This is a genomic window from Kallipyga gabonensis (assembly GCF_001286805.1).
GTDB lineage: Bacteria > Bacillota > Clostridia > Tissierellales > Peptoniphilaceae > Kallipyga > Kallipyga gabonensis.
In genome coordinates this window covers 747,965-863,307 of sequence record NZ_CXYV01000002.1, presented here as the reverse complement: position 1 = coordinate 863,307, position 115,343 = coordinate 747,965, and the positions used below count along the sequence as shown (strand labels likewise).

The following is a 115,343-nucleotide window of genomic DNA, read 5'->3' as shown; positions in this document are numbered from 1 at the left end:
CCAAAGCAGCATCCATAGCGGGTTTATAAATCTTATCGGAGAATTTGAATTGATCCAGATCAACATCGGGGATCTGGTCCTGGAAAGTCCGGTAGTCCACAAAGTGAGACCCGACTACCCGAACCTGCTTTTCCATGGTCCGGTCGGGATAGACATCGACAATATTGATGCCGGCATTTTCGATGGCCATGGCTAAATCTTCATCCAGGAAGTCCCCTTCCTTGGCGATGATTTCTCCGTCCTCGGAGATGGCATCAGCAGCCAGAATCCGGTTATGGATCCGGTTGAATACGGTAAGCTTTTTATTGAATTTGTAACGACCGACGTGGGCCAGGTCATAACGCTTGGGATCGAAAAAGAGGTTGTGGATTAGAGGCTCTGCCGATTCGAGAGAAGCCATATCTCCGGGCTTAAGCTTACGGTAGATTTCCAATAAGGCTTCCTCCCGATTTTTGGAAACATCCTTCGCCAGGGTCTTGGCCAGGGCTTCACTCTCCCCTAAAACATCCACCATCTCCTGGTTGCTTTCAAAAAGGAGGGCACGGATTAGGGTGGTGGCAGGGAGCTTGCGAGTCCGGTCGATGCGGACATTGACCACACCGTTGGCATCATTGTCATATTCCAGCCAGGCACCCCGGTTAGGAATGACGGTGGAGGCGACTTCCAGGCTTCCCGACTTATCAAAAGAAGAGGTGTAATAGACACCGGGAGACCGGATGAGCTGAGAAACAATTGTCCGCTCGGCCCCATTAATAATGAAAGTCCCGGTCGGGGTCATCATGGGAATGTCGCCCAGGAAAACTTCCTGCTCCTTGACGTCCATGATCTCGCCCTCATCCATTTTGATTAAGCGGACCTTTACCCGAAGCTTTTTGGAGTAGTTGACATCCCGTTCCTTGGCTTCTTCCACGGAGTATTCCGACTCATCGTCAAAGGTATAATCGACAAATTCGAGGACCAAGCCGCCCGAATAGTCACGAATGGGAGAAATATCCGCCAAGACTTCACCCAGGCCTTCCTCCAAAAACCACTCAAAAGAGTTCTTCTGGATGTCCAGCAGGTTGGGAAATTCCAGCACGGAAGGAATGCGAGAAAAGGTCTCGCGTGCCGTCCGCCCATACATCTCTGTATGATTGTGCATTACCATAGCCACCCCTTACTTTTTTCAACAATTGTGAGAACCGGTCATTTCATCGTAAAGAATAAGAAAAAATCGGCATAAGTACCGATTTAACACTGTTGCAATATGTGAGTATAGCACGAAAAAAGGAACCTGGTCAAGACATAACCGGTCCAAAATAGGAGATATAGAGAAAAAACTCATTTATAGAAATGACTTGTTTATAGTATAGCCTATGGTACTGAAAAAATCAAGTAAAAAACGCCCGGACCCGTGGTTCGACAGATCCAGGCGTTTTCGCTTATTTTCAGAGAAAAAATTTAATCATCCACCTTTTTCAGGGTGAAATGAATGGTATGTCCGTTGAGGTCTTCTTCCTCCCCTTTTGTTCCCTTTTCATAAGTCAATGCCAGGGCAAGGACATTGCCGGCAATCATCTCCTGATTCTCCCGGATAGCATCCACCAGGGTTTCATCACCGTCATAGACAATCTCGATCCGGTCAGCCACATCGAAGTCCTTCTTTTTCCGGGCTTGTTGGATCCGGGAAATGAACTCGCGGGCAAATCCTTCTCGGATAAGGTTAGGATTGAGTTCCGTCTCCAAAACTACGGAGACATTCCCATCCATGGCCACGTCGTAGCCTTCCTTGGCATGGAAATCAGCAAGAACGTAATCTTTAGGGATGGAGACTTCTTCACCGCCCAGTTCCATGGTCACAAGGCCGTCTTGAATTTTTTCCAGGAACTGGTGGGCATCCACTTCCTTGAGTTTCCGGGCAAATTCCTTGATCTTTCCGCCCAGGATAGACCCCGCCAATTTATAGTTGGGTTTTAAGGCAATATTGGCATAATCCGCCAGGGCATCGGAAAAGACAACTTCCTTGACATTCAGTTCCTCTTTGATCAAGTCAACTAAGTCAGCAATCTGATCCCGGTATTTCTTGTCCACCATAATCTCTTGGAGGGGTTGGCGGACCTTGATCTGGGCATCCTCACGGGAGGCCCGGCCCAGGTTGACGATCTTGCGGACCAGGTCCATCTTCTCTTCCAGGGCCTTATCGATGATTTCCTCATGGGCCTCCGGCAGGTATTCCAGATGGACGGAGTCCATGGCCTCCCCATGGGTCAGGGCCAGGTAAACCTGGTCAGCCAGGAAGGGGGTGATGGGGGCGATGAGCTTGGACAGGCCCAGGACCACTTCGTAGGTGGTCAGGAAGCAGGATTTGACGTAGTCACTATCTTCAGAGGACCAGAAGCGGGACCGGTTCCGACGGATATACCAGTTGGACAGGTCTTCCACAACGAAGTCCGATAGGGCATGGACCACCTTGGTATATTCGAAGATTTCCATCTCCTCCCGGTAGGTCTTGTAGAGGGACTGGAAGCGAGAGAGGAGCCAGCGGTCAATTTCCGGCCGTTCCTCCACCGGGACGGAAAAGGAAGCCGCCTCCCAACCATTGGTGTTGGCATAAAGGGCGAACATCTGGTAGACGTTCTTCAAGGTCCGGAAGAACTTGGCGTTGACCTCTTTTACCCCTTCTACATCGAAGCGGGTGGGTACCCAGGGTGGAGAGACGAAGAGGGAGTAGAAGCGGATGGCATCCGCTGAATACTTATCGAAGAGATCGAAAGGATCCAGAGTATTGCCCTTGGACTTGGACATCTTGGCTCCGTTCTTGTCCAAGACCAGGTCATTGACCAAGACGTTTTTATAGGGGGCAAGGCCCTTATAAAGGATAGAAATGGCCATGAGGGAATAAAACCATCCACGGGTCTGGTCGATGCCTTCAGAGATAAAATCAGCCGGGAAGAATTCCTTCTCCAGGTCATCCTTGTGTTCGAAGGGATAGTGGAGCTGGGCAAAGGGCATGGCCCCGGAGTCGAACCAGACATCGATAACGTCAGGCTCGCGAGACATGGTCCCTCCGCATTCGGGGCACTTGATGTGGACGTTATCCACATAGGGGCGGTGAAGATCGATGGATTCATCGATTTCTTCAATGGCCTCTTCCGCCAGCTGTTTGCGAGACCCTACGGAGTGGACATGGCCACAATCCGGACAAACCCAGAGGTTAAGGGGAGTTCCCCAATACCGGGTACGGGAAATTGCCCAGTCTTTGAGATTTTCCAGCCAATTGCCGAATCGCTTTTCACCCACGTGGTCGGGGAACCAATTGACCTTTTTATTCGCCTCCACCATCTCCTGGGCATGAGAGGAAACATCAATATACCAGGAGGGCTTGGCGTAATAAATCAGGGGAGTGTGGCAGCGCCAGCAGTGGGGATAGTTATGGGTGATCTTTTGGGTCCCGTAGCAAAGGCCATTGTCCCTGAGGTATTGAATGACCTGGGGATCTGCATCCATGACAAAAGTTCCCTTATAGGGGCCTTCCAGGAAGGTCCCGTCATCCCCCACCGGGTTGACCAGGGCCAGGTCATAGCGGCGGCCGGTCTGGTAGTCGTCCTCACCGAAGGCAGGAGCCGTATGAACAACGCCGGTTCCGTCTTCCATGGTGACATAGTCAGCACAGGTGACGAAAAAAGCCTTCCCTTTGACGTCAACAAAAGGAAGGAGCTGGTCGTATTCCATATACTCCAGGTCCTTACCCTTCATGGTCTCCAAGACTTCGATCTCACCGTATTGATCACGGAGGGCCTGGCCCATGAGGGCTTTGGCTAAGATGAGTTTCACATCCCCCTGTTTGACCTTGACATAGTCAGCATCAGGATGGACCGTCAAGGCCACGTTGGAGAGAAGAGTCCAGGGCGTAGTCGTCCAAGCCAGGAAATATTCTTTTTCTTTTCCTTTGATGGGGAACATGGGATAGACGGTCATGACGTCGTCTTCCTCATAGCCCTGGGCAACTTCATGAGAGGCCAGACCTGTCCCACAGCGTGAGCAGTAAGGGAGGATTTTTGCCCCCTTATAGATCAGACCCTTCCGGTAGAAATCGTCCAAAAGATGCCAAACCGTCTCCACATAGTCATTATCCAGGGTAATGTAAGGATTATCCATATCGGCCAGGAAGGCCATCCGGTGGGACATATCCATCCAAAGATCACGGTATTCGAAGACCGACTCCCGGCACTTCTCATTGAACTTCTCTACACCATAGGCTTCAATATCCTGCTTGTCGTGGAAACCCAGTTTCTTCTCCACCTCAATTTCCACCGGAAGTCCATGGGTATCCCAACCGGCCTTGCGGCGAACCCGGTAGCCCTGCATAGTCTTATAGCGGCAAGTCATATCCTTAAGTGTCCGGGCGATCACATGGTGAACTCCCGGTTTCCCGTTTGCCGTTGGCGGGCCATCATAGAAAACGTAATTCGGCTTGCCTTCTCTTTCTTTAATCGACCGGTCAAGAAGATCCATTTTTTCCCATCGATCGATTAAATCAAGCTCGCCCTGTCGTGCGTCTTTCGGCAGTTCTTTATACGTCAAGCCTTGCTCCTTTCTGATTGGTTCAATGGTCACGGCAACCACTTGCCGCTAGAGGCTAAGCGCTTGACCTTTCCCCTGAACCCTGATTGAGGACCAATCATTTTTCTTTATAATTTTACAACTGTATATAATAATAGCACTTTTTCCCCTGTCGTCCAGGTTCTTTCCCCTTCTTCAGAGGAAGGAAAAGTCAGATTTTATCCTCTGCCTCTTTTACAATAGCTCGGAAAACCGTATGGGCAGAAGCCCAGGCCCAGTGAAGATTGTACCCCCCACATTCCCCCTGGACATCCAAAACTTCACCCATAAAATAAAGTCCTTTTGACAGCATTGATTCCAAGTTCCAGGGGTCCACCTGGTCCATAGCTAAGCCCCCGCAGGTTACCTGACCGTGGTCCTTCTTCCGCGATCCCTTGATATGGAAAGTCAGGCTCTTACAAAAAGAAAGCCAATTTTCATAATGAGAGAAGGGATAAGAGGAAAAACGATCTTCCGGCCGAATGCCTATTTCCTCCAATCCGGCACGGAGAATTTTACGGGGAAGGAAGCCGGCCAAAGCCTCCTCCACCCTCCACTCTTTTCTCTGGCTGAATATGGTAATAAGGGCATTCTTTCCTTCTTCCGGTGCGAGATGAGGAAGAAGGTCAACCGTCACTTCAGGCATCTTTCCGCCGGCAGCCATAGCCATAAGGTCATTGGACAGGCGGAAGACACCCATGCCGGAAATTCCATAGTCAGTAAATAGGAGGTCACCTGATCGAGCTTTCACTTCTCCTCCCTCATTGATCATCCGGAGGTCTGCCTCCAGCTTATCTCCGGAGGCTTTTTTACAGAGAGTCGATTCCTGAACTGCCAAACTGCAGATAGCAGGATAAATGGGGGTCAGGCGATGGCCCAAACCCTTAACCAGGGAGTAACCCCGGGACCACTCCTTCTTGCCGATCCCATAGGCACCGCCGGTTGCTAAAACTACGGTCTGATAAGGCCCCCAGTCCCTTCCTTCCCTGTCTCGAACCCGATAGTTTCCAACTTCTTTTTCGATAGACCGGATTTCACAGGAAAGATGGACCCCAACGCCTCCATATTTAATCCAGGCCTTGAGAAGACTAACCGGGGTTTCCGCCTTCATGGTGGCAGGATAGGCCATGCCGGAATCCAAAACTTTCGAAGGCATGCCCAAGCTTTGGAAAAAAGCGACAGCTTCTTCAAAACCGAATTCTTCCAGGACCTGACTAATGTCTTCCCGACTCTTCCCCGTATAATGATTCGGAGAAATGTCCCGGTTGGTAAAATTACAGCGTCCATTGCCTGTTGCCAGAAGCTTCCGGAGAATATCCTCTCCTTGCTCAAAAATTTCCACATCGAGTGGAAGGTCTTGCCCTTTTCTATTCGCTAAAAGACCGGCCAGGCAGACACCGGAAGCTCCCCCGCCGATAATGGCCACCCGATAAGGCCGGCCCTGATGATCTAACAAGATTTCCCTTCACTTTCCAAGGAAGCAAAAAACCGGCAGTGGTCTTTCAAAAAACAGATTTCACAGCGGGGGGACCGGGCTGAGCAAATGTCCCTCCCGTGTTGGATGATGGAAAGGTGAAAATAGTTCCAATATTCCGGCTCCAATAGTTTTCTCAAATCCTGTTCACATTCTTCCGGGTTCTCGGATCGGGAGAGGCCAAGTCGATTGGAAACCCTGAAAACGTGAGTATCCACCGGCATGGAAGGCTGACCGAAGGAGTTGGCCAGGACCACGTTGGCCGTCTTCCTTCCCACCCCGGGAAGGGTCATCAGTTCCTCCATGGTATTCGGAACCTTTCCCCCGAATTCCTCGACCAGCTTTTGGGAGGTCCGAATTATATTTCTGGCCTTTGTTCTGAAAAAACCGATGGACCGGATATAGTCCATGACCTCCTCTTCATCGGCCCGACTCAGAGCAAGGGGATCCGGGTAGGCTGCGAATAAAGCAGGGGTCACCTTATTTACCTGGCGGTCCGTAGTTTGAGCCGATAAAATAGTTGCTACCAAAGATTCAAAGGGATTTCTTGCCATTAAAAAAGGCTGTAAACCGGGATAATTTTCTTTTAAGCCGAAAGCAATTTCATGGGCTTCCTCGCGGGTCATGGGATGCATGGTTGGACTCCTTCTCTAAAGACTTGGGTCATGATCTATTCATTCCGTGATTCTTCTATTATAATGGAGATCGAATCGATACCCAAATCCTTTGATACGGAAAGGACGCCTATGTTTAACCGAAATAAGAAGCGGTTCGCCCAGTTTGACTGGGTTTTATTTATTGTGACTGCCCTCTTGTGCGTCATGGGTCTGGTTGCCGTGAGGTCCGCCACCTACTCGGATAATCCCTCCATGGCTCCCCTGGTCACCCAGATCATCGCCACCATCCTGGGCTTTATAGCGATTGCTATTCTCCAATGGGTGGATATTGATTACTTGCGTAAACTGGCCATCCCCATCTACCTGATTATTTTACTCCTCCTCATTGCCACCCGACTCTTCGGTTTTGGCATGGACCAGTGGGGAGCGGACTCCTGGCTCAAACTTGGCCCGGTGATCTTCCAGCCATCGGAATTCTCCAAGCTGGGTATCATTGTTTTTCTTGCCTGGCTCCTCGAACGCTATAAATCCAAGATCAACAAACCGACCACTATCATTCTTATTGCCCTCACCATGGCCATTCCTGTCTTTCTCATCCTCAAGCAGCCCGACTTGGGAACAGCCGCTGTGATCATCTTCTTTGTTGCGGTTATGATCTTCTATGCCGACATCCATTGGGGTTATATCCTGGCCGCTTTTGTTTTGGCCCTCGTCGCCATCCCCATCCTCTATGCTTCTCTGAGCGGGACCCAGCAGGACCGAATTTTGAACTTCCTTGATCCCTTCCGGGACCCCCGGGGATCGAACTATCAGATTCTTCAGGGGATCGTGGCCATCGGATCGGGTCAGCTGTCGGGTCGCGGATACCTCCAGGGCACCCAAACCCACTTCGGCTTTATTCCTGAGCAAGACACCGACTATATTTTCTCGGTTATTGCGGAAGAATTCGGCTTTATCGGAGGGATCTTCCTCATTGCCTGCTACTTCATCCTCCTCTTCCGCATGATTATGATTGCCCGCCGGGCAAAAGACCCCTTTGAGGGGCTCCTGGTCATTGGAATTGCTGCCATGATTTTCATCCATGTTTTTGAAAACATCGGCATGACCATCGGTCTAATGCCTGTTACCGGAATCCCCCTTCCCCTAATCTCAAATGGAGGAACCTTCCAGCTCCTTACTTTAGCCTCAATCGGGATTATCCTCTCCATTTCCACTCAGCGTCGCCCTCTGGACTTCTCCGGAGCTGACGGTTCCCTATAAAGAGAAGATAAAATAGAATCCAATGAACGCCCAGCCTGCCCAGGTCCTTTCGGACCTGGGTTTCTTTGGTAACCACCTCAAATTCCCTTTCTCCTTTTCCCTCTCCTCTTTCCTCAAAGCAGATGTCTCCCAGGGATGACGTTCGATAATAGGGGATTTGGGTTTGGTGGAGTCGGTCCAAGACCTCCTGATGGGGGTGTCCATAACTATTGTTTCGGCCTGAAGAGAGGATGGCTGCCCTTGGTCTGATATTCTCCAAAAAATTCAAGGAAGATCCTTTCCGAGAGCCATGGTGGGCAACCTTAAGAAGGTCCACCTCACCCTTAAGTCCGGCTTCCTCTTCCGGGGTCAAATCTTCCTCCCGATCTCCCATAAGGAGGACCCGAGGGCCAAAGTCCAGGAGAAGAACAGCTGAATCCCGGTTAGGGGACTTGCTGTCAAAAATCCCTTCCCGGATTACCCGGATACGGATTTCTCCTCCGCAGTCGGACCAGGTATAGGTCCGTCCCCTCTCCAATGGAATGAGAGGGATGGCCCCTGTTCCCTCCTTTTCCCTAAACGACGAAGGCAAGAGATCACGTGCAGAAGAACCATCTGACAGGGGAGAAAGAAAAATCCTTTTTACGGGAAGAGAACTGACCAGCCCTTCCAGGTTTCCTATATGGTCATAATCCCTATGGGAGAGAAAGATCCCTTCCAGGCTATCCACCCCCTTTGACTTAAGCTTATCCACGAAAAGCAAGGCTTCCTCATTTTTCATGGTTTGAAAATTGATCTTTCCTCCACAATCGAAGAGAAAATTACCTGCTTGAGATTGGAGGAGGAAACTATCCCCCTGACCCACATCCAGAGCTGTCAAACGATCAGCTTTGGGAGACAAATTCAAAGAAAAAACAATAACGAAGAAGAAATAAAGAAAGTCCATGACTTCCTCTTCCAGTCTCTTTCTCTCCCAAAAATTCAGTCGATGACTAAGACGGCTCCATGCTTTCCACCAGCCCAGACGACCAAAAATAAGAAATAGCAAAGCCAGAAAATAGCATGCTGAAAAAGGGGACACTAGCTTTATAGGGGTCCGGAGGAAATCCAGAGCATCCAGGCCGTAAATGAGAGCGGAGAAAATTTCATAGGCTAACCGGTATAGTCCTGCTATTATGTCTCCCAAAAGAGGAAGGTGAACGACCAGATAAGCCGTCAAACCCAGGGCAAAAAGCTTACCGAAAAAGGGGATGGCCAGTGGGTTAGCCAGAAGGATAACCGGTGAAAAGGTCTTGGTGACAGTGGTCAGGAAGGGAATAGTAAAAAGGTTGATCCAAAAGCTAGTCCGAACATCCTTGAGGAAGCTTCCCTTTAAGGGGTGGAGTTTGCCTATTTCTCCGACCAAATGAATAGCTAAGACACAGGCAAAAGAAAGAAGAAGGCCCAAGTCATAGGCAGCATAGGGACGGAAGGTGAGATAAAGGGTCAGGGAAAGAAGAAAGGTGGATATGAAATTGAGCTTGCCCTTATTAAGAGTAGCCTCCTCCTGAAAGAAAAGGAAAAGACCCGCCCGCACAATTGAGGCTGGAAAAGAGAGGAGGCCAGCGTAGGCGATTAAGAGGGGAAATAGAATCCTATCCGCCATCTTTCTTCTTAAACCCAATCCGGCCAAAACTTGAAGTCCCCAGTTGAAGAGCAGGTTAACATGGAGTCCTGAGGCCGCCAGGAGGTGGGCTAATCCCAAGTTCTTCATCGGATCCTTGAGTTCAAATCCAAGATGATCAGACCGACCTAGAAAAATCCGTCGGAAAAAGGATCCGGCCTGGCCTCCCAGGTCATCCGTCCGTTTTAGGAAATAATATTTTATTTTATTTCCAAGGATTTGTAGGCTGTTGGGCCGGTTTCGAACAATACGACGGGTCAAACGGACCTGACCGGATATTCCCTTGCTTTCCAGCCAGGACTCCTGGTTAAATTCTCCCCGATATGGGGACTTGTCCAAGGGAAGATAAAAAGCCCAAGCCTCTTCCCTCTGTCCCACCTGGAGGATGGCCTCCATTTCGCTGACCGGAGAAGCGGAAATAAAAGTCTTCCCCACAAAAGGTCCGCTATCCGCTCGAAGAAGGCCAAAATCCCCTTTCCGTCCCGCGATTGATCCCTTCCATCTAAAACTGATGATTCCGGACTGTCGGGGAAACTGCTCTTCATCCAGATGAATTCGATGTAGATTGACATTAGCCTGCCCCAGGAATAATCCCAGGGCAAGGGCTAGGATCCATCCTTGCTTCTTTTTGTCAATAAGATGCTTATTTTCTGCATTCTCATCTTCCTGATCCATAGCACAAAGAAGAAAGAAAAGGCCCAAGAGAAAGAACATGCTTGTTTTTATCAGGGAATCCAGGCCTAATGGAAGAAAGTAATAGGAAAATAGACTCCCCCAAAGAAACGAATGAAAGAATGACAAGTGACCGTCCACTTCCTTTCCCTTCTGACATAAAACTTCAAGAAAACCCTTTCGCTCCTGTGCTACAATAAGGATCGAGGAGGACCTATGAACAGTCTTTTACAAAATCCTTATCAAATTACCTTAACCAGCGAACTTGTCCAACGCAGGAGGGAAGGCGTAACCAGCCATCTCATCTTGAAGGATAGCATTTTGATGGACTATACCCGCTTGGGTCTGCCCATTGAAAGAGCAAGTTTGTCCGGTCTCCACCTCATCCGAACCTATACTTCCGGAGGAAAATTGGTCCATGTCGTTCAAGGAGCTCCCTCCTCTTCGGAGATCACTACCGAAGTCGACCCGCGAGACCGTATGAATAATCAACGGGATATTACCCTTCGCTTGCTGACCAGCCACGCCCTCTCCTATTATTTCAACCGTCATGCTTTCGACTTCCGGCGGTGTGAAATTCCAAATGTTCCCTCCACCCAAGTTACTTTTCTGGAAGAGGACCAACCGAAGGACGATGATCCCTCTCCCTCCCCTACCCTCCTGACCATACATGGCCACTTCACCAGAGAAGAAAGTCTGGAAATGATCCGGGTTCTCCAGGACCGAATTGATCGAGTGAGTCGGGCTGGTCTTCAGATTAAAACCAGTCGGGAAGATAACTTGAAAACAGCGGTTTTCGGCCTCTTTTCCGGCCCCTGGATCGGCCCCCATCTAGCCTCTACGGCGGAAATCGGCCCCTGGTCACTGAAGGTGAGATCCCTGGCTCCGGACTCCCTTACTCTGGAATACCAACTTCTCTGAATTCCTTCTCTTCCATCATACAAAAAACCCCTCCCGGGAAAGTTTCTCCCGGAAGGGGTTTTGTTTCTTCTTATTCTAATATTTATTGATCGCCCCGGCGACGGGTATTGGGGAGGGATGTACTAACCGTTCTCTTTGCAGGCTTTTGCTTACCACCGACTTTCCTCACCGTTTTTCGGGTCTTCTTGCTGATGTTTCCCATCCCCGGCATTGAAGTAAACAGGGCCAGGAGCCATGCGGTTCCCAAACCTACGCAACCGGCGACAAAGGTGGCAATCCCATACCAAACCCAATGAAGACCGTTGTCTGTGGTAAAGTTCCTTGATCCCATCCAGGCCAGGATAAGACCACCGATGATGCCGACCAGGGCAGGTAAATACTTAAATTTAGGTTCTCGGTGAAAAAAAACATAAACGAGGATGGTGGCTGCTACAAAGATAAGGATCAGGATGGGCAGCAGGTTAAGCTGGTCCTTGTATTTATTGATGATGCCGAAAATACTTGCCATAAACGTCTCCTTGACCTATTTTGTTTAATAATACCACGAATTAAAATGTCTGACAAAATTCCCAATTGGGGTAAAGATGGAATGACCTATTAAATAAGGAAGAGGAGGCTTTCATGAAAAAACGGAGAATAATCATCTTTTGCCTTATCGCTCTTATCCTTGTCAGCTGCCTGGCCCTTCCTCAGGCTTTAGCTGATGTCGGCGGTGGTGTAGATTGGGATGGTGATTGGGGCGGTGGCGGCGACTTCGACTGGGGTGGCGGCAATGACTGGGACGGCGGTAATGACTGGGGAGATAGTTGGGGCGGAACCACCAACTCCTACGGGAACCTCTTCTTTTTTATGTATCTTTTTGATAAGCTACCCTGGCCCGTTTGGTTGGTCATTCTCTGCTTCATCATTTTTGCCCGCTTCCGTTCAACTCGTTTCGGTGGACGGAGAAAACACTTCCCCTACCGAACAAGCCCCAAACCTGAGAACTTTCCGGAAGACCAGGGTCTTGACCGGCTCAAAGAACTAGATCCTGATTTCTCCAAGCCGGATTTCCTCTCTCGAGCCTCCACCATCTTTGTCACCCTGCAAAGGGCTTGGACGGAGAAAAATTGGCCCTCCATCCGTCCCTTTGAAGCAGACCAGCTCTTTTACCAGCACCAACAGCAACTGGAAGCTTTTGAAGATAAGGGACAGACTAACGTGGTCGAAGATATCAGTGTCCTCTCCACCAAACTGGAAGAGTTTACAGAGGATAAACAAAACCAGTACTTGACCACCATCCTCCAGGCTCGCTACAAGGATTATGTGGTAGATGATGCTACGGGCAAGGTGGTCAAGGGCGATCCCAAACGCAAGTATCTCATGACCTACCGGATGACCTTCCAGCGAAAGATTGATGCAAAGACTGAAAGCAACCAAAATATGAAGGTCACCCAATGCCCTAACTGCGGAGCTAACATTTCCATCGGTCAAAACGGAAAATGCGAATACTGCGGGTCAACGGTAACAACAGGTGCATACCAATGGGTCCTATCCGGCCTCCAGCCCCTATCCCAAAAAACTGTTTGATTTTGCCTATTCTTCTGAATATAGACAAGGGCGGCATATTGAAATGCCGCCCTTGTTGGTGGAAAAAGAGCTTCTAACCCTGATAATCTTGTGATTGGCATAATTATCAGGGTTTTTGATCCTGACAAAATAAAAGAGGCTGTGCCGAACGAGCCAATCGTTCGACACCGCCTCTTTTTGAAATCGGAATCCGTCTCCATTAACGCTTGGAGAACTGTGGGCTCTTACGGGCCTTCTTGAATCCGTATTTATAGCGTTCCTTCTTGCGGGAGTCGCGAGTGAGGAAACCGGAAGACTTGAGGGTCTTTCTCAGGTCGGGGTTGAACTCCAAAAGAGCACGGGCAATGCCCAAACGGAGAGCACCGGCCTGGCCGGCATAACCGCCGCCCTTGACCGTAGCGACCACGTCAAAACCGTTGAGGTTTCCGGTCAACTTCAGTGGGGAAAGGGCGTCCTGACGGAGGTCCTCATAGACGAAATATTCTTCAAATGGGGTGTCGTTGATGGTCACCTTACCCTGGCCGGGAAGGAGACGGACACGGGCTACCGCAGATTTTCTACGGCCGGTACCGCGATAAGATTGATCCATGGATGACCTCCTTAATCAAACTTCAGTTCTTCGGGCATCTGGGCGGCATGAGCATGTTCAGGGCCTGCATAGACCTTGAGCTTCTTATACATCTGCCGTCCCAGCTTGTTGTGGGGAAGCATCCCTTTGATGGCCTTTTCCAAAATCCTTTCCGGATGTTTTTCCAAAAGCTCTGCATAGGGAATCTCCCGGATGCCGCCGGGGAAACCAGTATGATAACGGTAGGTCTTCTTGTTTTCTTTGTTGCCTGTCAGGCGGACCTTGTCCGCATTGACAATGATGACATAGTCACCCGTATCAACATTGGGGGTGAAGGTGGGCTTGTGCTTTCCCCGAAGGACAGCGGCAACGTTGGTCGCCAGACGTCCGACGATCTGGTCGGTAGCGTCAACGACATACCACTTGCGCTCAACCTCCAAGGGTTTTGCCATGGTCGTTTTCATCTTTGCTCCTTTTCTTTTTCTACCCTCGCAAATTTAGCCTCCGCACTACGAGGTGGCGGGTTTTGGATATTCGACAATTTCTGTTTCGCACGCCGACGCTGCGAATGAGATTGAAGAAGAATCAAAGGGCAAAGCACTTTTGCCCATAATGATACCTAATTATAATAGCAAGATCGAGGGGGCCTGTCAAAAAAATCGCTTTAATGGCAGCTTTCATAATCCGTGATGATCTTTACCCGGTCACCATGGCGGCCGCCCTGGAATTCACCTTCCAAAAAGGCCTTGACAATGTCCTTGGCAATGTCCTCCCCCACCACCCGGGCGCCGAAGGAGATGACATTGGCGTTGTTATGCTCCCTGGACATGCGGGCGGAATAGGATTCCGAGACGGACCCGCAACGGATCCCCCTGACCTTGTTGGCGGTGATGGCCATGCCGATCCCGGTCCCACAGATGAGGACACCCAGGTCGCACTCTCCCCCGGCGACGCTCTCAGATACTTTGAGGGCATAGTCCGGATAGTTAACCCGACTATCATCGAAAGGACCGAAGTCCTTGACCTCATGGCCCAATTCCCGGATATATTCAACAATGGCGGGCTTTAGGACAAAGCCGGCATGGTCGGATGCAATGGCAATTTTCATGGTTTCCTCCTCCGCATTATAGTAAAAATTAGGAAGCAAGCCGGTAAGCCGTGTTCTGTTTTCGACTATCATCTGTCTTGGCCCGGCGTCACCACCGGGCTCCAGCGATCCTTTGTCCGGACGAGCAGCCCATTGGACGTTTGATCTTGCACCGGATAGGGTTTACAGAGCCAGACTGTCCCCAGCCTGCTGGTGAGCTCTTACCTCACCTTTCCACCCTTACCCTTGCGGGCGGTCTATTTCTGTTGCACTGGCCTTAGAGTCACCTCCACCGGACGTTATCCGGTATCCTGCTCTATGGTGCACGGACTTTCCTCGAACCTGTCGCGATAGTCCGGCTTACTTCCGATTTATTATCATATCACAAGGAGTGGGATGTCGACCAACGTTTTGAATCCAACCCGTTTTCCACCAGGGTGACCGGGACCTCAGGAGCAAAATCTCCGGCCCGGTTCATGGCCCGCTTCATGGCAGGGAACTCCGAACCATAGTGAGAAAGGTCGACCAGGAAGAGGCCCTGACGGAGGGCATCCTGGGCATCGTGGTACTTGATATCCGAGGTCACCAAAACCTGGGCCCCCTTTTCAAGGGCTTGGGGGACGAAGTCCATCCCTGACCCGCCCAAGCAGGCCACCCGGTCAACCGGGGCATCCGGGTCTCCATAGAAGGTGACCGAAGGAAGACCCAGCTTCTCCTGGATCCTTTCCGCATACTCTTTTAAGGGCATGGGATTCACCAACCGACCGTACCTGCCCATCCCCTTGGCCAGATCCCAGTGGGCGGAATCCAGGGGGGAATCCTCCAGAGGGAGCCGGCCCCGGAGGCCGATTTCCTCCGCCAGAACATCATTGACTCCTCCATCCACCCGGTCAAAGGGGGTATGGGAGGCATAGACCGCAATTTTCTTTTCAATACAGGCCACCAGGAGGTCGACCCGGGGAGACCCGTAAACCAGGTCCTCCAGGGGAGAAAAGAAGAGGGGGTGGTGGGTGAAGATGAAGTTGGCCCCCTCCTCCACTGCCCGGTCAATAGCCTCATGGGTCAGGTCCAGGGCCATGACCACCCCGGTCAGTTCCACTCCGAAGTCCCCCACCTGCTTACCGGAGTGATCCCAATCCTCCTGGAGGTCCAGGGGAACCTCTTTTTCCCAACGATCTACCCAATCTTGTATTCTCATCCCATCCTCCCTCATCGGTCAGGCCCTAACCAGGCCTCCAACCGGCTTTTTTCTTCAATCACTTTTTTCAAACGGCTTTCCTGCTTATCCCCTCGTTTCTCGGGAGGCCTGGTTGACAGTTTCCTTTCCAGGTCTTCCAGGCCGGCCAGATCCTTCCTCATCTTCCGAAGAAGGACCGGATCTCTTCTTGCAAGAAGGGAGGGGCCGTAATCCAAGAAGAAGGGGTCCCCCTGATCCACCCGGGCCCGGTAGCCCGGCTGGATTTTTCCAGCCAGGCGAACATCAAAGAGGGTATAAAACTTTCCCCCTTCCTCCACCATGTCTTCCCGTATTTCATAGGAGAGGGAAGTCAAATAGGTCCGAAAGAGGGCAAGGTCGCTCTGGGGACTCAAGACCCACTGGTGACAGGACCGGGAGAGACTGACCTCTCCTTCCAGAATGGACCGGACCAGGCTCCCCCCCATGCCGGAGATGACCAGGGCATCTGCCTCCTTCCAGGGAAGATTTTGGAGACCATCGGCCTTGACGCAAGTGATCTTTTTCTTCCAGCCCTCTCCCCCATCTTCGAGTGCCTCCTGGAGCTTGGCCAGAGAAGGGACGGAAATATCCGTGGCCAGGACCCGCCCGATGTCCTCCCTCCGGGCCAGACCCATGGAGGTATAGCCATGGTCACAGCCCACATCAATCACCCTTTCGCAGGGCAGAACCCGATCCACAAGAGCTTGGATCCGAGCACCACCAAGGTCTTTCTTTATCATCATTGTCTTCCTCTCTCCCCTCCTGAAAAAACCTCCCTCCCGGTAAGTCGAGAGGGAGGAGGCAGGGTGGCTATCCACTGACTATTCAATGAAGTCCTTAATCTTCTGGGACCGGGTGGGGTGCTTGAGCTTCCGGATGGCCTTGGCCTCAATCTGTCGAATCCGCTCACGGGTGACATCAAACTCCTTACCCACTTCTTCCAGGGTCCTGGGTGTCCCGTCATTGAGTCCAAACCGGAGTTCGAGGACCTTTCTCTCCCTTTCGGAGAGGGTGGAGAGGATATTCTTGAGTTCTTCACGGAGCATGATGAAATCCGCTGCCTCATCCGGGGCCACGGCCGTATCATCTTCAATAAAGTCGCCCAAATGGGAATCTTCCTCTTCCCCAATCGGAGTTTCCAGAGAAATGGGCTCCTGGGCGATCTTCCGAACCACCCGAACCTTTTCGACATCAATCCCCATCTCCGCCGCAATCTCCTCATTGGTCGGATCACGGTTGAGCTCCTGAAGGAGCTGGCGTTGGGCCCGGGAGAGCTTGTTGATGGTCTCCACCATGTGAACCGGGATCCGGATGGTCCGGGCCTGGTCAGCGATGGCCCGGGTGATGGCCTGGCGGATCCACCAGGTGGCATAGGTGGAGAATTTGAAGCCCCTGTGGTAGTCGAACTTATCCACCGCCTTCATCAAACCCAGATTTCCCTCTTGGATGAGGTCAAGGAAGGACATCCCTCGGCCTACATAACGCTTGGCGATGGATACAACCAGACGAAGGTTGGTCTCTGCCAAATACTGCTTGGCCTCAGACCCCTTCCAGCGAATCCTCATGAGATGGGCCTGGTCAGCTTCTCCCATAGGTTCACCCATGAGGAATTTCCGGGCAGGGATGGTCGCCTCCCGAACCTGAGCGAGGGCATCCAGATCAAAGTTGGCCTGATCAGCGGTCAACTCTCCCTGAAGAACCTTCTTCACCTTCTCCACTTCCTGGCCAAGAATTTCGTAAGAAGTCACTTCCTGCTCAGTCAGCTCATCCTTGGGTTGAGCCTTGCGGAGAGCGATGTTCATCTTGTCCATCTCCGTATTACGCTCGTAGATAATCCGGCGTTCCTCCGGATTCAGCTGTTCCTTCTCTGAAAACGGAGGGAGGCCGGCCTCCTCGGCCAGCTGGTAGAGAGATTTGACAGCAGTATCCTTATCCTCTTTCTTTTTATAGACCTGGTCCACTGCCGCCTTGATTGCCTCTTCATTGTCTAAGGCATAGGCAATTATTCTTTCCTGGTCCTCGGTAACCTGATCAGGCGATAAGATCCTGGTTACAACAGCCTCTTCAATTTTTATGCAAAAGTTGAGGGCCCGGGATTCCTCCACGGTCATGGATTTCTTGGATAGCCTTCGTCGGATATATCTCTCCACGTAAGCTGCTGTCTTCACCGCCCTGGCGATATCAGAATCCGGGGCCGGACGTTCTCCCTCCTGGCTCAGGACATGGTTGATAAAGAGGTCCAAACGGTCAAAACGTTGAGAAAGATCCTCCGGCAGGTCCTCCCCCTGACTCAAGCTATGGATGACTTCCAAGAGGAGGTCGGTCTGCGTTAAGTTAAGGGATTTCTTGGAAAGCTCAATCGCTTCACGAAGAGTGGGCCTTTCTCCTCGAAGGGCCTTCTCCACCATTTGGGCATTTTCCATCCGCTTAGCTAAGATGACCTCCTCTTGGGCGGTCAATAGGTCCACCCGGCCGATTTCTTTGAGATACATCTTGACCGGATCATCCACAGCCACATTCCGCATGGCCTTACGTGTTTCGGCTGCCTTTTGCTTCTTTGTCTTCTTCTTGGCTTTGGAAGAAGCCTCTTCTTCTTCCTTTTCTTCGACCTCATCATCCAAATCCTCCAGGTCGTCCAAATCCTCTTCATCAGCCAAGACTTCTTCTTCTAACTCTTCTTCCTCATCCAGGGCGGACCGGTAAACCTCATCCTCGATTTCTACCCCTCTTTCTTCCAACTCCTTGAGGACATCCTGGCGATCATCATCTTCCAGGCGGTCAAAGACATCCAAGTCCTCCAAATTCTTCAGGGCAATTTTATCGTGATTTTGGTCGGCAATTTTTTGAAGTTCTTCGATGATTTCCTGTTTGACATCGTCCAGATCAATAATCTCATCCTTATCCAACTTCTTGTCCGTCATAGGTCATCTCCCTCTTTCATTTGCATCATCTTTCGGTCGATCTCATGAAGCTCCTCAAAAAGTATTGAGATCTCCTGACCCCCGCCTTCCCGGGTCACCCGGCGAATCTCCCCCTCGAGCTTCCGTCTATTCTCATTCAGCCGGGCTAAGCCCACCCGTTGGAAAAGCTCCTTATCCAGGGCTGCCCGCTCATGGGCACTGACCCGGTCCATCTTTTCCCGGCTGACCAATTTCATATAAAAAACGTCCGGCAAAGCCTCTCCCAGGCTCTCCTTAAGTGCTTGAGCCGATGGAGAAATTCCTTCACTGCGAAGGGCGACCATGGTCTCTGCCAGGGTTCTCTCCAATCCCGGGCTCAAATAGTCCATAAGAAGAGCTAGTTTCTCCTCTTCAAGGGGCCCCGCCTGGAGGCGAAAGAGGAGGGCCTCTTCCAAGCGACTTCGAATCCGGAGGTCCCTAATCTCATCGGATGCCTGGGCCGGTGCCCTATCCATCCCTTCTTCACTGTAAGGAGGCGCTCCATCCTCATAAAGAGGGTCCATCTCCTCGTAATACTCCGGCTCATCATCATAGGCCTCATCTCCCGGATCAAAGGGATCGGGACCGATCACCCTGGCCTTCCGGGCTCTGGCTTCTTCCTCCAGAGCCTCCTTCTTTTTCACCGCTTCATCAAGGTCACTTTCCACAGATTCCGGCTTAACTCCGGCCAGGTCTGCTACTTCCCGGAGGTAAATATCCTGCACTCCCCGGCTATCCAAACCGGCCAAATAATCAAGGGCCTGGCGGAGGAAATCCATCCGACCGCTCGGCTCTTCCATATTATGACCGGCCTTGATGATCTTGATTTCAAAAGAAGGAGGATCGACAGCCTGGCGAATGGCTTCTTCAAAAGCCTCTTTCCCCTTAGCTTGAATATATTCATCCGGATCCAAACCATCGGGAAGGAGGATCATCTTGGGAACAATACCTTCCTTGCGGAAGACACCGATGGCCCTCCGTGCAGCCTTAATCCCGGCAGAATCTCCATCGTAACAGAGATAAACCTGGTCTGTATATCGCTTGATCAGTCGGGCCTGGTCCGGCGTCAAGGCTGTTCCCAGACTGGCCAGGGCATAGTCGATTCCCTGACCATAGAGACCGATAACATCCATATACCCTTCCACCATAATAATCCTATCCCTGTGGGGGCGTTCCATAACGGTATGAATCCCGTAGAGGTTGCGACCCTTATGGAAGACCTCAGACTCCGGGGAGTTGAGATATTTGGGGATTCCATCCCCCATGACCCGACCCCCAAAGCCAACGATCTTCCGCTGGTTGTTAAAAATGGGGAAAATGAGCCGGTTGCGAAACTTATCGTAAAAACCTTGGCCTGAGTTCGATCGGGCAATCAGGCCAAGGCTCAGAAGATCGGCATCCTCAGCCCCCTTGCCCTTCAAGAAGGTATAAAGAGATTGCCCCTGGCCATCCGCATAACCCAGAAGGAAAGGGTTAATAATGGCTGATGTCATCCCCCTCCTGCCCAGATAAGCCTGAGGACGGCGGTTGGTCAAAAGGCGACGGTAGTAGAACAGGGCCGCCTCCCGGTTGATCCGGAAGAGGGCCTCCTTTTTCTCCTGACGCTCCACCTCCCGGGGATCCGCCGCCTCAATGGGAATTCCATATTTATCCGCCAGGAAGCGAACGGCATCCGGAAAATCCAGGTGCTCCATCTTCATCACAAAGGTAATTCCATCACCCGATTCCCCACAGCCAAAACATTTATAGCGGCCAAGGTCCGGTGTCACCATAAAGGAGGGCGTCTTTTCCTGGTGAAAAGGACAGCAGGCCTTGAGCGAACGGCCTGCCGGTTTGAGATCCAGGTAGTCGCCAACCAGTCCGGCGATGTCAATGGCCTCCTTGACCCGGTCGATTGTCTGATCGGAAATATACACACTTACCTACTTTCAGAAATGCGGTGGAGAAGAAAAAAATAATAAACGTTACATCGTCGTCCATGCCTGGGGAATAAAGAGTTTACGGTAGGTGGAGATGAGATAGTCATCTGTCATTCCCGCTACATAATCCGCTACCACCCTTTCCAGGGGATCCTCAGCATGATCCTTAACATAGAGAGCACGGTGACTTTCAGGCAAACGTTCGGGCTCCTTAAGATAAAAATAAAAAATATCTTCGATGACCTTGAGAAGTTTATCATTCTCACTTTTCACCAGGGCATTATGGTAGACATTTTCATACATAAAAGCTCTTAGCTTTTTTGAGGCGGCCCAAACCTCCTCCGTCATCAAAATGTCGTCCTGGCCATCGGAGGCCTCGATCACCGCCATAACCATCCGGTTTATCCGGTCAGAAAAGGAGTGACCCAGAACATCCGTGCATTCTCCGGGCAGGTCCTCCTCCCTGAGGACCCCGGCTCGGATGGAGTCATCAATATCGTGGTTGACATAGGCAATCCGGTCGGCAAACTTGAGGAGGCGACCCTCCAGGGTGGCGGCTTTATGTCCGCCCGAATGATTCTTTATCCCGTCCAGAACCTCCCAGGAAAGGTTGAGTCCCACGTAGTCGTGGCGTTTGGATCCCTGCTCCATAAAAGAAAGAACCCGGACTGACTGGTCCGCATGGGAGAAGTTGCCCAGAATTTTCTCGAGAACATACTCCCCCGCATGGCCGAAGGGCGTATGACCCACATCATGACCCAGGGCAATGGCATCCACTAAGTCCTCGTTCAAGGCCAGGGCCCGGGCCATAGTCCGACCGATTTGGTCAACTTCCAAGGTATGGGTCAGACGAGTACGGTAATGGTCCCCTTCCGGGGCAATGAATACCTGGGTCTTATGTTTGAGCCGGCGGAAAGCCTTGGAATGAAGGATCCGGTCCCGGTCCCTCTGGTAAATCGTCCGGTAGGGGTCCTCCTCTTCGGGGAAAGCCCTTCCCCGTGACCGACCGGCCAGGCTGGCCTGAGGAGCCAAGAGGGCCTCTTCCATCTTTTCAATGTCTTTTCGCTGTCGCATGCCTCCCCCTCCTTCCGCTTATTAATCAACTTATCTATACCCCTCATGAGAAAAAACAAAAAGGAGACGGTATCCGTCCCCTTGTTCTTTTCATAAAAATGAGGGTGAGTTTTTTCGATCGGTCCTTCAGACAATAAGCTCCTGACCGAGTTGACGCCTGGCCTCATCTCCGAAAGTTTCCTGGAGGTAATTGACGATTCGAGCTGCGGTAACTTCTATGGCCGAATCCGTTACATCAATCACTTTGCAATCCAAACGGTCAAAAACGGACCGGGCATAGGATAGTTCGGTTTCAATTCGTGACCCGGCTACATAGTCCGCATCTTCCGCAATCCCCAGGGTGGATAAGCGGTTCTTCCTGGCTTCAAATAATTGAGACTGAGAAACCGTCAATCCGACAATCCGTCTTTTATCCGCTTGAAGAATCTCCTCGGCCAAGCCGACTTCAGGAAGAAGGGGGAGGTTCGCCACATTATAGCCCTTGGTCGCCAAAAACATGGACAGGGGGGTTTTCGAAGTCCGGGAAACCCCTAAAAGGATCAAGTCGGCTTTGAGGAAGCCCCGGGGATCCTTGCCATCGTCATAGCGGACGGCAAATTCCATGGAAGAGATCCGGTTAAAATAATTAGCGGTCAGCTTCCGAGTCATCCCTGCTTCCATCACCGGGTGAACACCAAAAGCTTCCATAATCGTGGTGATGGCATCGGCATAAAGGTCAATAAAAGGTAAACCGGCTGACCGGCAAGCTTCCACCAAAGAATGATGGATCTCCGCCATAACCACGGAAATAACAACAAGGGAGGATTTCTGCTGACCACATTCAAGGATTCGAGAGATGACCGAATCCGCCTTACCCGGCTGTGTCAGGTCAGGAAAACGGAGGAAACGGGCTTCCAGGTCCGGAAACTGCCCCATGAGGGCCCGGGCCATGGCTTCTCCCGTTTCTCCGCTGGAATCCGAGATGATATAAATATCGACCGTTCGCACATTGTCCTCCTTTTGCGTCCTACATTCCCTCTTACTCGCGGACAATGGCCGAAGGAACCAAAATCCGAGCGATCACCTGGTAAATCGTGTTAAGCATGGCCAGACGGGCAGAACGCAAGGATTCATCTTCTACCATAATCATGGTCTTATCCAGATAATCATTGACAATGGGCATCCAGTCCCTGAGAAGATCCAGGGCTTCCCGGTAGTGGCCCTTTTCGATCTCAGCTTCCACCGGCTCTTTCCGGTTGAGGGACTGGTAAAGAGCCTGGTCATCTTCCTCTAAAACCTCTTCCGTCAGAGCCCGGCCCTCATATTTCCTGGCCAGGGATTCGATACGGACAAAGTCGGTGATCAGGAGATCTCCGCTATCTTCCTTCAGGAAGTCATTGATGGTCTGACCCAGGTTGATCAGGGAAAGAAGGTCCTTTTCCTTGGAGGCAAAAACCGCATCAATCACGTCATAGCGGATGCCAAGCTCATCCATTTTTGTCCGGAGGCGACCCAGGAAGAAGGAGTAGATGGTCTCCATAATCTCATCGTAGTCGAAGACCAAACCCTCTTCTTCCACGTATAGAACCAAGGCATCCCGGAAGCCATCCCAGAGGTTGATATGGAGGGAGGCATCAAAGAGAATATCGATAATGCCGTTGGCCGCCCGACGAAGGCCGAAGGGGTCCTGGGATCCGGTGACCTGAACCCCGATGGCAAAGAGGCCGGCAATATTATCCATCTTATCCGCCAGGGAAAGGATGATGCCCGGGGTGGACTGAGGAACCTGACCACCTGCCCCCTTGGGCATATATTGTTCTTCAATGGCTGAGGCGACCAGGCTTTCTTCGCCATTTTTTTCTGCATAAATTCGGCCCATAATGCCCTGGAGCTCCGTAAACTCCACGACCATCTGGGTGACCAGGTCGGCCTTGGAAAGATGGGCAGCCCGAACCGCTGCCGCTGTGGTTTCATGACCACAGTCCATATTCTCTGCCAAAGCCCGGGTCAAGGACTCCAAACGCTGAGTCTTATCCAGCATGGTCCCTAAATTCTCGTGGAAGATCAGGTCATCCAGCTTGGGCAGGTAGTCTTCCAGGGGTTGGGAAAGGTCCTGGTCATAGAAGAATTTGGCGTCCTCCAAGCGAGGCACCAGAACCTTTTCATTGCCGGCCACCACATTTTCAATCCCTTCCTCGTTCCCGTTGCGGACGGAAAGGAAATAAGGGAGAAGCTTTCCCCCGTCATCCAGGACAGGGAAGTAACGCTGGTGGTCTTTCATGGGAGTAATGATCACTTCCTGGGGAAGGTCAAGATAGTTTTGGGGAATTTCTCCAATGAAAACCGTGGGATATTCGACAATGGCAACAACCTCATCCAGCAGGTTGTCATCATGCATGGGAAGGCCGCCATGTTCCCTGGCCTTTCGGTTAAGTCCGCGAACAATGATGTTTCTCCGCTCGCTCTCATCCACGATAACAAATTGTTCTTTTAAGGTCTCTTCGTAGCTATCGATGGTCGAAATTTCCACCTGACCCCGGCCTAAAAAACGGTGCCCTTTGCTTGTTCTGCCGACAGGAATTCCTTCCAGGTCAAAGTCCAGGACCTCATCGTTATAAAGAGACACTAGCCAACGGATGGGTCGGAGGAAGCGGAGGTTCTTCCCTCCCCACCGCATGGACCGGGGGTTGGAAATTTGCCGGATAGCTTCCGGAATAGCTTTCTTGAGGACGGCTTCCGGAGAAATGGCCTCTTTGGTAATTTTCGCAAAAACATAGTCCTCTTTACCGTTGGATTCCACGTAAATATCTTCAAGATTCAGCCCCTTCGACCGCATGAAACCTTCTAAGGCCTTAGTTGGCTGACCCTCCTGGTCATAGGCCACCCGGGCTGATGGACCACGAACCACTTCAAAGCTTTCGGTGTTCACTGCCCCTATTCCTTCCAGCCAGAGGGCAAAACGACGGGGAGTGGATTCAATTCGACTGCTTTCCACAGATAGGCCATCCTCCGTCAGGATCTTGAGGACATTATTTTTCAGCTGTTCCTTGGTGGAGGCGATGAAGCGGGAGGGAAACTCTTCCACTCCGATCTCAAGAAAATACTTATTCATGACTTTCTTCCTCCTTTTCCTTTTTTCCTTGCTTTTTTTCCAAATAGAGCTCGGCGACCTGACGGGCCATATCTCTTATCCGTCCGATATAATGATTTCTTTCAGAGACGGCGATGGCACCGCGGGCATCCAAGATGTTAAATGTATGGGAACACTTGAGAACGTAATCGTAGGCAGGATAGACCAGGGATTTGCTGATTTGATCCTGGGCCTCTTTCTCATATTCCTCAAAGAAATTCCTGAGACGGTCGACATTAGCCGTCTGGAAGGCATACATGGAGTTCTCATATTCCGGCAAATGGAAAATATCTCCATAAGTCAACTCATCATTCCATTGAAGGTCAAAAACATTGTTGACCCCTTGGATATACATGGCAATCCGCTCCAGGCCCATGGTGATCTCTCCGGCTTCCACTTCAAGAGGAACGGACCCCACCTGCTGGAAATAGGTGAACTGGGTGATTTCCATCCCATCCAGCCAGACTTCCCAGCCCACGCCCCAGGCCCCCAGGGTGGGCGACTCCCAGTTGTCTTCGACAAAACGAATGTCGTGGGCAAGGGGATCGATCCCGATAACTTCCAGACTCTTCAGGTAGAGGTCCTGGATGTCGTCCGGAGCAGGTTGGAGAATGATCTGGAGCTGGTGGTGTTGGTAGAGGCGGTTGGGGTTTTCCCCATAACGCCCGTCTGCCGGCCGCCGAGATGGCTCGACGTAAACCACATGCCAGGGGCTGGCATCCAGGGTCCGAAGGAAGGTGTGGGGGGACATGGTTCCGGCCCCTTTTTCCACATCATAGGGCTCCAGGATAGCACAACCATGGTCGGCCCAATAACTTGTCAGTTTTTGTATCATATCTTGTAAATGCATTACTTGTCCTCCTATTGGCCGATTGATTCTATCATACCAGGCCCAGATCTTGTAGCATTCCTAAACTTTTGAACCGGTCTCGGCCGGTTTGAATTTGAAAATAGGCCAGGCAAAGCCTTGCCATGGTCCGATAAAGATCTCCCTTTTCCTCCAGACTTCCTTCCCGAATTTCCCTGAAAGACCGGGTCAGGTAGGAGACCAGTTCCTTGTACTGGTCCATGGACAGGGTCCGTTGACCGGGCCGAGCCGGGTGGTCGTCACAGACCATACCTCCGGCATGAAGGTCAAAGACCAGGGGAAGCTTAATCCCTCCATCGCACTCCAGGCACCGACTCAGGCCGGGCCGGAAGCCGACAAAGGAAACCAGTTTGAAAAGGAAAGCACCGAGAAGACGGGCTAAATCGCTGTCATCCGCCTCCTCCACGACAGCTAAAAAGGTCACCATGAAATCATACAGGATGGGGTCCCTGTCTGTAAAGAGAACGGAAGTGAGGACTTCAACGGAAAACTCTGTCAAAGCAAGTCGTCGAATGGACCTGCGTAGGCCCAGGTGGGCATTTTGGATTTGCCCATCCTTGAAATAGTACATGGACCGACCGGGCTGGAGGTTGTAACGACCCTCCACATAGGGCTGGGTCAGGTTGAGGGAGGGAGACTTGTCCCGCCTTGCCCCCCGGGCCATAAAGGAAATCCGTCCCTGGTCACGGGCAAAGAGGTCCACGATCCGGGAAGAATCCTTGATATTGTAGATGCGGAGAACCAGCCCCTCCACATTTTTCAAATCCTGCTCCATGATGCCTCTTAGGACCGATTCGGACCCTGATCATCAGCCCCATAACCGAAGCTTGTGATCAGTCGCCCCTTCTGCCGCCAATTCTTCTCTATTTTAACCCATAGTTTAAGATTAACCCGACATTGGAGGAAGTTTTCCAGGTCCTTCCGGGCCTGGGTCCCGATTTTCTTGAGCATGGCCCCTCCCTTGCCGATGACGATGCCCTTGTGGGAGGTTCTGTCCACAACAATGGTGGCATAGATGTCCGCCAGGTCTCCGGTCTCCCTGTATTTCATTTGGTCGATGGCTACATAGATCCCATGGGGAACCTCCTGGGAAAGATTATTCAGGCATTTTTCCCGGATGAGCTCGGCGACAATAAATCGCTCGGGCCGGTCGGTAACCATGTCCTCCGGATAATAGCATGGCCCGGGGGGAAGAGCCTGATAAAGGGCATCTTTAACCAGGTCCAGGCCCTTCCCCTCCTTGGCTGAGCAGAGAATGACGCCGTCAAAGATTCCCAGCTTTTGATAGCGGTCGGAGACGGCAAAAAGAAGGGGATCATCCGCCTTGTCCGCCTTATTGATCAGACAAAGCTTGGGCAGCTTGACCCCTTGTAAGTAATCCAGAAGGAGACTGTCCAGCCGGCCCGCTTCCGGAGAAGGATCGGTCATGTAAATAACCAAATCCACTCCATTCACCGCATCCCGGCTCATCTTGAGCATGGCCTCCCCCAGCTTGTTCTTAGGTGTCTGGTAGCCGGGGGTATCGGTGAAGATAATCTGCATCCGGTCATCGGTATAGATCAGCTTGATCTCATTGCGGGTGGTTTGTGCCTTATTGGAAGTGATGGTGAGCTTCTCCCCCATGAGGGCATTTAACAGGGTTGACTTCCCCACATTGGGTCGGCCCACAATAGTGACATAGCCCGAGTGAAAGGGAACTTCCGGTTCCCGCGACAGGCCCAACCGGGCCATAACCGCCTCCTCCTTTGTCCGCATAACTTCCTTTTCCTCAGCTGTCTCATGGTCATAGCCCAGGAGGTGGAGGAGGGAGTGGACCGCCAGGTAGGCAGATTCGCGATCTTCGCTGTGACCAAAGTCCTCAGCCTGGGTTCGGACCCGGTCCTGGTTAATCACAATATCTCCTAGAATACCCAGGCATTTCCAGTCTTTAAGAGCAGGAATATCCTCAGCCTCATGGGCAGGAAAGGAAAGGACGTCCGTTTCCCGGTCTATCCCCCGGTAATCCCGGTTGAGGGCCCGGATCTCCTCCCCATCCACAAAAGACAGGGAGAGGGTAACCTCTTCCACGATTCCTTCCATAGATAGGGCAGTTGACAGGGCCTCCTCAAGGAGGTCCCGGCGGGTCTGACTCAGGCTTAGGTTTTTATCCCGATTATCAATATCTATAATCATTTTTCCCGCCTACTTGTTTCTTCCCCGGTCCTTCGACCGGTCTCCCTTGGCTTTCTTTGAGGGACCCTTTCCCTGGCCATGGTCGCCCCCTTGACTGCCTTCATACTTCTCAAAGGCATCGATAACTTTTTGGACCAGGGGATGGCGGACCACGTCCGCCCGGTTAAAGTAGCAGAAAGAGATCCCATCAATACCCCGAAGAATATGTTGGATGGTTTTGAGGCCCGAGGACTTTCCATTGGGCAGGTCCACCTGGGTAATGTCTCCGGTGATGACCGCCTTGGATCCGTAACCCATCCGAGTCAGGAACATCTTCATCTGCTGAGGGGTTGTGTTTTGGGCCTCATCCAGAACAATAAAGGAGTTGTCGAGGGTCCGACCCCGCATGTAGGCCAGGGGAGCTACCTCGATCAGCCCTCTCTCCTTAAGTTTGAGGTAAGTGTCGTTACCCAGGATTTCAAAAAGGGCATCGTAGAGGGGACGGAGGTAGGGATCGATCTTCTCCTGGAGGTCACCCGGCAAGAAGCCCAGGCTCTCCCCGGCTTCCACAGCCGGCCGGGTCAGAATGATCCGGGAAACCTGGCCCGCCTTAAATGCCTTGACCGCCATGGCCATGGCCAGATAGGTCTTGCCGGTTCCGGCAGGGCCGATCCCAAAGGTATAGCCATTTTCATTGATGGCATCGACATACCGCTTCTGTCCAATGGTCTTTGCCCGGATAGGCTTTCCCCGGGATGTGGTGACGATGACATCCTTGAGCATATCTCCCACGGGGAGGTCAGCATCCTTATCCTGAACATCCAGAAGATAAGTCACCTCTTCCCTGGTCACGTAGCCCTGACGGCGGATAATCTCCTCCATGGAGTCAAGGACGGCCCGAGTAGCCTGAAGATCATAGTCCTCCCCCGAAATTTCCAACTGACCATCTTTGACCCGGATGGTGACATCATAACGATCTTCAATCAGTTTTTTGTTTTCATCCAAATGCCCAAACAAGGCCGGGGTATCCTCGCCCCGGCCTGATTGATCTTTCCAAATCACAGTCGTCATAGACTCTTGAATCACTCTCCTTATTTTCTTCTTGCTTTAGGTGGGCCCAAAATTTCTTTCCAGACTATGGCCTTTCGCATCTCCTCCCGGGAGGGCCGTCTGGCCCTGGAAAAGCGGGGATCTCTTTCCATGACCTCAATCTTCTCAAGATCGCTTCCCTCTCCGGCAGAAGCCCCTGCCGGGGAATCCTCCCCGTCTTCTTTTTTATATTCCCGAAAAATCTGACGGGATTCCCGGATACTCCGGCGAGCCTCTTCCTTGTTTGCCCGAGATCTTTCCTCAGCCAAATCGGAAGTTCCGGATGTAGAGGAAGAAAAAGCTTTTGACTTTTTAGAGGGTCTTTTCTTCCTCTTTTCGACCTTTTGACCATTTTGGGCACGAAGGGCTTCCTGGACCTTCTGGGCTTCCTTCAATTCCTTTTCGAGACGGTCTAAAAAGGCTTGTATGGACATAACCTGTCCCTTCTCTTCCTACTGATAACCATTATTGATCTTCATCGCCGTTGTGCTTTTCATTGCCGGCGATGGATTCACGCATCCGGGTATCAGACTTGATATTGTTCATGTTGTAGTAGTCCATAACTCCAAGATTTCCCGACCGGAGGGCTTCCGATAGGGCCTTGGGCACTTCAGCTTCAGCCTCAACGACCTTGGCCCGCTGACGACGGATCTCAGCGATCATCTCCTGTTCCGCTGCTACCGCCTGGGCCCGTCTTTCTTCCGCCTTGGCCTGGGAAATTCGCTTATCCGCCTCGGCCTGGTCTGTCTGCAGCTTAGCTCCGATGTTTCGGCCCACATCCACATCGGCAATGTCGATGGAGAGGATTTCAAAGGCGGTCCCGGAGTCCAGTCCTTTGTTTAAGACGGTTTTTGAGATATTATCCGGATTTTCTAAGACTTCTGTGTGGGATTCCGATGAACCTACGGTGGTGACAATACCTTCACCGACACGGGCGATGATGGTGGCTTCTCCGGCACCACCTACCAAACGCTGGATATTGGCCCGGACGGTGACCTTGGCCTTAACCATGACTTCAATCCCGTTCTTAGCCACAGCAGCAATAGTCGGGGTTTCAATCACCTTGGGATTAACAGATACCTGAACTCCCTCAAAAACATTCCGACCGGCCAGGTCGATAGCCGTAGCTTCCTTGAAGTCCAGGGCGATGTTGGCTCTTTGGGCGGCAATCAGAGCATCGATAACCGAATTAACCCGTCCGCCGGCCAGATAATGAGCTTCCAACTCAGCAATATTGAGATTGAGGCCGGCTTTGGTGGCTTTGATCATGGGATTAACGATTTTGGAAGGGTTGACCCGGCGGAGCCGCATGCCGATCAAGTCGGAGATCCCCACGGGAACACCTGAAAAGCGGGCGGTAATCCAAAGTCCCACAGGGACAAAGGAGAAGAAAAGCGACAAAAAAGCAATAACAATGATGACAATGGGGATGTACCCCACAGAAAAGCCAAAGGGCATGGATAACCTCCTTAATATTCACAGCGGCGAAGACTCGGTTGGAAGTCCGGCAATCATGAACCGGTCCAACTATTTTTGCTTGGGCCGGACAAGGACCCTTCCATCGGATACTTCATAAATCTCAATAGGAACCTGACTTTCGATAAATTCACCCTGACTGATGGCATCCAGTCTTTGTTCACCAACCTGAATCCTTCCGGAAGGGCGGAGAGGGGTCAGGCTGATCCCTTCCTGTCCTACCAGGGACTCCGTGTTTTTCCGAGCCAGGTATCCTTTTTCTGAACTCAAATCGGCGTTCAGAACGGATTGGGTGAGGAGCTTGCTGGAAAAACCTGCCTTAACCAGGATAAAGCCCAGACCTAGTCCGGCAAGGATCCCCGTTGCCAAGGTGGTCAATCCCAAGCCCGGATTTTCGGCAAATTGGGTAATGGCGAAGAATAAAAGGACAGACCCGGTGATGCCCGGAAGGCCAAAACCGGGAATCACTGCCTCAAAGACGAGGAGAACCAATCCGGCAACGAAGAGGATGATTTCCAGGGTTGAACAATAGCCGGCCCGGATGGAGAAGTATAAATACCCTCCAATAGCCAGGGCTCCCAGGATACCCAAAACCCCACGACTCGGCAAGAAGACCTCCGCCACAATCAGGAGAATGGCTATGATAAGCAGAATACTTGCGATCATTGATGGAGTCATCCTTCCTCCTTTCCATTTGTAGCTTCAAAGAAATGTTCAGACAAAAGACCAGGGAAGTTCAACTTCCCATAGCACATTTATTATACCCTAGATTATAGGCCTATCCCAAATCAAGCCTTGATCGATACCGCCCTTCTGCGGAAAATCCGAAAGTTAAAAAGCGATAAGTAAAAAAAAGAGACTGTGCAGTCAACTGCACAGTCTCCTGGACAGGCTCCGAAAAACGAAACCTGAAAATCATCGATGAAAAATTCTGTCGTATGATTTTGCTTATTTTCTCTTGCGGTTTTTGCGCTTGGCCGCATCATTCTTCTTTTTACGAATCACCGAAGGTTTTTCGTAGTGTTCACGCTTGCGGTACTCAGCAAGAGTGCCGGCACGAGCACAGGACCGCTTAAATCTTTTGAGAGCACTTTCAATGGATTCATTCTCTCGAACGTGAATCTCTGGCAAATTCTCACCCCCTTGGAGCTAAATTAATACAAGCCATTATACACCAGGGAAAATAAGATTGCAAACGATCAAAAACCGGCTCCATGGATAATGGCATGAAGAAGACCCTGAATCTCTTCTGCCTTCAAGCTGGGATGCAACTCAACGCCGGCATCCTTAACCCGGGTCTGAAGGTCTTGAAGATCCTCTTCCATATCCTCAAGAGTCGATGTCATCATAAGAAGCTGATTTTGAAATTCATCCTTGGATTCCACTTTTTCAGCAGCTTGGGCAAGGACCTGGTCGGCCTCCTGAGTTTTATCCGCATAGAAAGCAAAATCATTGGCCAGGTGGGTGAAGGCCTCATAGCTGATGAGGGAAGATCCCGCAGTACCGATGGGAAGTTGGCTAATCTCTTTAACCAAATCTTCCAGGGCAGTCTTTTCCTCAGCGGTCAGGGGCTCCTCCTGGACAGATTCCGAGACTTGACTTTCAGAAAGCAACGCAGAGCTGTCTTCCGAATCGGAAACAGGCTCAGAAGAAATCATTGATTCTTGACTCTCTCCGCTATCTGAGGGTGCCTGGGCCGTATTTCCGCAGGCGGAAAGGGAGAAGGCGAGAAGAAGGGACAAACAAGCCGAGATGATGCGTTTTGTTTTCATGACAATCTCCAATCTGTCTATATTAGTGGTCAAATCCGGGGAAGCGGATGGGTTCACCCGCCAGGACGTGGATGTGGAGATGGTGGATGGACTGGTTCCCATTATCCCCCACATTGGAGATGACCCGGTAACCGTCTTTAGAAAATCCCTCTTTTTCAGCGACTTCTTTGATGGCGGCAAAGAGCTTACCCATGATGGAAAAATCATCCAGAGCCTGAACGGACTCCAGGTGGTCCTTAGGGATGAAGAGGTAGTGGATCCTGGCCGCAGGCTCCATATCCTTGAAAGCGAAGACGTCCTCATTTTCATAAACCACTTCCGTGGGAATCTCTTTATTGGCTAGCTTGCAGAAAATGCAATCCGACATGACAACCTCCTTATTGTTCGGGTTCAAAGTGGAGGACATCTCCCTCCCTTTTCCCTATTCTACCTGATATGATCCGGTTGACCCAAGTTTCTTTTCTCTTCATCCGAACCCGAAGGTAATTCCCGGTATACCCTTCCATATTTCCTTTATCCCCACCTTCTTCGAAGAGAACCCGGACCTCCTCCCCTTCCATCCGGTCCATGAAGGCATGGCGAAGGACAATTTCCCGTTCTGCCAGGCGGGCAGCTCGATCTTTTTTGATAGAAGGGGGAACCTGATTCCTGAAAAGAGCAGCCGGAGTGCCCTCCCTTTTGGAATAAGGAAAAATATGAATTTTGGAAAAGCCCACTTTCTCCACAAAGGCAAGGGTCTCCCGGAAATCCTCCTCTATCTCACCCGGAAAGCCCACAATGACGTCTGTGGTTAGGCCGGCATGAGGGAAGACCTTTCGGATTTCCCTGATTTTTTCCAGGTAAAGGGCCTTGTCGTACTTTCGGTTCATGGCTTTCAGGATTCTGTCCGACCCGGATTGAAGGGAGAGGTGGAAGTGGTCGGCAAATTTCCCGCAGGCCGCAAGTCTCAGGAGCTTTTCCGGGGTTACCCACCGGGGCTCAATAGAGGAAAGCCGAATCCTCTCCACCCCCGGAATTTTGGCTACGGCTTCCACCAGATCAATGAGGTCTCGGGGTCTTTCGGCTTCCACCTGACCATCGGGTGCTTTTTCTTTGCCATAGGAGGCGACATGGATTCCCGTAAGGACATATTCCTTGATCCCCTTCCGGACCAGGCGGCGAACTTCGTCCAGGATCGCCCCCTGATCCCGGGAAGCCATATGCCCCCGGGCATAGGGGATGATGCAGTAGGAGCAATACATCTCGCAGCCTTCCTGGACTTTTATGGCCGCCCTGGTGGTGGAAAGTTCAGTGGCAATACCCAGTTCATCAAAGCGTCGAACCCGGTCGAGGTCAACCACATCTTCCACTTTCTTCCCGGTTGCAGACACTTCCTCGACCGCATCCACGATCCGGTCCCTTCCCTTGGTACCGATGAGGACGTCTACGCCCTCGATGGCCCGGACGGTTTCCGGAGCGACTTGAACATAACAGCCCACCACAGCCACCACAGCCTGGGGGTTCTTCCGTTTGGCTCGTCGGATGGCCTGGCGGCACTTGGCATCGGCAACATGGGTTACGGTGCAGGTGTTGATGACAAAAACATCCGCCCCCTCATCCCTTCCCACCGCTCGGTAACCCCGATCTAAGAAGGCCTCTTCCATGGCCTCGGACTCATACTGGTTGACCTTACAGCCCAAGGTGTAAAAAGTGACCGTCTTCATGCCTGTCCCTTCCATTCCAAAACTAAACCGGCCCACTCTCCCTTAATCCGGGTCTCAAGGACCTGGTAACCCAGGTCACAAGCCTGAGACCGGATGGCCTCCGCTTGGTCAGCCAAAAGTCCGGAGAAAATGATCTTTGCTCCCGGTCGGAGGATCCTGTGAAAGTCCGGCAGGAGACGGACTAAAAGAGGATAGAGAAGGTTGGCTGCTACCACATCAAAGCTTCCTTCCACCCGGTCCAAAAGGTCAGAAACATAGAAATGAATGTCCAAATTTTCATCCTGGATCCCGGCATTTTTGTGAGCGGTCCGAATGGCATCAGGATCAATATCCGTCCCCTCTACCGGGTCGGCCCCTTGCATGGCTGCATAGATGGCTAAAATGCCCGAACCTGTTCCAAGATCAAGGAAGGCCTTATTCCTGAGATCCATCTCTTCCAGAAATTCCAGGGAGACCAGGGTGGTTTCATGTGATCCCGATCCGAAAGCCATGCCGGGATCAATCTTGATGACCTCCCGCCCTTCTCCCTCTTCCTCCATCCAGGCAGGAAGAATCCGGATGGTCTTGCCCACATCCAGGGGCTTATAAAAGGACCGCCAGGTCTCGTTCCAATGACTGTTGTCGATGATTCCCTCTTCAATGACCTGGATAGTCTCTCCATATTGCTCATAGACCTGCCGCTCCGCCCGGTCCAGCTTGGCCAGGGATTTTTTGTCGGTCAGGAAAAACATCCTCTGCGCCATAAAACCTTCAGTAATTTCCTGACCCAGGTCTTTCTCCTGGACCCGGAGCAATTCCTCGCGGTTGGAGAGTTCCCACTCGGCCGCCCGCTTTTGGTACTCTTCGATAGTTTTGGGATCGATGATCTCCGAACCGATCATACCCGCATCCATGAAGAGGAGATTCAAATAGTCATTATCCTCCCGAGGGTAGATGACCAGGAGGGAAAAATAGTCTTGGCTCATATCAATCGAAAATATCCTTTACCTTATCCCAAAAACCGCGAGACTCCTCGCTCTCTTCCCCCATGGCGGTCTGGAAGGCTCGAAGAGCGTCTTTTTGCTCACTATTAAGCTTCTTGGGCGTAACAATGTTGACGCGGAAATGGAGGTCGCCCTTATGACCTGAACGAACATTGGGAACCCCTTCCTTCTTTATGGTGAAAAGCGTTCCGGTCTGGGTTCCGGCAGGTAGATCAAAAGACAGTTTCCCTTCCAGGCCGGGAACCTGGATCTTATCGCCCAGGGCCGCCTGGCTGAACCGGATGGGCAGGTCTAAGTAGAGGTCGGATCCTCGACGGGTAAAAACTTCTGAAGGAGCCACCCGGAGAACGACATAGATGTCCCCTGCAGCCCCACCATTGAGCCCTTCATGGCCCTGGCTCCGGATGGGAAGGATGTTTCCATCGTCCACTCCGGCAGGAATATCGACAGAAATGGTGGTTTCCTTCTTGATCCTGCCCTGGCCATGGCATTCCTTGCAGGGCTTTTCAATGATAAAGCCCTCCCCATGACAATGAGGGCAGGTGGTCTGGTTGACCATCCGTCCGAAGGGAGTCCGTACCTCCTGAGCGGTCATTCCCGATCCCTGACAGGTCGGACAGGTCTTTTTATCACTTCCGGGCTCGGCCCCATTCCCGTGACAATGGTCACAGGTTCGAAATCGACGGAGTTTTATCTTTTTCGTTGTTCCGAAAACCGCTTCTTTGAAGGTTAACTTGACCTCCAACCGGACATCCTCTCCCACCCGGGGTGCATTAGGATCTTGACGACGTTGGCGTCCGCTCCCGCCGAAAAGATCGGAAAAGAGGTCTCCAAAAATATCTGTGGGATCAAAGCCGAATCCCCCGGAAAAGCCTCCCCCGCCCATCCCTCCGTTTTCAAAGGCAGCGGCTCCGTAGCGGTCATACATCTGGCGTTTTTCATCATCTTGCAAAATATCGTAGGCCGAGGAGAGTTCCTTAAACTTCTCTGCGGCTGCGTCATCTCCGGGATTCAAATCCGGATGGTATTTTTTTGCCTTTGTCCGATAGGCTCTTTTAATGGTCTGCTTGTCAGCGTTCTTTTCAACGCCCAGCACCTCATAAGGATCTTTCAAGTCAGGCTCCTTTCTCTTGGCTCATATCTACCCATTATAAGGGAATTCGGCGAAAATCCACAAGCCCAAGTAGGGAAAAGACTGGTCTTCCGCCTTCTCCAAGAAAAAAGAGCCGGAGCTAGACTCCGGCTCTCCTCAACTTCTTTCCGATTAGGAATTAGCCTCTTCGTCATCGTCGACCACTTCGTAGTCGGCATCAACCACATCATCATCGTGACCGGTTTGACCGGGATCAGACTGACCCTGAGGTCCTGCCTGACCGCCTGCCTGCTGGTAAAGCTTTTGTGAAAGCTGGTTGAGCTCAGCCATGAGGTCATCGGACTTAGACTTAATTTCTTCCAAATTATCCGAATCCTTAACATCCTTCAAGGCCTGGATCTTGTCTTGAACCTTCTTTTTTTCTTCCTCGCTAACCTTATCACCCACTTCATTGAGGGTGGACTCGGTCTGGTAGATCATCGTTTCCGCCTGGTTCCTGGCTTCCACTACTTCCTTCCGCTTCTTATCTTCGGCCTCAAACTGCTCGGCTTCCTTGACCCTGCGGTTGATTTCATCTTCGGACAAATTGGTGGAGGAAGTGATGGTAATCTTCTGCTCCTTACCGGTTCCCTGATCCTTAGCAGAGACGTTGACAATGCCGTTAGCGTCAATATCAAAAGTCACTTCGATCTGGGGAATGCCCCGTCTGGCTGCCGGAATCCCGGTCAACTGGAAACGTCCCAGGGTAGTATTATCGGTGGCAAATTCACGTTCTCCCTGGAGGACGTGGATGTCCACGGTGGTCTGGTTATCCGCAGCTGTAGTGAAGACCTGGCTCTTCTTGGTCGGGATGGTCGTATTTCTCGGAATGAGGACGGTCATGACCCCGCCCAGGGTTTCCAAGCCCAGGGACAGGGGGGTAACATCCAGGAGGAGGAGGTCCTTGACCTCACCGGTCAGGACACCGCCCTGGATTGCTGCACCGATGGCTACGCATTCATCCGGGTTGATATCTTTCTGGGGTTCCTTACCGGTCAGACGCTTAACCGACTCCTGGACAGCGGGGATCCGTGTGGACCCGCCAACAAGCAAGACCTTATCCAAATCGGAGGCGGAAATGCCGGCATCCTTCAAGGCATCCATAACCGGCTGCTCGGTCTTTTTCACTAAAGAGGCGGTGAGCTCATCGAACTTTGCCCTGGTCAGGTCCATGTTGAGGTGGACCGGCTGACCGTTAACTGCTGTAATGAAGGGAAGGTTGATGGTCGTGGTCATCGAAGAAGAAAGTTCCTTCTTGGCCTTTTCTGCCGCATCCTTGAGACGCTGGTCAGAAGTGGGATCAGAGAGAAGATCCACACCGTGTTCTTTCATGAATTCATCGTTGATGTACTTCATCAGAACCTGGTCGAAGTCATCGCCGCCCAGACGGTTGTTTCCGCGAGTAGCCAGAACCTCAAAAACTCCATCGCCTACTTCCAGAATGGAAACATCGAAGGTGCCTCCGCCAAGGTCATAAACCATGATCTTGGACTGGTCGGTTTCCTTGTCCATTCCGTAAGCCAGGGCCGCCGCTGTCGGCTCATTGATAATCCGTTTCACATCCAGACCGGCAATTCGTCCGGCATCCTTGGTCGCCTGACGCTGGGCATCGGTGAAATAAGCAGGCACGGTAATGACCGCTTCCTTCACACTCTCACCCAGGTAGGATTCGGTATCCGCTTTCAATTTTTGAAGAATCATAGCCGAAATTTCTTCCGGGGAATAATCCTTATCAATAGAAACCTTACGATCTGAACCCATGTCTCTCTTAATCGAAGCGATCGTCCGATGGGGATTCATGATAGCCTGACGCTTGGCGGTTTCGCCGACCAGACGCTCTCCCTCTTTGGTAAAAGCGACGATAGAAGGGGTGGTCCGGTTACCTTCGGCATTGGGGATAATGGTGGGAGAACCACCTTCCATCACGGCAACTGCCGAGTTCGTTGTTCCTAAGTCAATACCAATAATTTTACTCATAAGAAAACCTCCTCATTGTTATGATCTTCCTGATCAACTCTTTATCTCAATCCCTTATTGGGGAATGTTGTCTTGTTAACCTTTACTGTGCAACTTTGACCATGGCCGGACGGATAAGTCGTCCCTTCAGGGTGTATCCCTTCCGCATGGTCTCGATCACGTGGCCGGAGGGAACAGTCTCACTTTCCTCCGAGAGAACCGCATCGTGAAAGTTGGGATCAAAGGCCTGGCCTTTCGGGTCGATTTCCTCAAGACCCTCCTCTTTAAGGACACCGGTCAGTTGGGCGAAGATGAGTTCCATCCCTTCGTAGAATGAGTCCTTCTCCTCCCTTTCCGTTTCAAGGGCCCGGTGGAAGTTGTCCACCACGTCCACCAGCTTAAGGATGAGCTTTTCGTTGGCGAACTTGATCGTATCCTGTCGGTCCTTCTCCGTCCGCTTCTTAAAGTTGGCGAAGTCGGCTTGAAGCCTGAGGAGTCGTTCCCGATCGGCCGCCCCCTCATCCTTCTTCTCTTCTCGAATCTCAAAGTCCTCTTCTTCGTCTACGATCTCCGCTTCCACAACCTCTTCCCGGTCTTCCTCAGGATCGGCCTGGACATTCTCCCGATCCGGATCAGAGTCTTTCACTTCTTCTTGCTCTTCCCGGTTATCCTCAATCTGAACGTTCTTTTTGAGTTTTTCTGTCTCATTTCTTTTCTCCGTCATCCCTACCTCCTTTAACTTTCCGCCACAACCCTCTCAATCTCGTGATGATTTCTCCATCTATTGTCTTCCTGTGATTGCATTGATATAACGCCCCATCCGATAAACATCGCTCATCACTCGACGGTAGTCCATATCGATAGGACCAACGACACCGAGCTGACCGATGATGTCTCCCCGCACTCGGTAGGGGACCATAATTAAACTGGCATCCTTGAGCCAATCAACCGGGTTTTCCTGACCGATATAGACTTTCATGCCATCCTGATTATCCAGGCCGGCTAGGAAATCCAAAAGGTCCGGATCATCCTGAAGCTTTTGGATAAAGACTAAGGCCTTGTCCGGTGCATAGTCATCCAAAGCCAGAAGCTTAAAGAGGCCATTGAAAACCAGGTTAGGTTTCCTATGGGCCACAATTCGATCCCTTACCACCGGCACCAATTCACTGAGAAGATTCCCGGCTACATAGGTTCCGGAAAAAGGGCCTGTCTGAAGGAAGATAGTGATTTCATCCAGGTTCTTCCCCTCCAAAAGGTTCTGGAAAATCTCCTCGGCCCGAAAAAGCCGGTCCATAGCGTATGTCCCTTTTAAGTGAACCCGTTCTGTCTGGACGAACTTGGAGTGAAAAACCAGGAGGATCAAAATTTCCCGGTCGGACAGGGGTAGGAATCGGATTTTTGATAACCGATCGTTCCCCCTTCCGGGCGTATAGGTAAAGGCCGCCGTTCCGGTAATATCCGATAGGACATTAAGGGCGGAATCCAAAACATTTCTGGGATCATCGGTCTGCGTCAAGAGACTTCTGTCCGGAAGTTGGGGAACCTCCTCTCGTGCCCAGCCTTTTTCCTGGACCTGGTCCACATACCAGCGGTAAGCCTTTTGAGACGGAATCCGACCGGAGGAAACATGCGTTTTTTCTAAATAGCCTAAAAGCTCCAGATCACTCATCTCGTTTCGTATCGTCGCAGCGGAAATGTCCATATTATAAAGACGTTTCAAGGTTCTTGATCCTAGAGGCTCCTTGGAATGGAGATAGGAAGAAAGAATTGCTCCCAAAATAAAGTATTTTCTTTCGTTCATCCCAGCTTTCCTTTCTGTCCCCAAAACACCTTTAACCCGCTTGATCACTTATTTTTTTCTTGTTGTTATCACTCTATATTGTTGAGTGCTAAAAATAGTATAAAGCCTCCCCCACACTTTGTCAAGCCGCATCTTATGAAAGAGAAAAGTCTTCCATGAGATCAAGGAGAACCTCATTTTGGAGATTGAGCCCCTCCGGTGTGAGGAAGAGAGCTTCCTCTGTCCAATCCACCAGTCCAAGGGCTTTCTCTTCTTCAAAGATAGCTCTGGACCGGTCCAGCGGGTCCACCCCCATCCGAGCCCGGAAGGCCGCCCGGTCAATCCCGGCAATCTTCCGAAGGCCCATCATGATCCCTTCAAAAATATCATCGTCTTTTGTCCGAGCCTCCTCGGTCCAGGCCGGTCTTCCCCGGTTGATTTCATCAATGTAAGTTTGGATTCCTTCCGTTTTCTTCAACCGCCGATGATGCAAATAAGAGGATGCTCCCAGGCCCAGGCCCAGGTAATCTTGACCGGTCCAATATTTCAAATTGTGGAGGGAGGCCTTGCCGGCCCGGGCAAAGTTGGACAGCTCATAGCGGGTATATCCCTGGTCCTCCAGGCCACGGAAGGCTCTTTCCATCAGGGCAAACTCCTGATCCGGAGAAAGGGGCTTAACCTTCCCCCGGCGAATCCAGAAATCCAGAAGGGTCTTCTCTTCCAGAATAAGAGAATACCAGGAAACATGGTCCGGCTGAAAGTCCTGAATAGCCGAAAGATCCTTATCAATATGAGAAATTTCCTGACCGGGAATCCCGTAGATGAAATCCAGGTTGATGGCCAGGTCCCTTCCTCCCCGAGTCCTGATTCGGTCAAGGTCACAATAAACCGTCTCAGGCCGGTGGGTCCTCCGGCAAAAAGCCAGAAGTCCGGGGTCCATGGTCTGGATACCAAAGGAAAGCCGGTTGACTCCGGCTTCCAGGAATAGGTCCAGATTTTCATCGTTCAAGGTTCCGGGATTGACCTCTACCGTCCACTCTTTCACGTCTAAAGGCAGGGTATGAAGGGCAGTCAGGATCCTTTTTAACTGGGAAGGAGAGAGGATGGAAGGAGTTCCTCCGCCCATATAGATGGTATCGATGGTCTTTCCCTCAAAATATCCCTCTTTCCCGGAAAGGGCAATGTCCTGACACAGGGCATCCACATAGTCCTCATGGAGAAAGGGAAGATGGGGAAAGGTCAAAAAATCGCAGTAAGAGCACCTCTCCTCACAAAAAGGAATGTGGAGGTAGAGGCCCAGGCTCTTTCCTGCGATATTGTCATTTTTCTTTCTTCTATTGTCTTTATTCATCGTCATCATACTTAAGAACAGAAAGGAAAGCGGTCTGCGGGATGGAGACGTTTCCGATCTGCCGCATCCGTTTTTTCCCTTCTTTTTGTTTCTCTAAAAGCTTCTTCTTCCGGGAAATATCCCCTCCATAGCACTTGGAGATGACATCCTTCCGGAGGGCGGATACCGTCTCACGGGCAATGATCTTTCCGCCGATAGCGGCCTGGATGGGGACAGCGAATTGATGGCGGGGAATCTCTTTTTTTAACCGCTCACAGATGGACCGGCCACGCTCATAAGCCTTGTCCCTGTGGACAATGAGAGAAAGGGCATCTACAACTTTTTCGTTGACCAGGATGTCCAGCTTAACCAGGTCAGATACCTGATAACCCTTGAGGTCATAATCCAGCGAAGCGTAGCCCCTGGTCCGGGACTTAAGGGCATCGAAGAAATCGTAAATCACTTCATTTAAGGGGAGTTCGTAGTGGATGGTCACCCGACGCTCATCCAGGTATTCCATGGTTTTGTAAACCCCACGCTTTTCTTCGCATAGCTCCATGATGGCCCCGATATGGTCCTTGGGGGTCATGATGGCGGCATCAACGATCGGCTCTTGGACATAGTTAATGTCGGTAGGATCGGGGAAGTCGGAGGGGTTCTGGATCTCCACCTCCTTCCCCGAATTGAGCTTGATTTTGTAGACGACGGAGGGGGCCGTCACGATCATATCCAGGTCAAACTCCCGGATCAAGCGTTCTTCGATGATCTCCATATGGAGCATGCCCAGGAAACCGCAGCGGAAACCGAAGCCCAGAGCAGCGGAAGTCTCTTTTTCAAAGGTCAGGGCAGCATCGTTAACCTGGAGCTTCTCCAAGGCCTCCCGAATGGAATTGACGGATTCCGATTCAGTAGGGTAAATCCCGGCAAAGACCATGGGCATGACTTTTTTATAGCCCGGAAGGGGTTGGTCAGCCGGTCGGTCGGCACGGGTCAGCGTATCACCTACTCGGGCATCTGCCACATTCTTGATGGAGCCCGTGAGATAGCCGACATCCCCGGTAATCAGGGCCTTGCAGGGTGTATGGTCATCGGTAACAAAACCCACCTCATCTACGGAATATTCCTTGCCGGTGGCCATAAGGCGGATCCTGTCCCCTGCCTTGATCTGACCATCAATAATGCGAATAAAGAGGATGACTCCTCGATAGGGGTCATAGACCGAATCAAAGATGAGGGCCTTAAGAGGACCATCCGGGTCACCTTGGGGAGCCGGAACCCGGTGGACAATATACTCCAGAACATCTTCAATATTAATTCCATTTTTTGCGGAAATCGCCGGAGCATCGTCCGCTTCCAGGCCCAGGATGTCTTCAATCTCCTGTTTGGCAAAATCCACATCCGCTCCCGGGAGGTCAATCTTATTAATGACCGGGAGAATCTCCAGGTCCTCCTCTAAGGCCAGGTAGGTGTTGCCCACAGTCTGGGCTTCCACTCCCTGAGAGGCGTCCACAATCAGGAGGGCTCCCTCACAAGCGGCCAGGGACCGGGAAACTTCATAGTGGAAGTCAACGTGGCCCGGGGTGTCAATCAGGTTAAGAACATATTCCTGGCCATCCTTGGCCTTATAAAAGAGCTTAACCGCCTTGAGTTTGATGGTAATCCCGTGCTCCCGTTCCAGGTCCATGGAATCCAGGTGCTGGTCTTTCATGACCCGTTTAGCGATGGCTTCCGTCTTTTCAATCAGTCGATCAGCCAGGGTGGATTTTCCATGGTCAATATGGGCTATAATACAAAAATTTCGAATTTGTTGGCTGGTATAGTTCATGGTGTCTCCTAAAAAGCTCCCATATCATCAAGAGGGAAGTAGCGGAAGATGGCGTGGCCCTCCAGGGCCTTGGCCTTGATGGGCCCGAAAACCCGAGAATCTTTGGAAGCTCCCCTTTGGCGGTTATCGCCCAAAACGAAGAGTTCGTCCTCGCGGATATACCATTCTTTAGGCCCCGATGTAAAGGTATAGGCTGTGGAGATGTAAGGTTCATCCAGCCTTTTCCCGTTGATATAGACAAGGCCGTCTTCAATCTGAACGAACTCATTGGGAAAAGCGATGACTCTCTTGATGTAGAGTTTATCCTCTCCCGGTGCATCAAAAACCACAATATCTCCCCGTTCGAGTCGGTTGATGGATGTCCCCCATTTCATGACTAATAGGCGATCCCCACTGTGCAAAGTGTCCGCCATTGAAGATCCCTCCACCAGGGTGGAGTTCATCACAAATTGGGTGATTAAAAAAGCTACCATCAAGGCCAGGAAGAAAATTTTTAACCCATCGACCAGGTGAAATTCTTTTCGACCTACTTGAGTTTTTTCATGGGACATAAGATACCCCCATTACAGAGCGGAGACCAGTAAACCATCATCATTGAGATACAAGATTAATAAAAAGAGGACAGGTTGGATAAGGGGAAGATGCGGAAACGGGCAACTGCCTCAATTTTTTCCGCTTTCACCGGGCCAAAAAGTCGGGAGTCGGAAGAAGCACCCTCTTCCCGGTTATCTCCCATGACAAAGAACTCATCTTCCCCAAGCTGCCATACCGTTTCCTGATAGGTCCCCGTAGGCAAGTCTCGAATATAGTATTCTTTAAGGAGTTTGTTATTGATGAAAACATGTCCTCCTTTAATCTCCACCGTCTCACCGGGAAGTCCGACAATCCGTTTGACATAGAGTTCACCCGGCTGGGTGGGCGAATCCATGATAATAATATCAGCACGCTTAAACTTCCCCGAATAGGTAGGAATCTTTGAAACGAGTAAAATGTCACCGGAATGAAGAGTGGATTCCATGGACTGCCCCTTGACCGTCGTCGGGCCGCCGATAAACATCCGGATAATCAAAGCCAGAGCCAGGGCGACAACCAAAGGCAAGACCCAATCCCGAAGACCAACAAAAAAAGAAGACTCGTTCGATTTTTCCTTCATCCCATAGGAAGGATTCCCCAGACTTTCCTGCCCTTGAAAATCCTCCACCTCCTCTTCCGATAAAAGAACCTCTTCTTCCTTCATTAATTCGGCACTATCTCCTTCGAAATTCTGGGAGACCCTTTGGTCCTTTTGAGAGGAAACGTCCTTTTCTTCCTCCGGCAATTTTTCTGTATCCCGGTATACGGCAACCGGTTCAGGAACCGGTCGAAAAGGCTTGGTATCCGCCATATCATATTCTTTATCTTGATAAAAGTCCTTCATGGAGACCCCTTTGCAGCTTGATCTTTTCAACAATAGTATTCCGGTAAAAACGGGAATCCGCCCCATAAGACGGGCGATTATAAAAATTATAACACAGGACCGGATTCGAGGCCTGATTCATGAGTGAAATAAAAAAAGAGTAACTTCAGTAAGAAATTACTCTTTACAAGGGAAGAAAAATTATTGAGCGGCAACGGCTTCGTTGAGCTTCTTCTGAAGTTTGGAAATCCGACGGCTGGCTGCATTTTTAGAAACTCCGCTTGAAAGCGAAGCACGTTTTAACTTCTTGTCAATCACTTTTAGCAGTTCCTGGGCTTCCGTCGTCTTTTCTTCCTCAAGGGCCTGATCAAATTTTCTGATATAGGTCTTGATTTCCGACCGTTTGCTCTTGTTTCTCAGACGATTCCGCTCAGCAATGGCGATGCGTTTCTTTGCTGACTTAATATTGGCCATGTGCTTTCACCTCCTTAGCGTGAAATCATAAATTCGATACCAAAACATTCTAACACAGGAAAACTCGCCTTTCAAGGATTTTTACATATATCTTTTATAATAAAATAGAGATGTGCCCTTTCCCGGTAATAGGGTAAAAGCAAAAGAAACAAAGAAAGGAAGGAAGGAAGGAAAATATGGAAACCATTAAGATTGCTCATGGCCCGGAGAATGCTTCCCGCATGATTCTCGGCTGCATGCGTATGCCGGACCTTTCCGTCCAAGATGCAGCGGAAATGCTGAAAACAGCGGTTGATCTGGGCATCAATTACTTCGATAATGCGACCTGTTATACCGATGGCGTGGCGGAAACCCGCTTTGGTGAAGCCCTAAAAGCTTCCGGTCTTCAACGAGAAAAACTTATTGTTCAAACCAAGTGTGGTCTTTGCTTTGACCGCAATGAATTTGACTGGACCAGGGAGAACATCCTTGAAAGCGTAGATGACAGCCTTCGTCGGATGGGCCTGGACTATCTGGACGTCCTCCTCTTGCACCGTCCGGACCTCCTCTATGACCCGGAGGAAGTGGCAGAGGCCTTTGACCTTCTGGAGTCTTCGGGAAAGGTCCGCCATTTCGGGGTCAGCAATGTACCGCCCATGATGCTGGAACTTCTCCGCAAATATGTCCGCCAGCCCCTGGTCATCAACCAACTCCAGCTCTCCCTGGAACAGTCTCAGCTCATTGATCAGGCCTTCTACATCAACAACCTCTCCACAGACCGTTCCATTGACCGGGATAACGGCCTCCTGGACTTTTGCCGTCTCCACGACATTACCATTCAGGCCTGGTCCCCCCTCCAATATGGAATGATCGGCGGGTGCTTCCTTGACCACCCCGACTATCCGGAGCTCAATGCCGGCCTGGACAAGCTGGCTAAACAATATGGAGTGACCAAGGCAGCTATCGCCCTGGCCTGGATCCTCCGTCATCCCGCTAATATGCAGGTCATTGTCGGCACCATGAATCCCACCCACCTCAAAGAATCCGCCGAGGCCCTCTCCATCCGCCTCACCCACCGGGAGTGGTATGAGCTCTACCTGGCTTCAGGGAAATATTTGCCTTGATGATTCACCTACAACGAAGAAGCCCGGATAGGTCGTCTATCCGGGCTTCTTTCTCTTCTATACCATCTCACCAGCAAATTCCACTTTAGAAGCTTGTCATAGTATAATAAGAAATAAGTTCTACCTCACCTTAACCAAGTATTTCCTGCTTGTTACCATAGAAAAGGAGATGAAATGCCCATTATCGACCAGACTGATCCCCGGGCCATGGCCCGGTATGAAGACTTTATTGCCCACTCTCCACATGGGGTCCTTTACCAATCCATCCACTGGGCCCATGTGAAGGAAAACTGGACACCGGACTATATCACGGTGGAGGAGGATGGAAAAATCATCGCTGCCCTCTCCATCATTTCGGTTCATAATCCTGAAGGTTCTTTTTCCTACGCCGTCAGGGGGCCGGTCTGTGATGTCTACGACATTGACTTAGTCAAGCGTCTGGTGGAAGAGGCTAAACCGGTCCTTGAAAAGAGGAAAAGCTTCCTTCTCCGGATGGACCCGGAGGCCCGCTATGATGAAGACTTAATTCGGCTTTATGAAGGTGCGGGTTTCCACGTTCGGTCCCGGTCCTGCCCCATCCACTCCTTTTCCAACCCCCGCCTCAACATGGTAGTCTACCTGGATCAGGATCCGGAAGACCTGATGATGACCTTTGAAGGCCGCTTCCGTTCCAAGATCCGCCGAGCCTTTAAGAAGGGGGTGGAGATAGACATTTATCAGAAGGACGATCCGGAATTTGAAGAGGTCTTTGACCGCTTTTACGAGATGACAGGGATCATGGCGGAACGCCAGGAAATCGGCTACCGTCCCAAGGATTATTACCACCGTCTCTTTGAAGCCTATGAGAATACTTATCTTTATGAAGCCAGCCATGAAGGGGACCACCTGGCCTCATGTATCGTCATCAACTATAACGACAAGTCCCTCTACCTTTATGCTGCCTCGACCAATGAGAAGCGGAACCTCAACGCCTCCACGGCCATGAACTGGAAGGCTATCGAGGATGCGACCCGTGCCGGCTATAAAGAATATGACATGACCGGGGTCTGGTCCCTGGATGAGGATGACGGTCTCTACCGCTTCAAGAAGAAGTTTACGGGCGAGCGTGGAATCCGGGAATTTGTCGGTGAGTTCGATTGGATCCTGGACCAAACCGCCTATGACACTTTTATGGACAAACAAAGAAAGAAATAAGATCACTTGCCGAAAAATTATTTCTATTAGGAGGAACAATGAAAAAAGCGATGATTGTGGTAAACCCCCATTCCGGGGAAGACCAGGCTGATGAATTTGCAGTAAAGCTTCAAACGATTCTTCAGGATTCTTATGAAGAAATCACGGTGAAGGAAACAAAAGAGGAAGAAGATGTCAGTCGCTTCTCTGAAGAAGCTGTCCGGGAGGAATATGATGCCCTCTTCCTTATGGGTGGAGATGGGACCATCCATGACGGGGTCTGTGCGGTTGCTCCCCACGATCACCGCCCCATTATCGGTGTAGTTCCCATGGGAACCACCAACAATCTTGCGGGAATGCTGGGTTTTTCCAATAATTATGAAGAGGCAATTAACCAGTTTAAGGAAATAGAACCGGCTACCATTGATTTGGGAAAAGTGAATGATGATTATTTCATCACCTCAATTAATATGGGCCCCCTCTTTGAAAATATCGCCGAAACCTCCGGCGATGAGAAAGAAAAGGAGGGAAATCTGGCCTATGTCAAAAGAGCCCTGGATTCTCTGGGTGACCAGGAAACCATCCCCTTCACCCTCCATGTGGATGGAGAGGACCTATCCGATGACTATTCCCTTATCATCATTGCCCTGGGTAATGCACTGGTACGCGTGCAAAATCTCTTTCCGGATGCCGATCTGGAGGATGGAAAGCTCAACCTCCTTGCTCTCAAGGCCTCATCCACGTTCGACAAGATCAAACTTATCCCCAAACTCCTCTCGGGTGATAACCTGAATGAGACGCCGGAAAACCTGATTCACAGAAGCCTCCGGGAAGCTGACATCTCCCTTGCCGAGGGACAAGAATCCTCGGTCATCCTGATTGATGGCGACAAGGGTGGCTCCTTTCCTTTGAACATCACCCTTCTTCCCCACTATCTCCGGGTTTTTCGGGCTAAAGAAGACCAAGCCTAAATAAGGTTAAATGCCGGATGGAATCAAAAAAAAAAAAAAGGGAAGCGATTATTTCGCTTCCCTCTTTTTTTGCTTAGAGGAGTCTGGCACCATCCCCCGCTTCTGAAAGGATGAATTCTCCATCCCGACCCGTCTCTTTTTTATAGGCTGAACCGACCTCTGCCATGAAATCGTCGACTTCCTCCTCCTTGACGATGGCGATGGCACAGCCGCCGAACCCGGCCCCGGTCATCCTTGCCCCAAAGCAAGCCGGATGGGCGTTGGCCGCCCCGGTGATGGCATCCAGCTCCGGCCCTGTCACCTCGTATTCCTCTCTTAGAGCCCGGTTGCCGGCACGGAGGATCATACCCAGCTTGGTTAAATCCTGATCCTTCATGGCCTGGACAGCTTCCATGACCCGGATGTTTTCTTCCACAACGTACTTGGCCCGCTTACGAAGGAGAGGGTCCTCAATTTTCTCTAAAAGAGAAAGATCTTCCTGACCTAAATCGCAAAGATGGTGGATGTCTTTCTCTTTCCTGAGGATGGAGAGGGCCTGTTCACACTCGGACCGCCGGACATTGTACTTGGAATCCTTGAGGGCCCTGGCCTTGCGGGTATTCATAATGACAATTTTCGCCCCGTCAAGGTCAAAGGGGACATAGGTATGGCTGGGAATGGAAGTATCCAAAACCATCGCATAGTCCTTCTTGCCGAAACCGATGACATACTGGTCCATGATTCCCGTATGCAGACCAAAGAATTCATTCTCGCACCAAACCCCTGAACGAACCATGTCCATCCGGTCAACTTGTCCGTCAGCCATGAAATGGTCAAAAATGACGGCAAAGAGGAGTTCAATGGAGGAAGAGGAAGATAGACCTGCCCCATTAGGGATGTTTCCATAAATCAGAATATCCAGTCCCCGGTCTTTCTTATCCCGGCCATAACCCAGGTCCTCCAGGTAGCGGAAAACCCCGATGGGGTAGTTGAGCCAACCCCGTTTGTTGTCATAGTCCGGAAGAGGGTAGGACACCTCTCCAAACGATCTGATATTAAGAGAACCCAGGCGAAGTTTGCCCAGGTCGTTTGGACGGGCAAGGCCGTAGGTTCCGATAGTAATAGCACAGGGAAAGACCTTGCCTCCGTTATAGTCGATGTGTTCCCCGATCAGGTTAATCCGGGATGGTGCAAAGAAAAATTTTCCTTCAGGGCCCGGTCCCATCTTTTGATCCATGGCCCGACTTAACTTGTCCAGGATCTGTCCTTCATTATCTCTTGGTCTGGTCATATTTTACTCCCTTCTCTATGATCCCCAAAGCAGCCGAATCCTCCTCCAGGTCATGAATGGTTAAGTCCACCTGCCAGGTCGTTTCCCTGCCGGCTTCCAACCAGTCCCCTGTCCCGTTTTTAATAGCCCGGTCCAGGCGGTCATAGTAGCCGTTGGAGGGCTCGATGGCCAAATTTTTCTCCCCCATGTATCCCCCCGTGGTAATCCAAACTCCAAGATAGGGAAAGAGATCCTGATCATAGTGAAGCTGGACAGCCAGACCAGACTCGGGATAAAGGATGCCGGTTGGCCCCTTGGGGGCCTTCCCTTCGTAATAAAACTTATAGGTATGGTTATCTTGAAGCCGGGCTAAGACCCGGGGATCAAAATCCCAAACTTCCTCATTTTGGACATTCTTTATGGAAAACGGCTCCGGTAGAAGCAAAACTCCCTCCCGGGAAAAACGGAAGAGCCCATGGAGAGTCCAAAGCCAGGGATAGGCCCGATCCCCATGGTTGACCAGGCGGTAACCCAGACGGACTCCCCTGCCTTGCAGGGAGACCTTTCGTTCCAGGGTCAGGGGCATGGAAACCAGGTCCACCCGGCAGGTCAGCTCTCTTTCCCGCTCTTCCACTAATTGCCAGGCCTGGGACCAGACTTCCCCGTGGTCAAAAGTCTCCAAGGGAGGGTCCTGGATCTGGCAAGGGTCGATGGTCGGAATGCAATCGTCCAGTCCTGACCGGTCATATTGAGAAAAATCATCGCCCACTTTTCTGGGCCGGTAGATTTCCCCCAGCTTCCTGGGCCGGTACTCATCCCCTTCCGCTAAACCTTGGGGCTGGAAGAGACACTCCACCCCCTTGGCCTTGTCAAAAAGAGAGGCCAGCTTAAAACCCCGGTCCGGCAAAAGAACCAGACGGAGGTCCTCATTTTCCAAAAGAAAAGGTTCAAGGGGGGGATAAGCCCCCTCCTGAACCCTTGACTGTTCATTGATGATTCTATCTTTGTTCCCGTCCATGAAAACTCCTCAAAGACTATCTCTTCCGCATAGTCTTGCGAATATCGAGGGCAACGGCGATGACGATGACAGCACCCTGGAAGATGTTGGTCATTTCCGGAGTGATTCCCAGGAACTGGAGGCAGGTCTTCAGAAGTTCAAAAACCAGGACGCCCAAAAGAACTCCGGGAACGGTACCCACACCGCCAGCGGTGGAAACGCCACCGATGGTGGCTGCCGCGATGGCTTCAAGTTCGTAGCCGGTTCCGGCGGAAACAGCCGCTGATCCGGTTTTTGCGGTGAGGAGGAATCCTGCCAGTCCATAGAGGAGACCCGCAATAGTGTAGATCTTCAGCTTAGAGCGTTGAGTGTTAACACCGGATACTTCTGCTGCAATCTCATTTCCGCCGATTGCGTACATATTTTTTCCGTAGGTGGTGTAATTATAGACGACGTACATGACCACACCAACGACCAGGGCGACAAAGAAAACCCAGGGAATAATCAATCCGCCCAGGGTCAAACCTTGGGCACCGAAGCCTGTAAAAGTATTATTTAGGGATCCGATGGGTTTGTTTTGAGAAAGGATCATATTCGTCCCATAGATGGCAATCTGGGTACCCAGGGTGGCGATAAAGGGTGGAACGTTCAGGAAGGCGACAACGCAGCCGTTTAACAGGCCAACCAGGGCACCTAAGGCCAGGGCAGCTAAAAGGGCGACGGGGATGGGCGATCCGGCAATCCCTTCATAAAGAACGCCGGGAGCTTCCGGACGTTGGAGCATAAGAGCAGTGAGCACTGAAGTTAAGCCTACAACACGGCCTGCAGAAAGGTCTGTCCCTCGTGTGATCAAGCAACCGGAAACACCAAGAGCAATCACAAAGCGGACGGAAACATTGGCCAGGATATTCTTCAGGTTAATAAAGCTGACAAAGTTATCGGCGGAAAATGATGTATAAATCACCATGGCGATGATAACAACGATTAAGGCGTTCTCAATCAGCCAATCCTTTACCGAGGTCTTGCGAATGTCAGCCGGTTTTTTTATCTTTTCACTCATGAGCTTCTCCTTCTACAACATTCTTCGTCATGAACCGGGTGGCCAAGTCCATCACTTTCTCCTGGGTTGCCTCTTCAGCTGTGAGATAGCCGGAAATACGACCTTCACACATAACCATGATCCGGTCAGACATCCCGATAATCTCTCCCATTTCAGAAGAAATCATTATAATTGATTTTCCTTGTTTGGAGAGATCATCAATAATTTCATAGATCTCATACTTTGCCCCGACATCAATCCCTCGGGTGGGTTCATCCAGAATATAAATATCGGGATCGGTAGCCAGCCAGCGAGAAAGAATGACCTTCTGCTGGTTGCCGCCGGACAAGTTATTTATATGGGTAGCAGCGGAAGGCGTCTTGATTCGAAGGGCTTCGATCCCCTTCTGGACGACTTCGGACATCTTTGAAGTGTTGAGAAGGCCTGTCGCCTTTTTATACTTGGATAAGGAGGAGATGGTGATGTTGTCTCCTACCCCCAGGACGCCGAAAATCCCGGACCCACGACGGTCTTCGGTCACTAAAGCCAGACCATTTTTAATGGCTTCTTTTGGCGAATTAATCTCCACCTTATTCCCGTCGACAAAAAGTTCTCCTTCCGGCTCATGAAGACGAAGACCAAAGATGGATTCCATGAGCTCGGATCGCTGGGCACCGACCAGACCGGCCACGCCCAAAACCTCCCCTTTCTTCAACTTGAAGGAGCAGTTGGTAAAGGAATGGGGGGTGGGTGATGTGAAGTTCTTCACTTCCAAGGCGATATCATCTGTGGACTCATCCACATGGTCCGGGTATTGGTTGGTCAGTTCACGCCCTACCATGTGGCGGACGATTTCATAATTGGTGATTTTCTTTGCATCAAAGGTGCCGACATATTTTCCATCCCGCATGATGGTGACATCATCAGCAATTTCCTTGATTTCATCCATCTTGTGAGAAATATAAATAATCCCAATTCCCTGCTTACATAAATTGCGAATAATTTCAAATAAAGTATCGACCTCATTCATGGTCAATGAAGATGTAGGCTCGTCCATAATGACAATGTTGGCATGATGAGAAATCGCCTTAGCGATTTCAACAGACTGTTGTTGGGATATGGTCAAATTAGCAAGAAGCGTAGTGGGTGGAACATGAAGTCCGACTGTTTCCAGATAACCTGCTGTTGCCTTATTCATGGCCGCATGGTCCACAAAGCCCTTTTTCGTCGGGTAGTCTCCGAGAAAGAGATTTTCTGCAATAGTCATCATCGGAATGGGTTGGAGCTCCTGGTGGATCATGGAGATACCGTCATCAATTGCTTCTTTGGAAGTGGTAAAATTGACACTTTTTCCCTGGTAGAGAATATCCCCACTGTCCTTTTTATAAATGCCAAAAAGACATTTCATCAAGGTGGATTTTCCGGCTCCGTTCTCCCCCATCAATGCATGGACCGTCCCTTTTCTCAAGGTTAAATTTGCATCATCAAGGGCTTGAACACCGGGAAAGGCCTTGTATATGTGTTTCATTTCTAGAATGATGTCATTCATAGGTGGCCCTTTCTAGGTCTGCGAAGAATGGTTGATGAATTATTCAGATAAAAGTTTGTCTCGAAAGAGTAGTTATCTTCCGAAACTGACAGTATAAGGAAAAGGCACCGCTCAAGGGAGCGGTGCCTTATTCCCTATTGAATTACTTATTTGGCAGCATCACCGTACTGCTCTTGGATACGTTTGGTATATTCTTCAACGGACTCTTCTTTGTAGTCCAGGCGGCTGAGCTCAGCGTCTTCAGGCTTTAATACCTTGACGTAGTCATGCCAGTAGTAGGAAGAAACGTCGTTACCGGCTAAGAGTTTGACAGCAACTTCAGCAGCGGTATGAGCCTGGTTGAAATAGTCGTTCAACACGGTTCCGGTGAATTCACCCTTACCAAGAAGTTCAACGACTTCGGGAAGAGCGTCCACGCCGACCAGGTAGATGTCCTCGTTGACCTTGCGGCCTGCACCATCAATGGCCTGCTTGGCACCCAGAGCCATACCATCATTGTTGCAGAAGATGACTTCAACATCTTTCCCATATTGAGAAAGAGCGTTGGCGGCGATTTCCTGACCCTTGTCCTGTGCCCAGTTTCCTCTCTGGGGCTCGCCCAGGGATTCTGCGGGGATGGTCTTCTGAAGGGTTTCCACAGAGTATTTGGTTCTCTGCTCGGCATCAACGTTACCGGCATCGCCCATGATCATGACGTAGTTTACCTTACCGTCGCCATTGATGTCACCCTTATTTTCAAGAGCGGCAATGATGTCACCCTGGTAAATTCCGGACTGACGAGCGTCAACACCAACATAGGTGGTTTTTCCGGGCCAGATCTGCATGGTTTCCGTATTGGCTTCACGGTTGATCAGGACGACAGGAATGTTGGCCTGTTTGGCGGAGTTGATGACCTGGTCAGCACCGGTAGGATCGACGAGGTTAGCAATGATCAAATCCTTGCCCTGAGCGATGAAGTTGTTGAGCTGTTCGGTCTGGGTGGCCTGGTCGTTCTTTCCGTCCTGGAATTCAACGTTGTAGGTCACACCATTCTTCTCCCCGAGTTCCTTGAAGTACTTATCGAGTTCTTCGCGATACTGGGTCATGAAGTTATCGTTGTACTGGTAAATCGCAACACCAATATCATAGCTTTTTCCTTCAGCGGGCTTTTCGGCAGGTTCTGCCTGACTTTCAGCCTCAGAGGAGCTGGCGGGAGCCTCAGAGCTCTCGCTGGGTGTTTTGTTGCCACAAGCAGCAAAAGTAATGACCATTGCGAAGGCAACAAGAATCATGAGTAACTTTTTTGATGTTTTCATTCATTCCTCCTTAGAATATAGCGATGCATCGAGCATAACTATTAGTAAGACAACGTTTCCAACAGGAGCCATGGATTATCAGAAATAATCCACTCGCCCTATTGGAATTCGTCAACTCATCTTACATTATTTTTACCTCTTTGACAAATCTTTAAGGGAGCCAAACCGGTGAAAATGATCTCACACTGTTCAATCCTTATTTTCTTTTTCAACCCCAAGTTTTTTCAATTGACTCTCTTGATCTCTTTTCACATAAATAACTGCAATAATATGAACGATGTCTTTTTGATCATCAATCCAAAAATAGACATAGTAATTTTTTATACGAATTTTTCTAAAACCCAAATCATGCCAGGGTGATTCATTAATGCGTTTGATGCGTTGGGGGAAAGTCTCTAAGAGTTGAATTTCGGACTTAATCAATTCAAGCATTTTAATCGACAAAATGGGCTCTTTTAAATCCCTGGAGATATAATCCCTAATCGCTTTCAAATGCACTTTAGCCTGTCTTGTGATTCTGATCTTATAAATCCCTTTCAAAGCCCTTCCTCCAGCTCTTCAAAAATATCTTCCAGCGGATAGGAGTCCCCTTGAATTGCCTGGGAATACCCATTTGCCATAAGTGAATCGAAAGATTTTTTATCCATTTCTTCCCTAGTTGGTAAGCTCTTTGGGATCGTTAACGAAAACGGGATACCCTTATTAAAAATAATTTGTCGATAGAACATGTCGATTGCCGTTGCTCTGGGAATGCCAATCGTTTCTAGGATTTCTTCAGCCTGCTTCTTAATGTTCTCTTGTATTCTTACATTTACAGTTGCTGTTTTATTAGCTGCCATATCAGTTCACCTCCTATATTTATAATGATAGGTCAATGTGTTGCGTTATGCAACACGTTGACCTATCTGCTCTTGGAAAGAATATCCTCAGGCCCTAGTCTGTCGATTTCCTGGCCTTCAACTTTATTTTGTATAATACTGAGCCTGGGCCGTCCAAAGGTCATGGTATTTCCCTTTCCCACCAGCAAGAAGGTCTTCGTGGGACCCTTGCTGAATAATCCTCCCCTCATCAAATACTGCAATTTCATCACAAAATTTACAGGAGGACAGACGGTGCGAAATAAAGATTGTTGTTTTCTCTTGAGCGACTTGGTCAAACTTGCTATATATTTCCGCCTCAGCGATGGGATCCAAGGCCGCCGTAGGCTCATCCAAGATAATAAAGGGAGCATCCTTGTAAATGGCACGGGCGATGGCCACTTTCTGTGCTTCGCCTCCCGATAAATCCACTCCCTCTTCCGAAAGCTTCTTGTAGAGCATGGTATCCAAACCTCTTTCCATCTGAGACAACTTCTCCCCAAATCCCGCCTCCACCAAGGCATCCCGGACCTCCCCCCGGTCATAACCACTTCTGCCTGCTACATTGTTTCCCAGGGGCTGGTCCAGGAGTTGAAAATCTTGAAAGACTACGGCAAAGAAATCCATATAGTCATCATAGCGATAATCACGAATATCGACCCCATTAAGGAGAATCTGTCCTTCCTGAGGATCATACAGGCGACAGAGAAGCTTAATAAAAGTCGTCTTTCCACTTCCATTTTCACCTACAATCGCTAAGTGGCTTCCCTGCTTAAAACGGAAGTTAATATGGCGAAGAGCCCAGAGATCGGAACCGGGATATTTGAAGGATACGTCCTTAAATTCCACTTCATATAGGAGGCCCCTCCCTTTTTCCAGGGTTTGTTTTCCTTCTGCCATAACATTGGGAATATCCAAAAATTGGTAAATAGACGTCAAAAATTCCGCATTGGTCTGCATATGGTTGACCGTTTCCAAAAGCATGGAGGCATTGCCTGAAAAGGAGGTAACTGCTCTCACATATTGGGTAACGCTTCCGACACCAAAAGCTCCTCCCAAAGCTTTCAAACAAACAAAGAGATAAATCCCACCGGATAAAATAGCGGACAGCCCTGCAGCGAAAGCGGTCCTCAGCCCGACTGTCGTGGCAAGCAGACGGTCAAAGTGTGAACCGACACCAAAAATGTTGACGGTATCAACATAATGGGCCATCAAATCTCCTTGGCAATAGATCCGTCGATCCATGTCTTTTTCCTTATTCCCGAGCTCAATAAAACAGAAGTGACTAAATAGTCGGTTTCCAAAACGCGATTCCTCCGCCAGATCGCTCCAAATGGAATTGGCCTTCTTCCCCAGGGCAGGCCCAAGAAAGGTCACTCCAAGGATGAAAAGAAGGATAGCGGCGATAAAGATCGGATGGTTAAGGAGAGTCAAACTTCCCCCTGATGAAGGAACCATTTGGGTAAACAGGCTGACGGTCAAAGCAAGTGCAGATAAGATCCCAAAAAAACCTTCAACGGCTTGGGAAAAATACATGGGAAGATAAGCGAAACCCCACCCTCCCCAATTGGAACTTTGCTGAATTTGGGTGAAGAGGTCTCGGACTTCCTGTTTATCGCAGTCCGCATAATCCAGCTGAAGAAATTTTTCCGTATAGAGAGACTCATACTGGTTATAAAAGAGTTCATCTTTCACATTTTTCCACCGGTCCAAAACCGCCTGAAGGAGGTCAGTGACGATGGTAATGACCAGGATGAGAATGATCCAGCGTCCCAAGGCATCAGGCCGGCGAAAGGAAGCCAGTTCGTTGATAACCTGGGCGGAGAGCCAGATTGATACGTAGGGAGAGATGGCTTTTACTCCGGAGGAAAGGATGAAAGGGACGAAGCAACCCGGTGCGAGCCGGTCCATGTCGATCACCGCCCTCCGGTGGATAGCCAGAGTCTCCCGGAAGCCAAATGTGCTACTTTTATTTTCCATTCTTCTCCCCTCCTTCCTGATAATAACGGCTCTGAACCTCAAAAAGATCCGCATAAGGACCTTCTTTAGCGACCAGATCCTCATGTTTTCCCTCTTCAAGGATTCCGCCATCGGCAATAAAAAGGATGCGGTCGCAGAAGCGGGTAGAAGCCAATCGGTGGGAGATGAAAAGAGAGGTTTTGCCTGCTGTCATCCCCTTGTACTTTCTATAAATCTCACTTTCTGCAAGAGGATCAAGAGCAGCAGTTGGTTCATCCAAAACCAGGATGGGGCCGTCTTTATATAGAGCCCGAGCCAGCATCAACCTTTGAGTTTGACCACCGGAAAGAACAATCCCATCCAAGTACACTTCCCGGCCAAGGTGGGTGTCTATTCCTTTGGGAAGCTTTTCTATTGTTTTTGTTAAACCCGCCTGGTCCAGACAGCGAAGGACCTTTACACGGTCAAAATCCGCTGTCTGGGCAACACATTCGGCAATTGTGGTGTCAAGAACGGAAAAATCCTGGAATACTCCGGAAATGAGGGCATAGTAATCCCTCCGGTTATAGGCTCGAATATCCTGACCGTTCAAGAGGACCCGGCCCTCCGTAGGGTCATAGAAACCGCAAAAAAGCATGACCATTGTCGTCTTCCCTGCCCCGTTCAGGCCCACCAGAGCCAGTCTTTCACCGGGATGGATCGTCAGGTTAACATGATCCAGGATTTTCTTTTCACTTCCCGGATAAGAGAAAGAGACCTCCTCAAAGGCCAACTCATAGTCATGGGCCAAAGGCAGAGGAAGTCCCTCTTCAAAGGAAAAGGGCTCCGGTATGTGAAGATATTCCTGGATTCGGGAGAGGGCAAGGCTTTCTTTATGGAGCTGGCTGAATTGGGTTAAGATGCCGGTCACCCATGTGGTGAACCCGCCCACCGCAGAAAACAGGAGTAGGAACCTGGATGCGGGCCAGCCCAGATCCAGGGTCTGCTTGATCAAATAGGCATAAATTGTCCCATTCCGGAGGAAGGTGAGGACCACGTCCACAACATTGGCCCAAAGATAGGTCTTCTCTCTCCGACCAAGAAAGGCGGATAGGGCCTTCATGGATTTCATTCTCAGTTCCCGAAGCCAGGGAGCCAGGCCGAAAACTCGGATTTCCTTAGCCAGCTGGATCTCACGTGGCTTTTGTAAAAAATAACTAATCTCTTTATCATAGGCTTCCCTTTCTTCCTTGTGGCGGTATTCCCATTCATAAATATAATGGGAAATAAAAAAGCCTCCTGTGGCCGTCCCCACCACCAACAAAAGGAGAAGAAAATGGACATCGGAAAGCAAAAAAAGATAGACAAGAAAACCCAGTACATTTGTTAAAAGATCCGTTAGGGTCCGCCAGACATGCTCAGCTGGATCACTATTCCCTTGAGTTGCCCGCTTAGCTTGGGCCTCCAATTTCAACATTTTAGGGTCATGAATATTGGGATAGGAGGTATCCAGGTTCTTTCTTGTTAATTTGCGGATGATGGCTGTGCGGACATCAATTTCTCCCGGCATTCGGATGGTCGAAAGATAGGCATTCAAAGCCTGAAAAAGAAAAAGGGCTCCGGTAAATAGACCAATGGTAAGAAAAAGTTCTTGGATGGAAGCCTCCTTCTCCACCTGTGCCAGAATCTCCGGTGCAATGAATAGTTGGACCAGGTTAAGTGCTAAAGAAACTCCGGTCACCGCCAAGCCGATGAATAGGACACGTTTTTGGCTTTCCCAAGCCACGGCCAACATGAAGGATACGTTCTCCCAAATTGAATATTTTGCTTTTTCATTCTCTTTCATGCTTCCCCCTAAATTGAAGCAAAAAACCGCTCCATCCCATCCATAAGATCATAGGACTTGGACTTCATTTCCACATCCATCGTGAAGAGTTGGTGGTGGAAGCGGTAAAGTTCCTCCAGAGAATACTTATCCACAAAGCCCAGGATTTTTCGATATTCGAAGGAGGACAGGCCTAGACGCTTGGTCCCCTCCCCCAGGGAAATCCTCCTGGCCTTGAGGAGCTTAACCCCGATCAGGTTTCGGACTTGGCGAACGGTCATATTGAAGACCATTCCGGCCTCTACAGAGATCTTCCGAAAATCCTGGAAGATGGAAAGGCAGTCGGACCGTTTTCGCCCTCCGAAAGCATCCATAAGAGCAAAGATGGATTCCTCCAGGGGGTCGGCCAGGGCGGCCTTGGCATCAGCCAAGGACAGGCGACCCTCCCGGCTCATCCCCAGGGCCACGTCGACCATATTGGCGACAGAAAAGAGGGTGATCTCCGACTTGTAATCCAGGTAACCTGACCGGTCCGCGAGAAAGGCGGGCAGGGCCTTGTCCTCCCGAATCCCCTTAGCTCCAATCCTTTTGTGGATAAAGGATTCCAAAGACCGGCGGTCCAGGCGGTAGAGGTCGACCGTTTGAAGATAGGGAGCCATGGCTTTGAATACTTTCCCCTTAAAAGGAGCCTGGCCTAAATAATGGAGGAAGAGGACAGTGGACCGGTTGGGTTCTTTCAGGTAGCCGGCGAGAATCTCAAGAAGGGCCTCATTCTTCTTTACCTCATCCTTCTGGAGAGGAAGATTTTCAATGACGATGGCCCTCCGGTCCCCCATAAAAGGTAGGGTTTCCGCAGCAGTTAGGAAGGATTCCGCGGAAAGATCCTCAAAAGAGACTTCCTGATAATTAAAATCCAGGAAATTCCCCCCTAAAAGATCATTTTGAATAACCTCTTTCATCCGGTCCCAGAGAAAGGGCTCCGTCACCCGAACCAAGTAGGCCGGTGACCTTTTTCCCTCATCCACTGACCCGATCCATTCCACGTAGTTCATGATAATCCTTTGCTATTGGTTCTTAACATCCTGCCAAAGCTCGTTATAGACCTTGGTAAAGTCCCCCATGTCCTTAAAGGCTTCCAGGTGATCCACCGAATCCAAATCCGGATAGGCCACAGGGTCATCCTGCAGGTCCTCCGGGAGGGCCTCCTTACCGGCCGTAGAGGGCAGGGAGTAGCCCACATACTGGGCGTTGATGGCCATGATGTCAGGCCGGGACATGAAGTTGATGAAAGTCTCGGCATTTTCCTTGTTGGGTGCTCCCTTGGGGATGGCCCAGGCATCAAACCAGATGTTGGTTCCCTCCCTGGGAATAACGTAATCCAGGTTCTCATTACGCTCCAGGGCCTCTACGGCATCCCCCGAAAACATCACAGCCAGGGCACACTCATCGTTAATCATGACATCCTTGATCTGGTCCACCAGGTAGGCATAAACCAAAGGGCGTTGGGCGATGAGGTCTTTCTGGGCCTCCTCGAGCTCTTCCCTCTTGTCTGAATTCACGGAGTAGCCACGACGAATCAGTCCGATGGCAAAAGAATCCCGGGTGGAGTCCATCATCATCAAATTCCGACGGTAGTCCTCCTTCCAGAGGATGTCCCAGGAATCCACGACCTCATGGACCATGGTCTTATTATAGACGATGCCCACTGTTCCCCAAAAATAAGGGACCGAGTATTCCTGATCCGGATCATAGGCATGGTGGAGGAATTCCGGGTCAATGTGTTTCATGTTGGGAATCTTGTCATAATTGATCTTCTCCAGGAGCCCGGCCTTCTTCATCTTATCCAACATATAGTCGGAGGGGCAGATTAGGTCGTAGTTTGCACCGCCGGATTGGATCTTGACAAAAAGGTCCTCATTGGTCGCAAAGGTGGAGTAGACTACCTTAATTCCGGTTTCCTCCTCGAATTGTTTAAGCAGGCTGGGGTCAATGTATTCCCCCCAGTTATAAATGTTCACCACATTCCCGGTCTTTGTTCGGGTCCTCTGGCATCCGGTTAACAAAGGGAGAAGGAGAACCAGGCTCAAGAGAAAAGCCAGGGAAAGGATGCCTCTCTTTTTACAAAAACGAACCATATCAGATTCCTCCTTCCAGGGCTTGCAAGGACTTCTTATTCACGCTCAAAAGAAGGAGGAGCATGGCCAGGAAGAGGAGGGTGGACATGGCGTTAATCTCCGGGTTGATCCCCCGCCGGGCCATGGAATAAACCAGGGTGGAGATGGTGTCCACTCCGTTTCCGGTGGTGAAAAAGGAGATGGCAAAATCATCGATGGAAATGGTGAAGGCCATAAGGGCTCCGGAAACAATCCCCGGTTTCATGTAGGGCAAAACCACATAGCGGAGAGTTTGGAAGGGGGTGGCCCCCAGATCCATGGCTGCTTCCGGCAGGGCCTTGGGCATGGTAACCAATCGGGGAAGGATGGAAAGCACCACGTAAGGAACACAGAAACCCACATGGGAGAGGAGGAGGGTGGCAAAGCCTGAAGGCAGGCGGAATAAGGCATAGAGGGCCATGAAGCCCACTGCTGTCACGATGTCGGGGTTGATGACGATGATCTGGTTGATGGCGGTGAGAGCCCGCTTAGCTCTTTTTCGGTAGTAAAAGATCGCCAAAGCCCCCAGGCTCCCGATGATGGTGGCAAATAAAGTGGCAAGAAAAGCCACAAGAAGGGTGTTTCGCAGGGCAAGTAGGATAGCTTCATTGCCAAAAAGGGATTGGTACCATCTTAAGGAAAAGCCCTCCCATTTTCCCCGGTTCTTTCCTGCATTAAAAGAAAAAACCATAAGAACCAGGATAGGCGCATAGAGAAAAAGATAAATCAGGGCCATGTAGACCCGTCTCAAGTGTTTGCTCATTTTTTCCCTCCTTTTGCCCGGTTATTCTTTGCCCCTTCCTCTTCCTCCTCCTTGGTAAAGATCAGGGAGAGAACCAAAAAGACCATGAGGATGACAGCCATGGAAAAACCATAATTCCAATTCCCCGTTACCGTAAATTGCTGTTCAATCACGTTGCCGATCAGATTGGTTTTGTTTCCCCCCAAAAGGGTGGAAATTTCAAAGGTGGAGATGGCCGGGATAAAAACCATAGAGATGCCGGAAAAAACCCCCGGCAAGGACAGGGGGAAAATGACCCGGCTGAAGGTCTGGATCCGATTTGCTCCCAGGTCATTGGCTGCCTCCACCAGGGACCGGTCCATCTTGGATAGGGAGGTATAGATGGGGAGAACCATAAAGGGGAGGAAGTTATAGACCATACCCAGAATGACAGCAAATTCCGTATAGAGGAGGTCGACAGGTCCCAATCCCAGAGATACCAGGATGGTGGAGATAATCCCCTTTCGAGAGAGAAGGGTCATCCAGGAATAGGTCCGAAGGAGGAAGTTCATCCACATGGGGATAATGATCAAGGTCATGGCCATGGGCCGAAAGCGTATCGAACTTTGGGCAATAAAATAGGCCATGGGATAACCCAGGGCAAGACAAATTACGGTGGAAATCAGGGCCACTCGAAGGGACTTGATCAAGGTGGCCAGGGCAGGCCCTGAGAAAAAACGCTGGAAATTGACCAGGCTAAAAGCCCCATCCAGGCTAAAGGCATAATAAAAGGTCATGGTCAGGGGAACCAGGACAAAAATAAGGGCCCAAACGAGGTAAGGACCGGTCAAGCGTCGGTAGCCCCTCATGACTCCACCTCGGATTGAGGTATTTTATGCATGTTTTGGATGTTTTCGGGATCAATATAGATGCCGACCATAGATCCCACGGGAGCAGTCCGTGTCGACTGGGCCAAGTAGACTTCGTTCCCGACCTGGAGCTGCATTTCGTAGTGGACCCCCTTGAAGAGGGAGGTCAGGACCTGGCCTTGGAGCATGCCCTTTTCAACGGGAACCAGCTCCACGTCCTCCGGGCGAATGACCACGTCCACCCTCTCCCCTGCCGGGAAGTGCTCATCCAAGCAGGTGAAGGTGTGGCCGGAGAAGGTCACCTTGTCCCCCGCCTCCATGACTCCCTCGACGATGTTGGACTCCCCGATAAAGTCGGCCACAAAGCGATTGACCGGCTCATTGTAGATGTCGATGGGGCGTCCGATCTGCTGGATATGGCCCTGGTTCATAACGACGATCCGGTCGGACATGGTCAGGGCCTCTTCCTGGTCGTGGGTGACGAAGATAAAAGTAACCCCAGTTTCCCGCTGGATCCTTTTGAGTTCGATCTGCATCCCCTTTCGGAGCTTAGCATCCAAAGCTGCCAGGGGCTCATCCAAAAGAAGGACCTCCGGCTCATTGACCAGAGCCCGAGCAATGGCCACCCGCTGCTGCTGGCCGCCTGAAAGCTGGTCGATGGTCCGCTTCTGGAAGCCGGATAAATTTAACAAGCCCAGGATGTTATCCACCCGGCTCTTGATTTCTTTTTTGGGCACTTTCTTTAAGGTAAGACCGAAGGCGACATTATCCTCCACATTGAGGTGGGGAAAGAGAGAATATTGCTGAAAAACCGTGTTGACCTCTCGGAGATGGGCAGGAAGGTCGGTGATGTCTTTTCCGTGGAAATAGACCTTCCCCTCATCCGGCTGGGTGAAGCCTCCGATGATCCGGAGGGTGGTTGTTTTCCCACAGCCTGAAGGGCCAAGCAAGGTGAGGAATTCATCCTCAATAATCGTTAGGTCTAAGTGGTCAAGGATGAGGTCATCACCGAAGGACTTAGACACGCCCACCAAATGTATTTGCTCCATGTGTTTCTCCTTTCCTCTCTTCCGGCTGGAAAGCTGCCTGGTCGGGTTCCCGAATGTAGTAGCTTTTGTAGAGCAATTGATTTATTGAATGTCGAACATTGGGTATAGTTTAAAGTGACGTCTTATTATACACGTCCAGACCAGAATTTACGATACGAAATCAAGGAAAAATGCTTGAAAGGAGCACGAAATGAATAAAAGAACCGGATTCAAAATGGGCGACAGCGAACTGACCCTCTTAGGGACAGAAATCAAGGTGGGCGACCAGGCCCCCGACTTCAACGCCGTTGACAAGGAACTCAACCCCGTCAGCCTGAAAAACTTCGACGGCAAGGTCAAGATCTTCTCCGCCGTCCCCTCCCTGGACACCCAGGTCTGCGAACTCCAGACTATGCGCTTCAACGAAGAAGTTGAAAAAATGGGCGATGAGGTCCGCCTCATGACCATCTCCATGGACCTCCCCTTTGCCGCCCAGCGTTTCTGCTCTTCCCACGATATTGAAAACTCCGTCATGGCCTCGGACTACCAGGACCGGTCCTTCGCCGAGAACTATGGCGCCCTCATCGATGAGCTCAAGCTCATCAACCGGTCCATCTTCGTCATCGACCGGGACAACAAGGTTCAGTATGTGGAGTATGTGGAACAGAACACCAACTTCCCCGACTTCGACAAGGCGCTGGAAGCCGCTAAGGCTTGCCTGAAATAGGCCGGATCAAAGCCCAATAGAAGATCCAGAAACTCAATAAGTGAAAAAACTGTCCCGACGAAAGACCGGACAGTTTTTTTCTGTTCAATATTTGAGGGCTACCAAAAATTCTTTACTAAACAATCCCACATTATTGGGAATTTTAGCTCTATTTCCATTAACAAAAAGCTTTTCCCGAGTCGGCGAATCTGATATAGTAAGGGTGGATAAGCTCTGTCCATGAAAGGAGGAAACTGACATTTTATTTTGAGTTCACAATTCGTTTTTACGAAGAAGGGAGAAAACATGATTACATTTGCAATCGGCATTATCATGCTTTTCGCCGGCGGCTTTATCTACTCCCGCATGGTCGAAAAGACTTTCGCCCCGGATGACCGGCCAACACCGGCGGTTACCATGGCTGACGGAGTCGATTATGTAGTAATGCCCGAATGGAAGAACTCACTGATCGAACTGCTCAACATTGCCGGAACCGGCCCGGTTCTCGGCCCCATCCAGGGCATTCTCTTTGGCCCTCTTGCTTTTATTGCCATTCCTATCGGAAATGTCATTGCCGGATCGACCCACGATTACTTCAACGGCATGATTTCCATGCGCAACGAAGGTAAACAGATGCCGGGACTGGTTTCAAAATACCTGGGCCCGGGTGCCCACAAGGTCTATCTGGTTGTTCTTATGGTCCTCATGATTCTGACCGGCGTCGTCTTTGTCTACACCCCCGGTGACCTCATTGTTGGTCCGATCCTGGGGATGGATGCCAGCCCGGATCAAGCGGTTATCTGGATCGTTTATGCGGTTATTTTTTCCTATTACTTATTAGCGACCCTCTTCCCCATCAACACCATCATCGGTCGGATCTACCCCATTTTCGGTTGTATCCTGCTGATTTCGGCGGTTGGTGTTTTCATCGGCGTCATGATGGACGGCGGAAAGAACCTGCTCAACGTTTGGGAGGCCGACCAGTGGCAGTTCAAGCCCGCCGGAAACGCCCCCTTTATCCCCGTCTTCTTCATCACTGTCGCCTGCGGTATTCTGTCCGGCTTCCACGGATCCCAATCGACCCTGGTCTCCCGCACCGTTGCTTCCGAACGGGAAGGCCGCACCACCTTCTACATGATGATGGTCCTCGAAGGCTTCATCGCCATGTCCTGGGCGGCTGGTGCCATGGTGCTCTACAACCGTCAGCCCAACCTGATCAACGATATCAACGCCACCGGCATGGTCTCCGTCATCTCCAAAGAATTCCTGGGATCTTTCGGCGGTATACTTGCCATCTTAGGTGTCATCGTCCTGCCCATCACCTCCGGCGATACCGCTTTCCGGTCCGTCCGCCTGATGGTCGCTGAACAATTCCATATTGACCAGAAGCCCCAGAAGAACCGGCTGATGACTTCCATTTTCATCTTCATCCCAGCCGTTGCCATCCTGGCCTTCGCCAAGCTCAACGCCGGTGGTTTCAACCTGCTCTGGCGCTACTTCGGCTTCTCCAACCAGTTCGTGGCCTGCTTCGCACTGGCCATGTCCACGGTCTACCTGATTGTTCACAGAAAGAACTACTTCATCACACTCGTACCGCTCATCTTCTATACCTTTATCGTCACTTCCTATATCTGCCACGCCCCCATCGGACTTGGCCTGGAAGCACGTCTCCTGAACCAGCCTGAATCCTATATGATCTCCTATGCCATCGGCTTCGTTGTCACCGCCCTGGTTACCTTTGTGGTCCGCAAGTACGGTTTCGACCACCGGGAACAGATCTTCAAGCTAGAGCCCATCTATCAAGGTAAATAATTCAAAACCCTTTCAAGGACAAAGCAAAGGAGCTCAGGTATCCGAGCTCCTTTTCCATTACTTCTTTTCTTTATTATCCTCTTCCGGCGAGTCGCCGAACCAGAAGCGCTGGCGGCTGTTCCCGCCTTCTTTTCGGTACTTTTTTTGGTTAACCTTGGTCCACTTTTTCATCCGGTCAATGAAAGCATCAACACCACCCTCAAGGAAGCTGTCCTTCCTCATCACGTAACCTGCTTCCGGACGGAAGGAGAAGGAAAAGAGGCGGTCTGTCTCATAAATCTGATAGGTTTCACTATAAAGGACTTTGTTGTGGCGGCCGTCGCTCGTTCCGGTGACGACGCCGGTTTCAAAGAAGTAGAAGATCCGGAAGGGTTCCTCCCCTTCCTGGCCCATGTGACGGAGGTCATCCCTGCGGTAGGAGCTGGCCGTCCGGCGAGGCAGGGTCCAGAAAAAATAGGAGGCGAAGATACCGCCAAAGCCCAGGAGAACCAGGCCCAGAAAAATCTCTTCCCAAGCTTTGACAGGGTCGAAGATGCCGAGAAAAACAAGAACCAGACCCAACAGAAGGGTCCCCACGGACCAGAAGAGGATGATGCCCTTGATTTTCCAGGAAACCGCGGCATAAGCAAAGTGCAGGTAGTCCTTCTCCTCGAGATAGGACTTGTTCTTGGCCAAAAGATTTTCTCCCGGAAAAGAAATCTCGGCAAAATCCTTAATTGCCGCCATATTTCTCTCCAAGTCTTTTGCCGTCACCCGCCTTTCCGCTCTGCGGTAGTCCTCGGGCTTAAATGTTCGAAGTTCCCTAGCCATTCCTCCCCCTTCCTTAAATGATTTGTTAATGAATCCTAAGCGTCCTTTATGAAGATCAGTGGTCCCATTGTAAGATGGAAACCACCTTATAGCCTTCTTTTTCCAGGGTCTCCCTACCCGGGAGGTCGGTAAGTTCTGTGAGGAAGAGGGTCAGGGCCACCTGACCGCCTGCTTTTTCGATGAGCTTTGCGCAGGCCTTGGCTGTCCCCCCGGTTGCCAGGAGGTCATCCAGGACGACGACCCGGGCACCGTCCGGCACAGAATCCATGTCCAATTCGATGGTAGCCTTGCCGTATTCCAGGTCGTAAGAATAGGAGACGGTATTGCCGGGAAGCTTGCCGGCCTTTCTTGCCATGAGAAACCCCTTGCCTTCAGCATAGGCCAGGGCGGCCCCCATAATGAAGCCCCGGGCTTCAATCCCCATAATGTAATCATAGTCCAGGCCCTTGAGCTGGTCCTGGAGCTGGTGGATGGCCTCCTGGAAGGCCTCCTTGTCCGATAGGATCGTAGTGATGTCCTTATAGGAGATTCCCTTGGTCGGGAAGTCCTCAATGATTCTCATTTTTTCCTGTAAATTCATGCGATTCTCCTTTGTTCTTTCTAAAACCAACCTTTCGCTGTATCCCGGGCGGTTCGTTTCACCCGGTCCATGAAGGCAGTTACTACGGATTTGCCGGAGTCTTTGATAATGATGCCCAGCTCCTTTACCGCCTGGAGGGAGGCTTGTCGCTGGATGACATTCTTGGGCTTGGGCCTCTCCATGCCCAGGTAGGCCTGGGCGATGAAGCCCACCCGGAGGGTCAGGAAGGCGTTGATGGCCCCCTCCATGACCGATGAGATGATGAGGTTGGACATGGGGACCATGCCGGGGATGGCAGAGGCCATGGACTCCCCGACCAGGCCCGCGATCATGGGCTCAAGCTGGGCAGGGATGAGGTCGCTGTCTTCGAGGGACCGGGCCATGAAGACCAGGCTGGCCACCTGGAGGTAGAGCTTGCCCAGGCTTTTGAGCGAGGGTCGGGTCCCGTAAACCTGGCCCAGTTGCCAGACCATCTTGACCAGAGTCACCATGACCATGATGGCATCCAGGGAGCCGTTTTGGGAAATGGTTGTGGAGAGGAAAATGGAATTGGCATGCCTCCGGATGATGGGCTCCCCCTCCCGGTCCAGGCTGTCCAGGGCGGTGGTCACCCTTTCCTCTTTCGACCGGCTCTCATCGGTTAAGAGGTCCCGGGAAAGGAGCCGGTTCTTGGACAGGCAGGCCAGCATATCCTCCAGGTAGCGGTCATAGTCCTCCTGGGTAGGATGGTCGGGGAGGTGGGGGGCCGGAAGGCTCCGAATATAGAGGAGGACCAGTCGGATCAAGAGGTAGGCCAGGGCAAAGGCCAGAAGTCCGACAAAAAGGCCCCCAACCCAGGGATGGATCCCCTTCAGAAGCTGGTAGAGAAGATAAAACTGGTTAACGAGGAAAACCAGAAAGACCAGGCCCAGGAAGATGCCCAGAATGGTCAGGATTTTTCCCAGTCGTCGGCCGAGTTGGTTCATCTTTCACTCCCCTTACAGGCTATAGCGAAGGGCATAGTAGACCACATAGACCCATCCCAGGATCCCGTGGAAGATGGCCCAGGGGATGGAGTGCCAGGATACATAGGATACAACCATGGCCAGGGCAGTGCCGAAGCTGATCCCGGCCTTCGTCAGTTTTTTCATTACAGATCCTTTCTATTCGCTGAGGTCGATGATTTCCAGGCTTTCCATGGCCCGGTTAATCAAAGCAGGAATATCCAGCCGTTTTTCTTCTTCCAGAATATCTTCAAGCTTGGGTTTGGTGTTGGGCGAATCGGGAGCAAAGATAGAGCAGCAGTCGTCAAAGGGTTCAATGGAAATCTCATAGGTTCCCAAGTCCCGGGCCACTCGGATAATGTCGTTCTTATCCCGGGCGATGAGGGGACGGAGGATGGGGCGGGAAGCCGCATCATTGACCACAGTGATCCCCTGGATGGTCTGGGAGGCGACTTGACCCAGGCTCTCCCCCGTGATGAAGCAATCGTAGCTATAGCGGTCAGCCAGGACTTCACCGATCCGCATCATCATCCGGCGGGAGAGGACGGTGGTGTTCCTCGTCGAGCACTCCTCCCGAACCGCCTTGTAGGTGTCCAGAAGGTTGACCATGAAGACCTTGACCGGGCCCACCGACTCCGTCATCTTCTCCGCCAACCGGAGGGCCTTATCCTGGGCCCGTTCGGAAGTGAAGGGGTAGGAGTGGAAGTGGATGGCTCCCAGGGCCATCCCCCGGCGGGCGATTTCGAAGCCGGCCACGGGAGAGTCGATTCCTCCGGATAGGAGGAGGAGACCCTTGCCTCCGGACCCCCAGGGAAGCCCCCCCATCCCCTCCACCTGGTCCGTATAAACGAAGGCATCGTCGCGGATGTCCACATGGAGGATGAAGTCCGGGTTATGGACATCGACCGACAAGGCGGGGAAAGCTTCTAAAAGAACACCGCCCAATTGGGCAGAAATTTCCGGGGATTTCATGGGGAAGTTTTTATCCGCCCGCTTGGTGGCCACCTTGAAGCTGACCGTCTCCTTCCCCGTCTCCGCCTGAATTCTTTGCATCTTCTCTTCCGCCATTTCCTTAGCGACAGAGGAAATGGATGCCATGTCCGGTGCGACCTTCCGGGCCGGCGTCACATAGGCCAGGCCGAAGGCCTTCCTGACCTGAGCCACCGTCCGGTCCAAGTCCTTTTCCTCCACCTCCAAGAAAAATTTTCCGATTTGGAAATAGGTCCTCTTGATGGGGATCTGCTTGACGGCCAGCATGACGTGGCGGACCGCATTGTTCACAAAATAAGACCGGTTCCTTCCCTTGAGCATGAGCTCGCCGAAGGAGACCGATACTACCCAATCGCTATGCATTCTTTGACCATCCTGTCACTTTTCTGATTTCTCTGACGTGTTTTTCCAGGGCATCGAAAAAAGGATCCACCTGGTCCGGGCTATTTTCCATGGAAAAAGAGATCCGGAGGATCCCTTCTTTATAGGCATCGGGGACCCCGATAGCCTCAATGACCGGGGAGGCCTGACCCTTGGAGCAGGCGGACCCGGAGGAAAAGTACATCTCCTCCCCCTCCATCATGTGAAGAAGGACCTCCGCCCGAACTCCCTCCAAGCCGAAGTTGATGATATAGGGGTTGAGGGGTTGGGCCGGAGAATTGACCCGGACCCCATCAAGGGCCCGGATCCTCTCCATGGCTCGATGGTAGATAGCCAGGATCTCCTCCTTGTGGTCCCGGACATGGGCCTGGACCAAGTCATAGGCCTTGGCCATGGCGCAGATATAGGCCACATTTTCTGTTCCCGCCCGGCGGCCCCCCATCTGTCCCCCACCGGCAATCAGAGAGGGATAATTGACCCCCTGGCGGACATAAAGGAGACCGACCCCCTTGGGCCCGTGGATTTTGTGGGCTGAGGCGGAGTAGGAGTCCACCTTCCATTCCTCCAGCTTGACCGGAAGCTTGCCGAAGGCCTGGGTTCCATCCACATGGAAAAGCGTCTTGGGATTCTTTGCCTTGACCATGGGGCCGATGGCCGCCAGGTCATTCCACGACCCCAGTTCATTGTTGACCTGCATGACAGTGACCAGGGCCGTCTTGTCATCAACCGCTTCGGCGACTTGGCCGGGCGTGACGAAGCCCTCCCGGTCGACGGGGATGACCCGGACTTCCACCCCCGCCTCACGAAGAGCCAGGCCGGTCTTCTCCACGGAGGAATGTTCCGCCTGGGCCATGACCACATTAACCCCGGTCTTCCCCCGAACAGCCCCCCATAGAGCGGTATTGTTGGATTCGGAGGCACATGAGGTGAAGATGAGGCAGGAAGGATCCACCCCCAAGCCCCCGGCCAAGACCCGGCCGGCTTCCCTCATCCTCTTTTCAGCTTCAAAGCCGATGTGGTGGAGGGAGGAAGGGTTTCCCCACTCGTGGAGAAGGATGTGGTTGATGACCTCAGCCACTTCGGGGTGGACCGGGGTGGTCGCAGCATTGTCGAAATAGATCATTGGGGGTCCTTTCTGGAAGTTTTTGGTATACTCAATACAAATATTGTAGCACAGGGGGACGGAATGGAAGTGATAGAATTACGGGAAGAAAGCGACCTGGATTTGGAGGCGGGGACCTGCCTTCTTGATCTTGAAACGACGGGGCTTCGCCGGGAGGAGGACCGCATTTTTCTGGTCGGCCTCCTGGTTGCCAAAGAAGGAGAGGGATCCGACCTCATCCAAGTCTACGACCCCTCCGGGGGCAGGGATGACTGCCTTCAAGAAAGCCTTCTTGCCCGGACCCGGGACCTTCTTCATGATCGCCGGATCCTGACCTACAATGGTCAGGCCTTCGACCTCCCCTTCCTGGAAGCCGGCTTAAGGAGGGCGGGCCTCCCTCCCCTTAACCCGGCCTCTTCCCTCGACCTCTACGCCTGGCTCCGGTCCCGCCGCCGTTTCTTGGATGAGGTCCCGGGCCGCCTGGCCGACCTGGAAAAAAAATCCGGTTTCCTCCGGAATGACCGCTTGTCCGGAAGGGCCGTGGCCCAATCCGCCCCTATGATGGCCCACCCTGAGGTGGCGGACCTGGTCCTGGGTCACAACCGGGATGATTTGGAAGGGACCTGGCATGTGAAGAAACTCCTGGACCGGATGGCCGGGACCCTCCGGATAGACCTGGAGGACTCCCTCTTTGGTCCCTGCCGGCTGGACCTGGTCCGCCTGGAAAAAACTGCCAACCGGGCCCGGGTCCACTTCTACCTGACCCCGCCCCAAGAAGTGAAGGGCTTCAAAAATTCCTCCTTTGGGGACCTGGCCTGGGAGGGGGATCACTTAACGATCGACCTGGCCCTGACCGGAGGCTATGTTGGCGGAAACCCGGTCCGCCTGGCGGTTTCCCCCATCCCCTTTTCTGACCGGTCTCCCTATGCCTTCAGGCCACCTCTTATTGCCGTTTATGACAAAAAGAGGGACTATGGCCAAAACCTCCTCCGACTGGCGAGTGCCCTCCTGAAAAAATAAGGATAAGCCCTTGACGAGGAGGCCGGAAAAGCATAGGATAGGGGATGAAAAAATTAAAAATTTCTTTTAATGCGGTACAGAGAGACCCAAAAGAGGAAACCACCCGAGTTGGTGGATTGTGGCCAAAATAAGCCACCAGCGTTGACGAGACACACGCCCCTGCGGTCAAACCGTGGGGGCGTTTTTTATGCCCAAAGAAAGGAGGCAGGATGAAAATCAAGGCGGAAATCATGGACCAGGCGGCAATCGAGCGCTCCCTCCGCCGGATTGCCCACGAAATTGATGAGCAGGAAAGGGAGGCCAAGGGCTATCTCGTTTTAGGCATCCCCCGTCGGGGAATCAGCCTGGCGAACCGGATCGGGGAAAACCTCCAAAAGATCACGGACAAGCCCGTTTCCACCGGCCACCTGGACATCTCCTTCTACCGGGATGACCGGACGGGCGAAGAAGGCCTTCCGGAGGTTTCCATGACCACTATTCCCGAAGCCGGGACGGAAAACCAGTTGGTCATCATCGTCGATGACGTCATCTTCACGGGAAGGACCGCCCGGGCAGCGATGGAGGCCGTCATTAATGAGGGCCGGCCGGCGGCCATCCGCCTGGCCACCCTCATCGACCGGGGCCACCGGGAGATGCCCATCCGGCCGGATTTTGTGGGAAAGAACGTCCCCACTTCCCGGACCGAAGAAGTCCAGGTCCAGGTCCCGGAATATGACGATGCCTTCCGAGTCGTTTTGGTGGAAAAGGAGGATGACCATGAAAGCAAGTGATCAACGGGTTCTAAAGGGAGGAAGGGTCTACCTGGAGGGAAAAATCCAAGAAAAAGACCTCTACCTCCACAATGGCCTGATTTATACTGATCCCCCCCAAGGGTCTAATTCCTGGCCGGTTCTGGACTGCCGAGGTCTCCACATCTTCCCGGGCTTTGTCGACCTCCACGTCCACTTCCGGGAACCGGGCCAGGAGTACAAGGAAACCATCGAGACCGGGTCCATGGCGGCCGCCCATGGGGGCTACACCACGGTCTGCACCATGCCCAACCTCAAACCCGTCCCGGACTCTTTGGACCATCTCAAGATCCAGCTGGACTGCATTCGAGAAAAAGCCCGGGTTCATGTCCTTCCCTACGGGTCCATCACCCAAGGAGAAAAGGGCCGGGCCCTCTCCGACTTCGAAGCCCTGGCCCCTTATGTGGTCGCCTTCACTGATGATGGGGTCGGGGTGGATTCTGAAAGAACCATGGAAGAAGCCATGGTCCGGGCCAAGGCCCTGGGCAAGGCCATCGTCGCCCATGCCGAGGACCGGGACCTGGTCGCCGGCGGGGTCATCCATGACGGTGACTATGCCAAGGCTCATGGCCATAAGGGCAACCCTTCGGCCTCGGAATACGTCCAGGTCCGCCGGGACGTGGCCCTGGCGGAAAAGACCGGGGTCCACTACCATGTCTGCCACGTCTCCACCAAGGAATCGGTCCAATCCATCCGGGAGGCTCAGGAAAAAGGGGTCAAGGCCTCTTTTGAAACGGCCCCCCACTACCTGACCCTGACTGATCGGGACCTCCAGGAGGATGGTCGCTTCAAGATGAACCCCCCCATCCGGTCGGAGGAAGACCGGGAGGCCCTCCGCCGGGCCATGGTGGAGGGGGCCCTCTCCGCCATCGCCACCGACCATGCCCCCCATTCTCAGGAGGAGAAGGCGGGCGGCTTGGACCACTCCTTAAACGGAATTGTGGGCCTGGAGACCGCCTTTCCCGTCTGCTACACCGACCTGGTTAAGGGAGGAATCACCAGCCTGGAAAACCTGGTGGACCTCCTTTCCACCCGGCCCACGGCGACCCTGGGCCTCCACAGGATCCGCGACCCCCACTTCGTCCTGGCCCCTGCCCTGGGCATCCAAGACGGAGGACCGGCCGACCTGACCCTATTCGACCTGGAAGAGTCCTACCGGATTGACCCTCGAGACTTCCTCTCCAAGGGCCAGGCCTCGCCCTTCACCGGAAAAACTGTCTATGGTCGCTGCCTGGCCACCTGGGTAGCCGGTCAAAGGGCCTATGCTGATATGGACCGTCTGGAAGGAAGGGAGGTCTCCCATGAGCCGGTATAAGATCCTGGAGAACCGCCCCCTGACCGCCGATGTCTACAACCTGGTTCTTGAGGGGGAGGGGGGAGAAGGCCTCCTTCCCGGCCAGTTCGTCCAGGTGAAGATCCCCGGCTTCTACCTCCGCCGGCCCATCTCCCTCTGTGACGTTCAAGGAGACCGGATCCGCCTCATCTATAAAATCCTGGGACAGGGGACCCGGGCCCTGACAAAAATCACTTCGGGAGACCTCGACCTCCTGGTCGGCCTGGGCAATGGCTTCTTTCCGGAGGAAGCCCCCCATACCCCCCTCCTGGTCGGGGGCGGGGTGGGGATCCCCCCCCTCTTCTACCTGTCCAAGGACTTGATCCAGAGGGGCCATAAACCAGAGGTCTTCCTGGGCTTCAATAAAAAAGAAGAGATTTTTCTGGCGGAGGAATTTCGGGACCTGGGCCTAACGGTCCACCTGGCCACCATGGATGGGTCTCAGGGACTGGAAGGAACGGCTGTTGATCTCCTGGACCGCTTCCAAGAGGAAGGCCGGAATGACCCGGACTCCCCCCCCTATGTCTACACCTGCGGTCCCCGGCCCATGCTCCGGGCCCTGACTGCCTGGATGGCCGACAAGGGCATACAGGGCCAGGTCTCCATGGAGGAGCGGATGGCCTGCGGATTTGGGGCCTGCATGGGCTGCACCATCCAAACCAAATCGGACCCACGCCGGGTCTGTAAGAATGGGCCGGTCTTCCCGGCCGAGGAGGTCCTATGGTAATGGATAAAGCAAGGATTCAATCCGACCCCCGCCTCCAAACCAAACTGGGCGACTGGGTCCTGGACAACCCCATCATCCCCGCATCGGGGACCTTCGGCTTCGGCCTGGAATTTAAGGACCTCTATGACCTCAACATCCTGGGTTCCATCTCCATCAAGGGAACCACCCGGGAGGCCCGGCCGGGCAACCCCCTTCCCCGGATCGCCGACGCCCCCTCCGGCATGCTCAATGCGGTGGGTCTGGAAAATCCGGGCGTGGACCTGGTCCTCCACTCCTACCTCCCCCGGATGAAGGATTTCTTTTCGAAAAAGGTCATCGCCAACGTCTCCGGCTTTTCCATCGACGACTATGTGACCTGCGCCTCCAAAATTGAGGAGGCCGACAACGTGGCCATCCTGGAGATCAACATCTCCTGCCCTAACGTCCACGGAGGCGGCATGGCCTTTGGTCTGGACCCCGCTATGGCCAAAAAGGTCACCCGGGAGGTCAAGGCAGCCTGCAAGAAGCCGGTCTACGTCAAGCTCTCCCCCAACGTCACCTCTATCGCTGATATTGCACGGGCCTGTGAAGAGGGCGGGGCCGACGGACTCTCCCTGGTCAACACCTTCCTGGGCATGCGGCTGGACCTCAAGACCCGCCGGCCCCTTCTGGCCAACCGAACAGGAGGACTTTCCGGCCCGGCCATCTTCCCCCTGGCCCTCCGGATGGTCTATGACGTCTATGAGGCGACCGACCTCCCCATCATCGGAATGGGCGGGATTGCTAAATCGGAGGACGTCCTGGAGATGGTCATGGCCGGGGCCTCTGCCGTCCAGATCGGGGCCCAAAACCTGGTTGACCCCTACGTCTGCCCCAGGATCATCCAAGACCTCCCCGCCGTCATGGACGCCTATGGCATCTCTTCCCTCCAAGACATCATCGGCATAAGCCACAAAGGAAAGGACCAAGTATGACAAAAATCAACCAAGGCCAAGTCATTGTCGCCCTCGATTTTCCGGGCAAGAAAGAAACCATGGCTTTCCTGGACCATTTCGACCGCCCCATCTACGTCAAGGTGGGTATGGAGCTCTTCTATAAAGAAGGGCCGGCCATCATCCGAGAGATCAAGGACCGGGGCCATAAGATCTTCCTGGACCTCAAGCTCCACGACATCCCCAACACGGTCGAAATGGCCATGCGGTCCCTGGCCGGGCTCGATGTGGACATGGTCAACCTCCACGCCCAAGGAGGTCGGGCCATGATGGAGGCGGGCCTCCGGGGCCTGGAGGAAGCCAGCCGGGCCGCCGGAAAAACCCGTCCCCTCCTCATCGCCGTCACCCAACTCACCTCCACCTCCCAGGAGGTCATGAACCGGGAACTGGCCATCTCCGGCAAGCTGGAGGATGTGGTGGTCCATTATGCCAAGCTGGCCAAGGAGGCCGGGCTGGATGGGGTGGTCTCCTCCCCCCTGGAGTCCCCCATGATCCATGAGGCCCTGGGTTTGGACTTCCTGACCGTCACCCCGGGCGTCCGCTTCCAAGGCCAGGCCACCCAGGACCAAAAGCGGGTCACCACCCCCGCCAGGGCCAAGGAGCTCACCTCCTCTTACATTGTCATGGGCCGGGCCATCACCCAGGCTCCGGACCCCCTGGCTGCCTACCAGGAGGCCAGCCGGGACTTCCAATAACCGGCAAATGCCAACCGCCACTCCACAAAACGCAGAAAGGATCCCTATGACCTCACCATCCCCCATCGCCCAAGGCCTCCTGGATATCCAGGCGGTCTTCCTCCGGCCCGGACAACCTTTCACTTGGGCCTCCGGAATCAAATCCCCCATCTACACAGACAACCGCCTCATCCTCTCCTACCCGGACTTCCGGGCCCAGGTGGAGGAAGGCCTTGCTGAACTGGTCAAGGACCACTTCCCTGAAGCCCAGGTCCTCATGGGAACCGCCACGGCGGGCATTGCCCATGCTGCCCTGGTCGCCGACCGCCTGGACCTCCCCATGGGCTATGTCCGGTCCGGATCCAAGGACCATGGCCGGCAGAACCGGATCGAGGGTCGCCTGAATAAAGGGGACAAAGTCGTGGTCATCGAAGACCTCATCTCCACCGGGGGCTCCCTCTTGGATGTGGTGGCAGCTTTGGAGGAGGCCGGGGCCCAGGTCATCGGGGCCTGCGCCATCTTCACCTACGCCATGGACAAATCCCTCCGGGCCTTCCATAACCACCCCCTGGAGGTCCACACCCTGACCACTTTTGATGACATCGTCGACACGGCCCTGAAAACGGGCCATATTGAAGAAGAAGACCGTGCCAAGCTCATGGCCTTCCGTGACCACCCCCAGGATGAATCCTGGATCCACGCCTAAGGAGGAAGCATGAAAAAAGACTTAATCACCATCTCCGACCTGACCGTCGAAGAAATCGACCAGCTCATCGAGGTGGGCAAGGACATCAAAGACCACCCCCAAGACTACCAGGAAGTCTGCGCCCACAAGATCCTGGGCACCCTCTTCTATGAGCCCTCCACCCGGACCCGGCTCTCCTTCACCTCCGCCATGATGTCCATGGGCGGCCAGGTCCTGGGCTTCTCTTCGGCCGGAAACTCCTCCGTTGCCAAGGGCGAGTCCGTGGCGGATACAGCCAAGACCGTGGAATGCTTCGCCGACATCATCGCCATGCGCCATCCCAAGGAAGGGGCCCCTTACGTTGCCGCCCATAACGTGGACATCCCTGTCATCAACGCCGGCGACGGTGGCCACCACCACCCCACCCAGACCCTGACCGACCTGATCACCATCTCCCTGGAGATGGGCCGGCTGGACAACCTGGTCGTGGGTTGCTGCGGCGACCTCAAGTTTGGCCGGACCGTCCACTCCCTCATCATGGCCATGTCCCGCTACGCCAACATCAAGTTCGTCCTCATCTCCCCCGACGAGCTCAAGGTTCCGGAAAACGTCAAGACGGAAATCCTGGATGCCAACGGAATCCCCTATGAAGAAGTTTCCAGCCTGGATGAAGCCATCCCCAAGCTGGACATCCTCTATATGACCCGGGTCCAGAAGGAGCGCTTCTTCAATGAGGCTGACTACCTCCGCCTCAAGGACTCCTACATCCTGACTCCCCATAAGCTGAAAAATGCCAAAGAGGATATGCGGATCCTCCACCCCCTGCCCCGGGTCAATGAGATCTCCACGGCGGTGGATAAGGACCCCAGGGCGGCCTACTTCCGCCAGGTCCAAAATGGCAAGTACATCCGGATGGCACTGATTATGAAACTGCTGGGACTCAGCAAGGAGGCGCACTAATGATTTTAGGCGATTTACAAGAAGGCATCGTCATCGACCACATCCCCAACGGCAAAGGCCGTATCCTCTACCACCACCTGGGCCTGGACCAACTGGACTGCCAGGTCGCCCTCATCGAACACGCCGATTCCAAGAAGAAGGGCAAGAAGGACATCCTCAAGGTCGCCAAACCCCTTGACCTGGACTTCGCCCTCCTGGGCTACTTTGACCCCAAAATCTCCGTCAACATCATCAAAGACAACCACGTGGTCAAAAAAATCCACCCCGAACTCCCGGAGAAAATCACCAACATCCTCCACTGCAAGAACCCCCGCTGCATCACCTCCATCGAGCAGGAACTCCCCCATGTCTTCCGCCTGACCGACCCGGAAACTAAGACCTACCGCTGCATTTACTGCGATACCATCGGAAAATCCTTGGAAGACGAATAAAGACAACCCCCAGGTAAGACGACCCCCAGGCCCACTTTCGCTTAGGCAAATCCTCCGGATTTGCAATGCGCTCAAGTTGGGTCTGGGGGTCTTATGCTTGGTGGGGTGGTGGGGGTGATTGGTCCCCTTATTCCTCGGTTTCGCCGAATAAGGGGGTCCAGGTTTTTCGCCTTTTTCCTGATTTCATCAAATAAGGAGGCCGTTTTTTCCCCCTTTTTCTTGATTTCGTCAAATAAGGGGGCTAGTTTTATCCCCCTTTTCTCTGATTTTGCCAAATAAGGGGGCCAAGTTTTTCCCCCTTTTCCCCGATTTCTCCAAATAGATTTTGCCAAATAAGGGGGCCAAGTTTTTCCCCCTTTTCCCCGATTTCTCCAAATAAGGGGGCCAAGTTTTTCCCCCTTTTCCTCGATTTCTCCAAATAAGGGGGCCAAGTTTTTCCCCCTTTTCCCCGATTTCTCCAAATAAGGGGGCCAAGTTTTTCCCCCTTTTCCCCGATTTCTCCAAATAAGGGGGCCAAGTTTTTCCCCCTTTCCCCCGATTTCATCAAATAAGGGGGCCCAGGTTTTCCCCCTTTTTCCCGATTTCTCCAAATAAGGGGGCTTGTCACCGCTCACCACCCCTTTTGTATGATTCCAAAATAAAAAAGCCGGCCACCTTCGAGGTGTCCGGCTTCTTTTCCTTGTCTTAATCTACAAATTTCTTGGCTTGGGTGTAGTTGAAGATGGGGCCGTCGGTGCAGACGTAGTCTTGGTTCATCCGGCAGTGGCCACACTTGCCCAGGCCGCAGTACATCTTCCGTTCGAAGGACTGCCAGATGTGGTCTTCCTCCACACCGTTTTTTATGAGCTCCAGGGCGGAGAAGTGCATCATGGGCGGAGGGCCGACCAGGGCGACGGCATAGTCGTCGCCGAATTCGGCGAAGGGGATCTCCTTGAGATATTCAGTGACAAAGCCCTTTCGCCAGGTCTCGTGGGACTCATTGTCCAGGCAGTAGAGGGTGGTGAAGAAGTCATCCTTCTCATACTTGTCCAGGGCTTCCTTAAAGAGGATGGCCTCATGGTCACGAAAGCCGACTACGATGGTCATGGACAAAAAGAGGTCCTTGTCATGGTAGGCGGCCTCCATGAGGGACTTGATGGGGGCAACGCCGGTTCCTCCGCCGATGAGGACCATATGCTTACCGCGGAACTGATCCATGGGCCAGCCATTGCCCAGGGGACCTCTCAGGTGGATGGTCTCCCCCGGCTTCTTTGCAAAGATGGCGTCGGTCACCTCGCCGACATTGCGGAGGGTGAAGTCCAGGTAGCCCGGTCCCTTCTCGGAGAAAGAGATGGGGGTTTCGCCCATTCCGGGAATGCCCAGCATATAAAAGCATCCGGGATGGGGGTCGATCTTTTCCGTATCATAGGCCAGGCGGAAGGTCCACTCCATCTGAGTTTCCTTCCGGACGGCCAGGATTTCATGAGCCTGACTCATGTAGGGGTTCTTTGTCGCCATGGTGTCCGTCATTATTCCACCTCCCCGGCCGGTTTTGCTTCTCCCTGGCCGGCTTCTTCCTTATGCAAGCGGTCCACCGCCTTATTGACCTGCTTGATGATCATGGCCATATTGATGTGCTTAGGGCAGTTCCGGGTGCAGCGGCCACAGCCGGTGCACATGGACCGGTCACCAAAGCGGACCTGGTAGTCATGGATCTTGTGGAGAACCCGGAAGCGGGTCCGCATGGCATTGTCAGTCCGCATCCCCTTCTGCTTGGCCATCTTCTCATAGTCATCGTCCATGCATGAGGCATATTCCCGATAGCGGACGGGATCCTCCCCTTCTTCTGCCCGGTCGATGACCGTGAAACAGGTGCAGGTGGGACAAGTCTTGGTGCACTGGAGAGCGTTAACGCAAAGGTCGCCGTAAAGATCCCAGAGGGGATCCTTCAGAATCGCCCGGTAAACCTCCTCATCTGAGAGGTCGGGCAGGTCGACGGGGTTGGCATCCTCTTCTACATAGGAAAAGGCGTATTCCACCTCCTTGCCCCCGGCCTCTTCAAAACAGGGGACGAGGGAAGGATCCTTGACCTCCGCCTGAAGGCCGTCCTCGGAGAAACGGCAGGCAAATGCCCAATCATCCGTACGGGTCCCGCCCATGGAGTTGCAGAAGCAGGATTCCTGGCCGCCGGCACACTCCATCATGGCGAACTTGACCCGGTCCCTGGCCCTCTTATAGTAGCGATCAACGATTCCCCCGTTTTTCAGGAACATGTTATCCTGGATTTCCTGGGAGACGATGTCGCAGGGGCGGGCGAAGATCAGGCGCTTTTTGGAAAAGCCCGGATCCTCCACAGCCCGGTCTCCTGTAAAGTGGATCATCTCCTCCCGGACCGGAGTGATGGCGACCTTGGCAGGCTCATGAGCCAGGAGGTCCCAGGCCACTTGCTTGAAGGCCGTCACCTTCTCATAGCGGATATAGGATTCCCCGTCATTGGCCTCCTTGTCCGTCCGGACGGGTGCATACAGGTCGTATTCTTTGGACAAGCTCTCAAAGAGTTTGTCGGCTTGCCTCGCCTCCAATTCAAAAGCCATTGAACCCTCCTCTTCGGTTTCCATGGGACTTCCGATGACAATAAAAAACCCACAGCATATGCTGCGGGTCAATATGGGCCTGGTTGGACTCGAACCAACGACCTCACGCTTATCAGGCGTGCGCTCTAACCACCTGAGCTACAGGCCCCTAAAACAGGGGCAAGAGGACTCGAACCCCCGACATCCGGTTTTGGAGACCGACGTTCTACCAACTGAACTATACCCCTTTGTTTCCCCCATCAAGAGATGACCTAAACAGTATAGCAAGCAGAAAATATATTTGCAAGTCTTTTACAAAAGTTTTTCCGACCCCAAAGCCTCATCGCCAAGAATCTTGTTCAATTCCCGAACGATGTCGTCCAAGGTGTGGATCTCAGCAATGGCTTCATCCTCAATTTCGATGCCATAATAGTCTTCAATGGCCATGGCCACTTCAACCAAGTCCAATGAATCCGCATCCAAATCCTCAACGATGTCCGTGTCCGGTTGGATATCCTGAGCCTTTTCCCCGAGGACATCTTGGACAATGTCCTTGACCTCATCGTAACGTTCCATCGTAGTCTCCTTTCAGACATTGATGGTTATCATAGTACCATATCACTAATAGGCCCGCAATAGGCCCGATGGTGGGCTTTGATGAATCCCACCCGCTTCCTACTCGATGGAAACTCCTCCGGAAGATGGATCAACCAATTCAAAGTTTTTCTGTGGCTGACTCTGGGGCTTAGGCCCCTTTCCGATAAACCCACGGAATAAATAGGCCGTGTACAAAATAGTCACCAAAAAGACCACAAGAAGGACCATGAGATAGCGGTAAGAGGATTTGGGTTTGGGACCTTTTTCCACCCCCTGAGCCGGTCGATAGGGGGAACCTGACCTCTCCTCCACCCTTCCTCTTCTCTCTGCCCGGTAGGCTTGGGATCTCGACTTTCCGGGAACAGGAATGGGGTTGGTCACTTCTATATCATAGGCATCCTCAGGTTCACGAACAGGATCCATGGAGGGCTCATCTCTGTAGTAATTGCGTTTCTGCAAGGGTACTTCCACCTTTCTTCACCAAATCGCCTCCACCTCGGCCTCTTTCGTGCTAAGCTGGTTAGAGGTTCATCTAAGAATATACCATAACTTGCCCGATTCTCGGAAAAATTCCGTAAGAGAAGATGGTAAAGAAAGAAGGCTCCCTTGATCACCGACCGCTTTGAAGATTTGGCCCAAACAGCCTATTACCAGGACCGACCCCTGGATTCCGACTTCCTGACCCCGGAGGAATTTTCAGCATTCCTGACAATAAAAGACCGGCTCTCCTATGCCCAACCCACTGTCTACCAAGAGGACTGGGAAAGAAAGCTGGTCCACTTCGGTCCCGGCCAACCGGACCTGGCCCTGTTGGAAATCACGTCCACGGCTCCCTCCTTTGTCCACTTGGCCCATCCTGACTATCTTGGAGCCCTCCTGGGCCTGGGCCTGGACCGGAAGGTGACGGGAGATATTATTGCCTTTCCCGACAAGGCCTATGTCTATGTCAAGGGCCATGTCGCTGATTTCATCCAAAACAACCTCAGCCAAGTGGGACGGGCCCGGGTGGAAGTCCGGACCATCGAGGACCTGCCTGAGGAGGCCCGCCCCAAAACGGAGGAAGTGGAAATCATCGTCTCCTCCCTCCGTCTCGACCGGGTGGTCTCCACCCTCTTCCGCCTCTCCCGGGGCAAGGCCCAGGAGGCCATCCGAGAGGGCCTGGTCTACGTCGACGGCCTCCAGATGACCCGGGATCACTACACCATAGAGGAGGGCCAGCGGATCTCCTTCCGCCACAAGGGCAAGGCCCGATTTCTTGAAGTGCTTAAGGAAACGAAGAAGGGGTCGCTGGTTCTCTCCTTCCTCCGCTATTCTTGACACTTTAGTCCAGCGGTTTGAGATAAAATCGTCCCGTCAAATCGTGGGAGTCCATGACGTTCATGAAAACACCTTTTCCATGCTCCGCCAGGTACTTATTAATCATAGGCATATCGGACTTGGAAACCACCATATAAAGGAGGACTCTCTCCTTTCCTGAATATTCTCCCACCCCTTTTACCGAGGTGACTCCATGTTGGGTCAACTTCATAAGATCTGTCGCATAGGGCTCCACGGAGTCGGTCACAAACATGAGGGTAAAGCGCTTGTACCGTTCATGGACCTTATTGATGGCCTGGGTGGAGAGAAACTGGAAGATGATGGAGTAGAGAGCCGGCCGCCAGCCAAAGAAAAGACCGGCCAGCAAAAGCTGACAGAGGTTGAAGATGAAAATCTCATTCCAGAAGGGCTTCCCGGTCTTATTGGAAACGTAGGTAGCAATAAAATCCGTTCCCCCGGCAGACGCATTGGCCTTGAGAGCCAGGCCCATGGCCAGCCCATTCAGGGCTGCGGAAATGACCACCACCAAAACCAAATCATCTGTGACCTGCATGGCGGGAAGGAGGTCGATGATGAAGGAGGTGGCTACAACTTGGAGAAGGGACAAGCCCACAAATTTCTTGCCTACAAACTTATAGCAAAGCAAGGCAAAGGGGAGGTTGAGGCCGATATAGGGCAGACTATAAGGAATATCCAGGCCAAAAAACGCCTTGCCGAATTCCTGGATCAAGCGGGTTGTACCGGCAAATCCCGCGGGCAGGATCCCGTTGGGCGTCAGGAAGGCCTTAAAATAAAAAGCATAAACCACTGAGGACAGGAGGATCATGATGACCCGGATGCTCAGTTTAGCAACCTCATCCTGAGGATTTATCAGAGAAAAAGACCGATCCCTTTTCTTCCCCTTGGGCCGGTCCTTGCGAATCCGGGCCCACTTCCTGACCCTTCTCCCCTTGGTAATCTCTTTGACAGACTTTTTCTCTACCATCTTTACCCTCCCCTCCCGGAATATGAAATCAAAAAACAATAGATGATAGCATACCACATTTTGCCGAAAAGTATAGCGTTTTTTCTCTATCTCCGGCATTTTCCGAGGAGCCTTTTGGCCTGCCTTCAATCAAGATTTGGAGTGGGTTCGCGTCCATAGAGGTAAATCAGTTTGTGGAGTTTCTCAACTAAGGCTGGATAAGCGTAGTCGGGGCAAAGCCGCCATTTCCAATTGCCGCCCAGGCTACCCGGCAGATTGGTTCGGGTGGAAGAACCGGTCCAGAGAAGATCCTGCATCTGAAAGATACAGAGATCGGCCACGGAGGCAGCAGCCCCGCGCAAGAGTCCCCAGTGTGCCTCGTCCTCACTGGTAATCGAAAAATACGCTGCTACCAGCCTTCGGGTTGGCGCATCCAAGCCTTCCCACCAGGCGCGAAGCGGTTCACTATCATGGGTGCCGGTATAGATGCTGGTTCGGCGGTCAAAGTTGTGGGGCAGGTAGTCCGAATCGCTCCCCCCACCGAAGGCAAACTGCAAGGGCCTCATGCCGGGAAAGCCGGTGCGTTCGCGCAGGGCGATGACTTCTGGGCTGAGGACGCCCAGGTCCTCCACCAAAATCGGCAGCGGACCTAAGGCTTCCTCCAGTTTTTTGAAAAGGGAAAAGCCGGGGCCGAGTTCCCATTGACCATGGCGTGCCGTTTCCTCATCTGCCGGCACGGACCAATAATGCTCAAAACCAATAAAATGATCCAAGCGAAGGATGTCGTAGAGGTTGAAATTGGCGCGAAAACGCCTCACCCAAAAGACATAGTTACGTTGGCGCATCACTTCCCAGTTATATATGGGGTTGCCCCAACGCTGGCCGTCTTTGGTGAAGACGTCGGGGGGTGCCCCGGCGACCACGCGCGGCTTTCCCTGGTCATCGAGCAAGAATTCATCTTGCGCCGCCCAGGTGTCCGCCGAATCATGGGCAACATAGATGGGCATATCGCCAATAAAGGCGATCCCGAGACTATGGGCATAGGCCCTCAGACTGTCCCATTGACGGAAGAAGTGATATTGCATAAAAATCTGAAAGAGAATGGCCTTCTCATGCGTAGCCCTAAAGTCGGCCAGGGCTTGCGGATCACGATCCCGGTAGCCGTCGGCCCACTCCGTCCATTCCACATCAAAATGCTCCGCCTTCAAGGCCTGGAAGAGGGCATAGTCCTCAATCCAGTCCCTATTTTCCCTTCGGAAGGTCACCAAGCTTTCCCGGCTTCCCCAGTCGCCTTGCAAGTGAGCTTGGCGAAAGGCTTTGGATGGGTGCGCCGGCACCCGTTCACTTTCCCCCAGTGCTCGTTCAAAGGCGCGTTTCAGCAAGCGGTAGCGCTGATTATAAAGAAGCGAGTAGTCAATAAACTCTTCTTCTTCCCCAAAATTGATGGCGGTCAGCTCCTCCACCTTCAAAAGGCCCTCAGCGCAAAGAAAGTCCAGGTCAATAAAGTAGGGATTGCCGGCAATGCTTGAAAAGCTTTGATAGGGAGAATCGCCATAGCTTGTCGGCCCAAGGGGCAGGACTTGCCAGTAACGGACCCCGGCCTCTGCCAAAAAATCACAGAATTGATAGGCCGACTGGCCGAAGGTGCCGATCCCATAAGGCGACGGCAAGGAAAAAATGGGTAAAATCACGCCGAGGCCGCGTGGGTAGGCGACCTGCTTAAGTTCGGCGGCCAGCGGCGTGTGGGACTGATGCGAGAAGGAGGTCGCCGGCCAAAGGGCGGCCGGCACGCTCTTCTCCTTCCCAATGGAGGTGGCCTCCTTTAAGCTTCTCTCTTTTTTTTCTGCTTCATGCCTATTTTTCATTGCTTTCCTTGTCCCTGGTGCGGTCAAATCCGCTCCTTGCTTTCGCCATCGAAGTAATGCATTGCCTCATTGTCAAAGGCAAATTCCTCTTCCTCTCCCTGGGCAAAACGGTAGTGTCCCGGCATGGTCATGACCAAATCTTTTCCGCTGGGCAATTTGACGAAAAGGGACTGCTCTTTGCCCAGGTTTTCGATGACATCCACGTGGGAGATAAAATGGTTTTTATCGGTACTTTCCTTACGCAAAAAGCGCTCAGAGCGAATCCCAGCAATCACTTTTTTCCCTTCATAGGGGCGGAGCCGCTCACTATCCTTAGCGCTGGGTTCAATCCTCACTTCGTTGTTGTCTGTCACAAAAACACCATTGACCATCTTCCCTTCAAGCAGGTTCATGGTCGGCGAGCCGATAAACTGCGCCACAAAGGTGTTGGCGGGCAGGTTATAAAACTCATCCGGTGCCCCCGCCTGCTGAATTTGTCCCTTATCCAGGAGGACAATCTTGGTGGCCATGGTCATGGCTTCCGTTTGATCGTGGGTGACATAAATCGTGGTCGTTTTCATCTGTTGATGGATACGCACCAGCTCAACCCGCATATGCTCGCGTAACTTCGCATCCAGGTTGGAGAGGGGTTCGTCCATAAGGAAGATGCTGGGCTTTCGAACGATGGCACGCCCCAGTGCTACACGTTGACGCTGACCGCCGGAAATATCCGAAGGGCGGGAATAAAGATAGTTCTCGATTTGCAGCAGTTTGGCTGCATCTTTGACCCGCTTGTCGATGATACCCTTGCGTTCTTTGCGCATTTTCAAAGAAAAAGCCATGTTGTCATAGACCGTCATATGGGGATAGAGGGCGTAGCTTTGGAAGACCATGGCGATATCCCTATCCTTGGGTGGAACATTATTCACCAAACGGTCGCCGAAGATGAGCTCGCCTTCTGTAATGGAGTTAAGTCCCGCAATCATACGAAGCAGGGTACTTTTCCCGCAGCCGGAAGGACCGAGGATGACGCAGAAGTCTTGGCTCTTGATATCCAAATTGATATGACGGAGGGTGAATTCTTCGCGTCCCTCATATTTTTTCCCGATATTTTCTAATTTGACTTGCATACTATTATCCTTTCACAGAGCCCGAAGACAGACCCGACACCAACTGTTTTTGCAGGGCGGTAAAGAGTATCACGATGGGAAGTGCTGTCAGCAAGCCTCCGGCAGCAAAGAGAGGCTGACGCATGGTCCGCGTGTCCGCAATTAACGTCTGCAGACCCGTCGCTAAAGTGTACTCCTGTGGACTGGTGAGCAAAACCTTCGGCAGCATGTAGTCCGTAAAGGGAGCGATGAAGGCCCATAGAGCGATAATGGCCAACATGGGACGGACAATGGGCATAATAATCATGCGGAAAACCTGGAAGTTGGAGCAGCCATCGATACGGGCGGCCTCATCGAGCTCCGAGGAAATGGAGTCAATGTAGCCCTTGAGAATCAAGGTGTTGTTGGCAATGCCGCCGGCCGAATAGATCAAGACCAAGAGCATCTGTCTGGAGAAGGCTGGGATGACTCCGGAAATGATCTGGTGGAGGGTAAAGTAGGCCGTGATTCCGGCAAAGGTCGGAACGACCTGGATCAAGAGGATGGCCAAAAGTGAGCCTTTTTTGTACTTAAAGCGGAAACGCGAATAGGCATAGCCGGTAAAGGCGACCACTAAAGTTTGGATAATCGCTGAGGCCAGGCCGATAAAAATCGTATTTTTCAGCCATAAGAGGAAATAGGTGTCACTGAATAATTCTCGAAAATTATCCAGTGAAAACTCATAAGCGCCATTTAAAATCAGGTATTTCCCCTGAGCCCCATTGAAGGAAGCCAGAAGAATCTGTAGGATCGGCCATAAAACGATGAAACTCCACAAGATTAAAATCGCATAGGTGATGGCAACACCCACTTTCCCTGCCCCGGTTAAGGGCTGCTGATCCTTGAGGTAAAGTCCGGAGGTCTTTTTCTTCTTTTTCATATCAGTCCTCCTTAAAAGCAGCCGTTCGACGATAGCCCATAAAAGCAATAACAATGAGCGCCAGAGAAATCAGTACTGAAATCGCGGCGCCGAAGGCCTGGTATTGGTTATCCATGGTTAATTTGAAGATATAGGAAATCAGGAGGTCACTGGAGCCGGCCAAGTTCCCGTAGCGGCTCGGATTGAAAGGCCCGCCCTGATTAAACAAATCAATAATGGTGTAGTTGTTGAAATTGAAGGTGTATTGGCCAACCAGGATGGGCGCCGTCTGGAAAAGCAGCATGGGAAGTGTAATATTGAGTAGCTTTTGGCGTCCATTGGCGCCGTCCATCTCCGCCGCCTCGTAGAGGTCATTGGGGATCGACTGCAAAACACCGGTGGCCAGCAAAAAGACATAGGCATTTCCACACCAACCCTGAATGAGGATGAGGGCCGTTCGTGTCAAGGTGGTATCGTTTTTGACATTGACGGTTGTGCCTGCGAGATTTGAAATAAGGTCGCTCAAAAAGCCATTGGGGGCTAGCATGACCGAGAAGAACATGATGGTAATAAAAGCCGGAACCGCCCATGGCAAAATGTAGACCGTACGGAAAAAACGCTTCCCGCGGATATGCTCGCCGTTGACTAAAATCGCCAGCCCCATGCCGATAGCAATTGCCAGGGTGGTGGCACCGAGGGTCCAGATCACTGTCCAGACTAAAATGCGCCAGAAAAGGGAGCCTTGGAGTCCCTGGGCCTTGACGATGGTGGCGTAATTTTGCAAGCCGACCCAGCCGAATTTGGACTGATGATCGGGGTCCATGCCCGTAAAGGACAGGAGGACAGCGGTGAAAATGGGGACCAGGGTGATGAAAAGGATCAATAAGATGGCAGGAATGTTCACGAAGTAGGGGAAGCCATGTTCGCTGATTTCCCGCTTGGTCTCAAACCAAAGATTGGGGCGAATGCCAATACGCTCATCTTTTTCCACCTGACGGGCATCACGATAGGCCAAAACGATAATCACGACCGATAGAAAGAGGAAAAGAATGGATATGAGTCCTTCAATCATGAAAATCAAGGAACGATCGACCCGCCTTCCATCCTGGGCCAAAGTAATCAAGCCGGCAATGCCGTCGCCCTGATAATTGCCATAGCCTAAGGCGTAAGGAATGGCAATGAGATAAATAAAGAGGGCACCAAGAAGACAAAGGAGGCCCTTTTTGACCTGACCGTTAAGAATCTGGCCAAGTCCGGGGAAGGGAATGGACAAATAACAACGCCAAAGGGATAATTTTTCATTTTCCGAAGGGGTGCTGCGACGTACAGCGGAAATTTCTTCCTCTAAGACCGCCTCTTGCTGTTTGTTGTCATTTTTCAGGTGGTGCTTGAGGTTTCGAATAAGATCACGTTGGTAGCGGACGGGCGAGCGATAGGCTTTTAGGTCCAAGTCCTCTTGGTATTCCTTGCGCGTAATTCTCCGTTCATTTTCAAAAGCGGTACGCGAAATATTGCCGCTTTTATAGGACTCTCGAAGCTGGGCCATGCGCGCATCATAGACCTTTTTTCGGCTTTCCTTATAGTCTGCCAGCTCTTTTTGATAGGCAGCTTCTTCTTGGGGATTGGTTTTTTCCTGACGGGCATAAGCCAGGTCAAGGAGGAGGAGGCGGTAATCAACGATTATGGCGGGCAGGTAGTCCACTTTTTTTTGTGCAATCCGGTAAGCCATCTCGGCATCATAGGACAAATCGACGTAGTCCTTATAAAACTCAACCTGCTTTTCGGCACGGAAGAGTTCCATCATATAAGTGCGCAGCTTTTTATCCGTGTCGTCGATCTGCTTTTCTGCCGCCGGTTCCTCCGCTTTTAATTGTTCAAGAAACTTTTTTTCGGACGACTCATAGGCACGCAGCTTTTGGATGTAGGGGTGGGTCCCCTTGCCCTGCAAAAGCGCCTGCTCTTTTGCTGAATCCCCCTCCTGCTGTGCTAGGGCCAGCTCCGCTAAATAGCGGTTCTTGCGTGGATATTCTCGCCCCACGCGGTCCTGAAGGACAACGGGGTACTTCATAAAAACTCCTTTCCGTCCGACTGACGATGCGATACGGCAACGATGCCCATACGCTTGTCGCCTTTAAGGGGCGGCTTGTCTGATTATCCCCTCTTCTATGGCGCCTTGACGCCATAACTGAGATTGGCATGTAAAATAAAGAGTGCGAAAAATAAAAAACAGCGGATCCACCAAAAAAGATTGCCCATTTGAAACTGAAGAATCTGCATAATGAAGGCATAAAATAAAAGCAATCCCCACACCCAGTAGGCGATCTTAAGTAAGCCTGCCTTACGCTGGGCGAAGAAAAGGTGTAAGGCATAACCCGCCGGAATCAAAACGGCCTGCAAGAGCTGCATCACTTGTAGGGCAGCGTAGTCTGAAATGGTCAGCTCCGTAGAAACCTTCTCACGCCAAGCCTCAAAGAGGGCCCGGTCTTTGGTTAAAATAAGTGCCTCCAGACAAAGGACCAAAACCAGCACAGCCACCAAGCCTAAAACGGCATAAACCATTTTACGAGACAGACGCTTTTGCTGAAACATTAAAACTCCTTCCAGACTTCCCTCCGCTCGGCGGATCCAGCACTAGAAGGCCCGCCCTTTTTGACACACCACCAAAGGGATATGGTAGAACGGAGGATTGCCTAGGGCAATCCTCCGCTGCAATCCATCTTTATTGATACTATTTCGAAAAGCTGCTCATCATCGAATCGAAGGAGGACTTCAGTTCCTTATAGGCATCCTCCGCCGATGCCGGTTTTACAGAATTCCATGAAAGAACAGCATTTTGCCAGCTGTCCCATACTTTGCCGTATTCCGTGAAGAGAGGCCGGCTAACCGCATTCGTATAAGAATTGATGACGTTGACAATGGTTGATTTTTCAACCTCGCTCAGTCCAGAGCCTTCATACTTATCTGCCGGCACTTGTTCCATGATTTTACCGGTTGCCTTAAAGAAATCTTCGAAAAATTCCGGATTGGCCAACTCAGCAATCAAAGCATGGGCCAGGGCCATCTTGTCCTGGTCGCCTTCATCGCGGACGTTGATCGCATAACCCCAGCCGCCTTTCCAGTGAACCAGCGGTTTTCCAGCAACAGTAATGTCTTCAAGCGAACCTAACTCCAGGTTTTCTTCGCCAGCAACTTTGGCAATGCCGTCGTAATCCCAAGGGCCGCCCAGACGGACAACACCGCTCTCTCCGGTCTTGAAGGCGGAGTCAGTATAGGCGTATCCTGCCTTCTTATCAAAGAGGGAGGTGTTATTCTCAGCATTGGCCTTCCAGTAATCATACAGGGCCTCGATGACGGCCTTTTTTTCAGCGTCCAGTTCAGACCACTCCGTGGTTAAATCACTATAGAGCGAGCCATCCTCTTTTTTTGCCAATAGATCGATGCCGCCAGCATTCAAAAGTGCCACCCCGTACCAGGCATCATGGGCCGGCACTAAAACAGTTTTTCCTGTTTCGGCGCTGATGTCAATTGGCTTCGACAAATCGATTCCCTGGGTCTTCGCATTGGCCTTCTGTTTGAAGGCAATCAGGCATTCAATGTTCATGGGGAAGGCAAAATATTCCTTATCGATTTTGAAGTTGCCGCCTAAGCCTTGTTTGAAGGCCTCAAGGTCTGCCCAGCCCCCAACGGTTTTTGCTAAGGATTCCGCATCAACGGCCGCCAGGTTCTCATTGTCAACCAGGCCATAGAGACGGTCCGCGGGAATGGCAAAGACATCGGCAATATCCTTGTTCTCTGGCCCCGTTTGATCCAAGGCATCCAAGTGATCAAAGGCACTTTTCTCGACAATCGTAACTTCTGCTTCCGGATTATTCTTTTTCAAGCGCTCGATCGCGGCCTCATAATAAGGTATCCACTTTGTCTCCGCCTGAACACTGATGGCGCCTTTCAAACCTTCAGCAGGCCCCTCCGTACCAGACGTTTCACTCGGTTTCTTTTCGCCGCAAGCGGCAAGAGATAGGGTCATCACCCCGGCCAATAATAGTGCCGTTAGTTTCTTAAACATAAATCCTCCTTTTTTCGAATCGTTTTCCTTCGTTGGAAAAGTAAACTATTCGAATGAATTATATCATATTCACGCCTTGTTTGTTGATGCCTTCGCGTGCCAAGGGGTTTCCCAAATGAAGAGATACAATCGATGTGAGACCAAGAAGAAAAAAAAATAGAGAGAAATCCTGTACAATGAAAGTGAAAAGCAAACAAAGAAAGGATTCTCTCTATGTCAACTTCGTTATTCGACGCTACAAGTGTTCAAAAGCTAGTTACGTGGGGAAAATGCCCGACCGTTTTTTCAATACACCATCATCGATGAAGCCAGCCGAAATGGCTAACTCCTATGGAAAAAAGAGCCCAATTACTGGCGGGCTAGCTCGCCAGTAATTGGGATAGCGCACAGGAGATCTCAACTTACTTTTTTGGTCTCACATCATTTACAAACCTACAAAATTTCTTTTAACGATTCTATTCATTAAATGATCAGCTATTCAATATGCTTATTCCAGGTCCCAACATACGTCACGTCATTATTCGGATGATAGAGATTATAGGTCTTTTCGTCGCCGATTAAGTATCCCCAATCTCCCGATTGAATCAGGAGGAAAGTTTTCGATGGACTAACCAAGGTCCAACTATTTTCATCCCTATTTTCTACCGTTCCCTCATACCAAATCTCTGTTTGCGTGCCATAGATGAATTTCCCCTTATCGATAACCATCTGAACTCCGGGCTCATCCGGCATCAAATCCGGTCTTCTTTGTTGGTAAAGGCCGGTGGGATCCGGAGCCTTTTCCGCAGGTTTGATAAGAAAAATGAGACCCGCACCCAGGGCAAAGGCAATGATGGCGATCCAAATACACTTGCTAGCGGACACGGACTGCTTCATAAAAGGCCTCCTATCGATTACTACGTTGGTTAAGATAATAATATAGCAAAAAAAAACGTTTGTACACCACTATGGGCATAATATTAAAAAGATTGATTGTAAAGCGTATAACGTAAAAAGTGTATAACCCTCCCTCTCAGGTCGAATGGCAGGCTCTCCCCAAGGATGGCTGGAACACTAGCAGGAGCCCCTTTGAGATTGGCTTTAAACTTAATATTAGGAAAAGGAGCACAAACTTGTTATTCATTCCATTTTTTCATAGGATTTAGCTTGGCTCTCATACATTTCGTAATAAACGCCTCTCTTTTCAAGAAGTTCTCTATGCGTTCCTGCTTCACAGATTGATCCGCACTTCATCACATAAATATAATCAACATCCTTAACAAGCGACAGTCGGTGAGCGACTAAAATTGAAGTAGTATCAGGAATATCCCGAATTAATTTTGCCACCTGAAGTTCTGCAAAAGGATCAAGTGAGGAACTTGGTTCATCAAAGAGAAGAAGATTAAAGGATCCATGCATTAAGCGACTTAAGGCTAGCTTTTGTCTTTGCCCGCCGGATAATACAACGCCTTCAGGATCAAATTCTCTAGTCAACTGATTGTTGATTTCTAAAGGGAGTTGTAATCTCTGATATAGATCCTTAAGATCTTCTTCTGATACATCATGGTAGGCCTTCGCATTTTCAAAAGCACTTAGAGCATATATTATTGGTGTTTGCATTGCTACTCCAATAGATTGTCGAAGGGCTTGAATTTGATATTTCTCAATTTCTACATTATTGTATAGAATGCTTCCCTGGTCAGCTTCGTATAATCGTAAAAGAAGTTTAAATAAAGTTGATTTTCCTGCACCATTTTCACCAACAATAGCAATTTTCTGTCCCGGATGAACCACTAAATGGTCAATTGAAAGTGAAAACGCCTGATTCCCGGGATATTGAAAAAAAAGATCTTGTATTTCAAGCAAAAAGGGCATATTTTGAGGTTTGATTCCAGAATATGTAGACTCTATTCTAGATTCTCTCTCAAAAAAATCTATTATGCTCTGTCCATATCGAGCATCCGCATTTAACTGAGATAGCCACCACCCTAACTCATTTAATGAGCTTTTTAAATGCGTACTTGCCAATAGTAAAGTTGAAAACAATCCAATATCAAATCTTCCCGTTTCTGCATATTGTAAAATACTGTAAAGAGGAATAATGGCGACGGCTCCAACATTTGACAATACAATACATAAATCAACTAGACATTCTCTTGTAAAAAATGATCGATATACTATGGTTTCATCCTTAATAGCATTATTTAGCATGTTATACAAGGGCTTGCGAATTTTACTTGATTTTAAGTCAGCTACAACTTTAGGATCATAAAAAAGACGACGAATATAATCGATTTTTCTTTTCGGCGAAACGGCCTTAATCGATCGATCTGATACTAAACTCGACCATAGAATATTTGATAATATGGCAAACATTGAAAAAACCAGCACTAGGAAGAGTGCCCATCCACCTTGATAAAAAATCAAGACCCCCATAAAAAGTGAAGTTAAAATGCTGCTTATAATATGTATGATATGTCCTATCGCAGAGGAAGATTTATCTGCAAAAGATTCCGTAGTCAACTTATAGGCATCGTAAAATTCAGGGGATTCAAGATCTACCTGATCTGTTTCTAATGCCTTACTGTAAATATTTGCTTCAATTTTACCCAAAATAGGTCGACTTCGCCATGCAAAAAAAGCATCAAAAATCTTGGGCAACAGATCACACAAAAACCCGATTATCAAGTATAGAAAAAAAGAATAAACTGCAGCATTGAGCCCCATTTTTTCCAAAGTCAAAAAAGCTTTTTGAGGAAGAACTGTGTAAAAATAGGATGAAATAGGTGGGAGAATCGATAAAATAACCATATAACTGACGACTAACAATGGCTCTTCCTTTACCCAAGGTCTCACCAAAAATTTGATTCTTTTCAATATACGAAACTTATTCATTTAGATTACCCATCTTATTTTGTAAAACAAGGATGTTATTTACCTTGCTAAAACCGTCTGTCAAATGACTATTTTAGTATAGTATAATCTCCAAACTTTTTCATTGCTATTAAACAAGAGAGAAAAGTTGGCCCTTCCTGGCACGACTTTTCTCTCTTGAACTGTAAAAATGACCAACTATTCAATATGTTTATTCCATGTACCAACATAGGTCACATTATTATTAGGATGATAGAGATTATAAATCTTTCCTCCATCAATCAAATATCCCCACTCTCCCGATTGAATCAAAAGGAAGATTTTCGATGGACTCACCAGCTTCCAGCTATTATCGTCCCTATTCTCCACTGTCCCTTCATACATAATTTCCGTTTGCGTACCAAAGATGAATTTCCCCTTATCAATAACCATTTGTACTCCGGGCTCATCCGCCATCAAATCTGAAAGTTTTTCTTGATAAAGACCGGTAGGATCCGGGGTCTTTTCCCCAGGTTTGATAAGAAAAATGAGACCCGCACCCAGGGCAAAGGCAATGATGGCGATCCAAATACACTTGCTAGCGGACACGGACTGCTTCATACTCATCCCTCGATTCTAAAATATTTCCACCACTATAAAATAATTGCCACTTACCATTTACTTTTTTATATGTGGCATAGGGTTCAACAGTAGCTGTCCACGTGGCACGAGCTTTATAGTAATAATAAGTTGAAGGTACCGTAACTAAAACACCCGTTACTCCTTGTGAAACACTACCTAGACTAAAACCAAAACTTATATTCTTATAAGGTGAAGGAAATGAAAAATTTATAGTCATTTTTGGGCCAACCCCAGTAGTGATGATAAAACCTCCACCACTTTTAAACCGTGTTCCACCTGACGGTTGATTGCCACAGTAACCGCTTTTTCTTACAGTTTTGGGGCTTCCATAAACCACCTTCCACTGTCCCGCATCTCTCAGTTCTTGACCTGTTAATTTGATATACTCTTGAATTTCCTGTGTCACTCTTTCCTTTTCTTGTGAGCTGACATTTCCTTGAAATAATATTTTATCCTTAAAGCTTTCTGAATCAGCCAAAGCAAATGTTGAAGAACTTAACATGAAAATAAGAAGAAAAAGAAAAAAGAATTTACTTTTTTTAGAAGCCAGACCTCTTTTTAATAGTGCCATATTAACCTCCTAGTCTTTAGACATATTTATATTATTATCAAAGATATTAAAATAATATAAATATAAATACAAAAAACAACACAATGTTTCTTTACAATAGTTTTTGCTTAAGTAAGGAAGCGTTTTACCACTATTTTTCTCTCTCAAAAAAGCCCAACAACTATAAAGTACCTCCTTTCATTTGCCATGTTGGTTAATACTATTATATCCCTAAAAAACGTTTGTAAACCACATTATATACAAGTTACGAGAATTATCTATAAAAAAACTCCGAGGCAAAAGCCTCGGAGGAGTGCCCAGAGCCGGAATCGAACCAGCGACACGAGAATTTTCAGTCCTCTGCTCTACCGACTGAGCTATCTGGGCAAATATGAAGTTGTTTCTAATTGCAGTCCGAAGAGATGCGGAGCATCGATTCCTGAAACAGTCTGCTGAGCTATCTGGGCAAATATGAATATAGCAAATACTTACAGTCGACGAAATCTATTTTACAACAAAATTTTCATTTTGTCATACTTTTTTTACTGGGCCATCAGGGACTTGAACCCGGGACGGGGCGGTTATGAGCCGCCTGCTCTAACCAACTGAGCTAATGGCCCATAATACGGAGAAAGGGGGATTCGAACCCCCGCGCCGAGTAAACGACCTACTCCCTTAGCAGGGGAGCCCCTTGAGCCACTTGGGTATTTCTCCAAAGAATCCCGAAAGGGGGTCACATCGGGAATCTCATGAGCCCTACGGAGAGAGAGGGATTCGAACCCCCGTGGGCTTGCACCCTAACGGTTTTCAAGACCGCCCCGTTATGACCACTTCGGTATCTCTCCATAAGATTGACCCATCGGGGATTCGAACCCCGGACACCTTGATTAAAAGTCAAGTGCTCTACCGACTGAGCTAATGGATCATGGACTGGGGTAGCTGGACTCGAACCAGCGAATCCTAGAGTCAGAGTCTAGTGCCTTACCGACTTGGCTATACCCCATCATAAAGAGCTTTATTTAGTTTTCAAGGGAAGCGGGCCCAACTGGGGTAGCAGGATTCGAACCTACGAGATGTCAGAGTCAAAGTCTGATGCCTTACCGCTTGGCTATACCCCAACGATACGCGCCTACGAGGATTCGAACCTCGGACACACGGATTAGAAGTCCGTTGCTCTATCCAGGCTGAGCTATAGGCGCTTATTAATAATGGGGGCGCTGAAAAAATCAAAGGTCACTTGACCTAAGTGACCTTTGTAAGCTGGTGAAAGGACTTGAACCCTCAACCTACTGATTACAAGTCAGTTGCTCTACCGATTGAGCTACACCAGCAAAACCACCCTGCAAGTTAGTGGTGAACGACCCGGATGGGGTTCGAACCCACGACCTCCAGCGTGACAGGCTGGCATTCTAAACCAACTGAACTACCGGGCCACCTATTTCAATGATTTGGGCACTGTAGGGCTCGAACCTACGACCCCCTGCTTGTAAGGCAGATGCTCTCCCAACTGAGCTAAGCGCCCAAAATGACCCTACCGGGATTCGAACCCGGGATACCGCCGTGAAAGGGCGATGTCTTAACCGCTTGACCATAGGGCCTCAAAAATTGGGTTACTAAGATAGTGTAAGGAATAAGAGTGTTCTTGTCAAGTTAAATCAGTAAAAATTGTAGAACTTCTGTCTTAACTGTCAAGGCATATGTTACACATTCAGCTCAAGGCTCTGACACACTTGGCTTTTTCCGACGATTCTTTTCCATGTGCTTCCTTTTCGACGTGTCAAGGGCGAAGAGCGACCAAGGGAGCGTCCCTTGACTAGGAGAAAGGAAGTACCTATCCTTTTCACCCGGAAAAAGCAGTCGCCTAGGCAACTACAGTTTCAAAATATTCTTGCACAACCTGTTCTGGACTTTTGAAATTCAGAACGTATTTGGCTGTCGTATTGTAACGTTGCTCATGCTTTTTTACCTGTTCAACAAGATCTCTTTTTCTTATAAAGACATGTCGACTGTAGAGGATTTTTCCATCCTCTCGGTGGCTTCGTTCTACCTTCCCGTTTTGCCACGGAGAATAGGGTCTTATTCTTCGCAAATCCCAGCCTTTTTTCTTTACCGCCCGTTCAAAGCGACTTTCCCGACTCGTTCGATCTTCGTCATTGACAAACTCATAGCCGTTGTCCACCTGAATGGTGTGAATGGAAAATCCCATTCTTTCTTCTACATTCTCTAAAAACTTTGTCGTCTCATAGGTCGACTTCTCCTCAACGATTTTTAGAACACGCTTTCGACTAAATTCATCAATGGCAGTGATCTGGTAGTACAGTAGTCCATAGCTTGGAAAGCGGAAGCATTCTTTTGGAACATATTTAATGTCGATTTGCACTTTATCTCCCGGGAACTTCCATCCAGACTTTCATGGCGTGTATAACTCTTTCGGTGACCTTGCACTTTTCGATAGCCTTTTTGTCGAATTTGACGACACATGCTTTCAGAAGATCGGGTGTACCCTTTCGATTGACAGCGTACGTATACCTCCGCCAAACCATACACGCCATTTCGTTTCAGCATACGACGGATTAGACATAGCTCTTCTTCCCGATGGGCATTGGGACTTGTTTTCGGTCTTCTTGAGCGTAGGGCCAAACTTCTGGCTGTCCCATCATATCTCTCCAGTTGGCGATAAACGAATTGCCGGTAGGTATGAAACCTGCGTGCTGCTTTGGTCACACCGTACTTTAACGCATATTCACAGACTTTTTGACGGTATCTCATTTCTTCAGTTATAATCTTACTCAAGAGGTGCTCCTTTCGATGCAACGAGTTTTTTTGACGAAAACATTGTATCAGAGTGCCTCTTTTTATTTTGTTGAAAGTGTCACATATGTCTTACTACATTACATATTTGTACAATTTGAAATCAAAAACTTTAAAATAAGACTAACTAATATGCTTTAGCTAATCTTAAGTGCCTATACTCAACTGGTGACAAGTAATCTAAAGAACCATGGATTCTTAGGTTGTTGTACCAATAAATATATTCTGATAGTTTTAGCCGGTTTAAAATTTTAAATTTATTCTTGTATACAACTCTGTTTTAACCACCTTGTTAAATGCTTCAGCGACTGCATTATCATAAGGACTTCCTTTTTTACTTAGCGATCTTTCAATTCCAAATATATCTAGTATTTTATCTATACCTTTGTTATCAAATTCTCGTCCTCTGTCTGTGTAGTGCTTTCTCAATTTAAAATCCCTCTATCGTTTCTTAGTTTTCTTGTATCATGTGTTTGATATTAAATTGTACTATTTATTGTAGCCACACCAAGGTAAAAATATCGAAATAAAATCTGGTATCTGATCAACATTAAGTATCCATGAAACCACTATTATTATGGCAATAATCAAGCATGAAATATTCAATGCTTTGACATTGAATATTTTTAAGTTTTTTTCGTTTATAGTAAAAATGAATTTAACCAAAATATAAATCACATTAATAATAACAAACGCCAAAAAATCAACAACCAACAGCAATCTAAAAACACTAACCGCAGATATATTCTGCAAAACAGATGTTGAGAATGTCATCCCTCCAACAAAAGCAAGTACAATAGAAGCGAAAATACCAAGTATGGAGATATATTCTTTTTCAACGCCTTTTATCTGTTTTTGCAAGTTCTCTTTCGCTTCTTCTATGCTGTCTGCAAAAATATTATTGACATTTTCGATCTGATGTAACGCTAGTTGAAAATGATCATAGATTTTTACAATCATTTTTTTACAGTCTTCACTTACCGAATTATGATCATCAAGCGAATATAACAATAGTTTTTCTAAATTTGTAGCAAAAACTCCTCGTTGTGACATTTCTAACGAATAAACATAATTGCTGATTTCCGAATAAAGAATCCTGTCCAACTTATTTGTTGATGTTATATATGATCTGATATTCTCAACAGTTTTCTTCGGATCGTACTTCTGAGTATTCATGGATAAAGCTTTACAAATTCCATTGATTTTTCTTTTAGTGTTTTTAAATTCTTTCGATCGCTCTAATGATATTGTTGTATTGTCAGTCGTCCGGAGTAATACATCTAAATTGTCATCAGTCATTAAAGTACTCCCTTATTGAATCAATTGTAATTTCATTATTTTGATATGGAACATAAGCATCAATCCATGGTGACTGTCGATGGGTTAATGATACAAGATCTGTTGCTGAATAATCTGCAAATTTGTCTACAACCTTATCTATAAGAGCTTTGTCTTCATCCGTAATCGTAGAGTCCTCAAACTCAATCCTTTTAGCATTCCATATATCATTCTCATCAAACTTAATGTACGATTCTATTGTAGGTATGTCTCCACTTCCGTACTGCTTATATTCATGGTAAGATTCTGGAACAACAGGTCCAAAATCCCAAGCTTCTATCTTCTCATCAAAACAAGAAGTGTGGTCTTTGCTTTTTGTTAAAAAATAAGCTTGGATAAAATAAAGTACTTTCTGAAGTTTTAAATTTGAAATTCCATAGTCATGTTCGTTGCTATAATTAATTACATGACGACACACATCTAAAACCTTATAGCTCATCATCTCGAACTCCTTCATCTATAAATATGTATTATAACATAATCACTAAGTTTATGTTATATTTTTTCTGTCATCTAATCCACATGTAAATTGTAACTTCTAATGCAACAAATCATGATCAATCTCTAGAGTCCTTTTCTTCCCCCATGGGGGAAGAAAAATTTAAACAACAATGCCCAACTTCTCAAGCTCCCGGTGAAATAGTTGTTCAGACGTCTTCCCTTCTAAACTTCTCTTCGGGTAGCTATTGAAATGGCTAGTTATTTCGTTCAACCACTTCTTACTCACCTCTGGAATATCTGAGCCCTTGGGAATGAACCGACGAATCTGCCCATTCAACTGCTCATTACTTCTTCGCTCAAAAGATCAATAGGGACGGCAATAGTCGATCTCTGTTCGACGCTCATTCACTGTGAATAAAGAAGACATCAGGCCCTCCACATCTAAAAACTCACTCCCATTATCTACGGAAATCTTCTTGAAAAGCGCTGAGAAAGAAGAGTGCCCCAGCTAATGGTTGAACGATGAACACCCAGTCTTTCTTTCATCTCGATTTGTGATATTTTCCTCTTTACCGCTCTTCTGTGGTTTTCAATCACCATCTTTTCCAAGCTTTGACGATCTTGGTAAGTAAAATGGCTTCCTTTTTCTCGAGTCGTGGTACTATAAACGTAATCCATGGCTTCTCCCTCTGTGTTTTTGTCGTTATTAACACTCTAACAGATTAGCCATGGATTTTTTTATTTGTTGCATTTCATTTTACAAGTCGCCAAAAATGTTATCGGCTTTTTAATGATATGTTGAGAAAGAGTGACGGGGAATAAGAATTCCTTAAAAGGAAAAATGATTTGGAAGATGCGTCTTCCAAATCATTTTGATAGCAAAAATAAACTTGTTTTCATAGATCCAATAGAGTTACTAAGAATAAGAGTTGAAGATGTTGGGATCAAAGCTATACGCCATATGATTTGGAATAGCCATTCTCCTTCTTATATACTCCTATCGCCAATCGGTGTTTTTGATGATTGAACCGTCTTTAGTACAAGTTAGGCTATTTTTGCAGTAAAGTTCTTGGATAATCAATCCATTACCCTCATATTCCACACCAAAATGAAAGTTTCCTGAACAATTTGCTTTATAGGAGGTTCCAGAAAACTCCTTCCACCCCCTCCAATTATTAACTTGCCACAAACTCAAAGTTCCCCTGGTGTAATAATAATCAAAATCACTTTTATACCAAGCACTATTACCATTATAATAAAAAGCACATTCTACAGTGACATCAAATAACTTGTTTCCTAAATACCCATAACCCGTTCTAGTGTTGGTCGCAAATCGGCTCCTTGTAGCCGGTGATCGAAGCACAATTTGCTCATCTTCAATTTTTAATTCATCTAAAATCACATAATATGGAGTTATAATAACTGTATCATAGTCATTAAGATCGCATATCCTAAAGAATCCTTCATTCTTATTTACCATTTCTTGAAAATTATATTCTCTAATATCTTTTATCAGTGAGTTTGGCTCACTCCACTCTATGGATATTGAGTTCATATATGTTTCATAGGATTCTCGAATAACTTTGCTATAATCGGTTTCATTTGAAGCTTTTAAATTGGAGACGAGAAGTTCTGAAAACTCGTTGAATCTCCTTTTTTCGAGATTTAACAAGGAGTAGGTAGGTTTATTATTAAAATGTGATTCAGTTGAGGATTTTAAAATCGCTTCATTGGCAGAAGCCTTTTGACTTGATACTATAAAGAATAAGAGAATAACCAACAAAATTCTAAAATTTGTCGTAATTTTTTTCATGATTCTTTCTCCTTTCCAACACAGCCTTTGTATATAGTCAATAATCCTGTAATTTCATTTTCTCAATTTCCGATTGTCGCTGATATGCTTTCAAAAAACTTCGGTAAATTGCGTATAAGATAATCGTCCGAATATTTACCACAAATAAGCTCGTAAAGAAAGCTAACAGTTTGTTTCCAATACTAGTAATGTTAGCCAGATAGATCAGAGAAATGACTAAAGAGAGTGCTGGAAGTATTAGGCCAAGCTTGCCCCTGGTATTTCGGCATATTACTATCTGTAGAAATATGGGAAATACAAAACTGAAAAGAAAGATAAAAAATACATTTATCGAATTATTCATTGTCAATTTCCTCCTTCCTATATTCTTGAATGAGCAATTTGGCTATATTTACTTCAATTTTGTCGTCAATAGCTAAACTTTTTATAAACTTGACATATGGCTCGTTTTCCACATTATCGTTTAGTTGTATCTTTTGAATTAAACGATTTAGTCGTATTCTAACGGTAGGATAAGAAACGTTGTATATTTCTGCTAGTTTTTTCAAAGATCCAGAGGAAATAATAAAGTTTTTTATAAAGTCAACCTCCTCACTATCAAGATATTCTAGCCATTTTAAATCCTTCATTATACATTCTCCCTTTCCTAACTATATTTTAGACTTTAATAATATTAAAGTCAATATTAATATTATTAAAATAAACTTTCATTCTTAACTGTCAAAACACTTATTACGCAAATAGCTAAAAAAATGCTTTTAACTGAATTTAACAATGGCTGTACATCATCTCGATATATGCTCTATAATTCCACCTATTCTGGAGAGGTTTTATTGATAGCTAATAAGAGAGAAAAAACTCTATAATTGGTTAATTATAATGATAAGTTTGCTATGTTTTATAAAAAAAAAGAAAGCCGGATTTCTCCGGCTTTCTAAAGTATGTGTCCGCAAACACATACTCCAATTGCTGTTTAAATTCTATAACAAGCCGTAAAAATTGACAAGTCTTATCTGAATCCTATCCTCAATCAAAGAGCCACTTATCCCTAATATAGGCGGCAATCCACTCCTTTTCTTCCGGACTGAGTGAAGTATCGGCCTGGTCGGTAAGGATTTCCGGGCCATCTTCCCGGACGGCGAAGGTATGCTCGAATTGGCAGGATTTTTGGCCGTCAATGGTTCGGGCGGTCCAACCGTTGTCGTCCATCCTGGTCTTCCAGTGACCAATGTTGATCATGGGCTCGATGGTCATGACCATTCGCTCCCTGAGCCGAGGTCCCCGGGATCCCTGGTCATAGTGGAGGACCATGGGATCTTCATGCATCTCCCGTCCGATTCCGTGTCCGGTAAACTCCCTGACCACGGAATACCCCTTGCCTTCCACATAGGCCTGGATGGCCTTGCCGATCTCATTAAGGTGGGTGCCCACGCGAACTTGGGCCAGGCCCACCATGAGGGCTTCCTTGGCGGTGTCGAAGAAGTCCCGGTCTTGGTCGGAAAGTTGGCCGATGGGATAGGACCAGCAGGAGTCCGACAGAAAGCCCTTGTAATTCACCACATTGTCCACGGAGAGGATGTCGCCTTCCCGGAGGGGGCGGTCGTTGGGAAAGCCATGGCAGACTTCGTCATTGACTGAGGTGCAGAGAGCAAAAGGAAAGCCTGAGTAGCCCTTTTGGGCGGGAATGGCATCCTGATAAAGCATGAAGGCTTCGGCAAAGTCATTGAGTTCCATGGTGGTCAAGCCCGGTCGAAGGATTTCCCGGATAGCATGGTGAGTCTTGGTCAGGATCTTCCCTGACTCCTTCATTCCCTGAATGGCATCCTCTGTTTTTATTGTAATCATATGATTTCCTTTTCTATCTTTACTAACCTCTTACCGGTAACTTTTTGCCCGGCCAAGAGAAATATCCAGGGCCCGACCAATGGCTTCCATGACAGAATCATCAAACTTACCCAGTTTCTTTTGAAGACGTTTCTTGTCGATGGTCCGGACCTGCTCTAAAAGAACAACGGAATTCTTAGGTAGGTCTGTCCCCTTGCCGGACACGCTGACATGGGTGGGCATCCGGGATTTATTAATTTGTGAAGTAATCGCAGCAACAATGGTCGTTGGTGAATACTTATTTCCTATATCGTTTTGAAGGATGACAACCGGACGAATTCCACCCTGCTCAGATCCGATCACAGGGCTGAGGTCGGCATAATAGATGTCCCCCCGCTTAATCTTGGGCATGGTCATCCCCTTCCCTCTCATTCCATTGCTTGATCCGGGAAAAAGCGGATGGAATGAATGCGATGATGTCCCCGGCGATCATCCCTTCCTGAGTCAGATCTTCTGCTGCTAAATCACCGGCCAGACCATGGAGATAGGGGGCCAGGCGGCTGGCTATGATGGGCGGGTAGCCATGAGCGATGAAGCCGGCCAAAATGCCCGTCAAAACATCCCCTGACCCTGCCGTGGCCATGCCGGGGTTCCCGGTGAAATTGGTGTAAATAGCTTTACCATCGGAAATAAGCGTATCCGGTCCTTTTAACACGGTAATGACCCCATATTTCTCGGAAAAGGTCCGGGCAGCAAGCTCCCGATTTCCTCGGACTTCTTCCACTTCCCAATCCAAGAGGCGGGCCATCTCCATCTCGTGGGGCGTGATGACCAGGGGCGTTTTGACCCGGTATAAAAGGGCGGGGTCCCGGCTCAGGGTAAAGAGACCATCCGCATCCAAAACCATGGGCTGGTTCACCTCCGGCAAGAGCTCCTGAAACCAGGCCAAGCTCTCTTTTTCCCGACCCATGCCGGGGCCGATGGCTAAACAGTCCCAATTCTCCTGCTTATCCAAAATAGTGGACAGGGAAGCAGGAGTGAAATAGCCCTTTCCCCCATCCGGGACAGGAATGACAATGGCTTCGGTCAACTTGACCTGAACAATAGTGCTGATGGATTCCGGAACAACGATATAGACCAGGCCCGTGCCCGACCGAAGAGCGGCACGGGCAGCCATGCAAACAGCCCCCACCATCCCTTTGGATCCGCCCAAGATAGCTAAACGCCCGTATTGCCCTTTGTAGCCCGCCCTATCCCTCCGGAGGAATGACCGGTTGAGGTCGGGATCAAAGCGGAGGGCAGAAGAGGATTCATCCTTCCCGAAAGCCGGGAACTCCACCCCCATCGCCGTAGCTATAGCCAGACCCCCCTCATGGCTGATGGAGACCGCAACCTCTCCAAGGCCCAGATTTTCCAGGACCTGCCGGGCCTTTGGCATCAATCTGACTTGGGGTTGACCCTTTGGGCTGTGGAAAATTTGGACGTCATGAAAGCCGACCGGGCCAAAACCGGTCCCCAGAGCCTTCATGACCGCCTCCTTAGCACAATAGATCCCGGCCACACTTTCTGCCCGATTCAGGCGGGGACCCAGGGCTTCCCTTTCTTCTTCCGTCAGGATCTTCCGGATGAAGGATGGATTGGACATAGCCTCTTCAATTCGGGAAATTGTACAGAGGTCAATGCCCGCTTCCATTTCGCTCCCTCCTTTCCTGGAGGAGGCGGAGGGTGTCCTGGCAGTCCGCCTTGATTCTCTCTTCATCCAGTTCGGTGAATCGGTAGTCCCGGTAGAGAATCTTTCCGGCCACCATGGTCATAGATACATCCCTGCCGGACGTGGAATAGACCAAGGCTGCCTCAATGTCGCCCGGAATGGGGGTCATCCCTACCCCCCGAAAATCAACCATGATGAGATCAGCCATCTTCCCCACTTCAACAGACCCCAGGTCCTCCTCCTGACCCAGGGCTCGGGCACCGTTAATCGTGGCCATTTCGAGCATGGTATGTGCCGAAGCGGCTCTGGGATCCAAGTTCCGGCCCTTTTGGATGAGGGACCCGATGGTCATGTCACGGAAAAGATCCTGACTGTTATTGGAGGCGGCTCCATCTGTCCCCATGGCCACCGGAATTCCCCGGGAGAGAAGACCCTCCAGGGGCATGAAGCCGGATGCCAACTTCATGTTGGAGGCCGGGTTGTAGACCGGGTGGGCCCCCCGGTCGGCCAGAATGTCCATATCCCTCTCTGACAGCCAGACGCAGTGAGCTGCGATGGTCCTGTCGTTGAGATAGCCCATCTTATCGAAGACCTCAACCGGGCTCATGCCGAAACGAGCCCGGCAGTCCTCCACCTCTTTTTTCGTCTCGGAGAGGTGGATGTGGTGGCAGGCCCCCAATTCCTTCCCCAGGGCAACAGCCGCCTTCATGGACTCCACCGTGTTGGTATAGATAGCGTGGGTGGAGAGACCCGTCCGAATCCGTCCCTCCGCCTTCCCGTCCCAGCGGTCAAAGAAGCCCGCCTGACGGTCCAAACAGGCCCGGTAGTCATTGGCTGTCATTCCTTCGGTCAGAAGGGCTCGAATCCCCCCCTCTTCAACAGCCTGAGCTACCTTGTCCATCTCATAATACATATCCACAAAATAGGTGATCCCGTGGGAGATCATTTCAGCAATATCCAGAAGCGATCCCTTCCGGATGTCTTCGGGTCTTAATTGGGCCTCCAGGGGCCATATGTAGTCATTGAGCCAGGTGTCCAGGTCCACATCGTTGCCGTAGTTCCGGAAAACGGACATGGCAGCATGGCAATGGGCATTGATCAGACCCGGAAGGACCACCTGTCCGGTCCCGTCGATCACTTCATCTCCGGGAAGGGCAAGATCTTCTTCCACAGAAATCGCCCGAATCCGTCCGTCCTCCACCCGGACCTGCCCCCCGAACAGGATGTCGCAGTCGGGGTTCATCGTGACAATGGTTGCGTTATTAATGGTAATGGCCATGGTCCTCGCCTCCTTTTTCTTCCCATTCCGCCAGCTCCCCGATCTCCCCGGGGCGGTCTTCCTTCTTCCGAGAGGCATAGGCTTCCGTGAAAACCCGGAAAACCGCTTCCGAATCCTCTTCCGTCAACCAGATGTCTATCATGTGGCGGAGAACCTTCTTGAAATCCTCCAACCCCTTCATGGTGAAATAGTAGGTATCCGGATAAACCATGGAAAAGCGGATATAGAACATGGCAATTTCATCGATGATGCCTTCATGGTCCGCCGGATTCTCCCCCTCTTCCTCAAAGGTGGACCGGACACAATGAATGATCCGGAAGTAGATGTAATCCACAAAAGTCCGGAATATTTCCCGCTGCTTTTGGTGGGGATTGAGATCAAAGAGGATGGCTACCATAAAATTCCAAGCCAAATTCTCATTGACTGCCTTGTTGATGAGATCCCCCATCTCCTTGGTAATATCGGAGTGGTAATCGATGGGCGGGTCAAAATCCAGGGTATAGCCAAACCGAACTTCATCCATCTTTGCTCGGCCCGCTTCATCCAGAATTCGGATGAATTCGGAGGCCATCCCTTCCTTGGATTCGTATTTGACCCGAGTGAAAAGGAATTCTGTCAGAAGATCGGTGGGAGAACGAAAATCGAAAAAAAGGTTGGAGGATTCTCTTAAAGGAAGAACATAAATGTCTTGAATGGTCCGACCGATAAAAGCTTCCAATTGCCGGTTGGGCGACCAAGAACCCGCTTGATCAAGGCTGGTCAAGTGCTCATAGACCATCTGAAGTTGACGGTCAATCAACTCCAGGTCACCTTTAATGGAAGCCATAATTTGGCGGACAAAGGCCTCTGTGACCACATAATTGTAGTTTTTATAGAGGATCTTATGGTCGATTTCATTCCAAAATACATTGACGATGGATTTAATTTGGAGTTCAAAGTTAAGAACCGTCCCTCCTAAGAAACGGCCGTCGATTCGGTAGGAGGAAAAACCGTTTTTCTGCTGTTTGGGCTGGTCGTCCCCCAAGCGAAGTTCAATTCGAGGGTCACGATCCGACCGAAAGTAGCCACCATTATCCGGATAAGGAAAATGCTGAAAAAGAGCCTGGTAGGCCACCTCTTCATCATTGATAAAGCGGCATTCGATTCGACTGCCGATGATGTCCGACAGCTGGTGGAACATGGCCCTGGGCTCCCTGTAGCGACGAAAATAGTCCTGACGAATAATCTTTTCTTTTAAGGAGTCATCCTCCTTGATTCGTGAACTGTAATTGACGAACCAATCTTCGGATGAAAAAATAGAATAGAAAAGATCATCAATCGCCTTTTGTGCCTGTTCAAGATCAAAGCGTAAAGCGTTCTTATAGTCAATAACCTGGTCGATGTACGAGAAAAGTTCCAGCTTCAACCCGATACCTCCCTTGTCTTTTTTCACCAATTCTTCCATTCCATTATAACCGAAAAAGGATGGGCTGAAAACATTTTCATAATAAAAGAGCCACTCATGAGAGTGGCCTTGATGTGTCAAAATAGTATTAGGCGTTAGTGTCTTCCCACATGGCTGGAATCCAAGGTTGACAGATAATCCATGGTCCACCCGGTCATCGGAACATTGTTGGGTGTGGAAAGCAGCAACTCACGGACTTGCGCATATTCCCAGGGATTATCCACGCGGCGGAAGGTGAGAAGAGCCAGGGCAATATTTCGAGCGGCATGAATCATCTCATGCTGGGTAAAAGAAATGGTCGACATGGTCAATTCCCCGTCCTTGATATCCAGGCAGCGGACAGTGGGCTCATCCAGAAGATCGTTGAATTGGAGGAAGCCCCATTCTCCCCTGGTATAAAAACGGTCTTGGTGGAGGTGGCCATTAACCACAATCCCCCGGCCTTTTTTATGCTTGAGGATTTGATCTAAAGTCAAACTCTTGTCCACCCTTCCTTTTTCATTGCGAAAAGTCATCCGCTCAGGAGGATGGTGGGCAAAGACCAGGGCTAATTTATCCCCTGCTTCTTCCAGCTCCTTCTTTACAAACTCTGCCTGTTCCCAGGAAATGGAGGAAGAACTCTTCCCCGGATGCAGGGCCCGACTGGTATCCATAAAAATCAGTTTGACATCGTCATAATCTTCAGACCAATACAGTTTGGAGCCGGTCAAAGCCTGATAGGACGCTTTTGTTTGCACCAGAAGATCGTGGTTGCCAACCAGGTTCTCAAAGCGTTGATTTTCCCTGCGATGACTGTTGATGATCTTATATACCGACCGGAACTCTCGAGGAGAACCATAGTGGGTCAAATCGCCTAGTGAGAGGTATAAATCAGCCTCCTGTGCAAAAAGGCTGGCGAATATTTTATTATAAAAAAATTCATTTTGTTCTTTTAAGGCTTTGGTGCGCCAATGCATCGCTGAATAGTGTGCATCGCCGATACAAGCAATCCGCATAAAAACCTCCTTTTCTCACAACTCTTATTATAACCATTTCAGGAAATCCTAGCAAAATTATGCGTTGAATTTGTGAAGATGGCAGGAACGGAGGGAAAAATATACAATGACTCCGACAATGATCATAAAGAAAAATAACCAGAAAAGAGGAGATAATCGGGCCATTGCCCGAATAGGAGACCGACTGACCTCAACCGCTTCCGTAAAGAATCTTCTTCCGGGATATGCACTTGATCGCGTATCGGTTACATTTCCTGCCCGATCTTTCACGCGGTAGGCAATGAGGTAGGCTTCCTTCCGGCCTCCTAATGTGAACCGGTCGCTATAATTCACTTGTCCATTCGGATCAACCACCGTCACCTTCCCATCCACAATTCGTTGGATTTCCGAGAGGCCCCCTTGGTCTCGTATGTCCACCTGGATTTCCAACCGGTTCCCCCAACAGAAATTTCTGTCCAGGCCCTTGACCGGAATAATTCTCGGCGGCTGAGAATCCATCTCGAATGAAAATAGGTTGGTGGAAATTTCCTCTTCCCCCTTTTCCCTTACCAGTTGAAGAGTATAGTAACCGGAGGACGAAAAGGACTCTTTAGGAAGAGTGATCTTAACTTTCTTATCAAACAAGGAGGGATCTTTTTCAAGAAGGGGGTGTAAATCCAGAGGTTGTCCATTCAAAACTCCATATAATCGCAGATTGCCCGTCAATAAAGCCTCTTCCGAAGAAAAAGTAACCAAAGGATCTTCCGTCAAATCATGAAAGGAAACAGGACTCTCCGCAAGAAGTTTCCGGAGACCCTTCCCATACTCCACCTTTACGTCCTTTCCTTTTTCCAAATGATCAATTTGAACCGTCGGAGCTTGTTCTCCTCCTTTATCTTTTGAACTCCCGGTTAGTGTTTTTTTGTCCGAACCCTCCTCCCCTTCCTGCTCGAAACCTCCTTCTCGGTCCGTGCTCTCCTCCTCTTCTCCCGGAGCCTGATGGATCTTTGCTTTCGTCTTCCCTCGGTTCAAATCAAGCCGGTAGGATATTTTGATGACATTGTCTCCGGTCTCCGGATCGGGAATGGGACGGCCGGCTCCATCCTTGATGAAAAAATAGAGGGTATACCGACCTTCTTGTTGAACCCTGATCTTTGCCTGAACTTCTTTCCCTGATTTTTGAAGGGGGATCCTCTCTCTTCTTTTCCCCTCCGGACCTCCCTTTTCCAGGTAAAAATAGTCATCAATATAAGCCGGTTGATCATCCATAACGTTAAGTCTGATCCAAAAAGGGCGGTCAAATACCCAAATTCCCCGGTCACGACCCAAGGGTAGGGGATCAAAGGTAAGGTCCACCCTTCCTTCTTCCTGGTCAAGGTCCAGAAACCCCTCCATTTTCTTCCATGGAGAGGGCCTTTCCTCCTTGGAAAATGCCCGAAAAGAGAAGGTCCAAGACTTCCCTTCCCAATCCAGATTTCCGGTATCCAAAAGATAGGTCCACCCTCCCTCCCGGTCTCTATGAAAATGGTCAAGGGGGAGGGAAAAACGAGATTGCTTTTCCTGACCCTTCCTTCCGATGGCCCTGGCAAGAAAATCCACCCCACCATAGGAATAGGGACCATCAGGAAGTCTTATACAAATTTGGGGTGGTTGGGTGTAGAGATAGCGGATCCGCCCTTCCTCTTCTCTTTTTTTAATATAGGCTCCAACAAAAGTAGCCTCAGGAGGAGGAAGAGGCCTTTCCATGGCCTGAACCCTACTAGAGGAGATCAGGCTCAAAAAAAGGAGAATAGAGACAGCAATGATCATCTTTTTTTTCATCAATCTGACCTCCTCTCTTCTTGAAAATTCAACACTCGCTCTTGAAGGATATCCAAATCCCCCTTCAAAGACATCTTTTTTAGCAGGCAAGCCAAGTCTTCCTGGAGATGAATCGCTTCATCGACTAATCCGATATTGTCACTTTCCTCTATCAAAGCTTGAAGGGTCCAAAAGCCGGCATCCGCAAAAAGGGCCCGGTCCATATCCTCCATTTCCTTCCAATGGTCAATTCCAAAGCGAATGTTCTCCATTCCTTCCACCCAGTCCTCTTTTGTCTTTTTTTCTACTGCCGGACATCTCATGAGATATTTTTGGTGAAGGCGGCAAATAGCTAGACGGTAGCGGACTTGGTCAGCCATATCATCCTTTTTCCCCGAAGCTTCCAGACAAAGAGAAAAGTAGTCTCCGGCACGACATGCCATAGGCGTTAACTCACCTTTCTTCACCCTACGGATGCCCTCTTCAAGATAAAAGGTTCCCAGGTCGAAAAAGAATAAGGACCAATCCTCCTTGTGTTTTTCCCTTTCCAAGGGAAAGGGTAGAGAATCCAGGATTTGCATCTCCTCATCACTTAACCGCTTATCCTTTTGGTAATGGTGGTAGAGGACCCGGTAAGCTTCCGGCCTGTCCGGTTTCATTTTTATTGCCTCAAAAACAGTCTCATCCTCCCCTTCTATGCTTTCCCGAACTTTCGCCCGATAACGATCGTTCTGATAGCCCGCTTGGGCCAACAGATAGAGAAGGCATAGAGAAAGAAGAAAAACCATGCCCCGGACAAGGCTCCCTCTTCTCCCGGATTTTTTCCTCTCTCCCCCTTCCAGATCCTTTACCATTGCCCTGCAGGATGGATAACGATCCCGGGGAAGGGGCTTGGTTGCCCGGCAAATCGCTTTTTCTAATCTCCCTGAACAAGTGTCTGAGGAAGAAGAAGAATTTGCTTTTGACAAAAGCTTGAAATCGACCTCTCCGGGGTCCTTCCCGGTGAGAAGAAAAGACAGGGTCATTCCCAGGGAGTAGATGTCTGTCCATGGGCCCACCTCTCCGCCTCCATAAAGCTCAGGGCCGGCATAGCCAAGGCTACCCTTGTTTTTTTGACCCTGATCCCCTTCATTTTCCTGTCCTTGTGGACTGAAAATCGCCCCGAAATCAATGAGTTTGATCCCTCCTTCCTTGGTCAGAAGGATGTTGGCCGGTTTCAAATCCTGGTAGTAGATGGGGGGAACCCGGGAATGAAAATAAATCAGGATGGAAAGAAGGTCCTTGGCCCAGGCAAGAACTTCCTCCCTGTCCCGGGGGCCCTCCTCCCTGACCAAATCTTCCAAATTTCTTCCGGGAATATAGTCCATGACCAGGCAAAGAAAGGGAGGGCGAATAAAAAGGTCAACCAGACGAGGAAGAAGGGGATGGTCAAAGTTCTTCATGATCCGGATGGGAAAGGGAAGGTCCCGCTTCATATGACCTTCCTCCCCGACCCAGGGGATCACTTTCATGGCCCAGGTCTTGTCCAGAATTCGGTCCCTGACCAGATAAACCCGGCCCTCTCCTCCATCTCCGATTTTTCGGATGATCTCGTATTTCATGGCCCCTCCTTTCTTGCATTATAGACAGAGAAGGGTGCCTGATATGTACCATTTTTCTTGGAAAGAAGCCGGCTCTTGTACCAAAAAAGCCGACTCCTTAAGGAGTCGGCTTTCTTTTTTTATGACCACCGATCGAAAAAGCCTCGGTAGAAATTCTTCCACAGGCGGGCAATGGATTCTTCGGAATAATCCTCCTGGATCTTTTGGGCTGCCGCCCGGGCCTTCTGATAGGTCTCAGGATTATCCCTGAGACGGCCTATCCAGTCGATAAACTCTTCATTTTCGTTTGCCCGCGGGTAATCGGAAAAATAGATTTTTCGGTAGAGGTCCAGGTCTCGGACCAGGATGGGCAGACCGGCGTTGACGGCTTCCAGAATCGACATAGGAAAAAGTTCATTGTAGGAGGTCATAAGGAGGAGGTCAGAGAGATTATATAGAGCGTTCATATCCGACCGGTCAACGATGCCCAGGAATTTTGCATTGGGGGGAGGGTTATCTACGGCTTTCTTCAAGTCTTTGTAGCCATCGGTCACAGCACCAAAAGAAAAGCCTCCGGCCCAAAGGAACTGGACATCAGGAAGGGCCTGGGCAATATTCAGGAAGTCCAAGACCCCCTTTCTGGTCTGCACTTGGCCTACACCCATGACGGTAAAACGATCCGGTTTAACCCCGTATTTTTTTCCGATAGCCCTGAGGTTTTCTCTCTTGAGGGGCCGAAAATCCTTAGAGGCAACAACGTTGGGCATATAAGTAATCCGGTCACGGTCGATTCCGTAGTCGGCTAAGGGGTCGATGAAAATAGGGTTGACGACAACCAGCTCCTGGGCGGCCTTGTACATCGAAAGGACATATTTAATAAATCCGGGTTGAATGATGCCGGGAAGAGAGATGGATCCCTCCAGGGTTTCCGGCAAAAAATGGACATGCATTAGGGTGGGAAGGGAAGATGCCGCCATCTGGGTATAGCAAAAAGGATGGATGGTGTGGACATGGTTGATTTGACAACCTTTGTCGGAATTAAAATGCAAACGAATCTCATCCCCGGCAAAGTTTTCCAATAGTTGGACCAACTCCTGATATGCTGATCCTACACCCTGACCTTTTACATCCTGGCCATAGGCAATCATATTGACATCAATCATACTTCCTCCTCCAATAGAATGGCAATGGATCCCCCCAATGAGCCTACAACAAAAAAAGGGCTGCGATCAGTCACCTTGACCCTCCACAGCCCTTGGTCGATCTCCAAATAGGCCTTACTTATTCTTCAGTTCAGCGAGGACAGATTTTGTCGCCTCGGAAAGGATGGACGAAGAATCCGCCTCATCGAGCCGAACTACTCCCGTTCTCAGATGGTCAGTCTTTTTCTCCGAAGAATTTGCCTTTTTCGGGGCGGTCTCCTTCGGACTTGGCTTTTTCGGAGAAGCCTTTTTCTTTTCTTTCTTCGCCGCTTTCTCCGTCTGGGGGGGCTTAACCTTTGTCGGTGTTTCTTTTTTCTTGGGCTCTGCCTTCTTGGTCTTACCCTTTTTCTCCTTGACTTCCTCAAACGATCCATCCGCTTTTGCACGAACCCGGACCTTGTCCTTCTTTTTGGGCTTTGTGATCTTTTGAGAGGGGGTCTTCGTCGCTTTCTCCGGACCTTCCGGTGCCTGAACAGGTGCTTCCTCCTCTACGGAGCTGGTCTGGAGACGGGCGGTAATATCGTCCCTCCCCTCCTGTTTGGCCTGGGAGATAAGGTCCTTAATCTTTAATAGACGGGTTATGGTCGCCCGATCTTCCTCATCCAACTTCATCCGGATGTAGGTGATGGTCTCTTCCAAATCCGGAATCGTCCGGTATTCAAGGGCGTTAACCCGGCGACGGGTGGATTCAATCTCATCCGCCATAAGCTGGGCGGATTTTTCCATCTGAGTCAGCTCAAGAAGCTTATCCATAACCAGGTTGAGCTCTTCTAAGGCTAAATCCAGCTCTGCTGACGTCTGAACATAGCCATAGGGGGTTGTCGTTCCTTCTTTTCCTTCCTCTACCCCAAGACGGCGGAAGGAAAAGGTGGGGATGCGGACGGACATGACGTTTTCCACATCCACCTCCACCATCATCCGCTGTTTGGAAGCGAGAAGGGCATTTTCCAGCATCTCCGGGCTCATGACCGCAGAGGCCATGGAAAATGAAGCAAAAGACTTCTCCAGAGCCGCCTCAACTTCTTCCCGCATGGCCCGGTTGTCCCGTGCCAGCTGGATAAAGCGGCGCATGAGCTCATCCTGCTTATCTTTTAGGAGTTGATAGCCCCGCTTGGACACGTCCAGTCTTGCTTTAAGCTGGGCCATAACCATCCGGGTTGCATTGACATTGAGCCTGGCCATTATTTCACCTCGGCTTTCCCATCTCCTTTACCAGATACAGCCGCAAGCTCCTCTGCTTTAGACTGGAGCTGGGATGCTTGAACGTCATCATTGACCCGGTCAAGCTCGGATTTCTCTGCCTTCTCTTCCGTCTCTTCAACAGACCCCAGGTATTTATCCAGGGTGGCATCCTTGATCCGCTTGAGTTCTTCACGGGGCAGGATTTTGAGGAGGTCCCAACCCAGATCCAGAGTCTCTTCAATCGTCCGGTTGGTCTGGAAACCCTGGTCCACA

At 50.3% G+C, this 115,343-nt stretch carries 105 protein-coding genes, 14 tRNA genes, 1 other RNA gene and 4 pseudogenes (2 of these 124 running past the window's edge); 18 read left to right on the top strand and 106 right to left on the bottom strand.

The genetic code is table 11. From position 1 onward, the window contains the following. From rpoB to nth, 4 genes are all read right to left on the bottom strand, one after another. A protein-coding gene (rpoB, locus tag BN2373_RS05405; protein ID WP_053943087.1) for a DNA-directed RNA polymerase subunit beta crosses the window boundary here: on the bottom strand, nt 1-1,141 show its 5' portion. Its footprint begins 2,648 nt before the window's first position; only the first 1,141 of its 3,789 coding nucleotides appear in the window; it begins with the start codon at nt 1,139-1,141; its stop codon lies beyond the left edge, outside the window. A gap of 299 nt (nt 1,142-1,440) precedes the next feature. Next, on the bottom strand, nt 1,441-4,563 hold the full coding sequence (ileS, locus tag BN2373_RS05400) for an isoleucine--tRNA ligase (RefSeq protein WP_053943523.1): 3,123 nt from the start codon (nt 4,561-4,563) through the stop codon (nt 1,441-1,443). Between the two features lie 190 nt (nt 4,564-4,753). Continuing rightward, nucleotides 4,754-6,037 (bottom strand): aminoacetone oxidase family FAD-binding enzyme, encoded by a 1,284-nt coding sequence (locus BN2373_RS05395; RefSeq protein ID WP_053943086.1) that lies wholly within the window; start codon nt 6,035-6,037, stop codon nt 4,754-4,756. After that, entirely contained in the window at nt 6,031-6,690 is a 660-nt protein-coding gene (nth, locus tag BN2373_RS05390; RefSeq protein ID WP_074017967.1) for an endonuclease III, read from the bottom strand. The genes BN2373_RS05395 and nth overlap by 7 nt, the downstream gene beginning before the upstream one ends. Before the next feature lie 111 nt (nt 6,691-6,801). Between nth and rodA the strand changes: the two genes are divergently transcribed. Continuing rightward, nucleotides 6,802-7,932: a rod shape-determining protein RodA gene (gene rodA, locus BN2373_RS05385; protein ID WP_053943085.1), complete on the top strand. Its 1,131-nt coding sequence runs from the start codon at nt 6,802-6,804 to the stop codon at nt 7,930-7,932. Here the strand turns inward: rodA and BN2373_RS05380 are convergent. Beyond that, the gene (locus BN2373_RS05380; RefSeq protein ID WP_053943084.1) at nt 7,868-10,288 is read right to left on the bottom strand and encodes a ComEC/Rec2 family competence protein; all 2,421 of its coding nucleotides are present in this window, start codon (nt 10,286-10,288) and stop codon (nt 7,868-7,870) included. The genes rodA and BN2373_RS05380 overlap by 65 nt on opposite strands. A gap of 174 nt (nt 10,289-10,462) precedes the next feature. On the opposite strand from BN2373_RS05380, the gene BN2373_RS05375 reads away from it, so the two are divergent. Further along, the gene (locus tag BN2373_RS05375) at nt 10,463-11,167 is read left to right on the top strand and encodes a hypothetical protein (RefSeq protein ID WP_053943083.1); all 705 of its coding nucleotides are present in this window, start codon (nt 10,463-10,465) and stop codon (nt 11,165-11,167) included. Between the two features lie 82 nt (nt 11,168-11,249). Here BN2373_RS05375 and BN2373_RS05370 read toward each other — a convergent pair whose 3' ends face one another. Continuing rightward, nucleotides 11,250-11,675, bottom strand: a complete 426-nt coding sequence (locus tag BN2373_RS05370) for a hypothetical protein (protein WP_053943082.1) — start codon at nt 11,673-11,675, stop codon at nt 11,250-11,252. A 113-nt stretch (nt 11,676-11,788) separates the two neighbouring features. On the opposite strand from BN2373_RS05370, the gene BN2373_RS05365 reads away from it, so the two are divergent. Next, a complete protein-coding gene (locus BN2373_RS05365) occupies nt 11,789-12,736 on the top strand; it encodes a zinc-ribbon domain-containing transport protein (RefSeq protein WP_053943081.1) in 948 nt (315 codons plus the stop codon). A gap of 199 nt (nt 12,737-12,935) precedes the next feature. Here the strand turns inward: BN2373_RS05365 and rpsI are convergent, their stop codons facing one another. From rpsI to rpsT, 33 genes and pseudogenes are all read right to left on the bottom strand, one after another. After that, nucleotides 12,936-13,325: a 30S ribosomal protein S9 gene (gene rpsI / locus BN2373_RS05360; RefSeq protein WP_053943080.1), complete on the bottom strand. Its 390-nt coding sequence runs from the start codon at nt 13,323-13,325 to the stop codon at nt 12,936-12,938. Between the two features lie 11 nt (nt 13,326-13,336). After that, entirely contained in the window at nt 13,337-13,768 is a 432-nt protein-coding gene (gene rplM, locus BN2373_RS05355) for a 50S ribosomal protein L13 (RefSeq protein ID WP_053943079.1), read from the bottom strand. Nucleotides 13,769-13,968: 200 nt separating this feature from the next. Next, nucleotides 13,969-14,412, bottom strand: a complete 444-nt coding sequence (gene rpiB, locus BN2373_RS05350) for a ribose 5-phosphate isomerase B (protein ID WP_053943078.1) — start codon at nt 14,410-14,412, stop codon at nt 13,969-13,971. Between the two features lie 28 nt (nt 14,413-14,440). After that, nucleotides 14,441-14,758: RNase P RNA component class A (rnpB, locus tag BN2373_RS07575), an RNA gene on the bottom strand. A 15-nt stretch (nt 14,759-14,773) separates the two neighbouring features. Beyond that, complete coding sequence (locus tag BN2373_RS05345) at nt 14,774-15,589, bottom strand: Nif3-like dinuclear metal center hexameric protein (protein ID WP_162200051.1); 816 nt, start codon at nt 15,587-15,589, stop codon at nt 14,774-14,776. Nucleotides 15,590-15,600: 11 nt separating this feature from the next. Beyond that, nucleotides 15,601-16,347: a tRNA (adenine(22)-N(1))-methyltransferase gene (locus tag BN2373_RS05340; RefSeq protein WP_053943076.1), complete on the bottom strand. Its 747-nt coding sequence runs from the start codon at nt 16,345-16,347 to the stop codon at nt 15,601-15,603. A gap of 81 nt (nt 16,348-16,428) precedes the next feature. Continuing rightward, entirely contained in the window at nt 16,429-18,528 is a 2,100-nt protein-coding gene (gene rpoD, locus BN2373_RS07770) for an RNA polymerase sigma factor RpoD (protein ID WP_082338037.1), read from the bottom strand. Further along, nucleotides 18,525-20,462 (bottom strand): DNA primase, encoded by a 1,938-nt coding sequence (gene dnaG, locus BN2373_RS05330; protein ID WP_053943075.1) that lies wholly within the window; start codon nt 20,460-20,462, stop codon nt 18,525-18,527. The genes rpoD and dnaG overlap by 4 nt, the downstream gene beginning before the upstream one ends. A 48-nt stretch (nt 20,463-20,510) precedes the next feature. Further along, nucleotides 20,511-21,539, bottom strand: a complete 1,029-nt coding sequence (locus BN2373_RS05325) for a deoxyguanosinetriphosphate triphosphohydrolase (protein ID WP_053943074.1) — start codon at nt 21,537-21,539, stop codon at nt 20,511-20,513. Nucleotides 21,540-21,665: 126 nt separating this feature from the next. Then, nucleotides 21,666-22,526, bottom strand: a complete 861-nt coding sequence (locus tag BN2373_RS05320) for a pyruvate, water dikinase regulatory protein (RefSeq protein WP_053943073.1) — start codon at nt 22,524-22,526, stop codon at nt 21,666-21,668. A 31-nt stretch (nt 22,527-22,557) separates the two neighbouring features. Further along, the gene (gene glyS / locus BN2373_RS05315; RefSeq protein WP_053943072.1) at nt 22,558-24,630 is read right to left on the bottom strand and encodes a glycine--tRNA ligase subunit beta; all 2,073 of its coding nucleotides are present in this window, start codon (nt 24,628-24,630) and stop codon (nt 22,558-22,560) included. Continuing rightward, nucleotides 24,623-25,498 (bottom strand): glycine--tRNA ligase subunit alpha, encoded by an 876-nt coding sequence (glyQ, locus tag BN2373_RS05310; protein ID WP_053943071.1) that lies wholly within the window; start codon nt 25,496-25,498, stop codon nt 24,623-24,625. Before glyQ ends, glyS begins: the two co-directional genes overlap by 8 nt. Nucleotides 25,499-25,529: 31 nt before the next feature. After that, complete coding sequence (recO, locus tag BN2373_RS05305) at nt 25,530-26,291, bottom strand: DNA repair protein RecO (RefSeq protein WP_053943070.1); 762 nt, start codon at nt 26,289-26,291, stop codon at nt 25,530-25,532. Between the two features lie 8 nt (nt 26,292-26,299). After that, a complete protein-coding gene (era, locus tag BN2373_RS05300) occupies nt 26,300-27,247 on the bottom strand; it encodes a GTPase Era (RefSeq protein WP_053943520.1) in 948 nt (315 codons plus the stop codon). Beyond that, a pseudogene (ybeY, locus tag BN2373_RS08010) lies at nt 27,239-27,688 on the bottom strand (rRNA maturation RNase YbeY); the annotation flags it as partial. The pseudogene ybeY and the gene era, both read right to left, overlap by 9 nt. A 9-nt stretch (nt 27,689-27,697) precedes the next feature. Further along, nucleotides 27,698-28,738 (bottom strand): PhoH family protein, encoded by a 1,041-nt coding sequence (locus BN2373_RS05295; RefSeq protein ID WP_053943069.1) that lies wholly within the window; start codon nt 28,736-28,738, stop codon nt 27,698-27,700. A gap of 20 nt (nt 28,739-28,758) precedes the next feature. Beyond that, on the bottom strand, nt 28,759-29,190 hold the full coding sequence (locus tag BN2373_RS05290; RefSeq protein WP_053943068.1) for a hypothetical protein: 432 nt from the start codon (nt 29,188-29,190) through the stop codon (nt 28,759-28,761). Between the two features lie 31 nt (nt 29,191-29,221). Continuing rightward, nucleotides 29,222-30,214, bottom strand: a complete 993-nt coding sequence (floA, locus tag BN2373_RS05285) for a flotillin-like protein FloA (RefSeq protein ID WP_053943067.1) — start codon at nt 30,212-30,214, stop codon at nt 29,222-29,224. A gap of 69 nt (nt 30,215-30,283) precedes the next feature. After that, nucleotides 30,284-30,910, bottom strand: coding sequence for an NfeD family protein (locus tag BN2373_RS05280; RefSeq protein ID WP_082338034.1), 627 nt, complete (start codon nt 30,908-30,910; stop codon nt 30,284-30,286). 270 nt (nt 30,911-31,180) lie between these two features. Next, nucleotides 31,181-31,363 carry a 30S ribosomal protein S21 gene (gene rpsU / locus BN2373_RS05275; protein WP_019134077.1) on the bottom strand — a complete coding sequence of 61 codons (183 nt, stop codon included), beginning with the start codon at nt 31,361-31,363 and terminating at the stop codon, nt 31,181-31,183. Between the two features lie 68 nt (nt 31,364-31,431). Then, complete coding sequence (locus tag BN2373_RS05270) at nt 31,432-32,004, bottom strand: hypothetical protein (protein ID WP_053943065.1); 573 nt, start codon at nt 32,002-32,004, stop codon at nt 31,432-31,434. Nucleotides 32,005-32,026: 22 nt separating this feature from the next. Further along, the gene (locus BN2373_RS05265; protein WP_053943064.1) at nt 32,027-32,371 is read right to left on the bottom strand and encodes an HIT domain-containing protein; all 345 of its coding nucleotides are present in this window, start codon (nt 32,369-32,371) and stop codon (nt 32,027-32,029) included. A gap of 10 nt (nt 32,372-32,381) precedes the next feature. Continuing rightward, complete coding sequence (mtaB, locus tag BN2373_RS05260) at nt 32,382-33,707, bottom strand: tRNA (N(6)-L-threonylcarbamoyladenosine(37)-C(2))-methylthiotransferase MtaB (protein ID WP_053943063.1); 1,326 nt, start codon at nt 33,705-33,707, stop codon at nt 32,382-32,384. Next, nucleotides 33,704-34,672 (bottom strand): 50S ribosomal protein L11 methyltransferase, encoded by a 969-nt coding sequence (locus BN2373_RS05255; protein WP_053943062.1) that lies wholly within the window; start codon nt 34,670-34,672, stop codon nt 33,704-33,706. The genes mtaB and BN2373_RS05255 overlap by 4 nt, the downstream gene beginning before the upstream one ends. A 1-nt stretch (nt 34,673) precedes the next feature. Continuing rightward, nucleotides 34,674-35,804 carry a molecular chaperone DnaJ gene (gene dnaJ, locus BN2373_RS05250; protein WP_053943061.1) on the bottom strand — a complete coding sequence of 377 codons (1,131 nt, stop codon included), beginning with the start codon at nt 35,802-35,804 and terminating at the stop codon, nt 34,674-34,676. A gap of 150 nt (nt 35,805-35,954) precedes the next feature. After that, nucleotides 35,955-37,799: a molecular chaperone DnaK gene (gene dnaK, locus BN2373_RS05245; RefSeq protein WP_053943060.1), complete on the bottom strand. Its 1,845-nt coding sequence runs from the start codon at nt 37,797-37,799 to the stop codon at nt 35,955-35,957. An 82-nt stretch (nt 37,800-37,881) separates the two neighbouring features. Continuing rightward, nucleotides 37,882-38,502, bottom strand: a complete 621-nt coding sequence (grpE, locus tag BN2373_RS05240) for a nucleotide exchange factor GrpE (protein WP_053943059.1) — start codon at nt 38,500-38,502, stop codon at nt 37,882-37,884. A 57-nt stretch (nt 38,503-38,559) separates the two neighbouring features. Further along, nucleotides 38,560-39,579, bottom strand: coding sequence for a heat-inducible transcriptional repressor HrcA (hrcA, locus tag BN2373_RS05235; RefSeq protein WP_053943058.1), 1,020 nt, complete (start codon nt 39,577-39,579; stop codon nt 38,560-38,562). Nucleotides 39,580-39,712: 133 nt separating this feature from the next. Further along, entirely contained in the window at nt 39,713-40,909 is a 1,197-nt protein-coding gene (gene hemW, locus BN2373_RS05230; RefSeq protein WP_053943057.1) for a radical SAM family heme chaperone HemW, read from the bottom strand. Then, the gene (gene lepA, locus BN2373_RS05225; protein WP_053943056.1) at nt 40,902-42,713 is read right to left on the bottom strand and encodes a translation elongation factor 4; all 1,812 of its coding nucleotides are present in this window, start codon (nt 42,711-42,713) and stop codon (nt 40,902-40,904) included. Before lepA ends, hemW begins: the two co-directional genes overlap by 8 nt. An 8-nt stretch (nt 42,714-42,721) precedes the next feature. Next, the gene (gene lepB, locus BN2373_RS05220; RefSeq protein ID WP_053943055.1) at nt 42,722-43,264 is read right to left on the bottom strand and encodes a signal peptidase I; all 543 of its coding nucleotides are present in this window, start codon (nt 43,262-43,264) and stop codon (nt 42,722-42,724) included. Nucleotides 43,265-43,320: 56 nt separating this feature from the next. Next, the gene (gene lepB / locus BN2373_RS07765) at nt 43,321-44,130 is read right to left on the bottom strand and encodes a signal peptidase I (protein ID WP_053943054.1); all 810 of its coding nucleotides are present in this window, start codon (nt 44,128-44,130) and stop codon (nt 43,321-43,323) included. Nucleotides 44,131-44,310: 180 nt separating this feature from the next. After that, nucleotides 44,311-44,583 (bottom strand): 30S ribosomal protein S20, encoded by a 273-nt coding sequence (gene rpsT / locus BN2373_RS05210; RefSeq protein WP_053943053.1) that lies wholly within the window; start codon nt 44,581-44,583, stop codon nt 44,311-44,313. Nucleotides 44,584-44,759: 176 nt separating this feature from the next. On the opposite strand from rpsT, the gene BN2373_RS05205 reads away from it, so the two are divergent. From BN2373_RS05205 to BN2373_RS05195, 3 genes are all read left to right on the top strand, one after another. After that, nucleotides 44,760-45,686, top strand: coding sequence for an aldo/keto reductase (locus BN2373_RS05205; protein WP_053943052.1), 927 nt, complete (start codon nt 44,760-44,762; stop codon nt 45,684-45,686). A gap of 174 nt (nt 45,687-45,860) precedes the next feature. Then, nucleotides 45,861-46,880 (top strand): lipid II:glycine glycyltransferase FemX, encoded by a 1,020-nt coding sequence (locus tag BN2373_RS05200; protein WP_053943051.1) that lies wholly within the window; start codon nt 45,861-45,863, stop codon nt 46,878-46,880. Between the two features lie 38 nt (nt 46,881-46,918). Next, a complete protein-coding gene (locus BN2373_RS05195; protein WP_053943050.1) occupies nt 46,919-47,830 on the top strand; it encodes a diacylglycerol/lipid kinase family protein in 912 nt (303 codons plus the stop codon). A gap of 73 nt (nt 47,831-47,903) precedes the next feature. Here the strand turns inward: BN2373_RS05195 and BN2373_RS05190 are convergent, their stop codons facing one another. The 14 genes from BN2373_RS05190 to BN2373_RS05125 form a co-directional block, all read right to left on the bottom strand. Then, complete coding sequence (locus BN2373_RS05190) at nt 47,904-49,100, bottom strand: galactokinase (protein ID WP_082338027.1); 1,197 nt, start codon at nt 49,098-49,100, stop codon at nt 47,904-47,906. Next, nucleotides 49,081-50,097 (bottom strand): aldose epimerase family protein, encoded by a 1,017-nt coding sequence (locus tag BN2373_RS05185; RefSeq protein ID WP_053943049.1) that lies wholly within the window; start codon nt 50,095-50,097, stop codon nt 49,081-49,083. The genes BN2373_RS05190 and BN2373_RS05185 overlap by 20 nt, the downstream gene beginning before the upstream one ends. Nucleotides 50,098-50,113: 16 nt before the next feature. Beyond that, entirely contained in the window at nt 50,114-51,136 is a 1,023-nt protein-coding gene (locus BN2373_RS05180) for an ABC transporter permease subunit (RefSeq protein WP_053943048.1), read from the bottom strand. Further along, nucleotides 51,129-52,664 (bottom strand): sugar ABC transporter ATP-binding protein, encoded by a 1,536-nt coding sequence (locus BN2373_RS05175; protein ID WP_053943047.1) that lies wholly within the window; start codon nt 52,662-52,664, stop codon nt 51,129-51,131. The genes BN2373_RS05180 and BN2373_RS05175 overlap by 8 nt, the downstream gene beginning before the upstream one ends. A 146-nt stretch (nt 52,665-52,810) precedes the next feature. Then, the gene (locus BN2373_RS05170; protein ID WP_053943046.1) at nt 52,811-53,959 is read right to left on the bottom strand and encodes a galactose ABC transporter substrate-binding protein; all 1,149 of its coding nucleotides are present in this window, start codon (nt 53,957-53,959) and stop codon (nt 52,811-52,813) included. Nucleotides 53,960-54,148: 189 nt separating this feature from the next. Continuing rightward, nucleotides 54,149-54,499: a type II toxin-antitoxin system RelE/ParE family toxin gene (locus BN2373_RS05165; RefSeq protein ID WP_238379631.1), complete on the bottom strand. Its 351-nt coding sequence runs from the start codon at nt 54,497-54,499 to the stop codon at nt 54,149-54,151. Continuing rightward, a complete protein-coding gene (locus BN2373_RS05160; RefSeq protein WP_053943045.1) occupies nt 54,496-54,798 on the bottom strand; it encodes a type II toxin-antitoxin system RelB/DinJ family antitoxin in 303 nt (100 codons plus the stop codon). Before BN2373_RS05160 ends, BN2373_RS05165 begins: the two co-directional genes overlap by 4 nt. Before the next feature lie 123 nt (nt 54,799-54,921). Next, nucleotides 54,922-56,796 carry an ABC transporter ATP-binding protein gene (locus tag BN2373_RS05155; RefSeq protein ID WP_053943044.1) on the bottom strand — a complete coding sequence of 625 codons (1,875 nt, stop codon included), beginning with the start codon at nt 56,794-56,796 and terminating at the stop codon, nt 54,922-54,924. Next, nucleotides 56,786-58,600 (bottom strand): ABC transporter ATP-binding protein, encoded by a 1,815-nt coding sequence (locus BN2373_RS05150; RefSeq protein ID WP_053943043.1) that lies wholly within the window; start codon nt 58,598-58,600, stop codon nt 56,786-56,788. The genes BN2373_RS05155 and BN2373_RS05150 overlap by 11 nt, the downstream gene beginning before the upstream one ends. An 8-nt stretch (nt 58,601-58,608) precedes the next feature. Continuing rightward, nucleotides 58,609-59,631, bottom strand: coding sequence for a DNA polymerase III subunit delta (holA, locus tag BN2373_RS05145; RefSeq protein ID WP_053943042.1), 1,023 nt, complete (start codon nt 59,629-59,631; stop codon nt 58,609-58,611). 12 nt (nt 59,632-59,643) lie between these two features. Next, nucleotides 59,644-60,714 carry an ABC transporter substrate-binding protein gene (locus tag BN2373_RS05140; RefSeq protein ID WP_053943041.1) on the bottom strand — a complete coding sequence of 357 codons (1,071 nt, stop codon included), beginning with the start codon at nt 60,712-60,714 and terminating at the stop codon, nt 59,644-59,646. 1 nt (nt 60,715) lies between these two features. Next, nucleotides 60,716-61,495 (bottom strand): ABC transporter permease, encoded by a 780-nt coding sequence (locus tag BN2373_RS05135; protein ID WP_053943040.1) that lies wholly within the window; start codon nt 61,493-61,495, stop codon nt 60,716-60,718. Then, nucleotides 61,492-62,322, bottom strand: coding sequence for an ABC transporter permease (locus BN2373_RS05130; RefSeq protein ID WP_053943039.1), 831 nt, complete (start codon nt 62,320-62,322; stop codon nt 61,492-61,494). Before BN2373_RS05130 ends, BN2373_RS05135 begins: the two co-directional genes overlap by 4 nt. Further along, nucleotides 62,319-63,371, bottom strand: a complete 1,053-nt coding sequence (locus BN2373_RS05125) for an ABC transporter ATP-binding protein (protein WP_053943038.1) — start codon at nt 63,369-63,371, stop codon at nt 62,319-62,321. Before BN2373_RS05125 ends, BN2373_RS05130 begins: the two co-directional genes overlap by 4 nt. A 190-nt stretch (nt 63,372-63,561) precedes the next feature. Between BN2373_RS05125 and tpx the strand changes: the two genes are divergently transcribed. Next, the gene (gene tpx / locus BN2373_RS05120; protein WP_053943037.1) at nt 63,562-64,077 is read left to right on the top strand and encodes a thiol peroxidase; all 516 of its coding nucleotides are present in this window, start codon (nt 63,562-63,564) and stop codon (nt 64,075-64,077) included. A 285-nt stretch (nt 64,078-64,362) separates the two neighbouring features. Next, a complete protein-coding gene (locus BN2373_RS05115; RefSeq protein ID WP_053943036.1) occupies nt 64,363-65,868 on the top strand; it encodes a carbon starvation CstA family protein in 1,506 nt (501 codons plus the stop codon). Nucleotides 65,869-65,925: 57 nt separating this feature from the next. On the opposite strand, the gene BN2373_RS05110 is transcribed toward BN2373_RS05115, so the two are convergent. From BN2373_RS05110 to BN2373_RS05090, 6 genes are read right to left on the bottom strand one after another with little or no spacing between them, the layout of a single operon-like run. After that, nucleotides 65,926-66,678 carry a hypothetical protein gene (locus BN2373_RS05110; RefSeq protein ID WP_053943035.1) on the bottom strand — a complete coding sequence of 251 codons (753 nt, stop codon included), beginning with the start codon at nt 66,676-66,678 and terminating at the stop codon, nt 65,926-65,928. A 55-nt stretch (nt 66,679-66,733) separates the two neighbouring features. Then, on the bottom strand, nt 66,734-67,258 hold the full coding sequence (locus BN2373_RS05105; RefSeq protein ID WP_053943034.1) for an adenine phosphoribosyltransferase: 525 nt from the start codon (nt 67,256-67,258) through the stop codon (nt 66,734-66,736). Between the two features lie 20 nt (nt 67,259-67,278). Then, entirely contained in the window at nt 67,279-68,223 is a 945-nt protein-coding gene (locus tag BN2373_RS05100; RefSeq protein ID WP_053943033.1) for a DUF697 domain-containing protein, read from the bottom strand. A gap of 12 nt (nt 68,224-68,235) precedes the next feature. Further along, the gene (locus BN2373_RS07925) at nt 68,236-68,388 is read right to left on the bottom strand and encodes a hypothetical protein (RefSeq protein WP_019134033.1); all 153 of its coding nucleotides are present in this window, start codon (nt 68,386-68,388) and stop codon (nt 68,236-68,238) included. Nucleotides 68,389-68,400: 12 nt separating this feature from the next. Beyond that, nucleotides 68,401-69,594 (bottom strand): tRNA uracil 4-sulfurtransferase ThiI, encoded by a 1,194-nt coding sequence (gene thiI / locus BN2373_RS05095; RefSeq protein WP_053943032.1) that lies wholly within the window; start codon nt 69,592-69,594, stop codon nt 68,401-68,403. Beyond that, entirely contained in the window at nt 69,587-70,735 is a 1,149-nt protein-coding gene (locus tag BN2373_RS05090; protein ID WP_053943031.1) for a cysteine desulfurase family protein, read from the bottom strand. The genes thiI and BN2373_RS05090 overlap by 8 nt, the downstream gene beginning before the upstream one ends. A 63-nt stretch (nt 70,736-70,798) precedes the next feature. Between BN2373_RS05090 and BN2373_RS08065 the strand changes: the two genes are divergently transcribed. The 9 genes from BN2373_RS08065 to BN2373_RS05045 all read left to right on the top strand — a co-directional run bounded on the left by BN2373_RS08065 (nt 70,799) and on the right by BN2373_RS05045 (nt 78,303). After that, complete coding sequence (locus BN2373_RS08065) at nt 70,799-71,734, top strand: ribonuclease H-like domain-containing protein (protein WP_053943030.1); 936 nt, start codon at nt 70,799-70,801, stop codon at nt 71,732-71,734. Nucleotides 71,735-71,943: 209 nt separating this feature from the next. Further along, nucleotides 71,944-72,504 carry a bifunctional pyr operon transcriptional regulator/uracil phosphoribosyltransferase PyrR gene (pyrR, locus tag BN2373_RS05080; RefSeq protein ID WP_019134029.1) on the top strand — a complete coding sequence of 187 codons (561 nt, stop codon included), beginning with the start codon at nt 71,944-71,946 and terminating at the stop codon, nt 72,502-72,504. Then, on the top strand, nt 72,491-73,837 hold the full coding sequence (locus BN2373_RS05075) for a dihydroorotase (protein WP_053943029.1): 1,347 nt from the start codon (nt 72,491-72,493) through the stop codon (nt 73,835-73,837). The genes pyrR and BN2373_RS05075 overlap by 14 nt, the downstream gene beginning before the upstream one ends. Then, complete coding sequence (locus tag BN2373_RS05070) at nt 73,824-74,582, top strand: dihydroorotate dehydrogenase electron transfer subunit (protein ID WP_053943028.1); 759 nt, start codon at nt 73,824-73,826, stop codon at nt 74,580-74,582. Before BN2373_RS05075 ends, BN2373_RS05070 begins: the two co-directional genes overlap by 14 nt. Continuing rightward, nucleotides 74,582-75,535: a dihydroorotate dehydrogenase gene (locus BN2373_RS05065; protein WP_053943517.1), complete on the top strand. Its 954-nt coding sequence runs from the start codon at nt 74,582-74,584 to the stop codon at nt 75,533-75,535. The genes BN2373_RS05070 and BN2373_RS05065 overlap by 1 nt, the downstream gene beginning before the upstream one ends. After that, complete coding sequence (gene pyrF, locus BN2373_RS05060) at nt 75,532-76,248, top strand: orotidine-5'-phosphate decarboxylase (RefSeq protein ID WP_053943027.1); 717 nt, start codon at nt 75,532-75,534, stop codon at nt 76,246-76,248. Before BN2373_RS05065 ends, pyrF begins: the two co-directional genes overlap by 4 nt. Before the next feature lie 46 nt (nt 76,249-76,294). Continuing rightward, a complete protein-coding gene (gene pyrE / locus BN2373_RS05055; protein ID WP_053943026.1) occupies nt 76,295-76,933 on the top strand; it encodes an orotate phosphoribosyltransferase in 639 nt (212 codons plus the stop codon). A 9-nt stretch (nt 76,934-76,942) separates the two neighbouring features. Next, a complete protein-coding gene (pyrB, locus tag BN2373_RS05050; protein WP_053943025.1) occupies nt 76,943-77,872 on the top strand; it encodes an aspartate carbamoyltransferase in 930 nt (309 codons plus the stop codon). After that, a complete protein-coding gene (locus BN2373_RS05045; protein WP_053943024.1) occupies nt 77,872-78,303 on the top strand; it encodes an aspartate carbamoyltransferase regulatory subunit in 432 nt (143 codons plus the stop codon). Before pyrB ends, BN2373_RS05045 begins: the two co-directional genes overlap by 1 nt. A 684-nt stretch (nt 78,304-78,987) precedes the next feature. Here BN2373_RS05045 and BN2373_RS05035 read toward each other — a convergent pair. The 6 genes from BN2373_RS05035 to BN2373_RS05010 all read right to left on the bottom strand — a co-directional run bounded on the left by BN2373_RS05035 (nt 78,988) and on the right by BN2373_RS05010 (nt 81,911). Further along, nucleotides 78,988-79,812, bottom strand: a complete 825-nt coding sequence (locus BN2373_RS05035) for an FAD/NAD(P)-binding protein (protein ID WP_238379630.1) — start codon at nt 79,810-79,812, stop codon at nt 78,988-78,990. Then, a complete protein-coding gene (locus tag BN2373_RS05030; RefSeq protein WP_074018024.1) occupies nt 79,812-80,876 on the bottom strand; it encodes a 4Fe-4S dicluster domain-containing protein in 1,065 nt (354 codons plus the stop codon). The genes BN2373_RS05035 and BN2373_RS05030 overlap by 1 nt, the downstream gene beginning before the upstream one ends. Nucleotides 80,877-80,950: 74 nt before the next feature. Then, nucleotides 80,951-81,024: transfer RNA gene (locus BN2373_RS05025), tRNA-Ile, on the bottom strand. A gap of 6 nt (nt 81,025-81,030) precedes the next feature. Further along, nucleotides 81,031-81,103, bottom strand: a tRNA-Trp gene (locus tag BN2373_RS05020). A 64-nt stretch (nt 81,104-81,167) separates the two neighbouring features. Then, nucleotides 81,168-81,431 carry an acyl carrier protein gene (locus tag BN2373_RS05015; RefSeq protein ID WP_053943021.1) on the bottom strand — a complete coding sequence of 88 codons (264 nt, stop codon included), beginning with the start codon at nt 81,429-81,431 and terminating at the stop codon, nt 81,168-81,170. Between the two features lie 99 nt (nt 81,432-81,530). Then, on the bottom strand, nt 81,531-81,911 hold the full coding sequence (locus BN2373_RS05010; RefSeq protein ID WP_053943020.1) for a hypothetical protein: 381 nt from the start codon (nt 81,909-81,911) through the stop codon (nt 81,531-81,533). Between the two features lie 147 nt (nt 81,912-82,058). Here BN2373_RS05010 and BN2373_RS05005 point away from each other — a divergent pair, with 147 nt between their 5' ends. Beyond that, nucleotides 82,059-82,769 (top strand): YlmH/Sll1252 family protein, encoded by a 711-nt coding sequence (locus BN2373_RS05005; RefSeq protein ID WP_053943019.1) that lies wholly within the window; start codon nt 82,059-82,061, stop codon nt 82,767-82,769. Nucleotides 82,770-82,773: 4 nt separating this feature from the next. Here BN2373_RS05005 and BN2373_RS05000 read toward each other — a convergent pair whose 3' ends face one another. The 41 genes and pseudogenes from BN2373_RS05000 to BN2373_RS04805 all read right to left on the bottom strand — a co-directional run. Beyond that, nucleotides 82,774-83,754 carry a YitT family protein gene (locus BN2373_RS05000; RefSeq protein ID WP_053943018.1) on the bottom strand — a complete coding sequence of 327 codons (981 nt, stop codon included), beginning with the start codon at nt 83,752-83,754 and terminating at the stop codon, nt 82,774-82,776. 125 nt (nt 83,755-83,879) lie between these two features. Then, nucleotides 83,880-85,598 (bottom strand): 4-alpha-glucanotransferase, encoded by a 1,719-nt coding sequence (gene malQ, locus BN2373_RS04995; protein WP_053943017.1) that lies wholly within the window; start codon nt 85,596-85,598, stop codon nt 83,880-83,882. Nucleotides 85,599-85,621: 23 nt separating this feature from the next. Continuing rightward, nucleotides 85,622-86,707 (bottom strand): ABC transporter ATP-binding protein, encoded by a 1,086-nt coding sequence (locus BN2373_RS04990; protein ID WP_053943016.1) that lies wholly within the window; start codon nt 86,705-86,707, stop codon nt 85,622-85,624. Nucleotides 86,708-86,711: 4 nt separating this feature from the next. After that, nucleotides 86,712-87,605: a sugar ABC transporter permease gene (locus tag BN2373_RS04985; RefSeq protein WP_053943015.1), complete on the bottom strand. Its 894-nt coding sequence runs from the start codon at nt 87,603-87,605 to the stop codon at nt 86,712-86,714. 1 nt (nt 87,606) lies between these two features. After that, nucleotides 87,607-89,652, bottom strand: a complete 2,046-nt coding sequence (locus BN2373_RS04980; protein WP_053943014.1) for a carbohydrate ABC transporter permease — start codon at nt 89,650-89,652, stop codon at nt 87,607-87,609. Nucleotides 89,653-89,747: 95 nt separating this feature from the next. Further along, nucleotides 89,748-90,173 (bottom strand): hypothetical protein, encoded by a 426-nt coding sequence (locus tag BN2373_RS04975; protein ID WP_053943013.1) that lies wholly within the window; start codon nt 90,171-90,173, stop codon nt 89,748-89,750. A 139-nt stretch (nt 90,174-90,312) separates the two neighbouring features. Next, complete coding sequence (locus BN2373_RS04970; RefSeq protein WP_053943012.1) at nt 90,313-91,647, bottom strand: sugar ABC transporter substrate-binding protein; 1,335 nt, start codon at nt 91,645-91,647, stop codon at nt 90,313-90,315. A gap of 474 nt (nt 91,648-92,121) precedes the next feature. Continuing rightward, nucleotides 92,122-92,523 (bottom strand): hypothetical protein, encoded by a 402-nt coding sequence (locus BN2373_RS04965; RefSeq protein ID WP_053943011.1) that lies wholly within the window; start codon nt 92,521-92,523, stop codon nt 92,122-92,124. Nucleotides 92,524-92,766: 243 nt separating this feature from the next. After that, on the bottom strand, nt 92,767-94,455 hold the full coding sequence (locus BN2373_RS04960; protein WP_053943010.1) for an ATP-binding cassette domain-containing protein: 1,689 nt from the start codon (nt 94,453-94,455) through the stop codon (nt 92,767-92,769). A gap of 243 nt (nt 94,456-94,698) precedes the next feature. Then, the gene (locus BN2373_RS04955; protein WP_019134013.1) at nt 94,699-95,100 is read right to left on the bottom strand and encodes a hypothetical protein; all 402 of its coding nucleotides are present in this window, start codon (nt 95,098-95,100) and stop codon (nt 94,699-94,701) included. Then, a complete protein-coding gene (locus tag BN2373_RS04950) occupies nt 95,078-95,692 on the bottom strand; it encodes a hypothetical protein (RefSeq protein WP_019134012.1) in 615 nt (204 codons plus the stop codon). Before BN2373_RS04950 ends, BN2373_RS04955 begins: the two co-directional genes overlap by 23 nt. Nucleotides 95,693-95,985: 293 nt before the next feature. After that, nucleotides 95,986-96,058 (bottom strand) — tRNA-Phe (locus BN2373_RS04945). Between the two features lie 159 nt (nt 96,059-96,217). After that, nucleotides 96,218-96,291 (bottom strand) — tRNA-Ile (locus BN2373_RS04940). A 6-nt stretch (nt 96,292-96,297) separates the two neighbouring features. Continuing rightward, a tRNA-Ser gene (locus tag BN2373_RS04935) sits at nt 96,298-96,385 on the bottom strand. Nucleotides 96,386-96,430: 45 nt separating this feature from the next. After that, nucleotides 96,431-96,516, bottom strand: a tRNA-Ser gene (locus BN2373_RS04930). A gap of 7 nt (nt 96,517-96,523) precedes the next feature. Continuing rightward, nucleotides 96,524-96,596, bottom strand: a tRNA-Lys gene (locus tag BN2373_RS04925). 5 nt (nt 96,597-96,601) lie between these two features. After that, nucleotides 96,602-96,674: transfer RNA gene (locus BN2373_RS04920), tRNA-Gln, on the bottom strand. 42 nt (nt 96,675-96,716) lie between these two features. Beyond that, nucleotides 96,717-96,789, bottom strand: a tRNA-Gln gene (locus BN2373_RS04915). 6 nt (nt 96,790-96,795) lie between these two features. After that, nucleotides 96,796-96,870: transfer RNA gene (locus BN2373_RS04910), tRNA-Arg, on the bottom strand. Between the two features lie 59 nt (nt 96,871-96,929). After that, a tRNA-Thr gene (locus BN2373_RS04905) sits at nt 96,930-97,002 on the bottom strand. A 27-nt stretch (nt 97,003-97,029) separates the two neighbouring features. Continuing rightward, nucleotides 97,030-97,104, bottom strand: a tRNA-Asp gene (locus tag BN2373_RS04900). 16 nt (nt 97,105-97,120) lie between these two features. Continuing rightward, nucleotides 97,121-97,193: transfer RNA gene (locus BN2373_RS04895), tRNA-Val, on the bottom strand. A gap of 4 nt (nt 97,194-97,197) precedes the next feature. After that, nucleotides 97,198-97,269, bottom strand: a tRNA-Glu gene (locus BN2373_RS04890). 263 nt (nt 97,270-97,532) lie between these two features. Beyond that, nucleotides 97,533-98,440: pseudogene (locus tag BN2373_RS08095) on the bottom strand (DDE-type integrase/transposase/recombinase). A gap of 169 nt (nt 98,441-98,609) precedes the next feature. Continuing rightward, nucleotides 98,610-98,899 (bottom strand): annotated as a pseudogene (locus tag BN2373_RS07990) (IS3 family transposase); the annotation flags it as partial. A 72-nt stretch (nt 98,900-98,971) separates the two neighbouring features. Next, the gene (locus tag BN2373_RS04880) at nt 98,972-99,781 is read right to left on the bottom strand and encodes a hypothetical protein (RefSeq protein ID WP_053943009.1); all 810 of its coding nucleotides are present in this window, start codon (nt 99,779-99,781) and stop codon (nt 98,972-98,974) included. After that, the gene (locus BN2373_RS04875; protein WP_053943008.1) at nt 99,774-100,262 is read right to left on the bottom strand and encodes a Panacea domain-containing protein; all 489 of its coding nucleotides are present in this window, start codon (nt 100,260-100,262) and stop codon (nt 99,774-99,776) included. Before BN2373_RS04875 ends, BN2373_RS04880 begins: the two co-directional genes overlap by 8 nt. A gap of 461 nt (nt 100,263-100,723) precedes the next feature. After that, nucleotides 100,724-100,939: a hypothetical protein gene (locus tag BN2373_RS07850; RefSeq protein WP_154826135.1), complete on the bottom strand. Its 216-nt coding sequence runs from the start codon at nt 100,937-100,939 to the stop codon at nt 100,724-100,726. 319 nt (nt 100,940-101,258) lie between these two features. Beyond that, nucleotides 101,259-102,074, bottom strand: coding sequence for a hypothetical protein (locus BN2373_RS04870; protein ID WP_053943007.1), 816 nt, complete (start codon nt 102,072-102,074; stop codon nt 101,259-101,261). Nucleotides 102,075-102,409: 335 nt separating this feature from the next. Continuing rightward, nucleotides 102,410-102,703 (bottom strand): DUF2089 family protein, encoded by a 294-nt coding sequence (locus tag BN2373_RS04860; protein WP_053943005.1) that lies wholly within the window; start codon nt 102,701-102,703, stop codon nt 102,410-102,412. A gap of 397 nt (nt 102,704-103,100) precedes the next feature. Then, nucleotides 103,101-103,919, bottom strand: coding sequence for a type I methionyl aminopeptidase (map, locus tag BN2373_RS04855; protein ID WP_053943004.1), 819 nt, complete (start codon nt 103,917-103,919; stop codon nt 103,101-103,103). A 30-nt stretch (nt 103,920-103,949) separates the two neighbouring features. Then, entirely contained in the window at nt 103,950-104,315 is a 366-nt protein-coding gene (locus BN2373_RS04850; protein ID WP_053943003.1) for a type II toxin-antitoxin system PemK/MazF family toxin, read from the bottom strand. Continuing rightward, nucleotides 104,296-105,591 carry an NAD(P)H-hydrate dehydratase gene (locus BN2373_RS04845; RefSeq protein ID WP_053943002.1) on the bottom strand — a complete coding sequence of 432 codons (1,296 nt, stop codon included), beginning with the start codon at nt 105,589-105,591 and terminating at the stop codon, nt 104,296-104,298. The genes BN2373_RS04850 and BN2373_RS04845 overlap by 20 nt, the downstream gene beginning before the upstream one ends. Further along, complete coding sequence (locus tag BN2373_RS04840; RefSeq protein WP_053943001.1) at nt 105,575-106,888, bottom strand: amidohydrolase family protein; 1,314 nt, start codon at nt 106,886-106,888, stop codon at nt 105,575-105,577. Before BN2373_RS04840 ends, BN2373_RS04845 begins: the two co-directional genes overlap by 17 nt. Further along, nucleotides 106,872-108,320: a GTP pyrophosphokinase gene (locus BN2373_RS04835; protein ID WP_053943000.1), complete on the bottom strand. Its 1,449-nt coding sequence runs from the start codon at nt 108,318-108,320 to the stop codon at nt 106,872-106,874. The genes BN2373_RS04840 and BN2373_RS04835 overlap by 17 nt, the downstream gene beginning before the upstream one ends. A gap of 107 nt (nt 108,321-108,427) precedes the next feature. Then, the gene (locus BN2373_RS04830; protein WP_053942999.1) at nt 108,428-109,327 is read right to left on the bottom strand and encodes a metallophosphoesterase family protein; all 900 of its coding nucleotides are present in this window, start codon (nt 109,325-109,327) and stop codon (nt 108,428-108,430) included. Between the two features lie 57 nt (nt 109,328-109,384). After that, a complete protein-coding gene (locus BN2373_RS04825) occupies nt 109,385-111,127 on the bottom strand; it encodes a hypothetical protein (protein ID WP_053942998.1) in 1,743 nt (580 codons plus the stop codon). Beyond that, entirely contained in the window at nt 111,127-112,707 is a 1,581-nt protein-coding gene (locus BN2373_RS04820; protein ID WP_053942997.1) for a serine/threonine protein kinase, read from the bottom strand. The genes BN2373_RS04825 and BN2373_RS04820 overlap by 1 nt, the downstream gene beginning before the upstream one ends. A 119-nt stretch (nt 112,708-112,826) precedes the next feature. Continuing rightward, a complete protein-coding gene (locus BN2373_RS04815; protein WP_053942996.1) occupies nt 112,827-113,849 on the bottom strand; it encodes a glycosyltransferase family 4 protein in 1,023 nt (340 codons plus the stop codon). A gap of 579 nt (nt 113,850-114,428) precedes the next feature. Further along, nucleotides 114,429-115,070: pseudogene (locus BN2373_RS07985) on the bottom strand (V-type ATP synthase subunit D); the annotation flags it as partial. After that, nucleotides 115,070-115,343, bottom strand: the end of a protein-coding gene (locus BN2373_RS04805; RefSeq protein WP_082338006.1) for a V-type ATP synthase subunit B. It continues 1,235 nt past the right edge of the window; 274 of the gene's 1,509 nt are visible here — the last part of the coding sequence; its start codon lies off the right edge, out of view; its stop codon occupies nt 115,070-115,072. The gene BN2373_RS04805 and the pseudogene BN2373_RS07985, both read right to left, overlap by 1 nt.

Coding starts and splice junctions, on each gene's coding strand:
- glyQ (WP_053943071.1), bottom strand. CDS start 25,498: ATGCATTTACAAGATATGATACAAAAACTGACAAGTTATTGGGCCGAC.
- tpx (WP_053943037.1), top strand. CDS start 63,562: ATGAATAAAAGAACCGGATTCAAAATGGGCGACAGCGAACTGACCCTC.
- BN2373_RS04850 (WP_053943003.1), bottom strand. CDS start 104,315: ATGACCATGCCCAAGATTAAGCGGGGGGACATCTATTATGCCGACCTC.
- BN2373_RS05130 (WP_053943039.1), bottom strand. CDS start 62,322: ATGAGGGGCTACCGACGCTTGACCGGTCCTTACCTCGTTTGGGCCCTT.
- BN2373_RS07925 (WP_019134033.1), bottom strand. CDS start 68,388: ATGAAAAAACTGACGAAGGCCGGGATCAGCTTCGGCACTGCCCTGGCC.
- hrcA (WP_053943058.1), bottom strand. CDS start 39,579: ATGAACGAAAGAAAATACTTTATTTTGGGAGCAATTCTTTCTTCCTAT.
- lepA (WP_053943056.1), bottom strand. CDS start 42,713: ATGAACTATACCAGCCAACAAATTCGAAATTTTTGTATTATAGCCCAT.
- mtaB (WP_053943063.1), bottom strand. CDS start 33,707: ATGAAGACGGTCACTTTTTACACCTTGGGCTGTAAGGTCAACCAGTAT.
- BN2373_RS04845 (WP_053943002.1), bottom strand. CDS start 105,591: ATGGAAGCGGGCATTGACCTCTGTACAATTTCCCGAATTGAAGAGGCT.
- BN2373_RS05125 (WP_053943038.1), bottom strand. CDS start 63,371: ATGGAGCAAATACATTTGGTGGGCGTGTCTAAGTCCTTCGGTGATGAC.
- BN2373_RS04950 (WP_019134012.1), bottom strand. CDS start 95,692: ATGGCACTATTAAAAAGAGGTCTGGCTTCTAAAAAAAGTAAATTCTTT.
- BN2373_RS05190 (WP_082338027.1), bottom strand. CDS start 49,100: ATGACCAGACCAAGAGATAATGAAGGACAGATCCTGGACAAGTTAAGT.
- rpiB (WP_053943078.1), bottom strand. CDS start 14,412: ATGAAAATTGCCATTGCATCCGACCATGCCGGCTTTGTCCTAAAGCCC.
- BN2373_RS04830 (WP_053942999.1), bottom strand. CDS start 109,327: ATGCGGATTGCTTGTATCGGCGATGCACACTATTCAGCGATGCATTGG.
- rpsT (WP_053943053.1), bottom strand. CDS start 44,583: ATGGCCAATATTAAGTCAGCAAAGAAACGCATCGCCATTGCTGAGCGG.
- BN2373_RS04965 (WP_053943011.1), bottom strand. CDS start 92,523: ATGAAGCAGTCCGTGTCCGCTAGCAAGTGTATTTGGATCGCCATCATT.
- BN2373_RS05000 (WP_053943018.1), bottom strand. CDS start 83,754: ATGGTAGAGAAAAAGTCTGTCAAAGAGATTACCAAGGGGAGAAGGGTC.
- BN2373_RS08065 (WP_053943030.1), top strand. CDS start 70,799: ATGGAAGTGATAGAATTACGGGAAGAAAGCGACCTGGATTTGGAGGCG.
- BN2373_RS05175 (WP_053943047.1), bottom strand. CDS start 52,664: ATGAATGACATCATTCTAGAAATGAAACACATATACAAGGCCTTTCCC.
- dnaK (WP_053943060.1), bottom strand. CDS start 37,799: ATGAGTAAAATTATTGGTATTGACTTAGGAACAACGAACTCGGCAGTT.
- BN2373_RS05110 (WP_053943035.1), bottom strand. CDS start 66,678: ATGGCTAGGGAACTTCGAACATTTAAGCCCGAGGACTACCGCAGAGCG.
- pyrR (WP_019134029.1), top strand. CDS start 71,944: ATGAAAATCAAGGCGGAAATCATGGACCAGGCGGCAATCGAGCGCTCC.
- BN2373_RS04815 (WP_053942996.1), bottom strand. CDS start 113,849: ATGATTGATGTCAATATGATTGCCTATGGCCAGGATGTAAAAGGTCAG.
- BN2373_RS05155 (WP_053943044.1), bottom strand. CDS start 56,796: ATGGAAAATAAAAGTAGCACATTTGGCTTCCGGGAGACTCTGGCTATC.
- BN2373_RS05115 (WP_053943036.1), top strand. CDS start 64,363: ATGATTACATTTGCAATCGGCATTATCATGCTTTTCGCCGGCGGCTTT.
- BN2373_RS05340 (WP_053943076.1), bottom strand. CDS start 16,347: ATGATAAAGAAAGACCTTGGTGGTGCTCGGATCCAAGCTCTTGTGGAT.
- BN2373_RS05365 (WP_053943081.1), top strand. CDS start 11,789: ATGAAAAAACGGAGAATAATCATCTTTTGCCTTATCGCTCTTATCCTT.
- pyrB (WP_053943025.1), top strand. CDS start 76,943: ATGAAAAAAGACTTAATCACCATCTCCGACCTGACCGTCGAAGAAATC.
- map (WP_053943004.1), bottom strand. CDS start 103,919: ATGATTACAATAAAAACAGAGGATGCCATTCAGGGAATGAAGGAGTCA.
- BN2373_RS05100 (WP_053943033.1), bottom strand. CDS start 68,223: ATGAACCAACTCGGCCGACGACTGGGAAAAATCCTGACCATTCTGGGC.
- BN2373_RS04980 (WP_053943014.1), bottom strand. CDS start 89,652: ATGAAGTACCCCGTTGTCCTTCAGGACCGCGTGGGGCGAGAATATCCA.
- BN2373_RS05075 (WP_053943029.1), top strand. CDS start 72,491: ATGAAAGCAAGTGATCAACGGGTTCTAAAGGGAGGAAGGGTCTACCTG.
- BN2373_RS05090 (WP_053943031.1), bottom strand. CDS start 70,735: ATGATCTATTTCGACAATGCTGCGACCACCCCGGTCCACCCCGAAGTG.
- BN2373_RS05045 (WP_053943024.1), top strand. CDS start 77,872: ATGATTTTAGGCGATTTACAAGAAGGCATCGTCATCGACCACATCCCC.
- BN2373_RS05265 (WP_053943064.1), bottom strand. CDS start 32,371: ATGTCGGATTGCATTTTCTGCAAGCTAGCCAATAAAGAGATTCCCACG.
- BN2373_RS05375 (WP_053943083.1), top strand. CDS start 10,463: ATGAACAGTCTTTTACAAAATCCTTATCAAATTACCTTAACCAGCGAA.
- nth (WP_074017967.1), bottom strand. CDS start 6,690: ATGCATCCCATGACCCGCGAGGAAGCCCATGAAATTGCTTTCGGCTTA.
- BN2373_RS04860 (WP_053943005.1), bottom strand. CDS start 102,703: ATGAAGGATTTAAAATGGCTAGAATATCTTGATAGTGAGGAGGTTGAC.
- BN2373_RS05015 (WP_053943021.1), bottom strand. CDS start 81,431: ATGGAACGTTACGATGAGGTCAAGGACATTGTCCAAGATGTCCTCGGG.
- rplM (WP_053943079.1), bottom strand. CDS start 13,768: ATGAAAACGACCATGGCAAAACCCTTGGAGGTTGAGCGCAAGTGGTAT.
- BN2373_RS04870 (WP_053943007.1), bottom strand. CDS start 102,074: ATGAAAAAAATTACGACAAATTTTAGAATTTTGTTGGTTATTCTCTTA.
- rodA (WP_053943085.1), top strand. CDS start 6,802: ATGTTTAACCGAAATAAGAAGCGGTTCGCCCAGTTTGACTGGGTTTTA.
- BN2373_RS04825 (WP_053942998.1), bottom strand. CDS start 111,127: ATGAAAAAAAAGATGATCATTGCTGTCTCTATTCTCCTTTTTTTGAGC.
- BN2373_RS04875 (WP_053943008.1), bottom strand. CDS start 100,262: ATGATGAGCTATAAGGTTTTAGATGTGTGTCGTCATGTAATTAATTAT.
- holA (WP_053943042.1), bottom strand. CDS start 59,631: ATGAACTACGTGGAATGGATCGGGTCAGTGGATGAGGGAAAAAGGTCA.
- BN2373_RS05325 (WP_053943074.1), bottom strand. CDS start 21,539: ATGCGACAGCGAAAAGACATTGAAAAGATGGAAGAGGCCCTCTTGGCT.
- BN2373_RS04955 (WP_019134013.1), bottom strand. CDS start 95,100: ATGAAGCAGTCCGTGTCCGCTAGCAAGTGTATTTGGATCGCCATCATT.
- BN2373_RS05345 (WP_162200051.1), bottom strand. CDS start 15,589: ATGAGAATACAAGATTGGGTAGATCGTTGGGAAAAAGAGGTTCCCCTG.
- BN2373_RS05195 (WP_053943050.1), top strand. CDS start 46,919: ATGAAAAAAGCGATGATTGTGGTAAACCCCCATTCCGGGGAAGACCAG.
- BN2373_RS05295 (WP_053943069.1), bottom strand. CDS start 28,738: ATGACGACTGTGATTTGGAAAGATCAATCAGGCCGGGGCGAGGATACC.
- BN2373_RS05205 (WP_053943052.1), top strand. CDS start 44,760: ATGGAAACCATTAAGATTGCTCATGGCCCGGAGAATGCTTCCCGCATG.
- glyS (WP_053943072.1), bottom strand. CDS start 24,630: ATGAATAAGTATTTTCTTGAGATCGGAGTGGAAGAGTTTCCCTCCCGC.
- BN2373_RS04975 (WP_053943013.1), bottom strand. CDS start 90,173: ATGTTTCAGCAAAAGCGTCTGTCTCGTAAAATGGTTTATGCCGTTTTA.
- malQ (WP_053943017.1), bottom strand. CDS start 85,598: ATGAAAAATAGGCATGAAGCAGAAAAAAAAGAGAGAAGCTTAAAGGAG.
- BN2373_RS05135 (WP_053943040.1), bottom strand. CDS start 61,495: ATGAGCAAACACTTGAGACGGGTCTACATGGCCCTGATTTATCTTTTT.
- BN2373_RS04880 (WP_053943009.1), bottom strand. CDS start 99,781: ATGACTGATGACAATTTAGATGTATTACTCCGGACGACTGACAATACA.
- BN2373_RS05200 (WP_053943051.1), top strand. CDS start 45,861: ATGCCCATTATCGACCAGACTGATCCCCGGGCCATGGCCCGGTATGAA.
- pyrE (WP_053943026.1), top strand. CDS start 76,295: ATGACCTCACCATCCCCCATCGCCCAAGGCCTCCTGGATATCCAGGCG.
- BN2373_RS04820 (WP_053942997.1), bottom strand. CDS start 112,707: ATGAAATACGAGATCATCCGAAAAATCGGAGATGGAGGAGAGGGCCGG.
- BN2373_RS05180 (WP_053943048.1), bottom strand. CDS start 51,136: ATGAGTGAAAAGATAAAAAAACCGGCTGACATTCGCAAGACCTCGGTA.
- recO (WP_053943070.1), bottom strand. CDS start 26,291: ATGGAGCAGGATTTGAAAAATGTGGAGGGGCTGGTTCTCCGCATCTAC.
- BN2373_RS05255 (WP_053943062.1), bottom strand. CDS start 34,672: ATGAGCCAAGACTATTTTTCCCTCCTGGTCATCTACCCTCGGGAGGAT.
- BN2373_RS04990 (WP_053943016.1), bottom strand. CDS start 86,707: ATGCAAGTCAAATTAGAAAATATCGGGAAAAAATATGAGGGACGCGAA.
- hemW (WP_053943057.1), bottom strand. CDS start 40,909: ATGAATAAAGACAATAGAAGAAAGAAAAATGACAATATCGCAGGAAAG.
- BN2373_RS04985 (WP_053943015.1), bottom strand. CDS start 87,605: ATGAAAAAGAAGAAAAAGACCTCCGGACTTTACCTCAAGGATCAGCAG.
- era (WP_053943520.1), bottom strand. CDS start 27,247: ATGGCCCGGTTGGGCCTGTCGCGGGAACCGGAAGTTCCCTTTCACTCG.
- BN2373_RS04840 (WP_053943001.1), bottom strand. CDS start 106,888: ATGGCCATTACCATTAATAACGCAACCATTGTCACGATGAACCCCGAC.
- BN2373_RS05170 (WP_053943046.1), bottom strand. CDS start 53,959: ATGAAAACATCAAAAAAGTTACTCATGATTCTTGTTGCCTTCGCAATG.
- BN2373_RS05270 (WP_053943065.1), bottom strand. CDS start 32,004: ATGAAAACAAAACGCATCATCTCGGCTTGTTTGTCCCTTCTTCTCGCC.
- BN2373_RS05035 (WP_238379630.1), bottom strand. CDS start 79,812: ATGACGGACACCATGGCGACAAAGAACCCCTACATGAGTCAGGCTCAT.
- BN2373_RS05380 (WP_053943084.1), bottom strand. CDS start 10,288: ATGTTCTTTCTCTTGGGCCTTTTCTTTCTTCTTTGTGCTATGGATCAG.
- BN2373_RS05185 (WP_053943049.1), bottom strand. CDS start 50,097: ATGGACGGGAACAAAGATAGAATCATCAATGAACAGTCAAGGGTTCAG.
- BN2373_RS05065 (WP_053943517.1), top strand. CDS start 74,582: ATGGATAAAGCAAGGATTCAATCCGACCCCCGCCTCCAAACCAAACTG.
- BN2373_RS05370 (WP_053943082.1), bottom strand. CDS start 11,675: ATGGCAAGTATTTTCGGCATCATCAATAAATACAAGGACCAGCTTAAC.
- lepB (WP_053943054.1), bottom strand. CDS start 44,130: ATGAAGGACTTTTATCAAGATAAAGAATATGATATGGCGGATACCAAG.
- BN2373_RS05140 (WP_053943041.1), bottom strand. CDS start 60,714: ATGGTTCGTTTTTGTAAAAAGAGAGGCATCCTTTCCCTGGCTTTTCTC.
- BN2373_RS05280 (WP_082338034.1), bottom strand. CDS start 30,910: ATGACTCCATCAATGATCGCAAGTATTCTGCTTATCATAGCCATTCTC.
- lepB (WP_053943055.1), bottom strand. CDS start 43,264: ATGTCCCATGAAAAAACTCAAGTAGGTCGAAAAGAATTTCACCTGGTC.
- BN2373_RS05290 (WP_053943068.1), bottom strand. CDS start 29,190: ATGTCCATACAAGCCTTTTTAGACCGTCTCGAAAAGGAATTGAAGGAA.
- rpsI (WP_053943080.1), bottom strand. CDS start 13,325: ATGGATCAATCTTATCGCGGTACCGGCCGTAGAAAATCTGCGGTAGCC.
- BN2373_RS05070 (WP_053943028.1), top strand. CDS start 73,824: ATGAGCCGGTATAAGATCCTGGAGAACCGCCCCCTGACCGCCGATGTC.
- rpoD (WP_082338037.1), bottom strand. CDS start 18,528: ATGACGGACAAGAAGTTGGATAAGGATGAGATTATTGATCTGGACGAT.
- BN2373_RS05030 (WP_074018024.1), bottom strand. CDS start 80,876: ATGGCTTTTGAATTGGAGGCGAGGCAAGCCGACAAACTCTTTGAGAGC.
- grpE (WP_053943059.1), bottom strand. CDS start 38,502: ATGACGGAGAAAAGAAATGAGACAGAAAAACTCAAAAAGAACGTTCAG.
- thiI (WP_053943032.1), bottom strand. CDS start 69,594: ATGCATAGCGATTGGGTAGTATCGGTCTCCTTCGGCGAGCTCATGCTC.
- floA (WP_053943067.1), bottom strand. CDS start 30,214: ATGCCCTTTGGCTTTTCTGTGGGGTACATCCCCATTGTCATCATTGTT.
- BN2373_RS05160 (WP_053943045.1), bottom strand. CDS start 54,798: ATGGCAGCTAATAAAACAGCAACTGTAAATGTAAGAATACAAGAGAAC.
- pyrF (WP_053943027.1), top strand. CDS start 75,532: ATGACAAAAATCAACCAAGGCCAAGTCATTGTCGCCCTCGATTTTCCG.
- BN2373_RS05105 (WP_053943034.1), bottom strand. CDS start 67,258: ATGAATTTACAGGAAAAAATGAGAATCATTGAGGACTTCCCGACCAAG.
- BN2373_RS04970 (WP_053943012.1), bottom strand. CDS start 91,647: ATGTTTAAGAAACTAACGGCACTATTATTGGCCGGGGTGATGACCCTA.
- BN2373_RS07850 (WP_154826135.1), bottom strand. CDS start 100,939: ATGGATTACGTTTATAGTACCACGACTCGAGAAAAAGGAAGCCATTTT.
- BN2373_RS05150 (WP_053943043.1), bottom strand. CDS start 58,600: ATGAAAGAGAATGAAAAAGCAAAATATTCAATTTGGGAGAACGTATCC.